The 112,378-nt window shown below is 66.6% G+C and carries 111 protein-coding genes, 1 tRNA gene, 1 other RNA gene, 1 pseudogene and 2 riboswitches (1 of these 116 cut by a window edge); of the genes and pseudogenes, 43 read left to right on the top strand and 71 right to left on the bottom strand.

The annotated features are described in order from the left end of the window. The 6 genes from LX81_RS01120 to glpD all read right to left on the bottom strand — a co-directional run. Positions 1–141 carry the 5' end (the start) of a RidA family protein gene (locus LX81_RS01120; RefSeq protein WP_211322689.1) on the bottom strand. 246 nt of this gene lie to the left of the window's left edge, so only the first 141 of its 387 coding nucleotides appear in the window; it begins with the start codon at positions 139–141; the stop codon falls past the left edge of the window. Positions 142–216: 75 nt separating this feature from the next. Next, positions 217–1,476 carry an ATP-dependent Clp protease ATP-binding subunit ClpX gene (clpX, locus tag LX81_RS01115; protein WP_111535435.1) on the bottom strand — a complete coding sequence of 420 codons (1,260 nt, stop codon included), beginning with the start codon at positions 1,474–1,476 and terminating at the stop codon, positions 217–219. Positions 1,477–1,623: 147 nt separating this feature from the next. Further along, the gene (locus LX81_RS01110; protein WP_111535434.1) at positions 1,624–2,247 is read right to left on the bottom strand and encodes an ATP-dependent Clp protease proteolytic subunit; all 624 of its coding nucleotides are present in this window, start codon (positions 2,245–2,247) and stop codon (positions 1,624–1,626) included. Between the two features lie 236 nt (positions 2,248–2,483). After that, a complete protein-coding gene (gene glpK / locus LX81_RS01105; protein WP_111535433.1) occupies positions 2,484–3,971 on the bottom strand; it encodes a glycerol kinase GlpK in 1,488 nt (495 codons plus the stop codon). A 90-nt stretch (positions 3,972–4,061) separates the two neighbouring features. After that, positions 4,062–4,559 carry a hypothetical protein gene (locus LX81_RS01100; protein WP_111535432.1) on the bottom strand — a complete coding sequence of 166 codons (498 nt, stop codon included), beginning with the start codon at positions 4,557–4,559 and terminating at the stop codon, positions 4,062–4,064. Further along, on the bottom strand, positions 4,556–6,181 hold the full coding sequence (gene glpD, locus LX81_RS01095) for a glycerol-3-phosphate dehydrogenase (protein WP_111535431.1): 1,626 nt from the start codon (positions 6,179–6,181) through the stop codon (positions 4,556–4,558). Before glpD ends, LX81_RS01100 begins: the two co-directional genes overlap by 4 nt. Positions 6,182–6,313: 132 nt before the next feature. On the opposite strand from glpD, the gene LX81_RS01090 reads away from it, so the two are divergent. After that, entirely contained in the window at positions 6,314–7,504 is a 1,191-nt protein-coding gene (locus LX81_RS01090) for an MFS transporter (protein WP_111535430.1), read from the top strand. A 74-nt stretch (positions 7,505–7,578) separates the two neighbouring features. Further along, positions 7,579–7,926 (top strand): hypothetical protein, encoded by a 348-nt coding sequence (locus LX81_RS01085; protein WP_111535429.1) that lies wholly within the window; start codon positions 7,579–7,581, stop codon positions 7,924–7,926. A gap of 30 nt (positions 7,927–7,956) precedes the next feature. Here the strand turns inward: LX81_RS01085 and LX81_RS01080 are convergent, their stop codons facing one another. The 3 genes from LX81_RS01080 to trmB all read right to left on the bottom strand — a co-directional run bounded on the left by LX81_RS01080 (position 7,957) and on the right by trmB (position 11,834). After that, a complete protein-coding gene (locus LX81_RS01080; RefSeq protein ID WP_111535428.1) occupies positions 7,957–9,399 on the bottom strand; it encodes an NAD(P)(+) transhydrogenase (Re/Si-specific) subunit beta in 1,443 nt (480 codons plus the stop codon). 13 nt (positions 9,400–9,412) lie between these two features. Next, entirely contained in the window at positions 9,413–10,984 is a 1,572-nt protein-coding gene (locus LX81_RS01075; RefSeq protein ID WP_111535427.1) for a Re/Si-specific NAD(P)(+) transhydrogenase subunit alpha, read from the bottom strand. Between the two features lie 148 nt (positions 10,985–11,132). Next, positions 11,133–11,834, bottom strand: coding sequence for a tRNA (guanine(46)-N(7))-methyltransferase TrmB (gene trmB, locus LX81_RS01070; RefSeq protein ID WP_111535426.1), 702 nt, complete (start codon positions 11,832–11,834; stop codon positions 11,133–11,135). A gap of 66 nt (positions 11,835–11,900) precedes the next feature. Between trmB and LX81_RS01065 the strand changes: the two genes are divergently transcribed. After that, entirely contained in the window at positions 11,901–12,458 is a 558-nt protein-coding gene (locus LX81_RS01065) for a peroxiredoxin (RefSeq protein ID WP_111535425.1), read from the top strand. Here LX81_RS01065 and queF read toward each other — a convergent pair. From queF to irrA, 9 genes are all read right to left on the bottom strand, one after another. Next, positions 12,455–12,919 (bottom strand): preQ(1) synthase, encoded by a 465-nt coding sequence (gene queF / locus LX81_RS01060; RefSeq protein WP_111535424.1) that lies wholly within the window; start codon positions 12,917–12,919, stop codon positions 12,455–12,457. The genes LX81_RS01065 and queF overlap by 4 nt on opposite strands. Then, complete coding sequence (gene metK, locus LX81_RS01055) at positions 12,920–14,101, bottom strand: methionine adenosyltransferase (RefSeq protein WP_111535423.1); 1,182 nt, start codon at positions 14,099–14,101, stop codon at positions 12,920–12,922. It abuts the gene before it with no gap. A 4-nt stretch (positions 14,102–14,105) separates the two neighbouring features. After that, positions 14,106–14,155, bottom strand: a riboswitch (SAM-SAH riboswitch). A 35-nt stretch (positions 14,156–14,190) separates the two neighbouring features. Then, positions 14,191–15,693 carry an apolipoprotein N-acyltransferase gene (gene lnt / locus LX81_RS01050; protein ID WP_111535422.1) on the bottom strand — a complete coding sequence of 501 codons (1,503 nt, stop codon included), beginning with the start codon at positions 15,691–15,693 and terminating at the stop codon, positions 14,191–14,193. After that, the gene (locus LX81_RS01045) at positions 15,686–16,546 is read right to left on the bottom strand and encodes a CBS domain-containing protein (protein WP_111535421.1); all 861 of its coding nucleotides are present in this window, start codon (positions 16,544–16,546) and stop codon (positions 15,686–15,688) included. Before LX81_RS01045 ends, lnt begins: the two co-directional genes overlap by 8 nt. 22 nt (positions 16,547–16,568) lie before the next feature. Continuing rightward, entirely contained in the window at positions 16,569–17,069 is a 501-nt protein-coding gene (ybeY, locus tag LX81_RS01040) for an rRNA maturation RNase YbeY (RefSeq protein WP_373280258.1), read from the bottom strand. A 21-nt stretch (positions 17,070–17,090) separates the two neighbouring features. Continuing rightward, positions 17,091–18,107 (bottom strand): PhoH family protein, encoded by a 1,017-nt coding sequence (locus LX81_RS01035; RefSeq protein ID WP_211322679.1) that lies wholly within the window; start codon positions 18,105–18,107, stop codon positions 17,091–17,093. Positions 18,108–18,189: 82 nt separating this feature from the next. Next, positions 18,190–19,518: a tRNA (N6-isopentenyl adenosine(37)-C2)-methylthiotransferase MiaB gene (gene miaB / locus LX81_RS01030; RefSeq protein ID WP_111535419.1), complete on the bottom strand. Its 1,329-nt coding sequence runs from the start codon at positions 19,516–19,518 to the stop codon at positions 18,190–18,192. 136 nt (positions 19,519–19,654) lie between these two features. Next, positions 19,655–20,323, bottom strand: a complete 669-nt coding sequence (locus LX81_RS22685; RefSeq protein ID WP_234822443.1) for a VPLPA-CTERM sorting domain-containing protein — start codon at positions 20,321–20,323, stop codon at positions 19,655–19,657. 241 nt (positions 20,324–20,564) lie between these two features. After that, positions 20,565–20,981 (bottom strand): iron response transcriptional regulator IrrA, encoded by a 417-nt coding sequence (gene irrA, locus LX81_RS01020; protein ID WP_111535640.1) that lies wholly within the window; start codon positions 20,979–20,981, stop codon positions 20,565–20,567. A 173-nt stretch (positions 20,982–21,154) separates the two neighbouring features. On the opposite strand from irrA, the gene fabA reads away from it, so the two are divergent. The 3 genes from fabA to LX81_RS01005 are packed head-to-tail and all read left to right on the top strand — an operon-like array spanning position 21,155 to position 23,704. Then, positions 21,155–21,664, top strand: coding sequence for a bifunctional 3-hydroxydecanoyl-ACP dehydratase/trans-2-decenoyl-ACP isomerase (gene fabA / locus LX81_RS01015; RefSeq protein ID WP_111535418.1), 510 nt, complete (start codon positions 21,155–21,157; stop codon positions 21,662–21,664). Between the two features lie 23 nt (positions 21,665–21,687). After that, positions 21,688–22,911, top strand: coding sequence for a beta-ketoacyl-ACP synthase I (gene fabB, locus LX81_RS01010; protein WP_111535417.1), 1,224 nt, complete (start codon positions 21,688–21,690; stop codon positions 22,909–22,911). A gap of 4 nt (positions 22,912–22,915) precedes the next feature. Next, positions 22,916–23,704 carry an enoyl-ACP reductase FabI gene (locus LX81_RS01005; protein WP_111535416.1) on the top strand — a complete coding sequence of 263 codons (789 nt, stop codon included), beginning with the start codon at positions 22,916–22,918 and terminating at the stop codon, positions 23,702–23,704. Between the two features lie 84 nt (positions 23,705–23,788). Here LX81_RS01005 and LX81_RS01000 read toward each other — a convergent pair whose 3' ends face one another. Next, positions 23,789–24,217, bottom strand: a complete 429-nt coding sequence (locus tag LX81_RS01000) for an FKBP-type peptidyl-prolyl cis-trans isomerase (protein ID WP_111535415.1) — start codon at positions 24,215–24,217, stop codon at positions 23,789–23,791. 223 nt (positions 24,218–24,440) lie between these two features. On the opposite strand from LX81_RS01000, the gene LX81_RS00995 reads away from it, so the two are divergent. The 6 genes from LX81_RS00995 to argE all read left to right on the top strand — a co-directional run bounded on the left by LX81_RS00995 (position 24,441) and on the right by argE (position 30,825). After that, positions 24,441–25,262 carry an alpha/beta fold hydrolase gene (locus LX81_RS00995; RefSeq protein ID WP_111535414.1) on the top strand — a complete coding sequence of 274 codons (822 nt, stop codon included), beginning with the start codon at positions 24,441–24,443 and terminating at the stop codon, positions 25,260–25,262. Continuing rightward, entirely contained in the window at positions 25,244–26,236 is a 993-nt protein-coding gene (locus LX81_RS00990; protein WP_234822442.1) for a threonine ammonia-lyase, read from the top strand. The genes LX81_RS00995 and LX81_RS00990 overlap by 19 nt, the downstream gene beginning before the upstream one ends. Before the next feature lie 9 nt (positions 26,237–26,245). After that, on the top strand, positions 26,246–27,064 hold the full coding sequence (pcaD, locus tag LX81_RS00985) for a 3-oxoadipate enol-lactonase (RefSeq protein WP_111535413.1): 819 nt from the start codon (positions 26,246–26,248) through the stop codon (positions 27,062–27,064). Between the two features lie 105 nt (positions 27,065–27,169). Then, a complete protein-coding gene (locus LX81_RS00980; RefSeq protein ID WP_111535412.1) occupies positions 27,170–28,378 on the top strand; it encodes a TCR/Tet family MFS transporter in 1,209 nt (402 codons plus the stop codon). A 102-nt stretch (positions 28,379–28,480) separates the two neighbouring features. Next, a complete protein-coding gene (locus tag LX81_RS00975) occupies positions 28,481–29,665 on the top strand; it encodes a M24 family metallopeptidase (protein ID WP_111535411.1) in 1,185 nt (394 codons plus the stop codon). Further along, a complete protein-coding gene (argE, locus tag LX81_RS00970; protein WP_234822441.1) occupies positions 29,662–30,825 on the top strand; it encodes an acetylornithine deacetylase in 1,164 nt (387 codons plus the stop codon). Before LX81_RS00975 ends, argE begins: the two co-directional genes overlap by 4 nt. Positions 30,826–30,871: 46 nt before the next feature. Here argE and LX81_RS00965 read toward each other — a convergent pair. Further along, positions 30,872–30,947, bottom strand: a tRNA-Ala gene (locus LX81_RS00965). A gap of 116 nt (positions 30,948–31,063) precedes the next feature. On the opposite strand from LX81_RS00965, the gene LX81_RS00960 reads away from it, so the two are divergent. Then, the gene (locus tag LX81_RS00960) at positions 31,064–32,335 is read left to right on the top strand and encodes a DUF2254 domain-containing protein (protein WP_111535409.1); all 1,272 of its coding nucleotides are present in this window, start codon (positions 31,064–31,066) and stop codon (positions 32,333–32,335) included. Positions 32,336–32,357: 22 nt separating this feature from the next. Here the strand turns inward: LX81_RS00960 and gcvP are convergent, their stop codons facing one another. Genes gcvP through gcvT form a run of 3 tightly spaced genes read right to left on the bottom strand, consistent with a single transcriptional unit; the run spans position 32,358 to position 36,747 of the window. Continuing rightward, complete coding sequence (gene gcvP, locus LX81_RS00955; protein WP_111535408.1) at positions 32,358–35,201, bottom strand: aminomethyl-transferring glycine dehydrogenase; 2,844 nt, start codon at positions 35,199–35,201, stop codon at positions 32,358–32,360. A 38-nt stretch (positions 35,202–35,239) separates the two neighbouring features. Then, complete coding sequence (gene gcvH, locus LX81_RS00950) at positions 35,240–35,605, bottom strand: glycine cleavage system protein GcvH (protein WP_111535407.1); 366 nt, start codon at positions 35,603–35,605, stop codon at positions 35,240–35,242. Between the two features lie 11 nt (positions 35,606–35,616). Beyond that, positions 35,617–36,747, bottom strand: coding sequence for a glycine cleavage system aminomethyltransferase GcvT (gene gcvT / locus LX81_RS00945; protein ID WP_211322678.1), 1,131 nt, complete (start codon positions 36,745–36,747; stop codon positions 35,617–35,619). A 114-nt stretch (positions 36,748–36,861) separates the two neighbouring features. Beyond that, a riboswitch (glycine riboswitch) is annotated at positions 36,862–36,953 on the bottom strand. A gap of 78 nt (positions 36,954–37,031) precedes the next feature. On the opposite strand from gcvT, the gene LX81_RS00940 reads away from it, so the two are divergent. Then, positions 37,032–37,649: a gamma-glutamylcyclotransferase family protein gene (locus LX81_RS00940; RefSeq protein ID WP_234822440.1), complete on the top strand. Its 618-nt coding sequence runs from the start codon at positions 37,032–37,034 to the stop codon at positions 37,647–37,649. Here LX81_RS00940 and gltX read toward each other — a convergent pair. Beyond that, positions 37,646–38,965, bottom strand: a complete 1,320-nt coding sequence (gene gltX / locus LX81_RS00935) for a glutamate--tRNA ligase (protein WP_111535405.1) — start codon at positions 38,963–38,965, stop codon at positions 37,646–37,648. The two genes, LX81_RS00940 and gltX, sit on opposite strands and share 4 nt — an antisense overlap. 134 nt (positions 38,966–39,099) lie before the next feature. On the opposite strand from gltX, the gene LX81_RS00930 reads away from it, so the two are divergent. Both LX81_RS00930 and LX81_RS00925 read left to right on the top strand, forming a co-directional pair. Beyond that, entirely contained in the window at positions 39,100–40,050 is a 951-nt protein-coding gene (locus LX81_RS00930) for a 1-phosphofructokinase family hexose kinase (protein WP_111535404.1), read from the top strand. Between the two features lie 5 nt (positions 40,051–40,055). Then, complete coding sequence (locus LX81_RS00925; protein ID WP_111535403.1) at positions 40,056–40,466, top strand: metallopeptidase family protein; 411 nt, start codon at positions 40,056–40,058, stop codon at positions 40,464–40,466. 106 nt (positions 40,467–40,572) lie between these two features. Here LX81_RS00925 and rpmG read toward each other — a convergent pair whose 3' ends face one another. From rpmG to xseA, 8 genes are all read right to left on the bottom strand, one after another. Next, positions 40,573–40,740, bottom strand: coding sequence for a 50S ribosomal protein L33 (gene rpmG / locus LX81_RS00920; protein WP_111535402.1), 168 nt, complete (start codon positions 40,738–40,740; stop codon positions 40,573–40,575). Between the two features lie 100 nt (positions 40,741–40,840). Next, positions 40,841–41,220, bottom strand: an RNA gene (gene rnpB, locus LX81_RS00915) — RNase P RNA component class A. A 12-nt stretch (positions 41,221–41,232) separates the two neighbouring features. Then, positions 41,233–41,871 (bottom strand): N-acetylmuramoyl-L-alanine amidase, encoded by a 639-nt coding sequence (locus LX81_RS00910; protein WP_272939463.1) that lies wholly within the window; start codon positions 41,869–41,871, stop codon positions 41,233–41,235. Between the two features lie 50 nt (positions 41,872–41,921). Next, positions 41,922–42,659 carry a hypothetical protein gene (locus LX81_RS00905; RefSeq protein WP_234822439.1) on the bottom strand — a complete coding sequence of 246 codons (738 nt, stop codon included), beginning with the start codon at positions 42,657–42,659 and terminating at the stop codon, positions 41,922–41,924. Positions 42,660–42,702: 43 nt separating this feature from the next. Further along, the gene (gene gatA / locus LX81_RS00900) at positions 42,703–44,193 is read right to left on the bottom strand and encodes an Asp-tRNA(Asn)/Glu-tRNA(Gln) amidotransferase subunit GatA (RefSeq protein WP_111535399.1); all 1,491 of its coding nucleotides are present in this window, start codon (positions 44,191–44,193) and stop codon (positions 42,703–42,705) included. Beyond that, positions 44,190–44,477 (bottom strand): Asp-tRNA(Asn)/Glu-tRNA(Gln) amidotransferase subunit GatC, encoded by a 288-nt coding sequence (gene gatC / locus LX81_RS00895; protein WP_111535398.1) that lies wholly within the window; start codon positions 44,475–44,477, stop codon positions 44,190–44,192. The genes gatA and gatC overlap by 4 nt, the downstream gene beginning before the upstream one ends. 31 nt (positions 44,478–44,508) lie before the next feature. Beyond that, on the bottom strand, positions 44,509–45,159 hold the full coding sequence (locus tag LX81_RS00890) for a ceramidase domain-containing protein (protein WP_111535397.1): 651 nt from the start codon (positions 45,157–45,159) through the stop codon (positions 44,509–44,511). A 45-nt stretch (positions 45,160–45,204) separates the two neighbouring features. Next, a complete protein-coding gene (xseA, locus tag LX81_RS00885) occupies positions 45,205–46,752 on the bottom strand; it encodes an exodeoxyribonuclease VII large subunit (RefSeq protein ID WP_111535396.1) in 1,548 nt (515 codons plus the stop codon). A gap of 104 nt (positions 46,753–46,856) precedes the next feature. On the opposite strand from xseA, the gene purD reads away from it, so the two are divergent. Continuing rightward, a complete protein-coding gene (gene purD, locus LX81_RS00880; protein WP_111535395.1) occupies positions 46,857–48,125 on the top strand; it encodes a phosphoribosylamine--glycine ligase in 1,269 nt (422 codons plus the stop codon). A gap of 24 nt (positions 48,126–48,149) precedes the next feature. Here purD and LX81_RS00875 read toward each other — a convergent pair whose 3' ends face one another. Next, entirely contained in the window at positions 48,150–48,473 is a 324-nt protein-coding gene (locus LX81_RS00875; protein ID WP_111535394.1) for a 2Fe-2S iron-sulfur cluster-binding protein, read from the bottom strand. A gap of 114 nt (positions 48,474–48,587) precedes the next feature. Between LX81_RS00875 and LX81_RS00870 the strand changes: the two genes are divergently transcribed. Further along, on the top strand, positions 48,588–48,965 hold the full coding sequence (locus LX81_RS00870; RefSeq protein WP_234822438.1) for an OB-fold nucleic acid binding domain-containing protein: 378 nt from the start codon (positions 48,588–48,590) through the stop codon (positions 48,963–48,965). A gap of 76 nt (positions 48,966–49,041) precedes the next feature. Here the strand turns inward: LX81_RS00870 and LX81_RS00865 are convergent, their stop codons facing one another. From LX81_RS00865 to LX81_RS00835, 7 genes are all read right to left on the bottom strand, one after another. Then, complete coding sequence (locus LX81_RS00865) at positions 49,042–50,478, bottom strand: DegQ family serine endoprotease (RefSeq protein ID WP_234822451.1); 1,437 nt, start codon at positions 50,476–50,478, stop codon at positions 49,042–49,044. 201 nt (positions 50,479–50,679) lie between these two features. After that, positions 50,680–50,877: a DUF2065 family protein gene (locus LX81_RS00860; RefSeq protein WP_111535392.1), complete on the bottom strand. Its 198-nt coding sequence runs from the start codon at positions 50,875–50,877 to the stop codon at positions 50,680–50,682. After that, on the bottom strand, positions 50,877–51,887 hold the full coding sequence (gene hflC / locus LX81_RS00855; protein WP_111535391.1) for a protease modulator HflC: 1,011 nt from the start codon (positions 51,885–51,887) through the stop codon (positions 50,877–50,879). The genes LX81_RS00860 and hflC overlap by 1 nt, the downstream gene beginning before the upstream one ends. After that, the gene (gene hflK / locus LX81_RS00850; protein WP_111535390.1) at positions 51,887–53,047 is read right to left on the bottom strand and encodes an FtsH protease activity modulator HflK; all 1,161 of its coding nucleotides are present in this window, start codon (positions 53,045–53,047) and stop codon (positions 51,887–51,889) included. Before hflK ends, hflC begins: the two co-directional genes overlap by 1 nt. Positions 53,048–53,129: 82 nt before the next feature. Beyond that, positions 53,130–54,584: an FAD-dependent oxidoreductase gene (locus tag LX81_RS00845; protein WP_111535389.1), complete on the bottom strand. Its 1,455-nt coding sequence runs from the start codon at positions 54,582–54,584 to the stop codon at positions 53,130–53,132. A 1-nt stretch (position 54,585) separates the two neighbouring features. After that, positions 54,586–55,374: a ribose-5-phosphate isomerase RpiA gene (gene rpiA, locus LX81_RS00840; RefSeq protein WP_111535388.1), complete on the bottom strand. Its 789-nt coding sequence runs from the start codon at positions 55,372–55,374 to the stop codon at positions 54,586–54,588. Positions 55,375–55,505: 131 nt separating this feature from the next. Continuing rightward, on the bottom strand, positions 55,506–56,153 hold the full coding sequence (locus LX81_RS00835) for a thiamine diphosphokinase (RefSeq protein ID WP_308418325.1): 648 nt from the start codon (positions 56,151–56,153) through the stop codon (positions 55,506–55,508). A gap of 151 nt (positions 56,154–56,304) precedes the next feature. On the opposite strand from LX81_RS00835, the gene LX81_RS00830 reads away from it, so the two are divergent. Continuing rightward, the gene (locus LX81_RS00830; protein WP_111535386.1) at positions 56,305–57,849 is read left to right on the top strand and encodes a hypothetical protein; all 1,545 of its coding nucleotides are present in this window, start codon (positions 56,305–56,307) and stop codon (positions 57,847–57,849) included. A 25-nt stretch (positions 57,850–57,874) separates the two neighbouring features. Here LX81_RS00830 and LX81_RS00825 read toward each other — a convergent pair whose 3' ends face one another. Together LX81_RS00825 and LX81_RS00820 are read right to left on the bottom strand one after the other, a co-directional pair. Next, entirely contained in the window at positions 57,875–58,111 is a 237-nt protein-coding gene (locus LX81_RS00825; protein WP_111535385.1) for a DUF2842 domain-containing protein, read from the bottom strand. 4 nt (positions 58,112–58,115) lie between these two features. Continuing rightward, positions 58,116–59,408 (bottom strand): adenylosuccinate synthase, encoded by a 1,293-nt coding sequence (locus tag LX81_RS00820; protein WP_111535384.1) that lies wholly within the window; start codon positions 59,406–59,408, stop codon positions 58,116–58,118. A gap of 144 nt (positions 59,409–59,552) precedes the next feature. Between LX81_RS00820 and secG the strand changes: the two genes are divergently transcribed. From secG to LX81_RS00805, 3 genes are all read left to right on the top strand, one after another. Continuing rightward, positions 59,553–59,921, top strand: a complete 369-nt coding sequence (gene secG, locus LX81_RS00815) for a preprotein translocase subunit SecG (protein ID WP_111535383.1) — start codon at positions 59,553–59,555, stop codon at positions 59,919–59,921. A 134-nt stretch (positions 59,922–60,055) separates the two neighbouring features. Then, positions 60,056–61,699 (top strand): CTP synthase, encoded by a 1,644-nt coding sequence (gene pyrG, locus LX81_RS00810; RefSeq protein ID WP_111535382.1) that lies wholly within the window; start codon positions 60,056–60,058, stop codon positions 61,697–61,699. A gap of 98 nt (positions 61,700–61,797) precedes the next feature. Then, positions 61,798–61,968, top strand: a complete 171-nt coding sequence (locus tag LX81_RS00805; RefSeq protein ID WP_111535637.1) for a CsbD family protein — start codon at positions 61,798–61,800, stop codon at positions 61,966–61,968. A gap of 92 nt (positions 61,969–62,060) precedes the next feature. Here the strand turns inward: LX81_RS00805 and LX81_RS00800 are convergent, their stop codons facing one another. Further along, positions 62,061–62,876, bottom strand: a complete 816-nt coding sequence (locus LX81_RS00800) for a MipA/OmpV family protein (RefSeq protein ID WP_234822437.1) — start codon at positions 62,874–62,876, stop codon at positions 62,061–62,063. A gap of 146 nt (positions 62,877–63,022) precedes the next feature. On the opposite strand from LX81_RS00800, the gene LX81_RS00795 reads away from it, so the two are divergent. Further along, a complete protein-coding gene (locus LX81_RS00795) occupies positions 63,023–63,469 on the top strand; it encodes a tellurite resistance TerB family protein (RefSeq protein WP_111535380.1) in 447 nt (148 codons plus the stop codon). Here the strand turns inward: LX81_RS00795 and LX81_RS00790 are convergent. From LX81_RS00790 to coxB, 11 genes and pseudogenes are all read right to left on the bottom strand, one after another. After that, positions 63,466–64,932 (bottom strand): FAD-binding oxidoreductase, encoded by a 1,467-nt coding sequence (locus tag LX81_RS00790; protein ID WP_111535379.1) that lies wholly within the window; start codon positions 64,930–64,932, stop codon positions 63,466–63,468. The genes LX81_RS00795 and LX81_RS00790 overlap by 4 nt on opposite strands. Further along, a complete protein-coding gene (locus LX81_RS00785; RefSeq protein WP_111535378.1) occupies positions 64,929–65,756 on the bottom strand; it encodes an MBL fold metallo-hydrolase in 828 nt (275 codons plus the stop codon). The genes LX81_RS00790 and LX81_RS00785 overlap by 4 nt, the downstream gene beginning before the upstream one ends. Positions 65,757–65,826: 70 nt before the next feature. Beyond that, on the bottom strand, positions 65,827–66,411 hold the full coding sequence (locus tag LX81_RS00780; protein WP_211322675.1) for a GNAT family N-acetyltransferase: 585 nt from the start codon (positions 66,409–66,411) through the stop codon (positions 65,827–65,829). Next, positions 66,411–67,673 carry a M16 family metallopeptidase gene (locus tag LX81_RS00775; protein WP_111535376.1) on the bottom strand — a complete coding sequence of 421 codons (1,263 nt, stop codon included), beginning with the start codon at positions 67,671–67,673 and terminating at the stop codon, positions 66,411–66,413. The genes LX81_RS00780 and LX81_RS00775 overlap by 1 nt, the downstream gene beginning before the upstream one ends. Next, complete coding sequence (gene thrC, locus LX81_RS00770; RefSeq protein ID WP_111535375.1) at positions 67,670–69,049, bottom strand: threonine synthase; 1,380 nt, start codon at positions 69,047–69,049, stop codon at positions 67,670–67,672. The genes LX81_RS00775 and thrC overlap by 4 nt, the downstream gene beginning before the upstream one ends. Next, positions 69,046–69,729: an SURF1 family protein gene (locus LX81_RS00765; RefSeq protein ID WP_111535374.1), complete on the bottom strand. Its 684-nt coding sequence runs from the start codon at positions 69,727–69,729 to the stop codon at positions 69,046–69,048. Before LX81_RS00765 ends, thrC begins: the two co-directional genes overlap by 4 nt. A gap of 80 nt (positions 69,730–69,809) precedes the next feature. Beyond that, positions 69,810–70,601: a cytochrome c oxidase subunit 3 gene (locus LX81_RS00760; protein WP_111535373.1), complete on the bottom strand. Its 792-nt coding sequence runs from the start codon at positions 70,599–70,601 to the stop codon at positions 69,810–69,812. 25 nt (positions 70,602–70,626) lie between these two features. Beyond that, a complete protein-coding gene (locus LX81_RS00755; RefSeq protein WP_111535372.1) occupies positions 70,627–71,187 on the bottom strand; it encodes a cytochrome c oxidase assembly protein in 561 nt (186 codons plus the stop codon). After that, the gene (locus tag LX81_RS00750) at positions 71,184–71,378 is read right to left on the bottom strand and encodes a cytochrome c oxidase system small membrane protein (RefSeq protein ID WP_111535371.1); all 195 of its coding nucleotides are present in this window, start codon (positions 71,376–71,378) and stop codon (positions 71,184–71,186) included. Before LX81_RS00750 ends, LX81_RS00755 begins: the two co-directional genes overlap by 4 nt. Then, positions 71,378–72,304 (bottom strand): heme o synthase, encoded by a 927-nt coding sequence (cyoE, locus tag LX81_RS00745; RefSeq protein ID WP_111535370.1) that lies wholly within the window; start codon positions 72,302–72,304, stop codon positions 71,378–71,380. Before cyoE ends, LX81_RS00750 begins: the two co-directional genes overlap by 1 nt. A 397-nt stretch (positions 72,305–72,701) precedes the next feature. Then, positions 72,702–73,559: pseudogene (gene coxB / locus LX81_RS00740) on the bottom strand (cytochrome c oxidase subunit II); the annotation flags it as partial. Between the two features lie 180 nt (positions 73,560–73,739). Between coxB and tldD the strand changes: the two are divergent. The 3 genes from tldD to topA all read left to right on the top strand — a co-directional run bounded on the left by tldD (position 73,740) and on the right by topA (position 79,276). Further along, positions 73,740–75,164, top strand: coding sequence for a metalloprotease TldD (gene tldD / locus LX81_RS00735; protein ID WP_111535368.1), 1,425 nt, complete (start codon positions 73,740–73,742; stop codon positions 75,162–75,164). Positions 75,165–75,280: 116 nt separating this feature from the next. Then, on the top strand, positions 75,281–76,438 hold the full coding sequence (gene dprA, locus LX81_RS00730; protein ID WP_373280255.1) for a DNA-processing protein DprA: 1,158 nt from the start codon (positions 75,281–75,283) through the stop codon (positions 76,436–76,438). Positions 76,439–76,528: 90 nt separating this feature from the next. Further along, positions 76,529–79,276 carry a type I DNA topoisomerase gene (gene topA / locus LX81_RS00725; protein ID WP_111535367.1) on the top strand — a complete coding sequence of 916 codons (2,748 nt, stop codon included), beginning with the start codon at positions 76,529–76,531 and terminating at the stop codon, positions 79,274–79,276. 46 nt (positions 79,277–79,322) lie between these two features. Here topA and LX81_RS00720 read toward each other — a convergent pair whose 3' ends face one another. Beyond that, entirely contained in the window at positions 79,323–80,183 is an 861-nt protein-coding gene (locus tag LX81_RS00720) for a sulfotransferase family protein (RefSeq protein ID WP_146259370.1), read from the bottom strand. Between the two features lie 214 nt (positions 80,184–80,397). On the opposite strand from LX81_RS00720, the gene LX81_RS00715 reads away from it, so the two are divergent. Both LX81_RS00715 and LX81_RS00710 read left to right on the top strand, forming a co-directional pair. Beyond that, entirely contained in the window at positions 80,398–81,096 is a 699-nt protein-coding gene (locus LX81_RS00715; protein WP_111535365.1) for a CoA transferase subunit A, read from the top strand. Then, positions 81,096–81,719, top strand: a complete 624-nt coding sequence (locus tag LX81_RS00710) for a 3-oxoacid CoA-transferase subunit B (RefSeq protein ID WP_111535364.1) — start codon at positions 81,096–81,098, stop codon at positions 81,717–81,719. Before LX81_RS00715 ends, LX81_RS00710 begins: the two co-directional genes overlap by 1 nt. Here LX81_RS00710 and LX81_RS00705 read toward each other — a convergent pair. Beyond that, positions 81,716–82,558 (bottom strand): lytic transglycosylase domain-containing protein, encoded by an 843-nt coding sequence (locus tag LX81_RS00705; protein WP_111535363.1) that lies wholly within the window; start codon positions 82,556–82,558, stop codon positions 81,716–81,718. The genes LX81_RS00710 and LX81_RS00705 overlap by 4 nt on opposite strands. 357 nt (positions 82,559–82,915) lie before the next feature. Here LX81_RS00705 and LX81_RS00700 point away from each other — a divergent pair, with 357 nt between their 5' ends. The 15 genes from LX81_RS00700 to folD all read left to right on the top strand — a co-directional run bounded on the left by LX81_RS00700 (position 82,916) and on the right by folD (position 98,955). Further along, the gene (locus LX81_RS00700; protein WP_111535635.1) at positions 82,916–83,143 is read left to right on the top strand and encodes a Flp family type IVb pilin; all 228 of its coding nucleotides are present in this window, start codon (positions 82,916–82,918) and stop codon (positions 83,141–83,143) included. Between the two features lie 138 nt (positions 83,144–83,281). Continuing rightward, positions 83,282–84,133 carry a Flp pilus assembly protein CpaB gene (cpaB, locus tag LX81_RS00695; protein WP_111535362.1) on the top strand — a complete coding sequence of 284 codons (852 nt, stop codon included), beginning with the start codon at positions 83,282–83,284 and terminating at the stop codon, positions 84,131–84,133. Between the two features lie 163 nt (positions 84,134–84,296). Continuing rightward, the gene (locus LX81_RS00690; RefSeq protein WP_111535361.1) at positions 84,297–85,700 is read left to right on the top strand and encodes a type II and III secretion system protein family protein; all 1,404 of its coding nucleotides are present in this window, start codon (positions 84,297–84,299) and stop codon (positions 85,698–85,700) included. Between the two features lie 5 nt (positions 85,701–85,705). Further along, the gene (locus LX81_RS00685) at positions 85,706–86,350 is read left to right on the top strand and encodes an OmpA family protein (RefSeq protein WP_373280254.1); all 645 of its coding nucleotides are present in this window, start codon (positions 85,706–85,708) and stop codon (positions 86,348–86,350) included. A gap of 185 nt (positions 86,351–86,535) precedes the next feature. Next, positions 86,536–87,792 (top strand): CpaE/TadZ family protein, encoded by a 1,257-nt coding sequence (locus LX81_RS00680; RefSeq protein ID WP_111535360.1) that lies wholly within the window; start codon positions 86,536–86,538, stop codon positions 87,790–87,792. Positions 87,793–87,805: 13 nt separating this feature from the next. Then, positions 87,806–89,263 (top strand): TadA family conjugal transfer-associated ATPase, encoded by a 1,458-nt coding sequence (locus tag LX81_RS00675; RefSeq protein ID WP_111535359.1) that lies wholly within the window; start codon positions 87,806–87,808, stop codon positions 89,261–89,263. Positions 89,264–89,269: 6 nt separating this feature from the next. Then, a complete protein-coding gene (locus LX81_RS00670; protein ID WP_111535358.1) occupies positions 89,270–90,238 on the top strand; it encodes a type II secretion system F family protein in 969 nt (322 codons plus the stop codon). A gap of 13 nt (positions 90,239–90,251) precedes the next feature. Next, positions 90,252–91,235, top strand: a complete 984-nt coding sequence (locus tag LX81_RS00665) for a type II secretion system F family protein (RefSeq protein ID WP_111535357.1) — start codon at positions 90,252–90,254, stop codon at positions 91,233–91,235. Positions 91,236–91,242: 7 nt separating this feature from the next. After that, positions 91,243–91,797 (top strand): tetratricopeptide repeat protein, encoded by a 555-nt coding sequence (locus LX81_RS00660; RefSeq protein ID WP_111535356.1) that lies wholly within the window; start codon positions 91,243–91,245, stop codon positions 91,795–91,797. A gap of 41 nt (positions 91,798–91,838) precedes the next feature. Beyond that, positions 91,839–92,693 (top strand): tetratricopeptide repeat protein, encoded by an 855-nt coding sequence (locus tag LX81_RS00655; RefSeq protein WP_111535355.1) that lies wholly within the window; start codon positions 91,839–91,841, stop codon positions 92,691–92,693. Between the two features lies 1 nt (position 92,694). Further along, positions 92,695–93,216, top strand: coding sequence for an A24 family peptidase (locus tag LX81_RS00650; protein WP_111535354.1), 522 nt, complete (start codon positions 92,695–92,697; stop codon positions 93,214–93,216). Positions 93,217–93,338: 122 nt separating this feature from the next. Then, positions 93,339–94,646 (top strand): DUF8689 domain-containing protein, encoded by a 1,308-nt coding sequence (locus LX81_RS00645; RefSeq protein ID WP_111535353.1) that lies wholly within the window; start codon positions 93,339–93,341, stop codon positions 94,644–94,646. Between the two features lie 57 nt (positions 94,647–94,703). Beyond that, positions 94,704–97,148 (top strand): ligase-associated DNA damage response DEXH box helicase, encoded by a 2,445-nt coding sequence (locus tag LX81_RS00640; protein WP_111535633.1) that lies wholly within the window; start codon positions 94,704–94,706, stop codon positions 97,146–97,148. Between the two features lie 54 nt (positions 97,149–97,202). Then, entirely contained in the window at positions 97,203–97,913 is a 711-nt protein-coding gene (gene pdeM / locus LX81_RS00635) for a ligase-associated DNA damage response endonuclease PdeM (protein WP_111535352.1), read from the top strand. 115 nt (positions 97,914–98,028) lie between these two features. Continuing rightward, positions 98,029–98,955: a bifunctional methylenetetrahydrofolate dehydrogenase/methenyltetrahydrofolate cyclohydrolase FolD gene (gene folD / locus LX81_RS00630; protein ID WP_234822435.1), complete on the top strand. Its 927-nt coding sequence runs from the start codon at positions 98,029–98,031 to the stop codon at positions 98,953–98,955. Positions 98,956–98,958: 3 nt separating this feature from the next. Here folD and LX81_RS00625 read toward each other — a convergent pair whose 3' ends face one another. The 15 genes from LX81_RS00625 to ruvC form a co-directional block, all read right to left on the bottom strand. Further along, a complete protein-coding gene (locus LX81_RS00625; protein WP_111535351.1) occupies positions 98,959–99,543 on the bottom strand; it encodes an MOSC domain-containing protein in 585 nt (194 codons plus the stop codon). Positions 99,544–99,671: 128 nt separating this feature from the next. Continuing rightward, positions 99,672–101,588 carry an ATP-dependent zinc metalloprotease FtsH gene (gene ftsH, locus LX81_RS00620; RefSeq protein ID WP_111535350.1) on the bottom strand — a complete coding sequence of 639 codons (1,917 nt, stop codon included), beginning with the start codon at positions 101,586–101,588 and terminating at the stop codon, positions 99,672–99,674. A 73-nt stretch (positions 101,589–101,661) separates the two neighbouring features. Further along, positions 101,662–102,927: a tRNA lysidine(34) synthetase TilS gene (tilS, locus tag LX81_RS00615; protein WP_111535349.1), complete on the bottom strand. Its 1,266-nt coding sequence runs from the start codon at positions 102,925–102,927 to the stop codon at positions 101,662–101,664. Beyond that, entirely contained in the window at positions 102,924–103,748 is an 825-nt protein-coding gene (gene ybgF / locus LX81_RS00610; protein WP_111535348.1) for a tol-pal system protein YbgF, read from the bottom strand. Before ybgF ends, tilS begins: the two co-directional genes overlap by 4 nt. A 4-nt stretch (positions 103,749–103,752) precedes the next feature. Then, positions 103,753–104,292, bottom strand: coding sequence for a peptidoglycan-associated lipoprotein Pal (pal, locus tag LX81_RS00605; RefSeq protein WP_111535347.1), 540 nt, complete (start codon positions 104,290–104,292; stop codon positions 103,753–103,755). Between the two features lie 88 nt (positions 104,293–104,380). After that, positions 104,381–105,706, bottom strand: a complete 1,326-nt coding sequence (gene tolB / locus LX81_RS00600; RefSeq protein WP_111535346.1) for a Tol-Pal system beta propeller repeat protein TolB — start codon at positions 105,704–105,706, stop codon at positions 104,381–104,383. A gap of 93 nt (positions 105,707–105,799) precedes the next feature. Beyond that, positions 105,800–106,933 (bottom strand): cell envelope integrity protein TolA, encoded by a 1,134-nt coding sequence (gene tolA / locus LX81_RS00595; protein ID WP_234822434.1) that lies wholly within the window; start codon positions 106,931–106,933, stop codon positions 105,800–105,802. Between the two features lie 51 nt (positions 106,934–106,984). Beyond that, positions 106,985–107,455, bottom strand: coding sequence for a protein TolR (gene tolR, locus LX81_RS00590; RefSeq protein ID WP_111535345.1), 471 nt, complete (start codon positions 107,453–107,455; stop codon positions 106,985–106,987). Between the two features lies 1 nt (position 107,456). Beyond that, positions 107,457–108,152, bottom strand: coding sequence for a protein TolQ (tolQ, locus tag LX81_RS00585; RefSeq protein WP_111535344.1), 696 nt, complete (start codon positions 108,150–108,152; stop codon positions 107,457–107,459). Between the two features lie 129 nt (positions 108,153–108,281). Beyond that, positions 108,282–108,701, bottom strand: coding sequence for a tol-pal system-associated acyl-CoA thioesterase (gene ybgC / locus LX81_RS00580; RefSeq protein ID WP_111535343.1), 420 nt, complete (start codon positions 108,699–108,701; stop codon positions 108,282–108,284). Then, a complete protein-coding gene (locus LX81_RS00575; RefSeq protein ID WP_111535342.1) occupies positions 108,698–109,333 on the bottom strand; it encodes a hypothetical protein in 636 nt (211 codons plus the stop codon). The genes ybgC and LX81_RS00575 overlap by 4 nt, the downstream gene beginning before the upstream one ends. A 45-nt stretch (positions 109,334–109,378) precedes the next feature. Continuing rightward, entirely contained in the window at positions 109,379–110,407 is a 1,029-nt protein-coding gene (gene ruvB, locus LX81_RS00570) for a Holliday junction branch migration DNA helicase RuvB (protein WP_111535341.1), read from the bottom strand. Continuing rightward, positions 110,404–111,000, bottom strand: coding sequence for a GIY-YIG nuclease family protein (locus LX81_RS00565; protein WP_111535340.1), 597 nt, complete (start codon positions 110,998–111,000; stop codon positions 110,404–110,406). Before LX81_RS00565 ends, ruvB begins: the two co-directional genes overlap by 4 nt. 4 nt (positions 111,001–111,004) lie before the next feature. Then, the gene (gene ruvA / locus LX81_RS00560; RefSeq protein WP_111535339.1) at positions 111,005–111,682 is read right to left on the bottom strand and encodes a Holliday junction branch migration protein RuvA; all 678 of its coding nucleotides are present in this window, start codon (positions 111,680–111,682) and stop codon (positions 111,005–111,007) included. Continuing rightward, positions 111,679–112,170: a crossover junction endodeoxyribonuclease RuvC gene (gene ruvC / locus LX81_RS00555; RefSeq protein ID WP_111535338.1), complete on the bottom strand. Its 492-nt coding sequence runs from the start codon at positions 112,168–112,170 to the stop codon at positions 111,679–111,681. The genes ruvA and ruvC overlap by 4 nt, the downstream gene beginning before the upstream one ends. Positions 112,171–112,378 lie beyond the last annotated feature (208 nt).

Raw genomic sequence — 112,378 nt, 5'->3', positions numbered from 1 at the left:
CGACACCACATCCTCCGGCATGAGCATGGTGTCGTAATCGTAGCCCGTCGTACCCGCGACGAAGACCCAGCCGTCGCAAATGACGGCACGCGAATACCCGATCCGCTCCTCGAACGGCGATCCGGTGGAGATCCGACGCAGGGTCACGCGCGAAAACGAAAACGCCCCGTCCGATGACCGGACGGGGCGTCAGAGAACAGGCAAAAGTACACCGCCTTAGCCTGCCGAGGCGGTTTCCTTCTTCGCATCCGCATGGATCATGAGCGGCGCGGCGTCGGAGTTCACGGCTTCCTCGTTCACGACCACTTCCTCCACACTGTCCTGTCCGGGCAGGTCGAACATCGTGTTGAGGAGGATATCCTCCATGATCGAGCGCAGGCCGCGCGCCCCGGTCTTCCGCTCGATCGCCCGCTTGGAGATCGCGGAAAGGGCATCCTCGGTAAAGGTGAGCCGCGTATCCTCGAGCTCGAAAAGACGCTGGTACTGCTTGACGAGCGCGTTCTTCGGCTTCGTCAGGATGGTGACCAATGCCTCCTCGTCGAGATCCTCGAGCGTCGCGATCACCGGCAGACGGCCGACGAATTCGGGGATCAGGCCGAACTTGAGCAGATCCTCCGGCTCGAGCTGGCCGAGCATCTCGCCGACGCCACGGCTCTCCGCGTCCTTTACATCCGCACCGAAGCCGATGGCGGAGCCCTTGCCGCGCTGGGAGATGATCTTCTCGAGCCCCGCGAAGGCGCCGCCGCAGATGAAGAGGATATTGGTCGTGTCCACCTGCAGGAATTCCTGCTGCGGATGCTTGCGACCGCCCTGCGGCGGCACACTCGCGACCGTGCCCTCCATGATCTTCAGAAGTGCCTGCTGAACGCCCTCGCCCGAGACGTCGCGGGTGATCGAGGGGTTATCGGATTTCCGCGTGATCTTGTCGACCTCGTCGATATAGACGATGCCGCGCTGCGCCCGCTCCACATTGTACTCGCTGGCCTGCAGGAGTTTCAGGATGATGTTCTCGACATCCTCGCCCACATAGCCCGCCTCCGTCAGAGTGGTGGCGTCGGCCATGGTGAACGGCACGTCGAGGATCCGCGCAAGTGTCTGCGCGAGCAGCGTCTTGCCGCAACCCGTGGGGCCGATCAGCAGGATGTTCGATTTCGCCAGTTCGATGTCGGACTTGCCGGCATGATTGAGCCGCTTGTAGTGGTTGTGCACCGCGACGGACAGCACGCGCTTGGCATGCATCTGCCCGATCACGTAATCGTCGAGAACCTCGCAGATCTCCTTGGGCGTCGGCACGCCATCGGAAGACTTGAGCCCAGCGCTCTTCGTCTCCTCGCGGATGATGTCCATGCAGAGTTCGACGCATTCGTCGCAGATGAACACCGTCGGGCCGGCGATGAGCTTGCGAACCTCATGCTGCGATTTTCCGCAGAAAGAGCAGTAGAGGGTGTTCTTGCTGTCGCTCGAATTGTTCGCCATCGCATTTTCCTCGTGGCCTTCGGCCGGTCTGCTGTGCTGCGCGGCCTGTAAAGCCGCGCCCTTGCCCGCCCCGCTCGATAAGCCTAGGACAGACGATTTTCCGCCGCAATCGCAAAAGCCCCGCAACTCCGGCGGGCCGGGTGCGGCCTATTCGGCGTCGGTCTTGCCGCGGTTCTCCACGATCTCGTCGATCAGGCCCCATTCCTTTGCGTCTTCCGGGGACATGAAGTTGTCACGCTCGAGTGCATCCTCCACCGTCTTGATCGGCTGGCCTGTGTGCTTGACGTAGATCTGGTTGAGGCGGTCCTTGAGCTTCTGCGTCTCCTGCGCATGGATCATGATGTCCGTCGCCTGACCCTGGTAGCCGCCAGAGGGCTGGTGGACCATGACGCGGCTGTTCGGGAGCGAGAAACGCATGCCCGGATGGCCGGCCGCGAGAAGAAGCGAACCCATCGACGCCGCCTGCCCCACGACGAGGGTGGAGACGGGTGGGCGGATGTACTGCATCGTGTCGTAGATCGACAACCCGGACGTCACCACGCCGCCGGGGCTGTTGATGTACATGCTGATCTCTTTCTTGGGGTTCTCCGCCTCAAGATGGAGGAGCTGCGCCACGATCAGCTGCGACATCCCGTCATGCACCGGCCCGGATAGAAAGACGATGCGCTCCTTCAGGAGGCGGGAGAAGATGTCATAGGCCCGTTCGCCCCGGGAGGTCTGCTCGACAACCATAGGGACCAGGTTCATGGAATGCTCAATGGGGTCGTGCATAAGGAACTGCCTCGATTTCTTGTGACGGAAATACCGCCGTAAACATTGACGAAGTCTTAGTCTCGCGTACCCGGAGCCGCAAGGGAGGCGGGTATCCGCCGAACTCCTCACTTGGGGTGAGGCCGCGGCATTTCAACGCGAAAGAGAGCGAACGAGGGACGGGACGGGTCGCCCCTCCGTCACGAAAGGTCCGGATTGGCTAGGATGTGCTTTCGCCTCGGACGACAATCTAGCAGTCAGACTGCCATCGTCGCGTTCACCGCGCGGCCCCATCGCTCGTATTTCTCCGCCCTCAGCGTATCGTCCATCGCCGGCTCGAAAGTCCGTTCGAGACGCCAGCTTTCAGCGAACCCCGCCTGGTCGGGATAGATCCCCGCCCTCATGCCGGCGAGCCAGGCTGCGCCCAAGGCCGTCGTCTCGCGCACTTCCGGGCGATCGACGGAGGCGCCGATAATGTCGGAGAGGAACTGCATCGCCCAGTCGGACGCGCTCATTCCGCCATCGACGCGCAGCGTCTGCGGCTCGCCAAGGTCGTTCCAGTCGGCCCCCATCGCCTCGAGAAGATCGCGCGTCTGGTAGCCGACGCTCTCGAGGGCCGCCTTGGCGAACTCTTCCGGGCCCGATCCACGGGTCAATCCATAGATCGCCCCCCGGCACTCCGCGTTCCAGTAGGGTGCGCCGAGACCGACGAAAGCGGGAACGAGGATCAGATCCTGCCCGTCATCGGCCCGCTCCGCCAGGCCTTGCGTCTCGGAGGCCGAGCGGATGATCTTGAGCCCGTCGCGCAGCCATTGCACAACGGCGCCCGCGATGAAGATCGACCCCTCGAGCGCATAGGTGGGCTTGCCGTCGAACTGGTAGGCCACGGTCGTCAGGAGACGGTTTTGCGACCGCACAGGCTCTGAACCCGTGTTGAGAAGCGCGAAGCAGCCTGTCCCATAGGTCGATTTCAGCATTCCCGGCTTGAAGCAGGCCTGGCCGATCGTCGCTGCCTGCTGGTCGCCCGCGACGCCGAGGATCGGGATCTCGTGGCCGAAGAGATCCTGACGCGTCACGCCGAACTCCGCGGCGCTGTCCTTCACCTCGGGTAGCATCTCCATCGGAATGTCGAGCATCTTGGCGATGGTCGTGGACCAGCCGCCCTTGAAGCTGTCGTAGAGCAGCGTGCGGCAGGCATTCGTCGCGTCGGTCACGTGGCTGCGCCCGCCCGTCATCCGCCAGATGAGGTAGGTGTCGACCGTTCCGAAGAGGAGCTCTCCCTTCCGCGCGCGTTCGCGCGATCCCTCGACATGGTCGAGGATCCATTTGAGCTTCGTGCCGGAGAAGTACGGATCGAGCAGCAAACCGGTCTTCTCGATCACCTGTTTCTCGTAGCCCGCCTCCTTCATCTCGGTGCAGATCTCGGATGTGCGCCGGTCCTGCCAGACGATGGCGTTGTGGATCGGACGGCCGGTTTCCTTCTCCCAGACGACGACGGTCTCGCGCTGGTTGGTGATGCCGATGCCCGCGATGTCGCGCTCCGGAACGCCGGCCTTCTCGATGGCCGACCGGCAGACGGCGGCGGTGGAGGACCAGAGATCGGAGGGATCGTGCTCCACCCAGCCGCTCGCGGGATAGTGCTGAGCGAACTCCTCCTGGGCGGTCGCGACGATCTTCATCTCGCTGTCGAAGAGTATGGCCCGGCTCGACGTGGTGCCCTGATCGATGGCCATGATATGCGTCATACTGTTCCTCCCGTCTGCCGCCCAGAACCTGACAAAGGCGCTCCCCGGTGGCAAGGCGCCGCGTGGAATATGGTCCCGATCCGCTCGCCGTCAGGACGCAAGCGTCGTGCAGGCGTTCTTCGCCTCCTCCTCGACCCGCCCCATCAGGACGCCCTCGATCACGGGAGAGGCCGCGTCGAAGGCCCAGCTCATCTCCCCCTCGGCCTCGCCGAGATCGACCGTCACCTCCTTGATCTCGCACGTGGAAAGTACCGCCTCGAGCGATGCAGAGATGTCGAAGGACAGATCACCCGACGTCCCCTCGCCCGCACCGCGACAGGTGAGCCGCCCCGAGACGTCGAAGCTCACGCCGTCGCCCCTGAGCCGCAGGTCGGAGCGCTCGATCTGCACCTCGCGCACCCGGTTCACGCCGAGCGAGATGCCGAGCACCTCGGTGCCAAGCGGTTCGCAAGGATTGAATTTGGCGATCCGCGCCTCGATCGCCGATTGCGCATCTCCGCCCGCCGGCGCGTCAGGGACCGTCCCGTCCTGCGCCACGGCCGCGAACGGGACGAGGGCGAGAACGAAACCGGCGGGCAGGTGCCTCATTCGGCGGCCTGCGCCAGGCCGCGCGTCTCGGCCATGAAGGCGTCGAGCGCGGCGATTTCTTCCTCGCTCATCCGCAAACCCAGCTTGGTGCGCCGCCAGACGACATCCTCCGCGGCCCGCGCGAATTCGTGCTCCATCTGCCAGCGGACCTCGCGCTCGGTGAGCGTCCCCCCGAAGGCCCGGCCCATGTCCTCCGCGCTCTTGGCATCGCCGCACACGGCCTTCGCTTCCGTTCCGTAGGCCCGCACGAGCCGGCGCGCCCAGTAGGGATCGAGGAACGGATAGGCCGCCTCGAGTTCCGTCACCAGGGCATCGACCCCATCGACAGGGAAGTCGCCCCCCGGCAATGCCACGCCCGCCGTCCAGTTCTCCGGCAGGTTCGAAAAGAAGGGCGCGAGTTTCGCCATTGCCTGCTCCGCGAGCTTTCGGTAGGTCGTGATCTTGCCGCCGAAGACGTTGAGGAGCGGCGGATCCATCCCCACGGGCCCGTCCGTCGCCGGCCCCGCATCGAGGCTCAACACGTAGTCGCGCGTGGCCGCGGTCGCCGATTTCGCCCCGTCGTCGTAGAGCGGGCGGACGCCGGAATAGGTCCAGACCACGTCGTCGCGCGTCACCGGGCGCTTGAAGTACTTCGACGCGAAGGCGCAGAGATAATCGGCCTCCTCGTCGGTACATTCCGCGCGTTGCGAGGGATCGTGGCCGTGATCCTTGTCGGTCGTCCCGATCAGCGTGAAGTCGGTCTCGTAGGGGATGGCGAAGACGATGCGCCCGTCCTCCCCCTGGAAGAAATAGCACTTGTCGTGGTCGTAGAGCCGCTTCGTCACGATATGGCTGCCGCGGACGAGCCGCACGCCCTCCGAGGAGTTCATCCGCACGGTGTTGCGAACCACGTCCTCGACCCAGGGACCGCCCGCATTGACGAGCACCTTCGCGTGCAAGACTTCCTGCGCGCCGCTCTCCGTATCCTCGACCGTGACGTCCCAGCGTCCCTCCGCACGCTCGGCGGAGACGACGCGGGTGCGGACCATCACCCGCGCCCCCCTCTGCTCCGCGTCGCGGGCGTTGAGCGCGACGAGGCGGGAATCCTCGACCCAGCAATCGGAATATTCGTAGGCCTTCTTGAAGCGGTCCGAAATCGGCTCCCCCTCGGGGCCCTTCGTCAGGTCGAGCGTTTTCGTGCCGGGGAGATATTTCCGTCCCCCAAGATTGTCGTACATGAAGAGCCCGAGCCGGATCAGCCAAGACGGCCGCCGCCCCTTCATCCAGGGCATCACGCGATTGAGGAGCTTCGAGGTCGGCGTCTCCCCCTCGAAGCGCATGTCGGGGCTGTAGGGCAGGACGAACCGCATCGGCCAGGAAATGTGCGGCATCGCTTCCAGGAGCGTCTCCCGTTCGACGAGGGCCTTCTTCACGAGCCCCACCTCGAAGAACTCCAGATACCTGAGGCCGCCATGGAAGAGCTTCGTCGACGCGCTTGATGTCGCGGAGGCGAGATCGCCCATTTCGGCCAGCGCCACGTTCAGGCCGCGCCCCTGCGCGTCCCGCGCGATGCCGGTCCCGTTGATGCCACCTCCGATCACGAAGATGTCGTATGTCCGCGTCTCGATTGCCGTCTCGTTCATGCCAGCCCCTCCGGGGTTACCCTGTTCGATCCATCCCATGATACATGAGGTCGCAGGGAAGTTTGAGGGGGTCCGGGCGCGGAACTTCGACGCGGGGCGGACATTGCGGTCCGGAACCCTCGGGAGATTCAGATGAGCCAGTCGTCGACGCGGCCCATGTCGGCGGCCTGGATGCCGTTTGCAGCATGTTGTTTCGCATTCTTCGTGGTGATGGCCGGTGCGACCGTCCCGACGCCCCTTTATCCGATCTACAGCGAAACCTATGGTTTTTCGCCGCTGACGATCACCGCGATCTTCTCGATCTACTCCGTGGGCGTCATCGGAACGCTCCTCGGTACCGGTCCCTGGTCGGATCAGATCGGACGCAAACCGATCCTGATCGGCGGGCTCGTGGCGGCCGCTCTCGGCTCGCTGGCCTTTCTCTTTGCGCAGGGATTGCCGCTCCTCCTGGTCGCCCGCTTCCTTCAGGGCGCCTCGGTCGGACTTTACACGGCCGCGGCTACTCTCGCCGTCTCGGAGGCAGCTCCGAACGGCCACGACCGGATCGGCGGGATCGGCGCGACAGCGGCCAATATGGGCGGACTCGGCATGGGTTCGATCCTCGGGGGGCTCATCCTCCATATCCTGCCCGATCCGCTGCGCAGCCCCTACCTCGTCCATCTCGCTCTCGTGGCGGCCGCGTGCGTTCTTCTCTACGCGATCCCTGAGCCCGGGGAGCGCAAGGCGGAGCCGAAGCTGCACGCGCAGGGCCTGTCGGTGCCGCCCGAGGTGCGCGCGATCTTCGTGCCCGCCGCCATCTCGGCCTTTTCGAGCTTCATGATCTGCGGCTTCATGGGCGCCATCACGCCTGCCTTCCTTGGAAAGGTACTGGGCTACGAGGGGTGGCACCTTCTGATCGGAACGATCGCGGGGCTCATCTTCCTCGCCTCGATCGGCGGTCAGATCGCGGAGGAGACGTTGCCCGAGGCGAAGGTCCTGCCCATCGGGATGGGGATCCTCACCATCGGCATCGTGGCCATCACGGTCGGGATCGCGGTGCAGTCCCTCGGCCTGTTCGTCGCCTCCATCGCTCTCACGGGAATCGGCCACGGCATCGCGTTCCGCGGCGGTCTTTCCGCCCTGTCCGAGCAGGCACCCGCGGAGGACAAGGCGGCGGTGACGGCCACCTATTTCACCGTGGCCTATGTCGCGATCTCGATCCCCGTCTTAGTCGTGGGCGCCTTGCAAGGTCCCTTGGGTCTGCCCATGACCGCGACGGGCTACGGGATCGTCTCCGCGATCCTCAGCGCCGTCTCCTTCGTGCTCATTCTTCGCCGGCAATAGGGCCGCGGGATCGGATTGGCCCCCGCTCTCGTGTCATGCTAGACGGACGGTGACCAAATCATCCGGAGAGAGAGATGACGAGAGCATTGCTGGCCGCCCTCATTCTCGCTGGCTGCTCGCCGGCCGTGACGGAGACGACCCGCTCCGGTTTGCCGGAAGGCTTCGTCGGCACGCCGCTCGAATGGGATCATGCGAGCGGTGCCGGCGGGTCCGTGATCCATTTCGCGGACGGAACCATGACCTACGATCTGCGCGGAGAGACGCGGACGGCACGGTGGTCCTACTCCGAGGACGGGATGTACTGCATGAATGCGGGTGAGCCCGACGCCGATTGCTTCACCCTGATCGCCGTGCCGGGGGGCTTTGCCTCCGACGACGGCATCTTCGAGTACCGCCCGTCCACGGACACCGCGATCTACTGATTGCGGGCCGTTGGCCGTCGAGCCGGACCGTCAGAGCTTCTGAAGAAGCGCGCTCACCGACTGCTTCGCATCGCCATAGAGCATCCGCGTGTTCTCCTTGAAGAACAGCGGGTTCTCGATGCCGGAATAGCCGGTCCCCTGCCCGCGCTTCGAAACGAAGACCTGCTTGGCTTCCCAGACATGCAGGACCGGCATCCCGGCGATGGGGGAGTTCGGATCGTCGTTGGCCGCCGGGTTCACGATGTCGTTCGACCCGATGACGATGACCACGTCCGTCGAGGGGAAATCCTCGTTGATCTCGTCCATTTCGAGAACGATGTCGTAGGGGACCTTGGCCTCCGCGAGGAGCACGTTCATGTGCCCCGGCAGTCGCCCGGCAACGGGATGGATGGCGAAACGCACGGTCTTGCCCTGGTCGCGCAGCTTTTTCGTAAGTTCGCTCACCGCCTGCTGCGCCTGCGCCACCGCCATGCCGTAACCGGGCACGATGATGACGCTGTCGGCCTCCTCGAGGGCGGAAGCGACGCCGTCGATCTGCACCTCGACCATCTCGCCTTCCATCTCCTGCTGCGGGCCGGACGTGCCGCCGAAGCCGCCGAGGATCACGGAGACGAACTTCCGGTTCATCGCCTTGCACATGATGTAGCTCAGGATCGCGCCCGACGAGCCCACGAGAGCGCCCGTCACGATCAGGAGGTCGTTCTGCAGCGTGAAGCCGATCGCTGCCGCAGCCCACCCCGAATACGAGTTCAGCATCGACACGACCACGGGCATGTCTGCGCCACCGATCCCCATGATGAGATGCCAGCCGATGAAGCCCGCGATGATCGCGACGAGCAGGATCGTCCAGATCCCCGCCCCGTTGAAGTAGAGAAGCCCGAGGATCAGGCAGAGTACCAGCGCGCCGAGGTTCAGCATGTGCCCCCCCGGCAGTTTCGCGGGCTTGCCGTCCACGCGGCCGGCGAGCTTGCCGAAGGCGATAACGGAGCCGGTGAAGGTCACCGCGCCGATGAAGATGCCGAGGAAGACCTCCACCTTCAGGATACCGACCTCGACCGCGTCCTTGGCCCAGAGGAGCTCCCCGAACCCGGTCAGGTCCGCCGCGTCGAGCGAGATGCCGCTATCGCGGAGTGCCATCACGTCCTGCAGCATGATCTCCGCGTTGAGCCCGATGAAGACGGCGGCGAGGCCCACGAAGGAATGGAGCGCCGCGACGAGCTGCGGCATCTCCGTCATCTGCACCTTTCCCGCGACGTACCAGCCCGCGAAGCCGCCGGCGGCAACGGCCACGACGATCAGGAAGAGGTTCTGCACGCCCGGGCCGAAGATGGTGGCCAGCACGGCGAGCGCCATCCCGACGATGCCGTACCAGATCGCGCGCTTGGCGCTTTCCTGACCCTTCAGGCCGCCAAGCGAGAGGATGAAGAGGATCGCGGCGATGATGTAGGCCGCGGATTGAAGTCCGATTGACATGGAACCGCCCCCTTCAGGATTTCTGGAACATCGAGAGCATCCGACGGGTCACGAGGAACCCGCCCACGATGTTGATCGATGCGATGAGGACGGAGACGAAACTCAGGAACACCACGATCCAGCTCGACGCCCCGATCTGCAGGAGCGCGCCCAGGATGATGATGCCCGAGATCGCGTTCGTCACGGCCATGAGCGGCGTGTGCAGCGAATGCGCCACGCCCCAGATCACCTGGAAGCCCACGAAGCACGCGAGCGCGAAGACGATGAAGTGACTCATGAAGCTCTCGGGCGCATAGGCCCCCACGAGGAGGAGGACCACCGCACCCGCGACGAGCACGCCCACCTGGAATTGCGTGTCCTTCTTGAAGGCCTCGACTTCCTGCGCGCGCTTTTCTTCGGGCGTGAGTTCCTTCTTCTTCTCGCGTTTCTGCGGGGCGGCCTGCGCCTTGGTCTTGGGCTTCGGCGGTGGCCAGGTCACCTCCTTGCCATGCGTGATCGTCGCCCCGCGGATCACGTCGTCCTCCATGTCGTGGACGATCTTGCCGTCCTTCTCTGGCGTGAGGTCGGCCATCATGTGGCGCACGTTCGTCGCGTAGAGCGTTGAGGCCTGCGTGGCCATGCGCGACGGGAAGTCGGTGTAGCCGATGATCGTCACGCCGTTATCGGTGACGAACTTCTCGTCCTTGCGCGTCATCTTGCAATTGCCGCCCCGCTCCGCGGCGAGATCGACGATGACGGAGCCGGGCTTCATGGCCTTGACCATCTCCTCGGTCCAGAGCTCCGGCGCCTCCTGGTTGGGGATCAGGGCGGTCGTGATGACGATGTCGACATCGGGCGCCTGCTCCTTGAAGAGGGCGAGCTGCTTTTCGCGGAACTCCGGGGAGGAAGGCTTGGCATAGCCGCCCTCGCCCGACCCGGCATCGCTGTCGTCGAAATCGAGGAACAGGAATTCCGCGCCCATCGACTCGATCTGCTCCGACGTCTCCGGCCGCACGTCGAAGGCGCGCACGATGGCACCCATGCTCGTCGCCGTGCCGATCGCGGCGAGACCCGCGACGCCCGCGCCCACGACGAGGATCTTTGCGGGCGGCACCTTGCCGGCCGCTGTGATCTGGCCCGTGAGGAAGCGGCCGAAATTGTTGGCGGCCTCCACCACGGCGCGGTAGCCCGCGATATTGGCCATCGACGACAGCGCGTCCATCTTTTGCGCGCGCGAGATGCGCGGCACCATGTCCATTGCGATGAGCGTTGCGCCCCGTTCCGCCGCGCGCTTCATCAGCGCCTCGTTCTCCGACGGGTAGAAGAACGAGATCAGCGTCTGCCCCTCGCGGAGCATATCCACTTCCGCCTCCGATGGCGGACGGACTTTGGCGATCACGTCGGCCGCCTCGAAGACGGCCTGTGCATTGTCGAGGACGTCTACCCCTGCGTCGCGGTAGGCCTCGTCCGTGAAATCGGCCTTGCCGCCCGCACCGGCCTCGATCACGCAGTCATGGCCGAGCTTCTGCAACTGCTCCGCGGAGGCGGGCGTCAGAGCGACCCGCGCCTCCCCCTCCGACGTCTCGCCGATCACTCCGAACTTCATTGCGGGTCCCCCTGTCGCTTGCGCCGTTCCGGCCATCGCTCCGCCAAAGTGCTACAAGGCGAAAGAATGTTTCGCAAGGCTGCCACCAAGTGACGCGATCGGTCCCCCTTCGGCTGCCGGCTCCGTCATCTCCCTGCGAGTCGCGGCGTCACGCCCGGCGGTGGAAGGTCAGGTAATGCGGCTTCCGGCCCTCCCGCAGCGCCTTCTGCTCGTAGCGCGTGGATAACCAGTCGTCCCACGGCGCGTGCAGATCGGCCTCGATGCGGTCGAACCCTTGCCGCGGCACCTCCTCGAGGGTCTGACGCACGTAATCCGGAATGTCCGTCGCCACGCGGAAGAGCCCGCCCGGCCGCATCACGCGTGCGAGCGGCGCCAGATGGTCCTCCGTTACGAAGCGGCGGCGATGATGCCGCGCCTTGGGCCAGGGATCGGGATAGAGCAGGAAGGCCCTCGCGATCGTTGCGCCGGGCAAGACGTCGAAGAGGTCGCGGACATCGCCTGGATGGACGCGCAGGTTCGTAGCGCCCGCCTCCCGGATCTTGCCCAGAAGCATCGCGACCCCGTTGATGTAGGGTTCCGCGCCGATGATCCCCACATCGGGGTTCGTCACGGCCTGGTGGACGAGATGCTCGCCCCCGCCGAAACCGATCTCGAGCCACACGTCCCGCTCCCCGAAGAGCGCGGCGGGGTCGATCGGCCGCCGCTCCGGGTTCGCCTCCCACTCGACCGGCCCGGGCGAGAGCGCGTCGAGATCCTGTGCGAGGTACCGCTCCTGACTGTCGCGCAGCGTATGGCCCTTGCGGCGGCCGTAGAAGTTGCGCCAGGGCGCCTGGGGGTGTTTCTTCTCCATGGGGCGGGCTTTAGGCAAAGGCCGGCGCCCCTGCAACGATCCCGAGAGCCATGAAGCGGAGACGATATGAACGAGGTCGACTGGACCACCCTGCCCGCGCCCGACGATGACGGCGCGGCGGATCACCTCGAGGGGCTGGCGCTCGCCGATCTGCCGCTGCCCTCGACGGACGGCGCCGATGTGCGGCTGGCCGTGGAGCCGGGCATCACGATCCTCTTCGCCTATCCGATGACGAGCCAGCCCGGCACCGACCTCCCCGAGGGCTGGGACGCGATCCCTGGCGCGCGCGGCTGCACGCCGCAGACCTGCGCCTATCGCGACCGAATGTCGGACCTGCAGGCAGCGGGCGCGGCGCGGGTTTATGGCCTCTCCACCCAATCAACGGCCTGGCAGCTCGAGGCGAAGGAGCGGCTGGGGCTGCCCTATCCACTCCTGTCGGACGCGCATCTCCACCTTGCGGAGGCGATGAGCCTGCCCGTGATGGAGGTGGCGGGAGAGACGCTTCTCCGGCGGCTGACGATGATCGTGGAGGACGGGATGATCCGCCGCGTCCACTACCCGGTCTTCCCGCCCGACGCCGATGCGGGCCGCGTCGTCGACTGGCTCCGCGCGCGGGAGGGCTAGCCGCGGCCGCGATAGGGCGGAACGCCCTGGTCGGGGATCCAGACCCCCTCCGGGGCGGCGCCGGTCTGCCAGAAGACGTCGATCGGAATGCCGCCGCGTGGATACCAGTAACCGCCGATCCGAAGCCAGCGGGGCGTCAGCAGATCGACGAGCCGCGACGCCACGGTAAGCGTGCAATCCTCGTGGAACGAGCCATGATTGCGAAAGCTCGTAAGGAAGAGTTTCAGTGACTTGGACTCCACGAGCCAGTCGCCGGGCACGTAGTCGATCACGAGATGCGCGAAATCGGGCTGACCCGTCATCGGGCAGAGGGAGGTGAATTCCGGCGCCGTGAAACGCACGACGTAGGCCTTCTCCCCGTGCGGCGCGGGCACCCGTTCCAGCACCGCCTCCTCCGGAGAGGCGGGCTGTCCCGTCGGGGTGCCGAGCTGCGTCAGGCCCCGCGTGTCGGTGCCCGCCACTCAGATCTCCGCGCGGATCGCGTCGGCGAGGTCCCTGCGTTCCCAGGAAAAGCCCCCGTCCTCGTCGGGCGCGCGACCGAAATGGCCGTAGGCGGCCGTTCGCTCGAAGATCGGGCGGTTGAGGCTCAGATGCTTGCGAATGCCAGTGGGGCTCAGATCCATGACCTTCGGAATGGCCGCCTCGATCTCGTGCTCCGGCACCTCTCCGGTATTGTAGGTGTCGACATAGATCGAAAGGGGCTTCGACACACCGATCGCGTAGGAAAGCTGGATGGAGCAGCGCTTGGCGATTCCGGCGGCCACGACGTTCTTGGCGAGGTAGCGCGCGGCATAGGCCGCCGAGCGGTCGACCTTCGTCGGGTCCTTGCCGGAGAACGCGCCGCCCCCATGCGGCGCGGCGCCGCCATAGGTGTCGACGATGATCTTGCGCCCCGTGAGCCCCGCATCCCCGTCAGGTCCGCCGATCACGAAGATGCCGGTGGGGTTCACCCACCATTCCGTCGCTTCCGTGATCCAGCCCTGCGGCAGGACCTCGCGGATATAGGGCTCGACGATGGCGCGGATGTCGTCGGAGGTCTGGTCCTCCCGCTCGTGCTGCGTGGACAGCACGATGGAGGTCACCTCCACGGGCTTGCCGTCCTCGTAACGCAGCGAGATCTGCGACTTGGCGTCGGGCCGGAGCGTCGGTTCCTCCCCGGACTTCCGCGCCTCGGCAAGGCGCTTCAGGATCGCGTGGGCGTAATGGATCGGCGCGGGCATCAGCTCCGGCGTGTCCTCGACCGCATAGCCGAACATGATCCCCTGATCGCCCGCGCCCTCGTCCTTGTCGGCGGAACCGTCGACGCCCTGCGCGATATGGGCCGATTGCGCGTGCAGAAGGTTCGTGATCTCGCAGGTGGCGTGATGGAATTTCTCCTGCTCGTAGCCGATGTCGCGGATGCAGTTGCGCGCGATCGCCTCGACCCGGCCGAGATACTCGTCGAGCTTGGCCTTGTCCGACAGGCCCACCTCGCCTCCGATCACCACGCGGTCGGTCGTGGCGAAGGTCTCGCAGGCGACGCGGGCTTCCGGCTCCTGCGCGAGGAACGCGTCGAGGATCGCATCGGAAATCCGGTCGCAGACCTTGTCCGGGTGGCCCTCGGAAACGGATTCCGAGGTGAAGATGTAGTTCTGCCGTGCCATGTATCGCTCCGATAACTTTTCGCCACGCACGCCAGGAAGCCGTTGTGCGTCGTTTATCCCATGCCCGATAGCGACCGGCCCGGGCACATTCAACTGCTTTCCCTGCGCCGCGCGAGGGCCGCGATGCCCAGGGTCGCAAGCAGGAGAAGAGCCAGGGGAAGATCGCCGGTCCGTGAATAGAGCGTCCGCTCCCGCGCGACCGGCAAACGGTGGTCGAGATAACCCGCCTCGCCCAGCGGAAACGCGGCCAGTACGCGGCCCGCGGCATCGATCACGGCGGAGATGCCGGTGTTGGCGACCCGGATCATCGGCAGCCCCTGCTCGATCGTCCGCATCCGCGCCTGCGCCAGGTGTTGCTGCGGCCCTGCGAAGGTTCCGAACCAGGCGTCGTTGGTGATCTGGAGGAGCCAATCGGGACGCGACGGGGCGGCGGCCACGTCCTGCGGAAAGATCGCCTCGTAGCAGATCAGAGGCAGCACCGGCCCACCCGCGCCGAGATCGAGAAGCCGCGGCCCCGGCCCGGCGGCATAGCCGAACCCGTCCCGGGCCGCGAAACTCCGCAGGCCCAGATGCCGCGTCAGGCTGCCCAGCGGGATGTACTCGCCGAACGGGACGAGATGGTACTTGTCGTAGATCGCGTCGATCCCGCCCCCGGCGCCGATCACGAAGAGCGAATTGAAGAGCCGCAGGCCATCGAGCCGCTGCGCGCCGAGCACGACAGGTACACCGTCCGCCGCGGCGGCAATCGCATCGAGCGCGGGATGGCCGGGCGCGACGAGATAGGGAACGGACGTCTCGGGCCAGACGATGAGGTCCGGTGCAGGCGTTGCGGCACTGTAGGCGAGTTGACGGTCGAAAAAGCCGAGCACCCGGTCCGGATCCCACTTCTCCCCCTGCGGTGCGTTGGGCTGCACGAGACGGATCACCGGGGCGTCGGCGGGCGCCTCCTCCTCCGGCGGCATCAACACGGAGCCCACGGCGAGCGGCAGCACCCAGGCTAGGGAAAGGCTCAAGGCGCCGCGAAGAGACGGGCCCGCGACGGCGATCCCGGCCGCGAGGAGGGTCGTGAGAAGTGTCAAGCCGAACGGCCCGGTCCAGGCGGCGATCTGCGCTGCGCCGCTTTCCGTCCAGACATAGCCGAGAAGCGCCCACGGAAAGCCGCTGAGGATATAGGACCGCAGCATTTCGACCCCGGCGAGACACGCCCCGAATGCCAGTACGAAGCGCCATCCGGTCCCGGCGATCCGTCGCGTCACGCCGAAGGCGAGCGCCCAGAAGAGCGCGAAACCGGTGGAGATGAAGACGAGCGCGAAGGGCGCCATCCAGCCATAGCGGTCGGGCTCGATCAGGAACGGCTCCACGATCCAGTGGAGCGTTACCGCGAAGTATCCCGTTCCTGCGGCGAAGCCCGTCCAGGCCGCGGTCCGGGCCCCCGGGCATCGAGCGACGAGCCAGGCGCAGAGCGCAAGACCGCCGAGCGCGACCGGTGTCAGCGAAAACGGAACCTGCCCCAATCCGGCGAGAATGCCGCCGAGGAGGGCGAGTGCGAGGCGGCGTTTCGGCGTCGAACCTGCCCTGAGCCCCTCAACCAACCGCCGTGTCCGGCAACCGAACGCGAAGCCGCTTCAGGCGCCTCGGATCGGCATCGACGATCTCGAATTCCGGGCCGGCGGGATGCGGGATCACCTCGCCACGCGTCGGAACGCGGCCGGTCAGGACGACGACGACGCCGCCAAGCGTATCAATCTCCTCCTCGTCGTCGGGATCGACGAGGCGCATGCCGATCTCCGCCTCGAACTCCTCGAGCGGCGCCTTGGCCTGCACGAGGTAGCAGCCCGGCTGCTCGAGCGTCCAGAGCTGGTCCTCGTCCGTATCGTGCTCGTCCTCGATCTGCCCGATCACCTGCTCGATCAGGTCCTCGATCGTGACGAGCCCGTCGACGCCGCCATATTCGTCGATCACCAGCGCCATGTGCATCCGGTCCGACTGCATCTTTTGCAGGAGCACGCCGATCGGCATAGAGGGCGGTGCGTAGATCAGCGGTCGCGTCATCTCCGCCATGTCGAAATCGGCGCTCGCTCCGAAACCGTGACGGAGCGCAAAATCCTTCAGGTGTATCATGCCCACGGGATTGTCGAGCGTGCCGTCATAGACCGGAAGTCGCGTGAGACCGCTTTCCTGGAAGATCGTGACCAGGTCGTCCATCTCGATATCGATGGGAACGGACGTGATCTCGACGTTCGGGATCGCCACGTCCTCGACGCGCATGCGGCTGAGATTGAGAAGCCCCGGAAGGGATTTGGCCGGCGGGGGCGGATCCTCGTCGGATTCCTCGCCTGCGCCGAATGCGTTGAAGAACCGTCCGAAGAAGCCGCGTTCGTGACTCTCGCCGCCTTCGGTGTCTTCCGGACCGGAGGTCTCCGGTCCGTCCTCTACGTGGCTCATCTCACCTTTCCATTGCAGGACATCATGCGTCGCTCGCGACGGTATATGGATCCGGATACCCCAGTTGCGCAAGTATCTCGACCTCGGTGCCTTCCATCAACTCCGCATCGCCCGGCCGCTCGTGGTCGTAGCCCAGGAGATGCAGCACGGCGTGGACCACGAGATGCGTGGCGTGCTGGGCGAGCGGCACGCCCGCCGCCACCGCCTCCCGAGCGCAGGTCTCGAACGCGATCGCGATGTCGCCGAGCTCGGGATCGGACCCGTCCGGTGCCGGCGGTCTGTCGCCATCGCGAGCGGCGGCGCGATCCTCCGACGGCCAGGAAAGCACGTTGGTCGGACGCGGCCTGGTGCGGAACTCTGCATTCAGCGCGGCGATACGCTCGTCGTCACAGCCGAGGAGCGCAATCTCGAACGGTCCGTCGAGCTTCAGGTAACCCAGAACGGCCAGTGCGGCTCGATCGGCGATCCCGGGCAGTCCGCATTCCGCCCAGCCCTTCGCCTCGATCATCGTCTCGACGCTCACGGAACTCATCGGGGTTGGGGATCAGCCATCCCGCTCGTAGGCCTCGATGATCCGGGCGACGAGCGGATGGCGGACGACGTCCGCGGCGGTGAAATAGTTGAACCCGATCCGGTCGATTCCCTTCAGCAAACGTTCGGCCTCCGACAGCCCGCTCACCTGACCCCGCGGCAGATCGACCTGCGTGCGGTCGCCCGTGATCACCATGCGCGAGCCCTCGCCCAGGCGGGTGAGGAACATCTTCATCTGCATGCCGGTCGCGTTCTGCGCCTCGTCGAGGACCACGAAGGCGTTCGAGAGCGTACGTCCGCGCATGAAGGCGAGCGGCGCGATCTCGATCCGCTTCTCCTCCATGAGCTTCGCGGCCATCTTGCCCGGCAGGAAATCGTTCAGCGCGTCGTAGAGCGGCTGCATGTAGGGGTCGACCTTGTCCTTCATGTCACCCGGAAGGAAGCCTAGGCGTTCGCCCGCTTCCACCGCCGGACGGCTTAGGACAATGCGGTCGACATGGCCCTGGATGAACATGTTCACGCCGACGGCCACGGCGAGATAGGTCTTGCCGGTGCCCGCGGGCCCGATGCCGAAGGCGAGCTCCTTGGCGAAGAGGGACCGGACATAGGCCTTCTGCGCCTCCGTCCGGGGCTCGACCAGCTTCTTGCGGGTCTTGATCTCGACCGCGCCACTCTGGAAGAGTTCCATCTGGTCGAGAGCGTCCGGCGTCTCCTCGTCGGACACGCCGCCCATCCGGATTTCGCCGTCGATATCGCCCGTCTCGATGCTCTTGCCCGCCTCGAGTCGCTGGTAGAGCGATTGCAGCACTTCGGCCGCCCGCGCGACGGACGCGGCCTCGCCCATCACGGAAAGCAGGTTGCCGCGCCGCACGATCTGCACGTCGAGCTGCTGCTCGACACGGGCGAGGTTGGCATCATACTGACCGCAAAGGTCGATGAGGAGACGGTTGTCGGGAAATTCCAGCTGCGTTTCGGTCGGACCGGTGCCATTCGGGTCGAGGGTGGCGCCATAGCCGGGGAGTTGGGCCAATCACTGCTCCGTCGCGTCAAAGGGTTTCGCCGCTATCGTGGCCCGACCTCCCGTCGGACGCAAGAGTACGGTAGCCGCGATGCTAACGCACCGCGTGCATCGGTTCCAGAAGTTCGCCCCGCAATGAATTCGTTGCGCTCTCCGCGATGCGAACGCGGCGCAACTCGCCGCGCGCAATTCCGGGCCCCGTCACGAAGACCGAGTGCAAGTGCTCGGACTTGCCCACCATCTGTCCTGGTGTCCGGCCCGGCTTCTCGAAGAGGACATCCGTCTCCCGTCCGACCATCCGGTCCTGCACCGCGCGCTGCTGCGTCCGAAGGAGAGTCTGGAGGCGTTGCAGGCGCTCATCCTTCTCCGCCTCCGGGACCTGCGGGCGCTCCGCGGCGGGCGTTCCGGGGCGCGGGGAGTACTTGAAGCTATAGCATTGCCCGTATTCGACGGCATCGACGAGCGCCAGCGTGGCCTCGAAATCCTCTGCGCTCTCGCCCGGAAAGCCCACGATGAAGTCGCCGGAGAGCAGGATGTCGGGCCGCGCCGCGCGGATACGCTCGACGAGGCGCAGATAGGCCTCCGCGTTGTGCTTACGGTTCATCGCCTTCAGGACCCGGTCACTGCCCGATTGCACCGGTAAGTGGAGATAGGGCATGAGCTCGGGCACCTCGCCATGCGCGGCGATGAGCGCGTCGTCCATATCGTTCGGATGGCTCGTCGTGTAGCGGATGCGCGCGAGACCGTCGATTGCAGAGAGCGCACGGACAAGGCCAGCGAGACCGCCCGGATGGCCGTGATAGGCGTTCACGTTCTGCCCCAGGAGCGTGATCTCGCGCACGCCCCGCTCCACGAGGTCTCGCGTCTCGGCAATGACGCGCTCCGCGGGACGGCTGACTTCCGCGCCGCGGGTATAGGGCACGACGCAGAAGGCGCAGAACTTGTCGCACCCTTCCTGCACGGTCAGGAAGGCGGACGGGCCACGCCGGGCCTTCGGACGCGCGGAGAGATGGTCGAACTTGTCCTGCTCGGGGAAGTCGGTGTCGAGCGCACGCGCGCCGTTCCGGGCCTTCTCCGCGAGTTCGGGCAGACGGTGATAGCTCTGCGGACCGACGACGAGATCGACGAGCGGCTGGCGACGCAGGATTTCCTCACCTTCCGCCTGCGCGACGCAGCCCGCGACGCCGATCTTGAGATCGGGCCGTTCGGCCTTCAAACTCCGGAACCGTCCGAGTTCGGAATAGACCTTCTCGGCGGCCTTCTCGCGGATATGGCAGGTGTTCAGCAGGATCATGTCGGCATCGTCGGGCGTCGTCGTCTCGACATAGCCCTGCCCGCCGAGCGCTTCGGCCATTCGCTCGCTGTCGTAGACGTTCATCTGACAGCCATAGGTCTTGATGTAGAGCTTGCGCGCGATCGTCATGACGGACACTCCCGACGCTGCGGTGATACCGCGGCCGTCTAGACGACACGCGCCTGCTTCGCAACATCCGCCCGACAGGACCGGGGGGCCCCGGCCCCAGGGGAAACGCCCGCCCCGTCGGGGGCGGGCATTGCATTCAGGCCTTGCGACGACCGCGGCGCATCGCCGCGAAAGCGCCGAGACCGGTCACGAGAAGCAGGCCCCCGGCCGGCAGCGGGACCGGCGCGACATCGACGATCTCGTCGATCTCGCCGACGGTGCCGACGTCCTTGGTGCTTCCGTCGGTTCCGTTCGTGTTCTGGGTCCGGATGCCGATCGTGTCGAACATCGCCTGAGCGAGCGTGGCGCCAGTGGTGATGCCGAACGAAAGCTCAGTGACGTTTCCGCCGGCCGCTCCGGCCTTGCCGAAGCCGAACAGATAGTCGAACGTCGACCCCGATCCGGCGAAGTTGCAGCCGCCCGATTGCTTGCCCTCGCACTTGTCCTTGCGGACGGTGTCGGTGCTGGCGGTGAAGTTCGTGATCGACGTGCCGATGATGTCGTCCGACGTGAGACCGGTCAGCGCGGAATTGAAGGCGAAGCCCGCGAGATCGGCGGTCGGCCCGTTCGTGGTGTCGATCGTGATGTCGAACGTGATCTGGCCCGCGACCTTCTCGTCGCTGATGACGACGGAATAGAGGGGCTGAAAGCTCGCATCGTTGTTATTGTAGGCGAAATCGGACGACGTGAGCGTCGTCGTCGCGGCGCCGGCGGCGCCGACGGTGGCGGTGGCGGCCAACAGGCCGGCGATAATAGTACGATACATGGTTTTCCCCAGAAGAAGTAATGGCGAGCCCATATCACGGCGCCGCTGGCAATCAATATTTTCTTAAAGTTCTGCGCGAATTCGCGCCGTACGCGGGACAGTGCGGGGCTGCGAGGCGGACAGTGCCGGATACGTATCCTTTACCATGTCGCGCGCGGCGCTCGATCGGACACGATTCGAGAATGCATCGAGATCGACCGGACGGGATAACAAGGGAGTCAGCCATTCGGCCGACGCTCAGTCACTTCCGTCGCAAGCGCAAAACGACGTCGACAGAAGCGATCTCGGCGCCCGGCGGGGCCGACGGCAGCCGGGAGATCTCGAGTTCCTCCTTCGGCGCGTCGACCAGCCTTCCGGTATCTTCCCAATAGAAGTGGGGATGGTCGTCCATCCGCGTATCGAAATAGGTCTTGGACCCCTCGACCGTTACCTCCTGCATGAGGCCAGCCTCGCAGAAGGCCCGCAGCGTGTTGTAGACGGTGGCGAGCGACACGGAATGGCCTGCCGCGCAACTGGAGGCATGGAGGCTTTCCGCCGTGACGTGGCGGTGCTCGCCATCGCCGACGAGAAGAGCGGCGAGCGCCAGACGCTGCCGCGTCGGGCGCAAGTTCGCGCCCGTCAGCCACGCGGTGCACCGCGCCAGATCGTCTTGCGACATTGTCGGATCAACCCCGGTCATGGGAAAGCTATATCGGGTTTCGGCCCTGAATTTCAATCGGGATTCCCCAATGAGGCGGAGCGTCAGCCCCGGCCTTGCGCCCGCGCGGACGGCGATGATACACCCCCCCGATAAAGCCGACGTGAGGAAACGACGGCCGGGGGGCCGGGACATTGAGCACTTATCCCAAGCAATTCGACCGCGAAGATCTTCTGCGCTGTGCGCGTGGTGAGCTCTTCGGGCATGGAAATGCGCAGCTTCCGTTGCCGCCGATGCTGATGATGGACAGGATCACCGACATCTCTTCGGACGGTGGCGCGAACGGCAAGGGCCATGTCGTGGCGGAGTTCGACATCCGGCCCGATCTGTGGTTCTTCGACTGCCACTTCCCGGGCAACCCGATCATGCCGGGGTGCCTCGGCCTCGACGGACTGTGGCAGCTTACCGGCTTCAATCTGGGCTGGCGGGGCTGGACGGGGCGCGGCTACGCCCTGGGCGTGGGCGAGGTTAAGCTTACCGGCATGGTCCGTCCCGACCGCGAGCGCCTCGTCTACAACGTCGACTTCACCAAGGCGGTGCAGTCGCGCCGGTTGACGATGGGCGTCGCGGACGGAACCGTCCACGCCGACGGCGAGCTGATCTATCAGGTCAAGGACATGAAGGTCGCTCTCTCGGAGAGCTGACCGGCCAATCGAGGGGGAGCGCGATGCGCCGCGTCGTCATCACCGGGCTGGGTATCGTCTCGCCCATCGGAAATTCCGCAGCCGAGGTCACGGCGGCCCTGAAGGCGGGCAAATCGGGTATCGAGGCCTCCGAAGAGATGGCCGAACACGGATTCCGCAGCCGTGTCGCGGGGACACTCAAGATCGACGTCTCCGACCATGTCGACAAGCGCACGCTTCGCTTCATGGGGCCGGGCGCCGCCTATGCCCATATCGCGATGAGCCAGGCCATCGCCGATGCCGGCCTGCCGGAGGCGGTGGTCTCCAATCCCGCGACGGGCCTCATCGCGGGCTCGGGCGGACCGTCGACCTCGGCGATGCTCGCCGCCCACCAGACCGTGCTCGAGAAGGGCAGCCCGAAGCGGATCGGCCCCTTCGCGGTGCCGAAATGCATGTCCTCGACGGTCAGCGCGAACCTTTCGACCGCGTTCAAGATCAAGGGGATGAACTTCTCGATCACCTCTGCCTGCTCGACCTCGCTCCACTGCATCGGCATGGCCGCGCAGCAGGTAGCGCTCGGGCAGCAGGACGTGATGTTCGCGGGCGGCGGTGAGGAGCTCGACTGGACGCTGTCGTGCCTCTTCGACGCGATGGGCGCGATGAGTTCCCGCTACAACGACACGCCGGAACGGGCGAGCCGCGCCTTCGACGCCGATCGCGACGGGTTCGTGATCGCGGGCGGCGGCGGCATGGTCGTGCTCGAGGATCTCGACCACGCCCGGGCGAGGGGCGCACGCATCTACGCCGAGGTCACGGGCTTCGGCGCGACGTCGGACGGGCACGACATGGTCGCCCCTTCGGGCGAAGGCGGGGAGCGGGCCATGCGGCAGGCGCTCAAGGATTTCGATCCCGCGCGCATCGGCTACATCAACGCGCACGGCACCTCCACGCCCGTGGGCGACGTGGGTGAGGTACAGGCCGTCCGTCGCGTCTTCGGCGACACCGCGCCGCCGATCAGTTCCACGAAGTCGATGACCGGCCATTCCCAGGGTGCCGCCGGCGCGCAGGAGGCGATCTATTGCCTCCTGATGCTGGAACACGATTTCATAGCCCCCTCGATCAACGTCGAGACGCTCGACCCGGAGATCCGGGAGGGCGAGATCGCCACGTCGCTCGTCGAGACGGCGGGACTCGATACCGTCATGACGAACTCGTTCGGGTTCGGCGGCACCAATGGCTCGATGCTCATGAGCAAATTCAGGGAGTGACGGCATGGCCGATCTTTTGACGGGCAAGCGCGGTCTCATCATGGGCGTGGCCAACGATCACTCGATCGCCTGGGGCATCGCCAAGGCCATGGCCGCCGAAGGGGCGGAACTCGCCTTCTCCTACCAGGGCGAGCATTTCGGCAAGCGCGTCGAGCCGCTCGCGACCTCGCTCGGCAGCGATCTCCTGCTCGATGTCGACGTGACCGACGACGCCTCGATGGACGCGGCCTTCGCGACGCTGAAGGATCGCTGGGGCAGCCTCGACTTCATCGTACACGCGATCGCCTATTCCTCGAAGGAGGAGTTGAAGGGACGGTTCATCAACACGACGCGGGAGAACTTCCGACATTCGCTGTCTATCTCGTGCTATTCGCTCATCGACGTGGCACGCCGCGCGTCGGACCTGATGCCCGAGGGCGGGACCATCCTCACCATGACCTACCAGGGGTCGAACCGGGTCACCCCCTTCTACAACGTGATGGGCGTGGCGAAGGCGGCCCTCGAATCGGCGGTGCGCTATCTCGCGAACGACCTCGGTCCCGACGGGATAAGGGTCAACGCGATCTCGCCCGGCCCCATGAAGACGCTGGCGGGCGCGGCCATCGGCGGTGCGCGGAAGACCTTCAAACATACCGATCAGAACGCCCCGATGCGCAAGAATGCCACGCTTGCGGCGATCGGCGGCACGGCGGTCTACCTCGCCTCGGAGGCCGGCGCCTGCACGACCGGAGAGATCATCCGAGTTGATGGCGGCTACCACGTCCTCGGCATGCCGCAATCGGAGAACCTCTGAGCGCGACCGATACACTCGCCGGAACGAAAAAGAGCCGCCGGATGCGCACCAGCGGCTCTTTCGTCTCGGGACAGGCGAAACGCCTTACTTGATCTCAACGAGCTCGACATCGAAGGTCAGTTCCTGACCGGCGAGCGGGTGGTTCGCGTCGAGCGTCACCTCGGTGTCGTTGGACGCGGCGACCATCACCGGCATCGTCTGCCCATCGGGGGTCTGCATCTGCAGTTGCGTGCCCGGATCGACAGGAATGTCGGCGGGGATCTGCTCCCGCGGGACGGCCTGAACCCGACCGGGGTCACGCGCGCCATACGCTTCCTCAGGGGAGACCTTGACGGTCTTCTCGTCGCCCACGGACATGCCGGTCACGGCGCTGTCGAGGCCGGGAATGATCTGGCCTGAGCCCACGGTGAATTCCAGCGGATCGCGGCCCTGGCTCGAATCGAAGGTCGTGCCGTCGGAGAGGCTGCCCGAGTAGTGCATACGGATGGTGTCGCCTGGTTTCACCTGGCTCATGCTGTGTCCTTTCGTAGGGAAAACTTGGTTTGAAAGGCCGCCAATCTCGGCGGGTGCTTCCGTGCTCGCCTCACCACGTGGGGTCGATCACGACGATGTAAACCCGGATACCCAGATTCCTTCATCGACAAGCCGGTCGGACAAGAAATCCTCCGGCTTTCTCGCGCTTGTCTCCGTCCGTCGCCTCGTGCCACTCTGCATATTCCGAATGACGAGGGCATCGATGGCAGATTTCACGACCTCCGACGGGCTCCGCCTGCATTACCGCGACGAGGGGACGGGCACGCCGATCCTCTGCCTGTCGGGTCTGACGCGCAACAGCACGGATTTCGACTATCTCTGGCCGCATCTGGCGGATGCGCGCAAGATCGCGCTCGATTACCGCGGACGCGGCAAGTCGGACTGGGGCGCTCCCGAAAGCTACACGATCCCGGTTGAAAGCCGCGACGTCGTGGAACTTCTCGATCATCTCGGTCTCGACCGCGCAGCCGTCATCGGAACGTCCCGCGGCGGGCTCATCGCGCTCCTGATGGCCGCGATGGCGAAGGACCGGCTGGCGGGCATCTGCCTCGTCGATATCGGTCCGGAGATCGCGCCCGAAGGAATGGCCGCGATCCGGTCCTACGTGGGGCGCAATCCGGGCCATGCGAACCGGAAGGAAGCCGTAGCGGCCCGTGCCGGCCTGATGGCCGGGTTCGAAGGCGTACCGGAAAGCCGCTGGGTCGAGGAAGTCGAGAAGCACTACGTGGAGGCCCCGGAGGGCCTCGCGATCAACTACGACCCCGCTCTCGCGCAAACCGTCGTAGAGCCCGATCCGGACACGGCCCCGCTCGACCTCTGGCCGTGGTTCGATGCGGCTTCCGAATTGCCGCTTGCCGTCATCCGGGGCTCGAACTCGGACCTCCTGAGCTCCGAAACGCTTGCCAAGATGTGCGAGCGGCGTCCGGACATGATCGTGGCGGAGGTGCCGGGCCGCGGGCATGTCCCGTTCCTCGACGAGCCGGAAGCGCTCGACGTGATCGCGAAATGGCGGGCGATGCTGTGAATATCGACGCGATCCGCGCCGCCGCGCGACGGCTGGACGGCCAGACCCGCCGTACGCCCCTTCTCTCCTCTCCACGCCTCGACGAGATCGCGGGGCGGCGGATCCTCGTGAAGCCCGAATGCCTGCAGGTCACGGGGAGCTTCAAGTTCCGCGGCGCCCTGTCGGCCCTGACCGCCCTGCCCGAGGATGTCCGCGAGCGCGGCGTGCTGGCCTATTCCTCCGGCAATCACGCGCAAGGCGTGGCGGAAGCCGCGAGGCGCCTCGGCGTGCCGGCCGTGATCGTCATGCCGGCCGACGCGCCCGCGCTGAAGCTCGCCAACACCCGTGCGATGGGGGCCGAGGTCGTGCTTTACGACCGGGAGACCGAAAGCCGGGAGGAGATCGGCGCCGATCTCGCCGAACGGCGGGGGTTCGTCCTCGTGCGCCCCTACGACGAGCCCGAGGTGATCGCCGGCCAGGGTACGATCGGGCTGGAGATCGCGGCCGATCTGCCCGAGGGCGTCGAGGCCGACGTTCTGACCTGTTGCGGCGGCGGCGGGCTTACGAGCGGGATCGCGCTGGCCCTCGAGGCGGATGCGTCGTCGCTTCGGGCCAGGCCCGTGGAGCCGGAGGGATTCGACGACGTCACCCGGTCGCTCGCCGCGGGCCGGATCGAGCGCAACGCGCGCGCCGCGGGAAGCATCTGCGACGCCATCGTCACGCCCGCTCCGGGAGATCTGACCTTCCCGATCATGCAGCGGCTCTGCGGGCCCGGCCTCGTCGTTTCCGACGCGGAGGCGCTGCGCGCGATGGCCCTGGCCTTCCTGCATCTCAAGATCGTGGTGGAGCCCGGAGGTGCCGTCGCCCTCGCCGCGGCCCTGCGCGGCAGAACGGAAGGCGCGGGCGAAACGGTCGTGGTGATCGCCTCCGGCGGAAATGTCGATCCCGAGACCTTCAGCACGGCACTGGCCGGGTTCCACGCAGACAGACCCTGAGGAGCCGCCGTGCCGATCGCAGATCTGGGTGGGCTGCACGTCCATTACCGCGACGAAGGAGACCCCGACGGGCCGGCCATCGTGCTGTCCCATGCGCTCGGCACCGATCTGCGCGTCTGGGACGCGGTGGTGCCGCTCCTGCCCGTGGGGCTCCGGTGTCTCCGCTACGATCTGCGCGGCCACGGGCTCAGCGATTGTCCGCCCGCCCCCTATGCGATGGGCGCGCTCGTCACCGACGCTGAACGGCTCCTCGACCGGCTGGAGGTGCGCGAGTGCGTCTTCGTCGGCCTTTCCATCGGGGGCATGATCGCGCAGGCCCTCGCGGTAAAGCGGCTCGACCTCGTTCGCGCCCTCGTCCTGTCGAACACCGCGGCAAAGATCGGAACCACGGAAAGCTGGCAGGACCGGATCGACCTCGCACGCGCCGAGGGTCTCGCGGCGCTCTCCGGCACGATGATGGAGCGGTGGTTCTCCGCGTCGTTCCGCGCGACGCCCGATCTTGCCCAGTGGGCGAACCTTTTCGAGCGGACACCGCTCGAGGGCTATGCCGGGTGCGCGGCCGCGATCTCGGGAACCGACCTGATGGCGGCGACGGCGCGGCTCACCTTGCCGACGCTCGTTCTCGCGGGCAGCGCGGACGGCTCGACGCCGCCCGATCTCGTGCGGGAGACGGCCGCCCTCATCGCCGGGTCGGACTTCCACCTCATCCGCGGCGCGGGACATCTGCCCTGCGTCGAGGCGCCGCAGGACGTCGCGGACGTGATCGGCGATTTCGTCCGGCGTATCGGCCATTCCACGACAGCCGGAGATGGGCGCGGCGCGCCCTGAAAGACCCAATCGGCAAAGGATCGCCGCGCGAAGTGTTGACTTCGCCCCCCCTGGCCCTCCATGCCCACACGACCCCATTCCTGCATCTGCCGCCCCGGAGGCCCGATGTCCCAGCGCCTGCCGCTGATCTTCATCCTGATGACGCTGGTCATCGACGCCATGGGGATCGGCCTCGTCATCCCCGTGATGCCCGACCTGATCCAGGAGGTCGATGGCGGCACGCTGGCACATGCCGCGATCTGGGGCGGGATCCTCTCGACCTCCTTCGCCTTCATGCAATTCCTCTGCGGGCCGCTCCTCGGATCGCTGAGCGACCGGTTCGGCCGCAGGCCGGTCCTGCTCGTCTCTCTCGGGGTGATGAGCCTCGATTACCTCGTGATCGCGATGGCGGGATCGGTCTGGGTGCTTCTCGCCGGACGGATCGTGGGCGGGATCGCGGCGTCCACGCAATCGACGGCCACCGCCTTCATCGCCGACATTTCCTCGCCCGAGGAGAAGGCGGCACGGTTCGGCCTCGTCGGAGCCTCCTTCGGCCTCGGCTTCGTGCTCGGCCCGATCCTCGGCGGTATCCTCGCGGAATGGGGGACGCGGGCGCCCTTCTACGCCGCCGCGGCCCTCGCCGCGCTCAATCTCTGTTTCGGATACTTCATCCTGCCGGAGACCGTCACCGACCGGATCAGGCGCCCCTTCGCCTGGCGGCGGGCCAATCCGCTCGGCGCATTGCTCGATATCGGCCGCATGCCGGGTGTGACCCGGCTCGTCGCGATGTTCTTCCTCTATCAGGTGGCCTTCTTCGTCTATCCCGCGATCTGGGCCTATTTTGCCAAGGCGCGCTTCGGCTGGGACCCGCGGATGATCGGGCTGTCGCTCGCGGCCTTCGGCATCGCGCTCGCGATCGTCCAGGCGGGACTCATCCGTCTGATCCTGCGCTATCTCGGCGACAGGGGTACCGTGATCTACGGGCTTGTCTTCAACGCCTTCGCATTCGTGGTCCTGGCCTTCGTCGCCGACGGCACGATCGCGCTCATCCTCACCCCGCTCGCGGCGCTGGGCGCGGTGGTGACCCCCGCGCTGCAGGGGCTCATGTCCCGGGCGATCCCCGACAATGCGCAAGGCGGCCTGCAGGGGCTCCTGACGAGCGCCGGGGCGCTCGCGATGATCGTCTCCCCGCTCATCATGACGCAGGTCTTCTGGCTCTTCACCGGCAAGGGCGCCCCCGTCTATCTGCCAGGGGCACCGTTCCTGCTGTCGATGGCGCTGATGGGGGTCTGCGCGGTGGTCTTCATGGGCCGGCGCAGTGCGGTGACACCGTAGCCCGCCCTCTGATGCGACCGGGTCCGGCGCACCGCGCTTCGGCTTGACCCCGCCTTGCGATTGGCCCTTCATCACCGCCGAAATGACCGCGGGGAGCGATGGATGACCGAGAAACGATTGCCCTTTTCGCGCGCGGAATTCGACCGGCGGCTTGGCCTCGTTCGCTCCGCCATGGCGAATGAAGGGCTCGATGCGCTCTTCGTGACGAACCCGTCCAACATGGCGTGGCTCACGGGCTACGACGGCTGGTCCTTCTACGTCCACCAGGGCGTGCTTCTCGGCCACGAGGGCGATCCCGTCTGGTGGGGGCGGCGGATGGACGGGTTCGGCGCGAAGCGGACCGTCTGGATGGACGACGACCACGTGTCCGACTACTCCGACGATTACATTCAGTCCGACGAGCGACACCCGATGCAGACGCTTGCAACCCTGATGGCCGAGCGCGGCTTCGAGGCGGGCCGGATCGGGGTGGAAATGGAGAACTACTATTTCACCGCCCGCGCGATGGAGGTCCTCCGCACGGAGATGCCTAAGGCCGCGTTCCACGACGCGACCAACCTCTGCAACTGGCAGCGAACCGTGAAATCGACCGACGAACTCGATTTCATGCGCAAGGCCGGCGCGATCAGTACGAAGATGATCGAGGGGATCATGGAACGGGTGGAGCCGGGCCTGCCGAAGAACGACCTCGTGGCCGAGATCTACCGCGATGCGCTCAGAGGCGTCGACGATGCCTGGGGCGATTACCCGGCGATCGTGCCGCTCCTGCCCTCGGGGCCCGACGCGGCGGCGGCGCACCTGACGTGGGACGGGCGGCCGTTCGCAGCGGGGGAGGCCACGTTTTTCGAGATCTCCGGCTGCCATCGCCGTTACCACGCGCCGCTCTGCCGGACGGTGTTCCTCGGCACTCCGCCACAGGACATGCTCAACGCCGAGGCCGCGCTCGTCGAGGGGATCGAGGCAGGCCTCGATGCCGCGCGGGCGGGCAATCGCGCCTGCGACATCGCCAATGCCATGATGGCGGTCCTGCGGAAGGCCGGGATCGAGCGGTCGGGCCGGATGGGCTATGCCGTGGGCCTCTCCTACCCCCCCGATTGGGGCGAGCACACGGTCTCGATCCGCGAAAGCGACCGGACGGAACTGAAGCCCGGGATGACGTTCCACTTCATGCCTGCGCTCTGGATGGAGGATTGGGGGCTCGAGATCACGGAGACGATCCTCATCCGCGAGGGCGGGCACGCGGAATGTCTCTGCAACTATCCGCGCAAGCTCGTCGTGAAGCCGTGACCGAAGCGCTCGACCGCACGATTGCGCATCTGGACGAATTGATCGCGCAGCCGACGATCTCCTCCGCGTCGAACCGGGCCACGATCGACACGATGGCCGACCGGCTCGACGCGCTCGGGGCGCGATGCCGGATCCTCGAGGATCCGACCGGAGAGAAGGCGAACCTCTTCGCCACCTTCGGGCCGGAGACGGACGGCGGTATCGTCCTCTCGGGTCATGCCGACGTCGTCCCCGCGGAGGAGCCGGGCTGGAGCTCCGACCCCTTCGTCATGCGCGACGACGGCGAGAGGCTGTATGGGCGCGGCACATGCGACATGAAGGGGTTTCTCGCCGCGATCCTCGCCACCGCGCCGCTCTATGCCAGGGGGACCCTCCGCCGGCCGTTGCATGTCTGCGTGACCTACGACGAGGAGGTCGGCTGCCTCGGCGCGCGGCAACTCACCGCCGCAATGACGGACTGGCCGTTCCGGCCCGCCTTCGCGCTCATCGGGGAGCCCACCTCCATGCGTGTGGTCGAGGGGCATAAGGGGTGCTGCGAGTACACAACGCGCTTCCGCGGACTCGAGGGGCATGGCAGCCAGCCCGACAAGGGCGTCTCCGCGATCGAATTCGCGACGATGTTCGTCACCCGCCTCCTGTCGCTCCGCGGCGAGCTTGCGCTCCGCGCGCCGGACGGGTCGCGCTTCGATCCGCCGGGAACGACTCTGCAGGTCGGCCGGATCGCGGGGGGCGTCGCGCATAACGTGATCGCGGGCGACGCGCAGGTCGACTGGGAACTCCGCCCCGTGGCGCGGGCCGATTTCGACCACGTGATCCGAACGATGCGCGATTACTGCAACGACGTGCTCCTGCCCGCCATGCGCGCGGTCCATCCCGGTTCGACCATCGCGACGGAGGTGATCGGCGAAGTCGCCGGCCTCGCCCCCGTCACGGAGAACGAGGCGCGCGACGTCGCGTGCGCGCTCACCGGCGCGAACGGGGCGGAGGTCGTGGCCTTCGGAACGGAGGCGGGCCTTTTTCAGCAGATCGGCATGGCAGCCGCGATCTGCGGGCCCGGCGACATTGCGCAAGCGCACAAGGCCGACGAGTTCGTGTCGAAGGCGCAGCTCTCAAGCTGTCTTAACCTACTCGAAGGACTCGACGTCTATCTGAGGGCCTAGGCAGAACCGTGAAGGTCTGCAGGACACGGCGCATGATGCGGAAAACTGGTGGAGCCGAGGGGGATCGAACCCCTGACCTCGTCATTGCGAACGACGCGCTCTCCCAACTGAGCTACGGCCCCACTGGCGCGGTGGGTGAACGAATCCACGAAGCTTGTCAAGATCGTGAAGGCGTGGTCTTTCGCCATCGTCGCGTGGCCCATGGAGACCGTCGTCGGCTTTTGGGGAAAGGTGCGAAATGAAGTTGAACGAGGCAGGCCTGTCGAAGACCTTCTTCCGGATACGGCGGCTGTCCCGAAAACTCTGGATTCGCGCCGCCCTGATCGCGATGCTCGCCGTGGTCGCGGCGCTGCTGGCGCGCCCTCTGTCGCGATACGTTCCCGATGCCATCGCCAACAATCTGAGCGAAGGGTCTGTGTCGGAGATCGTCAAGATCATCGCGTCGAGCATGCTGGCCGTGACGATCTTCTCGCTGTCGATCATGGTGGCGGCGCGACAAACCGCGTCCAGTCAAGTCACACCCCGCTCCCACCAGGTCCTGATCGAAGATTCGACAACCCAAAGCGTTCTCGCCAGCTTCCTCGGCGCCTTCATCTTCTCGCTGGTCAGCCTGATCGTCATCGACACCGGGTACTATACGGGCCGCTCCTCCGCGGTAATCCTGTTCTTTACCCTGGTCGTGGTCGCCCTCGTGGTCGCCGCGATCCTGCGCTGGATCGATCAGTTGAGTGATCTCGGCAGTGTGTTGGAGACCACCCGTCGGATCGAGGACGCCGCCCTTGCGGCCGTTCGCGAGCGGGTGGACTGGCCCTGCCTCGGCGCGCGGCCGCTCACCGAGGGCCAACTCGAGATCCCGGCACGGGCCCTCACCATCCCGGCCTGGACGACCGGTTACGTTCAACACGTTGATCTTGCGGCCCTGGTCGAGGGGGCGGCCGACAGCTCGGGGCAGGTGTTCCTGATGGCTGCACCGGGCATGTTCGTCACCGAGGGCGATCCGCTGATCCTGCATACCGGCGACCTCAAGGATGCCACGGCGCGCAAAGCCTTCACGATCGGCGGTCACCGCGTGTTCGACCAGGATCCCCGGTTCGGCGTGATCGTGCTGACCGAGATCGCCCAGCGCGCCCTGTCGCCCGGTATCAATGATCCAGGCACCGCCATCGACGTCATCAGCCGCCTCGTCCGCGTCCTGCGCGAGTTCCGCGACGAGCGGGCCCCGAACGAACGGGAGGGCCCGCACTTCCCGAGCATCTGGATCCCGCCCGTGACATCGGAAGACCTCGTAAGGGACGCATTCGATTCGATCGCGCGGGACGGCGCCTCGACGATCGAGGTCCAGGTACGGCTGCAGAAGGCGCTGGCCACCCTCGCGGCCGGCGAGGATCGAGCCATGCGCGAGGCCGCGCTGGCGGCCTCGGACCGGGCGCTTCGGATCACGCTGCCCGAGCAGATCATCGAAGAGCATCGCGACTGGCTACGCCGGGTGGCGGTGGCCAAGAGCGACTGACACCGCCCAAGGCAGGGCAAGCTTACTCGGCGGCCTCCTGGTAGCTCTCGAGCGGCGGACAGGTGCAGACGAGGTTGCGGTCGCCATAGGCGTTGTCCACCCGGTTGACCGGCGGCCAGTACTTATCGACGTGGAACGATCCGGCGGGGTAGCAACCCGTCTCGCGGCTGTAGGGGCGATCCCATTCGCCCACGAGGTCCGCGACCGTGTGCGGCGCGTTCTTCAGCGGGTTGTTCTCCCGGTCGCCGCCGTCCTCGATCGCCTTGATCTCCGCACGGATCGCGAGCATCGCGTCGCAGAAGCGATCGAGTTCGGCCATCGTCTCGCTCTCGGTGGGCTCCACCATCAGCGTGCCCGCGACGGGCCAGCTCATCGTAGGCGCATGGAAGCCGTTGTCCGTCAGACGCTTCGCGATGTCGTCCACGGTCACGCCCGCGGACTTGTCGAAGGGCCGGGTGTCGATGATGCATTCATGCGCGACCCGTCCGCCCCGCCCGCGGTAGAGCACGTCGTAGGCCCCGTCGAGACGCGCGGCGATGTAGTTCGCGCTCAGGATCGCGACCTTCGTGGCCTGCGTGAGCCCCTCGCCCCCCATCATCAGGCAATAGGCCCAGCTGATCGGCAGGATCGACGCGGAGCCGAACGGCGCGCCACTCACGGCGCCCTCGCCGTTCGACGCCCCGTGGCCCGGCAGGTGCGGGGCGAGATGCGCGCGCACCCCGATCGGCCCCATGCCCGGGCCGCCGCCGCCATGCGGGATGCAGAAGGTCTTGTGGAGGTTCAGGTGGCTGACATCGGCCCCGATCTCGCCGGGCTTCGCGAGCCCCACCATCGCGTTGAGGTTGGCCCCGTCGAGATAGACCTGCCCGCCGTGGGTATGCGTGATCTCGCAGATCTCGCGCACGTTCTCCTCGAAGACGCCGTGGGTCGAGGGATAGGTGATCATGCAGGCCGCGAGGTCACCACCCGCGGCCTCGGCCTTGGCGCGAAAATCCTCGACGTCGATATCGCCTCGCGCGGTGCATTTCACCACGACGACCTTCATCCCGCACATCTGCGCGGAGGCGGGGTTCGTGCCGTGCGCGTTGACCGGGATGAGGCAGATCTTGCGATGCCCTTCCCCGTTGGCCTCGTGGAAGCGCCGGATGGTCAGGAGCCCCGCATACTCGCCCTGCGCGCCGGAATTGGGCTGCATCGACATCGCGTCGTAGCCGGTGATGACGCAGAGCTTCGCCGACAGATCGGCCAGCATCTCCGCATAGCCCTCCGCCTGGTCGGCAGGCGCGAAGGGATGGATGCCGGAGAATTCCGGCCAGGAGATCGGCATCATCTCCGCGGCGGCGTTGAGCTTCATCGTGCAGGAACCGAGCGGGATCATCGCCCGGTCGAGCGCAAGGTCGCGGTCGGACAGACGCCGCATGTAGCGCATCATCTCCGTCTCCGCCCGGTTCATGTGGAAGACCGGGTGAGTCAGGTACGCGCTCTGGCGCAGGAGCGTTTCGGGGAGGCGGTAGCGAGCCTCATCCGCAGGAACGGCATCGTGCAGGCCGAACGCCGCGAGAAGCCGGTCGATCGTTTCGCCCCGCGTCGTCTCGTCGAGCGTGATGCCGAGCTTCGTCTTCCCGACCTTTCGCAGGTTGATCCGCGATGCGGCCGCCGAGTCGAAGATCGCGCCGCGCAAGGGGCCGCATTCGACCGTGAGCGTATCGAAGAAACTCTCCGGCCCGGTCTCGAACCCCGCCGCGCGCAGGGCATCGGACACCCGCACCGCCTTGAGGTGAATGCGCTGCGCGATCGCCTTCAGACCCTCCGGCCCGTGGAACACCGCGTAGAAGGACGCCATGACGGCGAGGAGCGCCTGCGCCGTACAGACGTTCGAGGTGGCCTTCTCCCGGCGGATATGCTGCTCCCGCGTCTGCAGGCTCAGCCGGTATGCCGGGTTGCCCCGCGCATCGACGGAGACGCCGACGATCCGGCCGGGCATCGACCGCTTGAGCCCGTCGCGGCAGGCCATGTAGGCCGCATGGGGGCCGCCATAGCCCATCGGCACGCCGAAGCGCTGGGTCGATCCGACGGCGATGTCGGCGCCCATCGCGGCGGGCTCCTTCAGGAGCGTCAGCGCCATCGGATCGGCGATGACGATGCCCAGACCCTGCGCCTCGTGCAGCGCCGCGATCTGATCGCTGAAATCCGAAAGGCCGCCATGCGTGCCGGGATACTGGAAGATGCCCGCGAAGACCGAGCCCGCGTCCATCTCCGCCGGATCGCCCACGATCACCTCGATCCCGAGCGGCTCGCAGCGGGTGCGGATCACGTCGATGTTCTGGGGATGGCATTCGCGGTCCACGAAGACCGCGCGCGCCTTCGACTTCGATCCGCGTTCGGCCATCGTGACCGCCTCCGCCGCCGCCGTCGCCTCGTCGAGCAGCGAGGCGTTGGCCACGTCGAGCCCGGTAAGGTCGCAGATCATCGTCTGGTAGTTCAGTAGCGCCTCCAGCCGGCCCTGGCTGATCTCCGGCTGGTAGGGCGTGTAGGCCGTGTACCAGGCCGGATTCTCGAGGATGTTGCGCTGGATCGCGGGCGGCGTGACCGTCCCGTGATAGCCCTGCCCGATCATCGAGGAGAAGACCTTGTTCTTCCGTGCCACCTGCTTGAGCTGCCAGAGAAGCTCGCGCTCCGACAGGGCTGGACCGAAATCGAGCGGCGCATCTTGTCGGATCGCGCCCGGCACCGTCTCGTCGATCAGCGCGTCGAGGCTCTCGACCCCCACGGCGCGCAGCATTGCTGCCATCTCGTCGGGCGAGGGTCCGATATGGCGGCGATTGGCGAAGTCGTAGGGGTCGTATTCGGTCGGCTCGAAGGGCATTGGGTCTCCGTTCCGGGTCGGCCCGTGGGCCGGACCCTTCAGATGAACTTCTTGTAGGCGGCCTCGTCCATCATCGCGTCCAGGTCGGACATGTCCTCGACCCGCATCTTGAAGAACCAGCCGGCGCCCAGCGGGTCCTCGTTGACAAGGGCGGGATTCTCGACGAGCGCGCTGTTGACCTCGATGATCTCGCCATCGACCGGCGCCATGATGTCGGAGGCGGCCTTGACGCTCTCGATCACCACGACCTCGTCCTCCTTGGCGACCGTCAGTCCCTCCTCGGGCAGCTCGACGAAGACGAGATCGCCCAGTTGCTCGGCGGCGTGCTCGGTGATGCCCACGGTGACGACGTTTTCCTCGTCATCCTCGGGGCGCAGCCATTCGTGTTCCTCGGTGAATTTCATCAGCTCAAGCCTCAGCGTTTGTAGGTGGCAGGACGGAAGGGCATGGCGGTCACGGTGACGGGAACGCGTCTGCCCCGGAGTTCCGCCCACACTTTGGTCCCTACCGCGGAATCGTCAATGCCGACATAGCCCATGGCCATCGGCCGCTCGATCGAAGGCCCGAACGCGCCGGAGGTCACCGTGCCCGTGGGCGCATCCGCATTCTCCCGCGCGAATAGCTCCACGCCTGCCCGGATCGGTGCCCGGCCTTCGGGCAGGAGGCCGACGCGGAGCCGTAGGGGCCCGGTCTCGAGCTCGCGGGCGATGCGCTCGGCGCCTGGATAGCCGCCCGCGCGCCCGCCATCCGGGCGGCGGACCTTCTGCATCGCCCAGACGAGATTCGCCTCCACCGGGTTCGTCGTCTCGTCGATATCGGTGCCGTGGAGGCAGAGCCCCGCCTCGAGCCGCAGCGAATCGCGCGCCCCGAGCCCGATCGGCGCGACGACGGGATGGTCGAGGAGCGCGCGCGCGAAATCTTCGGCCCGGTCCGCCCCGACCGAGATCTCGTAGCCGTCCTCGCCTGTATAGCCCGACCGGGAGACCCAGATCTCCCCGAACTCGGTCGCGAAACTATCGACGTCCATGAACCGCATTCCCGCGGCACCGGTCGCGATCTGCTCGAGCACGTCCTCCGCCCGCGGGCCTTGCAGCGCGAGGAGCGCGCGGTCGGGCAGCGGGGTGACCTCGCAGCTCTCCGACAGATGCGTCGCGAGATGCGAAAGATCGTCGTCCTTCCGCGCCGCGTTCACCACCAGGAACAGGTGATCGTCGCGCCGCGCCACCATAAGATCGTCGAGGATGCCTCCCTCCGCATTCGTCAGAAGGGCGTAGCGCTGCCGACCAGGCTTCAGGCCGAGGACGTCGACGGGCACAAGCGCCTCGAGCGCGCGCGCCGCCTCCTCCACATCGCCCGAGCGGTGACGCAGGACGATCTGTCCCATGTGGCTCACGTCGAAAAGTCCGGCCGCGCTGCGGCAATGGACATGCTCCTTCATCACGCCCATCGGATATTGCACCGGCATCTCGTAGCCCGCGAAGGGCACGAGCTTTGCACCGAGCTCCCGGTGGAGCGCATTGAGCGGGGTGGTCTTCAGATCTGTCACGGGCCCTCCGAGCATAAGCGGCGGGCATCCGCCCGTCCAAATGCCCCCTCTGTCCCTTGCGCCTGAGATCGTTATCCCGTCGGCGGGCGCGTCCGCGCCACTCTCCAGAGTCTGTCCCGAGCGACGGTCCGGTTGCCTGAGAGTTTACCGGGGCGGATGCTCCTTCGGCACCGGGCACGAGGCCCGGATTCTCCCGTCGCTCCCCCTCTCTTGGCACGAAGGACGCGGCACGGCAAGCGCCCCACCCCTTGCCAATCCGGTTCCGAAGGGCCAGATCGGCGCGCATGTCCGACCCGTACTTCTTCGGCTACGGCAGCCTCGTCAATCGCCGCACCCACGCCTATGCCCCCGCGCATCCCGCCACGCTGCCCGGCTGGCGGCGCGAATGGCGGGCGACGACCCTGCGCCCGGCCGCGTTTCTGACCGCGCATCCCGACCCGGAGGTGGAGATCGACGGGCTCATCGCGCCCGTGCCGAACCACGACTGGGCCGCGCTCGATCTTCGGGAGGCGGCCTATGAGAGGGTACCAGCACCCGGCACCCGCCATCCGCTCGATCCCGAAATCGACATCGCCGTCTATGCCGTCGCGGTAGATACGGCGACGGATGTCGAGAGCCGGCCGATCCTTTTGAGCTATCTCGACGTCGTGGTGCAGGGCTTCCTCGACGAATTCGGGGAGGACGGCGTGGAGCGGTTCTTCCGCACGACCGGAAACTGGCACCTGCCCGTGGCCGACGACCGCAGCGCGGCACTCTATCCCCGCGCGCAAACGCTTTCGGCGGCGGAGATCGCATTGGTAGACCGCTGGCTCGACACGCTGGAGGTGCGCCGCGTGGCCCCCGCCGACACCGATCTCGGACGCGATGCCCGCCCGCGGAGCCCGGCGATTCCGGCCCCCTAGAGGGGCTTCTGCATCAAGGGCAGGACCTGCGCCATTTCCGGGCCGCGCGCCTGTCCGGTCACGGCGAGACGAAGCGGCATGAAGAGCGACTTGCCCTTCCGCCCGGTCTTCTCCTTCACCGCTTCCGTCCAGACCGACCACGCCTCGGGCCCGTATGGATGCGGCGGCAGGAGCGCCCAGGCTGTCTCCACAAAATCCGCATCCTCGGGAGAGACCTCCTTCATCGCGGGCCCGTCGCGAAACAGCATCCACCAGGCGGCGAGATCGGCGCGGGTGCCCACGTTCTCACGCACCACGGACCAGAAATCGTGCGCGATGGCGTCGGGGACGCCCAGCGCCGCGATCTCGTCCGACACCGCCTCATAGGGTCGCGCGGCGAGCACGCGGGCGGTCATCGGCTTCAGATCCTCCGAGTCGAATTTCGTCGGAGCCGCGCCGAACCGCGCGATGTCGAACCCCTCCACCAGTTCGTCGAGACCCCCGCGAAGCTCGACGGGGTCGGACGAGCCGAGCCGAGCCATCAGGCTCAGGATCGCCATCGGTTCGATCCCGCCGGCGCGGAAATCGCGCAGCGAAAGCGCCCCCAGACGCTTCGAGAGCGCCTCGCCCTGCGGCCCGGTCAGCAGCGAATGATGCGCGAATTGCGGGACAGTCCCGCCGAGCGCCTCGATGATCTGGATCTGGGTCGCCGTGTTCGTCACGTGGTCGGAGCCGCGCACGACATGCGTTACCCCCATCTCGGTGTCGTCGACGACGGACGCGAGCGTGTAGAGCACCTGCCCGTCGCCGCGGATGAGCACCGGATCGCTGACGCTCGCCGCGTCGATGGAGATGTCGCCGAGGATGCCGTCCGCCCATTCGATCCGCGCATGGTCGAGCTTGAAGCGCCAGACGCCGTCACCCCGTTCCGCACGAAGCCGCGCCTTCTCCTCGTCGGAAAGCGAGAGGGCCGCGCGATCGTAGACCGGGGGCCGCCCCATGTTGAGCTGTTTCTTGCGCTTCAGGTCGAGTTCCGTCGGCGTCTCGAACGCCTCGTAGAAGCGGCCAGCCTCGCGCAGGCGCTGGGCGGCATCGGCGTAGCGGTCGAGGCGCTGCGACTGCCGCTCGACCCGGTCCCAGGTGAGGCCCAGCCATTCGAGATCCTCCATGATCGCGTCCGAATATTCCTGCTTCGAGCGGACGGGATCGGTATCGTCGAGGCGCAGGATGAACGTCCCCCCCGCCTGCCGCGCGATAAGCCAGTTGAAGAGCGCGGCGCGGAGGTTGCCGATATGGAGGTAGCCCGTGGGCGACGGGGCGAAGCGGGTGGTGGTCATGGCGTCTCTCCTGTCGCGCGACCCTTTCCACAGGCGACGGCCCATGTCCAGAAAGCGCCGCGCCGCCCTTTCCCGGTTGCATAGGCGGCGGGCATTCCCGATGACTCCTCCGACCCGAGCGACGGAGACGGACCATGCGCGCACCAATGCTGACGATCACGCTCAATCCGACGGTCGATTTCTCGACTTCGACCGCTTCCATCGCGCCGGAGCTGAAGCTGCGCTGCGCGGAGCCGCAGATCGATCCGGGCGGCGGCGGCATCAACGTGGCCCGCGCGATCAGGCAGCTTGGCGGCCAGGCGGTCGCGCTCATCGCCATCGGCGGGTCGACCGGTGCCCAGCTTCTTCAAAGGCTCGCTCACGAAGGCGTGGCGACGGTCGCGTTCCAGGGGCCGGGCGAGACGCGGCAATCGGTCTCCGTCATCGACGAGGGCAACGGCTCGCAGTTCCGCTTCGTCATGCCGGGGCCGTCGTGGCAATCGGGCGACGTGGACCGCGCGCTCGATTCGATCGATCAGGCCACCGGCGATGGCACGCTCGTGGTCCTGTCCGGCTCCCAGCCTCCGGGCGTGGCCAAGGATTTCCCGTCGATCCTCGCCGATCACGTTGCGGGACGCCGGGCGCGGCTCATCGTCGATACGTCGGGCCCCGCGCTCCATCACCTCGTCGAGAAGCCACACGAATCACTGCATCTCCTTCGGATGGACGACGCGGAGGCGGAGGAGATCGCCGGCCGGCTCCTCCCCACGAAGGAAGACACGGCCAGCTTTGCGGAGGATCTCGTCGCGCGCGGTGTCGCGAAGATGGTGATCGTCGCGCGGGGTGCGGACGGCTCGGTCCTCTCCACCGAGGAAGGGAGCTGGCACGCGGTGGGCGCGCCCGTGGAGGTGCGCTCCAAGGTCGGCGCGGGTGACAGCTTCGTCGGTGCCTTTACCCTTGCCCTGGCGGAGGACCGTCCGGCGTCCGACTGCCTGCGCTTCGGCGTCGCGGCGGCGTCGAACGCGGTGATGACCGACGCCACGCGCCTCTGCGACCGTGAGACGACGGACGGGCTCTACGAGACCTGCACGCTCAAGCGGCTCTGACGGCGATGACGGGGCCCTTCGACGAGCTTACCGCGCCCGATGCGGGGGAAATCGCGGATCTGGCGCGCGCGGCGATCGACGCGCTGCCGCCCGATTTCGCCCGGGCCGCGCGCGAGGTCGCACTCCGCGTGGAGGATTTCGCGGAGGATGCGCTGCTCGAGGAACTGGAGATCGAGGATGCGTTCGGTCTGACCGGGCTCTACGACGGCATTCCGCTCACGCAGAAATCGGTCTCGGACCAGCCGCACGGGCCGGACACGATCCATCTCTACCGCCGCCCGATCCTCGACGAATGGGCCGCACGCGGCGACATCGCGCTCGGCGATCTCGTGGCCCACATCCTCGTCCACGAACTCGCCCACCATTTCGGCTGGAGCGACGCGGACATCGCGCGGATCGACCGCTGGTGGGAGTGAACGGCGAGATGCCTCAACGAAAACGACCCCGTTCGCGCCGCGGTGGCGAAGAACGGGGCCGGATCGTCAGTCGATCGAGGCGCGACCGGCCCTCAGGCCGGCCAGATCACTTGATCTTGCCTTCGCGGTAATCGACGTGCTTGCGCGCGACGGGATCGTACTTCTTGACGACCATCTTCTCCGTCATCGTGCGGGCGTTCTTCTTCGTCACGTAGAAATGCCCGGTATCGGCCGTCGAATTCAGCCGGATCTTGATGGTGGTTGGTTTCGCCATGATGCTCTCCTCGTCGGGCGGGGCCGGTGCGACCCGGAACCCGTGGAATAGTCGGAAACCGCCTTTTACGCCTCCGGGTCGACCTGTCAACCTGGAAGGGGCGCGCGGATGGCCTGTAAGCCGGGTTCTGTCCCCACCTTGCGGCGGGTGATGACCATTCATCTGGGCGCATCGTCGCCGATGCGCTCGTGCTGCCTACCCGGACCCTTGGGCGAAAGCGGCCCTGGGCCTTGCGGCCCGCAGGATCCCTATTCGGCATTGCTCCCGGTGGGGCTTGCCATGCGGGCGCCGTTGCCGGCCCCCCGGTGGGCTCTTACCCCACCGTTTCACCCTGGCCCCGGACACGTCCGGGGTGGTCTGTTTTCTGTGGCGCTTTCCGTCGGGTTGCCCCGCCCGGGCGTTACCCGGCACCGTTGCTTTCCGGAGCCCGGACTTTCCTCGACAGCCCCGAAAGGGCGCCGCGGTCATCCGGCCATCCGCGCGGCCCTTCGCTTACGGGCCGGGCCGGGTCCGGTCAACGGGAAAGCGCCGCGCGAGATCGCGGGCGAGCGCCATGTCGGTCCCGTCCCTCGGCCCCCCGGCCCAGGGCCGATGGCGCAGGCGCAGGGCGGCAAGGAGAAGCGCAGGGTCGTCCGATCCGGTATAGCCCGCCACCCGCATCGCCGCGACGAACGCCGCGCAGTCCCCTGCATCCCCACCACCCCGAAGAGGAACGGAAATCGCCCGTCCGCCGAAGGCGAGGCGCGCCCAGTCGAATTTCGGTCCCGGATCGATCTTGCGCCCCGGCGCGCAATCGGAATGCCCGATCACCCGTTCGGGCGGCACATCCCAGCGGGCCATGATCCCGTCGAGGAGCTGCTCGAGCGAGGCCATCTGCGGGGCCGGAAAGGGCGTGCCGGCCCGGTTGGCAAGTTCGATCCCGATCGATCGCGAATTGACGTCCGTCACTCCGCCCCAGGCGCCCGCGCCCGCATGCCAGGCCCGATCCGGCTCCGCGACCAGCCGAACGAGCACGCCCCGTTCGTCGATCAGCCAATGGGCCGAAACCTCGGCGCAGGGATCGCACAGCCGGGCAAGCGCCGCCTCCGCGGTCTCCATCGCGGTATAGTGGATGACAACGAGATCGGGCACCGCGTCGTCCCGACGCGGCCCGCAATTGGGCGAGGGTCGATCGGTATGGATCAGCGGCGCGCCGCGCGGAACGGCGCCGGATCCCAGGCGCAGGCAAAACCGTCGCCGTCTGGATCGAGCCCGAGGCGGTCCCGCTGCGGCCCGCCCTGCTCGAGGAACGCCTCCTGGGCGAGGTCGGGCGACGGGTAGCGCGCGCAGGCGCGCTGGCCGCGCCCGCCGCCGATCCCGCCCCTGCGGTAGAGCGGCTCGCCGACCCGGTTGGAGGTCGACAGGGCGAAGGAGACGATGTTCGGCCCCTCCGCGCCGGAGCGGCGCGGCACGGCGGTCGGACGGATCACGGTATAGGCCGCCGCCTGACGCGCCAGGCGTTGCGCGTCCGATTCGATCGTCTCGCGCGCGCTGACGGCTTCGAAGCTCTGCTCGTCGGAGATCCCCACGTTCCGGCTGCTCGCCGCGTTCACGCCGCCCGCCGAGGCCGGTACGGACACGGGCGCCCGGGCGTCGAGAGGCGCGGAAGTGACGGGATCGGTCGCGGGCAGCCCCGCCGATGCACCGCCCGCAGGCAATCCGGCCGCGCGGAGCTCGTCGGCGGAAATGACCGCACCCGAGGAGGACGCCCCGTCGAAGCTGCCGTCATAGGTCGGCTCGCCATAGCCCATACCGTAATCCGCACCGAGGCCGACCCCTTGCCCAATCCGGGCGGCGCCGGGATCGCCGTAGCCGCGCTCCGCCACGGGAGGCGCGCAGGCGGCGAGGGCCAGGACGGCAAGACAGGCGAGACGTTTCATGGACAGCATCCTCTCGGCCCTCCGGACGGGGCTGACCGCGAGCCTACCACCACCGCGCGGGTTTTTCCACAAAGCCCGCCGACCGCTCGAGGACGCCTGCGACGTTGAGAAGGTCGCCCTCCTCGAAGGGCCGCCCGATGAGCTGCAGCCCGAGCGGCAGCCCTTGCTTGTCGCGGCCCGCGGGCACACTGATCCCCGGCAGACCGGCGAGGTTCACCGTGACCGTGAAGACGTCGTTGAGATACATCGCGACTGGGTCGGCCTTCGCCATCTCGCCGAGCCCGAAGGCCGCGGACGGCGTCGCGGGGGTCAGGATCGCATCGACGCCGGCGGCGAAGGCGTCGTCGAAATCGCGCTTGATGAGGGTCCGGACCTTGCGCGCACGATTGTAGTAGGCGTCGTAGAACCCGGCAGAGAGGACGTACGTGCCGACCATGATGCGGCGGCGGACCTCGGGGCCGAACCCTTCGGCGCGGGTCTTCTCGTACATCTCCGTCACGCCGTCGCCCTGGTCGAGCCGCGCGCGGTGGCCGAACCGCACGCCGTCGTAGCGCGCGAGGTTGGACGAGGCCTCGGCGGGCGCGATGACGTAGTAGGTGGGCAGCGCGTAGCTTGTATGCGGCAGCGAGACGTCGACGATCTTCGCCCCCGCTTCCTCGAGCATCCGGCGCCCGTCAGACCAGAGCGCGTCGATCTCGTCGGGCATCCCCTCCATGCGGTACTCGCGCGGGATGCCGATCGTCTTGCCGCGGATGTCGCCGGTCAGCGCGGCCTCGAAATCCGGTACGGGCAGATCGACCGAGGTGCTGTCCATCGGATCGTGCCCGGCCATCGCCCCGAGCAGGATTGCCGCATCGCGCACGTCGCGCGTCATCGGTCCCGCCTGGTCGAGCGAGGAGGCGAAGGCAATGATCCCCCAGCGCGAGCAGCGCCCGTAGGTGGGCTTGAGGCCGGTGATCCCGGTGAAGGCCGCGGGCTGGCGGATCGAGCCGCCCGTATCGGTGCCCGTCGCCGCAAGGCAGAGATCGGCGGCCACCGCGGCGGCCGAGCCGCCCGAGGAGCCGCCAGGGGTCAGCGCGGTCTCGTCATCCGCACGCCGCCACGGATTGACCGCGCCGCCATAGGTCGAGGTCTCGTTCGACGAGCCCATGGCGAACTCGTCCATGTTGAGCTTGCCGAGCATGACCGCGCCCTGCTCCCAAAGCTGGCGCGTCACCGTGGATTCATATTCGGGCTGGAAACCCTCGAGGATACGGCTCGCCGCCTGGCTCGCCACGCCCTTCGTGCAGAAGAGATCCTTGATGCCCAGCGGGATGCCGCAGAGGTCGGGCGCGTCGCCGGACTTGAGCCGCGCATCCGCCGCCTCCGCCTGCGCGCGGGCAAGATCGGGGGTGTGGTGGACGAAGGCGTTGAGCGCCGACGCGCCCTCGATCGCGCCGAGGCAAGCCTCGGTCAGCTCCGTCGCGGCGAGTTCGCCTTTGCGCAGCGCATCGCGCGCGGCGGCGATGGTCAGGGTGTTGGGCGCGCCGCTCATTCGACCACCTTCGGCACGGCGAAGAAGCCCTCGCGTGCGTCGGGCGCGTTCGCGAGAACCGCCTTCTGCTGCCCGCCATCCGTGACAACGTCTTCGCGCCGCTTCAACCGCTGCGGGGTGACGCTCACCATCGGCTCGATGCCCTCCACATCGACCTCGCCCAATTGCTCGACGAAGCCCAGGATGGTGTTGAATTCTTCGGCGAGGCCGGGCAGGTCGCGCTCCTCCACGCGGATGCGCGCGAGCCGCGCGATGCGCGCGGCGGTGTTCGTGTCGATCGACATGGTGCCTTCCCTCGCTGCGTCCGGAAGCGCTTTATCGCTCCGGCAGGGCCGGTTCAAGCCGGTGGCGTTTCAGGAACGCGATCATGAAGCCCAGCATTGCCGCGTTCAGGAGATGCCAGGCGAAATGCGTCCCCATCGGAATCGTCGTGCAAAGCGCCTCGTCGAGGGACCGCAGGGTGATCGAAAGCGCGAGCATCCCCGCCCCGAACGCGAGATCGCGACCGAGCGCGGCGTTCCGCGATCCGAGAAATCCCACATAGGCGAGGATCAGGACCGGGATCGGCCAGTAGGAAGCGGAGATCGCGAAGCCGGGCACGCGCCCGAAGACTGCCCCGCCGAGGATCAGCAGCAAGAACCCCGCCGCCGTCGCGACGATGGCCCACGGTAGGGCGAGGCGCGCGAGATGCCGGTTCGCCGCGTAAATATAGATCACGACGAAGAGCGCGATCGGCACGACGTCGAGGAGGGCGGCCCATCCCGTTGCGAACGTGTGGAAAAGCCCCGAGCCGATGCCGATGACGCCAAGCACGAGGCAGAGCACGCGCTCGATCCCCCGGCTCGCGGGCCAGAGCCAGATCGCGACGACGAGGAAAGCGAGGTTGGTTACCGCGTTCACCGGCTCCGCCCAGAGGCCCGGCCCCATCCGTTCGCAATACCCGTCGATCTGTGCGGTCCAGTCCATCGCCCTATCCCGCGGACAAAGACGGGTCCGGACCCCGCCCTACGGTCAGAGGAGCGTTCCCTGTTCGGGCGGCGTGTCCTTCGGCTTCGGGTGCGCGGCCTTCGCCCGACGCTCCACCGCGAGCCGTCCGTCCTGGAATTCTATTTCGAGCGCGCCTGCCCGCGCGGCCGCCTTCCGGGTGGTGACGGGCCCTGCTTCGCTCCGGACGACCGCGTAGCCGCGCGCGAGCGTCGCCTCGTAGCCGAGCGTCCGGTGCAACCCCTCGAGCGTCTCGAGCCGCGCGCGGAGCCGGTCGCGCCGGAGCGCCCAGGCGCGATCGAGCCCGGCGGCAAGGCCCGCAAGCCGCTCGCCCTCCGACCGCAACGACCGGCGGATGGGTTGTGGCGCCACCCTGTCGGCGAGCCGTACCAGAGCGCGGCCGCGATCGCGCACCAGGCGGCCGAGCGCGGGGCCGAGACGTGCGGAGAGACCGTCGGCGGCGGCGCGACCGGCTTCGATCCGCCGCAGGAGAGCGATGGGGCGGACCTGCGCCGCAACCCGGTCGAGCCGCGCCCGGCGCAGCTCGACGGTCGCGCCGAGTGCCGCGGGAAGCCGGAGGCTCGCATAATCGAGCCGTTGGCGCGCCTGCGCGGTCAATGTCTCCGGCCGGGGCAGCGCGCGGGACAGATCGCCCAGGCGCTGGCGTCGGCCCGTCACCGCCTGTCCAAGCGCGCGCGAAAGATGCGCCCCCTGCCCGTCGAGCCAGGCGGCAAGCTCCAGTCGCACGGGCACGGCAAGCTCCGCCGCGGCGGTGGGTGTGGGCGCGCGCCTGTCGGAGACGTAATCAATGAGCGTCGTGTCTGTCTCGTGTCCCACGGCCGAGATCAACGGGATGGCGGAGGCCGCGGCCGCCCGGGCCACCACCTCCTCGTTGAACCCCCAGAGATCCTCGATCGAGCCGCCGCCGCGCGCCACGATCAGGAGGTCGGGCCGCGGGACCGGACCGCCGGGGACGAGCGCGTTGAACCCCTCGATGGCGCGGGCGACCTGCGGTGCGCAATCGCGTCCCTGCACCGCCACGGGCCAGACGATCACTTGCCGCGGGAAGCGCTCGCGCAAGCGATGGAGGATGTCGCGGATGACGGCGCCGGAGGGCGAGGTTACGACCCCGATCACCTCCGGCAGGTACGGAAGCGGGCGCTTGCGTTCCGCCGCGAAGAGGCCCTCCGCCTCCAGCGCCTTCTTGCGCTTCTCCAGCATCGCCATGAGCGCGCCGACGCCGGCGGGCCGGAGGTCGTCCACGGTGAGCTGGTATTTCGACTGGCTGCCGAAGGTGGTGAGCTTTCCGGTGGCAACGACCTCCATCCCCTCCTCGGGGCGCGCGGTGAGACCCGGCACCTGACCCTTCCAGGTGACGGAGGCCAGGACGTTCCGGTCGTCCTTGATGTCGAAATAGAGATGGCCCGAGCGTGCCGCGAAGACGCGGCCCACCTCGCCCCGGACGCGGACGCGGCCGAACTCGCCCTCGATCACCCGTTTCACCGCCCCCGAGATCTCGGTCACGGTGTATTCATGCGCATTGCCGCCCGGAGCGGGATCGTCGATCAGGTCCATGGCGCAAGCCTATCCCGCTCCGTCGCCGGACGAAAGCGTCCCCGGCGGCTTGGAATCGGGCGACGTGCTGGCTATCAGCCGAGGAGCGAAGCGAAAGAGGCCCCATGAACATCCTCATTCTCGGCGGTGGCGGGCGTGAACATGCGCTGGCCTGGGCCGTCTTGCAGAACCCCAAATGCGACCGCCTGATCGTCGCCCCCGGCAATGTCGGGATCGCCGGGATCGCCGAGACCGCGCGCCTCGATATCTGCGACGGGGCCGCGGTGGCGGCCTTCTCCGAGGACAACGCGATCGACTTCGTGATCATCGGGCCGGAGGCGCCGCTCGACGCGGGCGTGGCCGACGTGCTGCGCGCCGCGGGGATCCTCGTCCTCGGCCCGGATCGCGCGGCTGCGATGATCGAGACGTCGAAGACCTTCACCAAGGAGCTTTGCACGGCCACGGGCGCTCCCACCGCCGCCTGGGCGCGGTTCGACGATCTCGAGGCGGCGCTCGACCATCTCGCGGGCTGTGCCCTGCCCGTCGTCGTAAAGGCGGATGGCCTCGCGGCCGGCAAGGGGGTCGTCGTCGCCGAAAGTTTCGAGGCGGCCGAAGGGGCGCTCCGCGACATGCTCGACGGGCATTACGGCGCGGCCGGCGCCTCCGTCGTCATCGAGGAATTCATGACCGGCGAGGAAGCGTCGTTCTTCGTCCTCGTCGACGGGGAAGATGTGCTTCCCATCGGCACGGCGCAGGACCACAAGCGCCTCGGCGAAGGGGATACGGGCCCGAACACGGGCGGGATGGGCGCCTATTCGCCCGCGCCGATCATGGACGCGGCGGTGACGGCGCGCGCGCTCGACGAGATCGTGCGGCCCTGCATGGCGGAGATGGTCCGCCGCGGCACACCCTATCGCGGGGTGCTCTATGCGGGCCTGATGATCGAGGACGGCGCGCCGCGGCTTGTGGAGTTCAACGCCCGATTCGGCGATCCGGAATGCCAGGTCCTGATGATGCGGCTCGGCGCTCAGGCGCTCGATCTCATGGAGGCCTGCGCCGAAGGCCGGCTTGGCGATGTCCGCGCGCAATGGGCCGACGATCACGCGCTGACGGTCGTAATGGCCGCCCGAGGCTATCCGGGGCTCTACGACAAGGGGACGGAGATCCGCGGGCTCGATGCGTTCGAGGCGAGTTCGTCGCAGATGGTGTTCCATGCCGGGACCGCGCTCGCAGACGGCAAGCTGATCGCGTCGGGCGGACGGGTCCTCACCGTGACGGCACGCGGCCCCGATCTGCGCGAGGCGCAGGCGCGCGCCTACGCGATCTGTGCGGCGATCGACTGGCCCGACGGCATCTACCGACGCGATATCGGCTGGCGGGCGCTTGCCGGCTAGACCGTCGAGCCCTCCACGGCAGTATCAGATCTGTTTTTCAGGCATCTGCACGACGAGTCCATCGAGCGCGTCGCTGACCTTGAGCTGACAGGTCAGGCGGGACCGTGTCGGATTGGGCTCGTAGGCGAAGTCGAGCATGTCCTCTTCCATCTCCTCCTTTGCCGGCAGGCGGTCGACCCAGTCCTCGGCCACGTAGACATGGCAGGTCGAACAGGCGCAGGCGCCGCCGCAATCGGCTTCGATCCCGGGTATGCCGTTGTCGCGTGCCCCTTCCATGACGGTCATGCCGTTCGCAACGTCGACGACGTGTTCCGTCCCACCGTGCTCGATATAGGTGATCTTGGCCATGCGCGGCTCCTTCGTGATTTCGGGCCCATAGCTAATTCGGGGCCTTCCGAGATACCAGCCTCATCGCCCCTCGTGCCGCTTGGCCGCACGCGGCCGATGTTCTACATTGGTTCCATGTCCAGCCCCCCTCGTCCGAGCACATGGCCACGCCCTCCCGCCTGCCTTCCCGCGGGGGATCTCGACCGCCCGCCGAACAACGCGCGGGTGGCCGTGGCCGGTCTCGTCCTCATCCGGCAGCGACCCGGAACGGCGAAGGGGGCGATCTTTCTCACGCTCGAGGACGAGACGGGCATCTGCAACGTCATCGTCTGGAAGACGGTCTACGAGCGGTTTCGCCGGGCGGTGATCGCCGGGCGCTGCCTGCGCGTCACGGGCCGCATGCAACGCGGTGGCGGCGTCACGCATCTTATCGCGGAGGAGATCGAGGATATCGGCTGGATGCTCGACGATCTTCTCCGGATCGAGGAGACACCCGCGGAACCGGGCCCGTAGAATAGGGAAAGCCGCCGCAGGGGGCTGCGACGGCTTCCTTGCGAGGGGCGGGGAAAGACGCCCCCCGGCGTCGGGATCAGCCGATCCCGAGTGCCACGAACCTGGGCTCGCCGTCGCGGCGGACAAGCAGCAGGAGCGATTTCCGTCCCGCCTCCTTTGCCGCCTCGATCCGGTCGGTGAGATCGGCGGCCGAACCGATCTTGTCCTGTCCGGCCTCCGTGATCACGTCGCCCGCACGAATGCCCTTGTCGAACGCTTCGCTGCCTTCGTCGACGGCGGTGACGGCAACCCCGTCGGTCCCGCCCGAAAGCCCGAGCTGCTCGCGCATCTCGTCGTTGAGCGGCGTGACGGTGATTCCGAGAAGCTCTTCCTCCTGCACCGCATCGGGGGCGGAGCGATTGGCGGATGCGGGAACGGCCTCGGCCTCTTCGCGCCGACCGAGCGTGATCTCGAGCTCTTCGGTCGAACCGTCGCGATAGACCGTCACCGGGACCGTCGTGCCGACCTGGGTATCGCCGACGCGGCGAACGAGTTCCCGCGTGTCGCCCACATCCTGACCGTTGAAAGAGACGATGACGTCGCCCGATTCCATTCCGGCCTCCTGCGCGGGGCCCTCCGGAACGTCTGTCACGAGCGCACCCGACGCATCCGCAAGTCCGATGCTTTCGGCGATGTCATCCGTCACGTCCTGGATGCGGACGCCGAGCCAGCCGCGGCGCGTTTCGCCGAATTCGCGGAGCTGGTCCACGACCTTCGCCACCACGTTCGACGACATCGCAAAGCCGATGCCGATAGAGCCGCCGTTGGGCGAGAGGATCGCGGTGTTCACGCCCACGACCTCGCCGTCCATGTTGAAAAGCGGACCGCCGGAATTGCCGCGATTGATGGCGGCGTCGGTCTGGATGTAATCGTCGTAGGTGCCCGAAAGCGCCCGGTTGCGCGCGGAGACGATGCCCGCAGAGACCGAGAAGCCCTGACCGAGCGGGTTGCCCATGGCCATCACCCAATCGCCGACCTGCGCTGCATCGCTGTCGCCGAACGGCACCGGCTTCAAGGGGGCCTTGCTCGTCACCTTGAGAAGCGCGATATCGGTCTTCGGATCTGTGCCGATTACCTCGGCGGGAAGTTCGTCGCCGTTGAAGAACTCGATGCTGATCTCGTCGGCCCCGTCGATGACGTGGTTGTTCGTCACGATGTAGCCGTCTTCGGAGATCACAAAGCCGGAGCCCAGGGCCTGGCTCTGGCGAGGCGTGCGCGGAGCGGGGCCTTCGCCCTCGGGATCCATGAAATCGCGGAAGAAGTCCTCGAATGGGCTGCCTTCGGGTACAACGGGCGCGGGCCCGGAGCGCGCGGCTACGGTGGTCGAGGTGGTGATGTTGACGACCGAGTCGCTGATCTTCTCGGCCAAGGGGGCGAAGGTTTCGGGCGTGGCGCGCGCCGTGACCGTCTGCGCCAGAACCAGCGCCGCCCCGAGGACCAGCACCGTGACCCAGTGGTGCAGGCTCGACCGCACCCGTCGGATAGGAAGGGCTTGAGATGTCACGCTGTTCTCCTTGAAGGTTCTAAGCGGTGTGATTTTCTCCCGTGCGGTCGACCGGCCGGAGATAAGTCAAGTCCGGATGCCGCACGCGATGCGAACTTGGTGCCATCGCAGCCAATTGGCAACAGATGGAGCGTTTCATTGCGTCAATTGCCCGTGAAAACCATGCAACGATTACAAGGTGCCCAACGCCCGCGCGCCTGCGACGAGCGCTGCACCCACCGCCACCGCGGTCAGCCCCAGAAGACGACGGGTCTCGGGCGGCAGACGCGTCAGGAATGACAGCAGGTCCTCGATACGCGAAGGGGCCAGTGCAAGCACCAGCCCCTCGACGCAGAAAACCAAACCCAATGCGAGAACGACGACGGACATCAATTCGTCGGGGACGCGGCGGCCTCCGTCTGGTCCGGTTCCTGGCTTGCCGCAGTCTGCGCGGACCCGTCCGACGCCCGTGCCTGTTCGTCGTTCGACAGCCGGGCTGCTTCATTGTCCTCCGACGCCGTGACGGATCGCGACTGATCCGATTTCAGGTAGTCGAAGAACTCGCTGTCTGGCGACAGGACCAGCATCGAATTGTTCCCCTGCAGCGAGCGCTCGTACGCGGTGAGGGACCGGTAGAACTGGAAGAACTCCTGATCGGCACCGAAGGCGTTAGCGAAGATGTTGTTACGCTCCGCATCCGCCTCACCGCGGGCGATCTCCGCCTCCCGCTCCGCTTCGGAGACAAGCTCGACCCGGGTCCGGTCGGCCTGCGCGCGGACGCGCTGCGCCGCTTCCTCGCCCCGTGCCCGCTCGTCCGTCGCCTCCCGCTCACGCTCGGCCCGCATCCGGTCGAATGTCGCGGCGAGGTTCTGGTCGGGCAACGCCGTCTGCTTCAGACGGACGTCGATGATCTCCACGCCGAGCGCGTTCGCCCTGAGCCGCGCCTGATCGCGGATCCGCGTCATCAGGTTCGCACGATCTTCCGACAGGATCGTGTTCGAGGTCACCCCGTCGGAACCCAGAACGGCCCGGGTCTGCGCGATGAGGATGGCCGCCAGACGGCTCTCCGCGGAGCGGATGCCGCCCACGCCCACGGCACGGCGGAACTGCTCCACGTCCATGATCCGGTAGCGCGCGAAGGCATCGACGATAAGACGGCGATCGTCCGACGGCGTCACCTCGATCGGATCGGTGTCGAGCGACAGGATCCGGTCGTCGTAGCGCGCCACGTCCTGGATGAACGGAACCTTGAAGGCGAGGCCCGGCGTCTCCTTGACCCGCTTGATCTGCCCGAACTGGAGGACGAGCGCCTTTTCCCGTTCGTCCACGATGAAGATTGAGCTCATGAGACCGATGATGGCAACGGCCGCGATACCGATGGCGATGTAGGATTTGCGCATCAATTGCCTCCCTGGGCCGTCGTCTGCCCGCCGTCACCGCGGCGGTTCAATTCGGTGAGCGGGAGATACGGCACAACGCCCTGTCCGCCGCCCGCTCCGCCGGTCTCGTCGAGGATCACCTTGTCCACGCGTCCGAGCACCTCTTCCATCGTCTCAAGGTAGAGACGCTTGCGCGTGACTTCGGGGGCCTTCTGGTATTCGCCCAAGACCGCGCTGAACCGGCTCGCCTCACCGCGGGCCTCGTTCACCACCTGCGCCCGGTAGGCTTCCGCCTCTTCCAGGATTTGCGCGGACGCACCGCGCGCGTCGGCGAGGACCTGGTTGGAATAGGCGTCCGCCTGACGTTGCAGCCGATCCCGCTCCTGCTCCGCCGCCTGGACGTCGCGGAACGCGTCGATCACCTCGGCCGGCGGATCGGCCTTGTCGAGGTTGAGGCGGACGATGTTCACGCCGGAATCGTAGCTGTCGAGCGTATCCTGGATCAGTTGCTGCGCGTCGTTGGCGATCAGGTCGCGATCGCGGTTCAGGATCGGCGCAAGCTCGGACCGGGCGACGACCTCGCGCATGGCGGATTCGCTCACCGCACGGATCGTGTCCGCGGGCTCCGCGAGGTTGAAAAGGTACTGCGCGGGGTCGCGAATGTTCCAGACGACCTCGAACTCGATATCGACGATGTTCGCGTCAGTCGTCAGCATCAGGCCGTTATCCGCGGCATTGCCGCGACCGATGCCAAGCTCTTCCGTCTGCTCTCGGGTCACGGGAATGACTTCCGCAGTGACGAGCGGCCACGGCGCGAAGTTGAGGCCCGGCTCGCCGATGGAGCTGAACTCACCGAGAAACAGCTCGACCGACTGCTCTTCCGGCCGCACGGTGTAGAAGCTCGCGAAAGCCCAGAGCCCGACGACGACGAGCGCGCCGAGCACGAACGTGCCGCGCGAGAAATGGGGACCGCCACCGCCGCCCGAACCGTTCGGACGGTTGCCGTCGCCGCGCCCGCCCATCAGGACACGCAGTTGCTCCTGGCCCTTCCGCACGATCCGGTCGAATTCGGGGACCTGTGGCCCTTCGCCCGGACGTCTTCCGCCGGGACGGCGATCACCGCCGTCGTTTCCGCCACCACGGGGGCCGCTCCCCCAGGGTCCGCCATTATTGCCCGCCATGCGTGGGGAGCTCCTCTCTCTAGTAGGTCGTCGTCTGAAATTGTCGATATACTCTAGCACATCGTGGAGTGGATGTCCGAGTTCAACCCTTGCGGACGGGTGAAGACATCGTGACCAGTTCCTCCGCCGAGGTCGGATGAACGGCACAGGTCGCGTCGAACTGCTCCTTCGTAAGGCCTGCCTTCACCGCGATCCCGGCAAGCTGGATCATTTCGCCGGCATCCTCTGCGACGATGTGACAGCCGAGAACGACACGTGTCTCGCTGTCCACGACGAGCTTCATCATGGTCTTGCCGGACCCTCCCGCGAAACTCTTCTTCATCGGCGTGAAGGACGTGCGGTAGATCTCGACACCGCCTCTCTCGAAGCCCTCCTGCTCGGTCAGCCCGATGGTCCCGAACTCCGGCTGGGTAAAGATCGCGGACGGCACAAGCTCATGATCGACCGGGGATTTCTCGCCCCTGAACACGGTCTTTACGAACGCCATCGCCTCGCGGATCGCAACCGGGGTCAGGGCAAGGCGATCGGTGACGTCGCCAATGGCATAGATCGAGGGGACGCTGCTCTGCGAATAGGCGTCCACCACGATTTCGCCCTTCTTCCCGAGCGAAACGCCTGCGTCCTCAAGGCCCATATCCGCCGTGGACGGTGCGCGCCCCGTCGCGAAGAGAACGTGGTCGAAGCGGTGCTCCCGGCCTTCGGTGTCCTTCACCCAGAGCGGTTTTGCCGCATCCGCGACCGTCGAACTCATTGGATTGTCATCGAGCGTGACCGCCCTGCCATCGTGCCCGTGCGACGATCCGTCCGACATCCCGCGTTTCTCCGCCAGATCCATCTCGGAAATGTTCATGTTGGTTTGTAGATCGATGCCACGCTCGCGCATCCTGTCGGCAATCATGTCCCGGGCCTCGTCGTCGAAGCCGCGCAGGATCTGCTCGCCACGGTAATATTGCGTGACGTCCACGCCGAGCCCGTTGAGTATGCAGGCGAATTCACAGGCGATGTAGCCACCGCCGATGATCAGGATATTCGACGGCAGATCCTCCAGCAGGAAGAGGTCGTTGCTCACGAGACCAAACTCGGCATTCTCGAGCCCCGGACGGACGGGATGGCCACCGGTCGCGACGAGGATATGGGCGGCGCTCTTCACCTCTCCGGTCGCGAGCGCGACATGGTGCGCGTCCTGCAGCCGCGCCCGGGTCTCGTAGATCGCCACACCCGACGTATTGAGCAGGTTACGGTAGACCCCCTCGAGCCGGTCGAGTTCCGCATGCAACTTGGCCCGAAAGCGTTTCCAGTCGAAATCGCCGATCTGCGCATCCCATCCATAGGCGTCCGCCTCCGCGACGAGATCCGGATAGCCGCTGGCGAACACCATGATCTTCTTCGGCACGCAGCCGCGGATCACGCAGGTTCCGCCCAGGCGGTAATCCTCGGCGAGGGCAACCCGCGCACCGGTCGCGGCGGCGGTCCGCGCGGCCCGTACACCGCCCGAGCCGCCGCCGATCACAAAGAGATCGTAGTCGAATTCGGCCATCTCAATCCCCCAGATCGGCGAACAGGTTGTCGGGTTCCGGAAAGTCGGCGTCGCCCGGCGGCGCGATGCCGTTGGCGCTTCCGATGATCTCGGTTCTTCCGTCGCCGTGGCCGATCACGACCGTATCGCAGAGGCCGATGAAAAGGCCACTCTCCACCACCCCGGGGATCAGGTTCAGATCCCGCGCGAGCCGGCGCGGATCGCCGATCCGCTTCAGGTGGAGGTCGAGGATCAGGTTTCCGCCGTCGGTCACGAAGGGCGCCTCGCCATCGAGCCGCAACGTGATCTGATCCCCGAGGAGATCGTGACCAGGGAGGAGATCCTCGATGGCCGCCTTCGTGCTCTGCCAGCCGAAGGACGTGACCTCGACGGGAAGCGGGAACGCCCCGAGCGTCTCCACGTGCTTGGACTTGTCGGCGATGACGATCATCCGGTCGCTGGCCGCCGCCACGATCTTCTCACGCAGAAGCGCGCCGCCACCGCCCTTGACGAGGTTCAACGCGGAATCGAACTCGTCCGCTCCGTCGATCGTCAGGTCGAGACGACCCGCGGCTTCCAGATCGACGAGTGCGATCCCGGCCTTCGACGCGAGTTCGGCGGTCTGACTGGAGGTCGGCACGCCGGTGATCCGCAACCCCTCGGACGCGATACGCTCGCCCAGATGGCGAATGAGCCAGTACGCCGTGGATCCGGTCCCGATCCCGAGGGCCATGTCCGGCTCGACCAGGTCGGCGGCGCGGCGGGCGGCGGCGCGTTTCGCGGTTTCGACGGGCGACAATCGCTCGGGCATCCTTCACTCCTTCCCTGGGCGTGCCGCCTTATAAGGAGCATCCGGCGAAGCCGCCACGCCAAAACCCCGGCTGCGTCGCTTCGCATCGGGCCGGGCGCGGCATTTACGGCGCGGATGTCCGTAACCCGGCCTCAAGATTGTCCCGGCTCGTCGGATCGCGCCATGAGCCCCGCCAGCGCCGCATCGATCTCGGACCGGGGCAGGAGAACGAGGAGCCCCGCGCCATCGGGCTCGATCCGGACCGGGCCGTTGGCCATGTTGGAGGTCCCGATCCGTTCCCCGGGCGAAAACTCGATTCCGTCCAGCGGCCATTCGAGACCTCGCGAACGTGCGGTCACGGGCCGCATCGGGAAGACGGAGACCCGCGTGCCGCGCGCGAGATCAAGAGAGAGGGCACCGGCTGCATGGAAGACGACATCGTCGCTTCCGAGAAGGAGGCAGGGTCGGTCGTGCATCGCGATGGCGTGACACGCGGCGAGGCTGTGATCGAACCGCGCGCCAAGAAACCCGATCCCGATGACGAACGGCGCGTCGATGCGCGCGAGACACTTTTGCAGATCGGTGCTGTCTTGCTCCGGGACATGGTGGATCCGCCCGGCGGGTATACGCGCCGCGACGTCGCGCGGAAGCGAATCCAGATCGCCGATCACTGCCTTGGGGATCACGCCATGCTCGAGAAGCGCCATAGCGCCGCCATCCGCGGCGGCCGCGGTCGGACCGAGGGCAAGCGCGAGGTCGAGATCGCCCGGAGCGATCGCCCCCCCACCGACGAGGACCACCCCTTGCCTCGATCGTAGAACTATGGCGCTCATGGCGTTATTAACGGTTCATTACACGATTTGGCGCAGGTTGACATTACCGGCGCTCCGGATCCAGCCGGGATGGATCACGAGGGCCAAATCGCGGCACAGGGGCACAGGCGGAAAACGGATGGGCGATACGCGCAAGTCATTGACCGTCACGTACGGGGCCTTCTCCTGTACGCTCGAGGGATTCGACGACCCGTTCGAGACGATGTGCGCGATCGCGGCCTATTTTCGTGATCTATCCGAAGAGGCCCCGAATTTCGGGTCAGAGCCGCTCCCGCCGCATCAGGAGTCACTCTCGGCGATCGCCGAAACGGCGTCCGGCGCGCCCGTCGTGACACGGACGGAGGACGCCGTTCTGGTCTTCGAACGACTCGGCGGCGGTGCGGAAGGTCCCACGTCCCGCGATGACGCCGACGAAGTCGAACCGATCACCGGCGATGACGAAGATGCGGCTTTCGAGGCGGCCGAGGTGTCATTCGATCGGTCCCTGGACGACGCGGCCACTGCGGATGATGGTGCTCACTTAGATGACGAGATCGCCCTGCCGGAAGAAACTTCTCCGCCCACTTCCGTGGCGCTCCCCGACGATGCGTCGGACGAAACTGAACGTCATCTGTCGGACGAGCCGGCGGGTATCGAGGATACGGACGAGGTGGATACGGGGCCATCCGCCGTGTCGAACGCCGGACAGGACGACTCGGATGAATCGGACGACGAGGTGTCGGAGGATGCCCGCGCCGATGGCGACGACGAACTCGCGGCGGGGATCCGCTCCATCCTCGAACTCGGCACGCCCGAAGAGGAGGATCGCGACGCCGCCCTCGCCGAGATCGAACGTGCCGCACGACAGGCCGACGAGGAGAACGCGCAGGCTCGGCGACGGGCGCGGACCCTCGACGAACTGATCGCCGAAGGGGAGGAGGACGCGGATACGGCCGAGCCGGTTCCCCCCTCCCCCGAGGAAAGCCGCGATCCGCTGGAGGTCGAGAGCGACGCAGCCTTCGACCGCCTGATGGTAGAAACAGATGCGCAGATGGGTGACGCGGCGGGCCATCGCCGCCGCTCCGCCATTGCGCACCTGAAGGCGGCGGTCGCCGCGACGAAGGCGGACGGTCTTCTCGGCGGCAAGCGCGGTCGCAGTGATGCGGAGACGGCCGGGCAGTTCCGCTCCGAGCTCGATCGCGCGGTCCGGCCAAAGCGACCGACGCTCCTGTCGGACCAGAGCACGCGACCGCGGCCGACTGACCCGACGGAGGAAAGCGCATCGCCCCTCGTCCTGGTATCCTCGCTCAGGGTCGGGACGGACGGCGCGGCCGAGAACGTCGGATCGGTTCAGCCGCGACGCGTCCCACGCGACACGGCCCAACCACATGACGCGGGCGCGTTCGCCGCCTTCGCCGAGCGGATCGGGGCCACGGAGCTCACCGATATCATCGAAGCCGCGGCCGCCTATGGCGTGATCGTCGAGGGCCGCGACGCGCTCTCGCGTCCGCATCTTCTGCGCCAGGCGGCGAGCCGGTCGCGCTCCGGGGCCAGCCGGGAGGATGGCTTGCGCAGTTTCGAACGGCTGGTCGAGGCCGGGCATCTGCGCGACCTCGGCCGGGGGCGGTTCGGCATCACCGGAGCGACGCGCTACGTGGACGAGGCGCAGGCCCTCGTTAACTGATGTCCCGCGATTTCGCCGCACCGGATCAGCGCGGTTGATCGTCCACATCCCGCTCCGGATCAGCTTGCCCGACACCACGGAAGACGGTCCGGAAGGGCAGCGCCCAAATCACGCCGAGCCCCATGTAGATCAGGAGCTCGACGACAATCCCCGGCCGTCCGAGCCACGTCATGATGGTGCTCGCTAGAACGATGTAGACGGGCAGCCCGAGGAGCAGGATGACGAGCGACCAGCGCCGCTTGGCCTTGTGGGAAAGCGCCACGCGGTCAGTCCGCGAAGGGATCGGTGACGAGGATCGTGTCTTCCCGTTTCGGCGAAGTCGACAGAAGCGCCACGGGGCAGCCGATCAGTTCTTCCACCCGGCGGACGTACTTGATCGCTCCGGCCGGCAGGTCGGCCCAGCTCCTCGCGCCCTCGGTCGAGTCCGACCAGCCCGGCAGCGTCTCGTAGACGGGACGGCACCGCGCCTGCCGGTCGGCCGCAGTGGGCAGGTGGTCGAGCCGCTCTCCGTCGAGTTCGTAGCCCGTGCAGATTCGCAGCTCGTCGAACCCGTCGAGCACATCGAGCTTCGTGAGCGCGATGCCACGCACCCCCGAGGTCGCACAGGTCTGCCGGACGAGCACCGCGTCGAACCAGCCGCAACGACGCTTGCGCCCGGTCACGGTGCCGAATTCCCGGCCGCGTTCCCCCAACCGCTGCCCGTCTTCGTCATCGAGTTCGGTCGGGAAAGGCCCCTCGCCCACCCGCGTCGTGTAGGCCTTGACGATACCCAGGACGAAATCGATGGCGCCCGGCCCGAGCCCCGTGCCCGTGGCCGCCTGCCCGGCGATGACGTTCGACGACGTGACGAAGGGATAGGTGCCGAAATCGATGTCAAGGAGCGCACCCTGCGCCCCTTCGAAGAGGATGCGCTTTCCCGCGCGCCGCTTTTCGTCGAGGATCTTCCAGACCGGCGCCGCATATTCGAGGATCCTAGGCGCGACCTCTCGCAGACTGTCTAGAAGCGCGCCGCGGTCGATCGGCTCGAGGCCAAGCCCCGCGCGCAACGCGTCATGATGGATCATCGCCCGGTCGATGCGCAGCTCCAGCGTCGCGGCGTCGGCGAGATCGGCCACCCGGATCGCCCGGCGCCCGACCTTGTCCTCGTAGGCCGGGCCGATACCCCGCCCCGTCGTGCCGATTTTCGCGACCGAGTTCTGGCCTTCCCGCGCGCGGTCGAGTTCGCCGTGGAACGGCAGGATCAGCGGCGTGTTCTCCGCGATCATCAGCGTCTCGGGCGTGATCTCGACGCCCTCGGCGCGGATCGTCTCGATCTCCTTAAGGAGATGCCAAGGATCAAGCACGACGCCGTTGCCGATCACGCTGAGTTTCCCGGACCGCACGACGCCCGAGGGCAACGCGTTGAGCTTGAAGACCGTCCCGTCGATCACCAGCGTATGGCCGGCATTGTGCCCGCCCTGGAACCGCGCGATCACGTCCGCGCGCTCGCTCAGCCAGTCGACGATCTTGCCCTTGCCTTCGTCGCCCCATTGGGCGCCTACGACCACCACGTTCGCCATGCGTCGAACCCCCTCGTTCCGAACCCTGCCCGTCTTATCGGCGCCGGCGCGGCGGCGAAACCGCAAATCACCGGAGCCGCCGGGGGTTGCGGCATATCCGGCAGCCCTCTAGATAGCGCGGGTCCGCCAGCGAGAGCCGCCCGTATGGAAAACATCGTCCTCATCGTCCACCTGATCCTCGCGCTGTGCCTGATCGGGGTGGTGCTTCTGCAGCGCTCCGAAGGGGGCGGGCTCGGCATGGGCGGGGGCGGAGGCGCGATGTCCTCGCGCGGCGCGGCCACGGCGCTGGGGAAGATGACCTGGGCGCTCGCGGTGGCCTTCATCGTCACGTCGATCACGCTGACGATCTTCGCCGCGCAGAACGCATCGGGGAATTCGGTCATCGACCAGATCGGGTTCGAGACGCCGTCCGCGCCCGAGGGGGAAACCGAAGGGTCCTCCCTGCCCTCCGGAAACGACCTCCTGCCGCCGTCTTCGGGGAATGCGCCCGCGACACCGCCCCGGGCCGACTGATCACCCATCCGCCTTCGGTTGCGCGCCGGGGGCGATCCTTGTAAGCCTCAAATCCCGTGGCGGGGCGCGTCGGACGCCCCCTGCAAGTGGATTTTGCCGCGCGCGCGGCGCCTCGCACGGGAGACCATTCTCATATGGCGCGCTATGTCTTCATCACCGGCGGCGTCGTGAGCTCGCTCGGCAAGGGCCTCGCCTCGGCCGCACTCGGAGCTCTTCTCCAGGCCCGCGGTTTCAGCGTAAGGCTCCGGAAACTCGACCCTTACCTGAACGTCGATCCCGGCACGATGAGCCCGTTCGAGCATGGCGAGGTCTTCGTCACCGATGACGGGGCCGAGACCGATCTCGACCTCGGTCATTACGAGCGGTTCACGGGCGTCGCGGCCCGTTCGACGGATTCGGTAAGCTCGGGGCGGATCTATTCGTCGGTGCTCGAGAAGGAGCGGCGTGGCGATTATCTCGGCAAGACGATCCAGGTGATTCCCCACGTTACGAACGAGATCAAGGATTTCCTGCGCGTCGGCGCCGACGAGGTCGATTTCATGCTCTGCGAGATCGGCGGCACGGTGGGCGATATCGAAGGGCTTCCGTTCTTCGAGGCGATCCGCCAGTTCGGCCAGGAGCATCCGCGGGGACAATGCATCTTCATGCACCTGACCCTGCTGCCCTGGATCGCCGCGTCCGGAGAGCTCAAGACCAAGCCCACGCAGCATTCCGTCAAGGAACTGCGCTCCATCGGTATCGCGCCCGACGTGCTCGTCTGCCGGTCGGAGCGCACGATTCCCGAGAAGGAACGGGAAAAGCTCGCGCTCTTTTGCAACGTGCGACCCGACAGCGTCATCGCCGCCTACGATCTCAAGTCGATCTACGAGGCACCGCTTGCCTATCATCGCGAGGGGCTCGACCAGGCCGTGCTCGACGCATTCGGCATCTCTCCCGCACCACGCCCCAACCTTCGACGCTGGGAGGACGTGGCGGACCGAATCTTCAATCCCGAAGGCGAAGTCCGCGTGGCGATCGTGGGCAAGTACACGCAGCTTGAGGATGCCTACAAATCGATCGCCGAGGCGCTGACGCATGGCGGAATGGCGAACCGGGTCCGGGTGAGGATCGACTGGGTCGACGCGGAAGTCTTTGAGCGAGAGGATCCCGCCCCCCTTCTCGAACCCTATCACGCCATCCTCGTTCCCGGCGGCTTCGGCGAACGCGGAACGGAAGGGAAGATCAAGGCGGTGGAATTCGCCCGCACGAGGGAGATCCCCTATCTCGGTATCTGCCTCGGCATGCAGATGGCCGTGATCGAGACCGCCCGCAACCTCGCTGGCCTAAAGACGGCCGGAAGCCAGGAGTTCGACCATGAGGCCGGAGAAGCCCGCTACGAGCCGGTGATCTTCCACCTCAGCGAATGGATCAAGGACAACGAGAAGATCGCGCGGGACGTTCTCGACAACAAGGGCGGGACGATGCGCCTGGGAACCTACACCGCGACGCTCGCCGAAGGATCGAAAGCTGCGGAAGTCTATGGCGGCCAGTCGATCGAGGAGCGCCATCGCCACCGCTATGAGGTCGACATCAAGTATCGCGAGATGCTGGAGACGCACGGATTGAAAATTTCCGGTATCTCGCCGGACGGACGGCTGCCCGAGATCGTCGAGGTGGAGGGCCATCCCTGGTTCATCGGCGTGCAATTCCATCCCGAACTGAAATCGAAACCGTTCGCGCCGCACCCCCTCTTCGCAAGTTTCATTCGGGCCGCACGAGACGTGAGCCGCCTCGTCTGAGCTGACGGTCGCCAATCACGATAACGCGCGAAGCGGTCTCGATAGGAACCGGGATCGCGTTTGGCCGTTCTGGTCTCATCGCTATGGAGGTAATGGTGATGAACAAGGACAAAGCAGAAGGCGCCGCCAAAGAAGTTGGTGGCAAGGTCAAAGAAGCTGCAGGCAAGGCGACGAACAACGAACGTCTGAAGCACGAAGGCCAAGGCGATCAGGTCGAGGGCAAGGCCCAGAAGGGCGTTGGCAAGGCCAAAGACGCGATCAAGCATTAAATACGGAAAAGGAGCGCGGAAACGCGCTCCTTTTCGATCAGTACTCCGCGTCTCGACCTCAAGTCGTTCCGCAGGAGACCCTGTAATAGGTATCAGAAGTCGAGAGTGATGAGGCGCGTGACGCCGACCCTAAGCCCGTATTGGTCGCGATCGCCATTCTCCACGATCGGGCTGTTCTCCGCATCACCGGTGAACCGATCCCAAGTCACCGCGCCCTCGATCCCCCAGTTCTGGTTGATCTCGTAGCGCGCACCGATCTCCATACCCGCGCTCAGCAGACCGCCATTCGCATCATAGGCATCGAACTGGCTGGCCACGGCTTCATCGTCGGAAACGCCGAAATACGTTGACGCGTAATCGTCTGAACCGAGGAAAAGACGCGGGCCCACCGCAAGGGTCAGATTCTCGGTCGGATGCACCTTCAGATCCGCCCCGACTTCTCCGACGAATGCATCGTGTCCGATGACTCCATACCGCAAGTCAGCGAAGGCATCGAAGATGTACGAACTGTACCCGATGCCGAGACCGAGCTCCACCGACGTGTCGACATCGTCGAGGCCGGACAACTCGGAATTGTCGTCGGAACTGCGCTCGCTGATGTAGCGGAACGATCCTCTGAGGCCGACGCCGTAGGTCGGCTCGGCAAGATTGGGCGTACCGAAATCGCGCCCGCCGGGAAGACGCAGATAGTTCAGACGGAACGCGAAATCCGGACCGACGGTGTATTCGTCGGAGCCGAAATAGTCCGGGGTGGACGCGATGCCGCCGCGCAGGGTGAAGATCAGGTCGGGCGACGGAGCGGCCTGCGCCATCATCACGGGCGCAGCCTCCGTAGGTGGCACGTCGAGATTGCCGGCCCATGCGGTGACGGGGGTGATCGCGAGAATCACGACGGGAAGTATGCGCATTTTCATGTCTGGACCGGCAGCTGAACTTTCAAACTACCTAGGCGATCACGAAGATATTCAACAGGACTAATCACGTTTGCCCACTACATGTCGTATCGTTGCGGTGGATCTTTGCAAGGCGGCAACACAAGGCTATATCGCAGCGAATGATCAGCGACATTCTCAACCGCCTCTCGGGGCATGACGCCAATCCCGACCCGCTAGACGCGGACGATGCACGGCGGGCCCTGGCGGCTCTTCTCGTCCGGATCGCGCGGGCCGACGGAACCTATGCCTCCGACGAGATGACGCGAATCGACCGCGTCCTGGGCAGCCGCTACGATCTTGCGCCGTTCGAGGCCGCCGCGCTGCGTGCCGAAGCGGAGACGATCGAGGCGGAGGCGCCCGACACGGTCCGGTTCACCCGGGCGATCAAGGATCATGTTGCCTACGAGGACCGGATCGGGGTGATCGAGGCCTTGTGGGATGTCGTCCTGGCCGACGGCAAACGGGACGAGGAGGAGGATTCACTCCTCCGGATGATTGCCCCGATGCTCGGCGTGACCGATCGCGACAGCAACCTCGCTCGGCGCAGGGTCGAGAGCCGCAGCTAGTCCGCGTCTGCGGTCAGGGACGCGCCCGTCTCGAAGTTGGGCGAATTCCGGCGCACCTCGGGTCCGAGAACGGCGCCGGGGTTCATGATCCCGACCGGGTCGAGCGCTTTCTTGATCGCCCGCATCGCCGCAAGCTTCGCCGGATCGCCGTAGCGCTGGAGCTGGGTTACCTTCAGGCGGCCGATCCCGTGCTCCGCCGAGAAGGAACCATCATAGGCCGCCACCTCTTCGTCGATGATATGGCGCAATGCCGCTCTTTGCCCTGCAAACTCCTCTCGGCTGCGCCCCGGCGGAGGGAAGAGGTTGTAGTGCAGATTGCCGTCGCCAAGATGTCCGAATGCGTTGATCCGGAGATCGGCAGTGGCGAGCTTCGCATCGCAGCTTTCCAGGAAATCGGGAATTGCCGAAAGCGGTAGGGAGATGTCGCTCGAGACGATCGCGCCGACGCGCCTGTTCGCTTCGGGGATAGTTTCCCGGATCGACCAGAGTTCGGCGCGCTGCGCCGCGTTCTGCGCCACGACCCCGTCCGTAACGAGCCCGGCCTCGTACCCTTCGGTGAAGAGCGTCTCGAGCCGCTCTCCGACCATGCCGCCCGCCTCGGCGCCGATTTCGACGAGGACACACCATTCGGGGATTTCGTCGAACGGGAGACGCGACAGAAGGCCGGTCTCGGTCAGAAAACGTAGACCCTGGCCCGAGATCAGTTCGAAGGCCGAAACGCCGCCGCGGCGTTCGGCCATCTCGAGCAAATCCAGCGCTGCCGAAGGCCCCGCGACGGTGAGAATCGCGGTTCCGGTTTCAACCGGTTGCGGAAAAAGACGCAGCGCCGCGGCGGTGATGACGCCGAGCGTCCCCTCCGCCCCGATGAGCAGGTTGCGGAGGTCATAACCGGTGTTGTCCTTCCGTAGCCGTTTTAGGCCCCGCATGATCGACCCGTCCGGCAGAACCGCCTCGATTCCGAAGCACAAATCCCGCGCGTTGCCGTAGCGAAGAACGTTGACCCCGCCTGCATTCGTCGCGAGGAGACCACCGATCCGGGCCGAGCCTTCGGAGGCGAGCGAAAGGGGGAAAAGCCGGTCGGATTCGGCCGCCGCCGTGTGGACGTCGGCAAGGATCGCGCCCGCCTCGGCTACGAGAACGTTCTCCCGCGGATAGACGGCAGGGACCTTGCTCATTCGCTCGAGGCTCAGGACGATCGGCGCCGGACCTTCCGTCAGCGTCTGCCCCCCGACGAGACCGGTCCCGCCGCTCCACGGAACGATGCCCACCCGTTCCCGCGCGGCGAACCGGACGATCCGGGCGACCTCCTCCACGTCCCGAGGAGCGAGAATCGCGCCCGCTACCCCGCGCCAGAGGTCGCGCGGTTCGGAGAGGTAGGCATCCGAGATGTCGCGCTCGCATCCCTCCGAAAGTTCGGGGCGCAGCGCCGCGAGCAAGGCGGGCGTAAGGGGGGCGAGCGTCATTCCGATGCAAGGAAGGCTGGCTGCAGGACGATCACCGTCGGCCGGTCCGGCAGGTCGCGTAGGCTGACTTCCAGTTCGCTGTCCTGGCGCAGATCGATCTCGAAACTCTCGGAGATTCCTTGCAGGAACCGCTCGAGCGTTGCTGCGCCGAACCAGTGCATCGGGATGACAATCGAGCTTTCGAGCCGTTCGAGCACGTCGATCATCGTCTCGACATCGACGGTCATGCTGCCGTCGACCGCCGCCATCACGACATCTAGGCGCCCGAGGGCTGCATATTGCGCCGCATCCGGTTCGTGGTGGAGATGCCCCAGATGACCGATGCAAAGGCCCGCGACCTCGAAGACGAAGATCGAATTGCCGTACCGCTCGGCCCCGTCGCCGTAATAGGACCTGATGTCCGTCGGCACGTTGCGTACCAGCATCTCGTCCAAGTCGAGCATGTGCAGATTGGGTTCGATCCCGTCACCCCAGCCTTCGAGGATGTGGGGAATGCTCTCGTCGGGACGGGCCGTCCAATGCGTCGAATGGGCGTGGTTCATTGTCACTACATCCGGGACGAGGTCGGCCGGACCGAGATATCCGTTGTAATCGGTGACGGCGGAAAGACCGCCCGCCGTCTGGATCAGGAACATCGAGTGATCGATATAGCTGATCCGTACGCTGTAAGGGTCATCGATCGGCTCGCGCCAGGCCGCCTTGTGGAGATAGGTGATCCCCGGATCCGCCTCAGCGATCGCGATGCAGTGGCTGGCCGAGCGACCCTGCGACAGGGCGGGCCCTGCGCTCAGGAAACCCGCAAGAAGATAGATCAGGTATCGCATGTCGCCGCTCCGGGAGTGGTTCTGCGTGATCGACACTAACCCCGACATTCGTTCCTCGCCAGTCGGCGCGTCATCCCGTCTCCGTGCGTCCGCGGCGATCGGACCTCAGGATCGAGTAGAGGACGTGGTTTCGCCATCGCCCGGCGATCTGGAGATAGCTTTGGGCCACTCCTTCGTACTTGAAGCCCGAGCGTTCCAGAACGGCGCGCGAGGCGCGATTCTCCGCGAGGCATGCGGCCTCGACCCGGCTCAGTTCCATGCGCGTAAAGGCATGATGGACGATGCCGGCAATCGCTTCGGCCATGTAGCCCTGTCGTGCGAAGGTCGCGCCGATCCAGTATCCAAGCGTACCCGATTGTGCCGGCCCGCGCCGGACGTTGTCGAGCGTGATCGCGCCGAGGAGTTCGTCGTCCTCCCGGCGGATCAGAAAAAGGGGAAGCGCGGTGTCGTTGGCCAGCGACCGCTGTGCCCAGTAGACGCGGTTGGTGAAACTCTTCCGGGCCAGATGATCGTCGGCCCAGAGCGGCTCCCAAGGCTGCAGAAAGGCCGCACTGTCACGGCGTAGGCTCGTCCAGGCGCGAAAATCGCCATGCTGCGGCGGACGCAGTGTCAAACGGTCCGTCTCGACACGGACCCCCCGCCGCATGAACCGCATCAGGCGGCGAGCCTGCGTGTCAGGTCGTCGAGATGCGGGGCCCGATCGACCGGCCCGTAGAGCGCCATCGCCGCCGGACTTTGCGACAGCATGCGCGTCGCGAAGTCGCGCACGTCACCCGTCGTCACCGCGTCGATCTGCGCGACCGTTTCGTCGAGATCGGGAATCCTTCCCCAGATCGACAGGAGGCGGGCCAGCCGTTCCGCGCGTGACGAAGCGCTTTCGAGCCCCATGAGAAGGCCCGCCTTCATCTGCGCCCGCGCCCGCGCGACCTCGGCGGGAGTCATCGTCTCCGCACTGCGCTTGATCTCGTCGATCGTAAGCCCCGCGAGTTCGTCGATCTGGTCCCCGGACGTACCGGCATAGATTGTAAGCATGCCGCTGTCGTCGTAGGCCCCGGCCTGGGCGAAGATGGAGTAACACAGGCCGCGCTTTTCCCGCACTTCCTGGAAGAGGCGTGACGACATCCCGCCGCCGAGCGCCGAGGCATGGATTTGCGCGGCATAAAATTCCGGATCGCGGTAGCTCGGCGCCTCGAAGCCCAGCGTGAAATGAACTTGTTCGAGAGTCCTGCTCTCGCGCCGCTCGCCGCCAGCGAACCGCGCCGGTTCCGCGGTCCGGATGGGCTGCGCCGGACGATCGCCGAAGAGGGCCTCTGCCTGCCGGACGATCGCCTCGTGATCGACGGCACCCGCCGCGGCCACGATCATGTCGCCCGGCCCGTAGCATTCGCCTACGAAACCCGAGAGATCGTCGCGTCCGAAGCGGCTTACCCGCTCGCTCGGCCCGAGGATCGAGCGTCCGAGCGGTTGTTCGGGATAGGCGGCCTCCTGCAACCAGTCGAAGACGATGTCGTCGGGCGTGTCGAAGACCTGACCGATCTCCTGAAGGATCACGCCTCGCTCGATCTCGATCTCGCGCGCGTCGAAGATCGGATTAAGGACGATGTCGGCCACCACGTCGAAGGCAAGCGGTACGTCGGCCTCAAGCACGCGCGCATAGTAGGCCGTCATCTCCCGGCTGGTATAGGCGTTGATGTAGCCACCCACGTCCTCGATCGCCTCCGCGATTTGCAGCGCGTTTCTGCGCGCGGTACCCTTGAACGCCATGTGCTCGAGGAAATGGGCAATGCCGTTCTGCTCGGCCCGCTCGTGGCGTCCGCCGGCGGTGACCCAGATACCGATGCTCGCCGATTTCAGGTCCGGCATCCGCTCCGTCACGATCCGGAGGCCATTCGGAAGGGTATGGAGTTCGACGCTCAAAACAGGGTTTCCTCGATCAGGGTTTTCAGCGCGTCGAGCGCGTTCGGCACGGTTGTGATCCGCTCGGGTCTTTCGAAGAGATCGGCCATCCGGGGCGGCAGGGCGGGTCGGGATCCGGTTGCGGCCTCGACCGCGTCGGGGAATTTCGCGGGATGGGCCGTCGCGAGCGTGACCATGGGCGTCTCGCCCCGATGCTCCGTCGCGACCTTCACGCCCACCGCCGTATGGGGGCAAAGCACTTCACCCGTCCGCGCGTAGATGGAGCGGATCGTCGCAGCCGTCTCCTCCTCCGAAGCGCAACCGGAACGATAGACCTCCCTCAGGGCCCCCATCGCGCCCTGGCTAATGGAGAATCCGCCCTCGCTCGAGAGTTCTTCCATCAATTGCGCCACGGCATTTCCGTCTTCGTCGTAGGCCCGAAAGAGCGCGCGCTCGAAGTTGGAGCTGACTTGGATATCCATGGAAGGCGAGATCGTGGGCGCGACACCTTCCTTCCGGTGCTCGCCCGTCTCCATCGTGCGGTGGAGGATATCGTTGCGGTTCGTCGCGATGACGAGCCGATCGATCGGCACTCCCATGCGCCGAGCGAGGTCGCCGGCGAAGATGTCACCGAAATTCCCCGTGGGCACGGTATAGGAAACGGATCGCTCCGGCGCGCCGAGCGCGACGGCGGAACTGACGTAATAGACGCTCTGCGCAAGCACCCTCGCCCAGTTGATCGAGTTCACCGCCGTCAGGTTCACCCGGTCACGGAAGGCGTGGTCGTTGAACATCGCCTTCACCAGTGCCTGGCAATCGTCGAAATCCCCGTCGACCGCAATCGCGTGGACATTCGGCTCCGTGGGCGTCGTCATCTGACGACGCTGCACTTCGCTCACGCGGCCCTCAGGCAGCAGGATGAAGCATTCGACATTGTCGAGACCCCGGAACGCCTCGATCGCAGCCGACCCGGTATCACCGGACGTCGCGCCGACGATGGTGAGCCGATCGCCCCGCCGCTTCATAGCGTCCTGGAAGACCTGCCCGATGAACTGCATCGCGAAGTCCTTGAACGCCAGCGTCGGCCCGTGGAAGAGTTCCAGAAGCCACTGGTCGGCGTCGATCTGCACCAGGGGCGCACGGGCCGCGTGTCCGAATCCCGCATAGGCCGCTTCGATCATGTCGCCGAGCCGCGTCTCGTCCAGATCGGTAAAGGGCAGCATGACGCGCAGCGCCACATCCTCGTAGGAACGCCCCCGCAGGTCCGCGAGCGTCCCGGCATCGAGATGCGGGAGTTCCGTCGGGACATAGAGGCCCCCGTCGCGTGCAAGTCCGGCGAGAACCGTCTCCTCGAAACCGAGGATCGGGGCCCGTCCCCGCGTCGATTGGTATTTCATCCGTCGGTCTCCTCCTTGCCCCGTGCCATACGCAAAGCCAGCAGGAGTGTCATCCCCGCGCAAATCGCGGCGAGGGAAAACCAGGTGATCGCGTAGTTCAGGTGATCGTTCGGAATACCCTCGGTCGTGATCGGCAAGGCCAGGACGTCGGGAACAGGCGGCTCCGTCCGCCGCGCAACCACCAGCACGGGTTCCGTGCCCAGGGTTTCCGCCATGATCGGCACGTCGCGCGCGAACCAGATATTGCGCCCACGTTCAGGGTCAGGTGTGAAACGATCCGTTTCCTGGGGCCAGTGGAGGTTGCCCAAGACGTCCATATGCTGACCGGCCCTCGGGGGGGCCTTTTCCTCGGTCGGAATGACACCGAGATCGACCATGATCCGACGACCCTCGTCGGTTTCGAACGGGACGATGACCCTGTAACCCGCGCCGGTCGCGGCCGTGGAGACGAGGACGTGAAGTTCCTCTCCCGTGCTGCGCCCGGAGATTTCTACGGGGCGGTAGCGATCCGCCGCCTCGTCGAACGTCGCGGGCAAGGGAGAGGGATCGGCGCTGATTCTGGTTTCAATCCGCGTGAGGATCTCCTGCTTCCAATGAAGTCTCTGAACCTGCCACAAACCGAGCGAAACAAGGACGGCCACGGCAAGGACGCCGGAAACCACCAGAAGTACAAGTCGCATCCACGCCTCACGGGAAAGGGCGCCGATGGCGCCCTGTACGCGTTCGTTGCTGGGCTATCCGAGCCCGCGTCGGTCTCCGCTCACGATCCCCAGATGTAGATCGCCGCGAAGAGGAACAGCCAGACGACATCAACGAAATGCCAGTACCAGGCGGCCGCCTCGAAACCGACATGCTTCTCGGGAGAGAAGTGCCCCGCGCGCAGACGCATGTAGCACACGAAGAGGAAGATCGTCCCGATGACCACATGCGCGCCGTGGAAGCCCGTCGCCATGAAGAAGTTCGCACCATAGATGTTGCCGCCGAACCCGAAGGCCGCGTGGCTGTATTCGTAGATCTGGAACACGGTGAAGAGGATGCCCAGACCGACCGCGAGGATCAGTCCCCATGCCATGTCCTTGCGGTTGTTCTCGTGGACAAGCGCGTGGTGCGCCCATGTCGCGGCCGCGCCGGAGCAGAGCAGGATCAGTGTATTGATGAGCGGCAGGTGCCACGGATCGAAGGTCTCGATCGAAGGGGGCGGCCACTGCCCCTCGGAGAAGGTCTCCATCGGATACATGGCGTGCTTGAAGAACGACCAGAACCAGGCCGCGAAGAACATCACCTCCGACATGATGAACATGATGAAGCCGTAGCGCAGGCCGATGCGGACGACGGGCGTGTGATCGCCCTCGTTCGATTCCGCGATCACGTCGGACCACCATGCGAACATCACGTAGAGCACCAGGGCCAGCCCGATGAAGAACATGAAGGGCGTGATCGAATGCATCCACAGCACGGCCCCGAAGAGCATGATAAACCCCCCGACCGCGGCGAGGAAGGGATGCATGCTCGGCGGGAGGATATGGTAATCGTGGTTCTTTTCGTGCGCCATGCTCACTGGATCCCTGATGCGGCTCTTAGTTCAGATCGAGACTTGCCTGCGTTTCCTCCGGCAGGTCGATCTGGTAGAACGTGTATGATAGTGTGATGTGGTTGACAAACTTCGCGTCGCGATCCTCGACGATGGCCGGGTCGACATAGAAGCTGACCGGCATCTCGACGCGCTCGCCGGGCTGCAGGACCTGCTCGGTGAAGCAGAAACACTCGATCTTGCTGAAAAAACTTCCGGCACCGAAGGGCGCGACGTTGTAGGCAGCCTGTCCCGCGACCGGACGGTCAGTGGGGTTGTACGCCTCGTAGAAGGCAAGACCCGTCTCGCCGATCCGCAATTCTATCTCGCGCTCCACGGGTTTGAATTCCCACGGCATGCCGCTCGCCACGGTCGCGTCGAAGCGGACCTTGATCGTGCGGTCGAGAACTGTGTCCGATCCCGTCTCAGCGATGCTCGTCTCACCTCCATAGCCGGTCACGGCGCAGAACCAGTTGTAGAGCGGAACGGACGCCCACGCCATCGACCCCATGAAGACGACGACGCCGAGCGTCTGGAACAGCGTCCGGGTTTTCGGGTCCATCGTCATTGCGAGATACTCTCCCCTGGCAACAGTTCCGGCCGCACCACGTGATCGAACCCCTGTACGGCGCCCAGCTGACGCACCTTCACGACGGTGAGCCCGAAGACGATCGCGATGAAGACGACGAGCACGAGCCCGACACCGATATTGCGCGACCGGCGGCGGCGGTGGAGTTCGTGGAGAGCCTGGATCGCCATCAGAACAGCCCCACGCCGCGCAGGATCGCGTCGACGAGGAGCGCGCCGAAATGGAGGAAGAGGTACAGCAGCGAGAACTTAAAGAACGCTTTCTCGACGGCGTAGCTGTCTTGCTCCGCCATCGCCTCATCGCGCCGCGCGATCTCCCACGCCCCTTTCAGCAGCCAGATGTTCAATCCCGCCGCCGCCACGATATAGACGGGCCCGCCCGCCGCGGTGGCGCCCAGTGCGACGGCGAAGATGGCGAGGATCACGCTGTAGACGAGAATGTGTCGACGTGTCGAACGCCGGCCATGCGTCACCGTCAGCATCGGCACGCCCGCATCGTCGTAATCCGAGCGCATGAAGAGCGCGAGCGCCCAGAAATGCGGCGGCGTCCATAGGAAGATCAGGGCGAACATGAGGAGCGGTTCGAGCGCGACGCTGCCCGTCGCGGCCATCCAGCCGATGACCGGAGGGAAGGCGCCCGCTGCGCCGCCGATCACGATGTTCTGCGGCGTCGATCGCTTGAGCCACATGGAATAGATCACGACGTAGAAGAAGATGGTGAAGGCGAGGAGCGCCGCGGCCGCCCAATTTGTGGCGAGCCCCAGCATGACCACGGAGAAACCCGACAGCGCGAGGCCGATCGACAGCGCTTCGTTCCCGGTCACGCGGCCCGAGGGAACCGGGCGACGCGCGGTCCGCCGCATGACCGCATCGATGTCGGCGTCCCACCACATGTTGAGCGCACCCGATGCGCCGCCGCCCACCGCGATGAAAAGGATCGCGCAGAAGCCGACGAACGGATGCAGTTGGACCGGAGCCAGAAGCAGTCCGACGAAAGCCGTGAACACCACGAGGGTCATGACCCGCGGCTTCAGCAGCGCGAAGTAGTCGCCGAACTCGGCGTCGTATTCGTTGTCGGTCACGCTCGCGTCAGTCATCGTTCCTCCGATTCACGTCTCGCCGCCAGCCGGCCCGGCAGAAAGTCGCTCTGCCGGTCCTCTATTGCTGCGCCGCGTCCTCCGCGCCCTCGTCGACCAGAACGGCCGCCGGCGCGCGCTCGGAGGCGTCGCTTTCACCCTGCGCCCCGGCGCTGTCCTCCGACGCATCGTCCTGCATCGCGGCATCGCCGTCGCCCTCACTTTCGGGGGCAGGAGCGTTCTCATCGCCGGTCAGATACTCTTCCTGCGCGGAGTTCTCGGGGCCCTCGTTGGTCGAGGCGGCCTCGGATTCCATCTCGATCGGCGTATCCTCGGTCTCGACCGCGGTCTCCTCGGTGCTTGCGGCGACCGCGCCCTCGGAACCATCGGCCTGCTGAGCCATGCTGGCGTCGCGCGGCGTTCCGCCATATTCCTCGATCGCCCCGTCGAGCCATGCCTCGTAGGCGTCCTGGCTCACGACCTTGACCGTGATCGGCATGAAGGCATGGGCGATCCCGCAAAGCTCGGAGCACTGGCCGAAATAGACCCCCTCCTCGTCCGCCTCGAACCAGAGTTCGGCCAGGCGTCCGGGAACCGCGTCCTGCTTCACGCCGAATGCGGGGATCGTCCAGGAATGGATCACGTCGGCGCCGGTCACCTGCAGAACGACCACCGTGTCGACCGGCACGACCATGGCGGTGTCGGTGGCGAGCTTGAACTCGTCCTCCGTGTAGCCCGCCTCCTGCAGCTGCATCCGAACTTCGTCGTTCAGGCGGTTGTCGCCGCCCGTCGCCGGAGAGCCGATCATGTAGCTGTCGAAGGCGAAATCGTGGTCGACGTATTCGTAGCCCCAGTACCACTGGTAGCCGGTCGCCTTGATCGTCACCTCGCCTTCGGGAATTTCCTGCTGATTGAAGAGAATGGGGAGCGAGAAGGCACCGATGAAGACCAGAATCACGATCGGGATAAGTGTCCAGGCGATCTCCACCGGCGTGTTGTGGGTGAAGCTCTTCGGCTCATGGCCCCGCTTCGAGTTGAAGCGCACCGCGACGTAGGCCAGGAGCGCAACGACGAAGAGCGTGATGACGGTGATGATGACGAGCACCATCCCGTCGAGCCAGTGAACATCGTCCGCGATGCCCGTGACGGCGGGTTGAAACCCGATTCCGCCGTGTTCCGGCTTGCCGATGATCGGCAATCCGTCCAGCGCGTCCTGGGCCTGCACGGCACCGGCGGAGAGGATTGCTGCGGCGGTCAAGAGGAAGGGATGGCGCATCTCGCTGTCCTGTCTGGGTTGCGTTGGGCAGGGCTCCTCCCCGCGCGGGGCGGTCCGCCCGGAACAGCCCGTTGAGATCTGGGCGCTTCAAACCATATTGAACCCCGTTAAACAAGTCACGGCATTGCGGCAATCGGCCACCCGAGCCCGTGCATCCCATCTCGAACAACAGGATCGTCCATGACCGATGCGCCATTCCGCCCCCTTGGAGAGTCGATCGACGAAGGGGTCGCCCTCGCGCTGTTGCGGCAGGCGACCGACGGCGCCGATGACGGTGAGCTCTTCCTCGAGCGCCGGCGCTCGGAGATGCTGCTGTTCGACGACGGGCGCGTGAAGACCGCGAGCTACGACGCCTCGGAGGGATTCGGGCTCCGCGCGGTTCGCGGAGAGACGGCCGGGTATGCCCATTCGACGGAGATGAGCGAGCAGGCGCTGCGCCGCGCGGTGGAGACCGCCAGGCTCGCCGTGGGCGATGGCGGCGGGACGATGGCACCGCCGCCCGGTGGGACGAATCGGCGACTCTATACCGATGCCGATCCGATCGCGGCCGCGCCGTTCGCCATGAAGCTCGACACTCTGCGCGAGATCGATGCCTTCGCCCGCGGGCTCGATCCGCGCGTGGTACAGGTCTCCGCTTCGATCGCGGCCTCGCTCCAGGAGGTCGAAATCCTGCGTCCCGACGGGCAGAGCGTCCGCGACGTCCGACCGATGACGCGGCTCCATGTCAGCGTCATCGTCGAGGAGAACGGGCGTCGGGAGCAAGGCGGCATGGGCGGCGGCGGCCGCAGCGGGCTCGAGGCGCTGATGACGCGCGACCATTGGGAGGGCGTCACGCGCGAGGCGTTGCGGATCGCGCTCGTCAACCTCGTCGCGGAACCTGCGCCCGCGGGCGTGATGGACGTGGTGCTCGGCCCTGGCTGGCCCGGCATCCTGCTGCACGAGGCGATCGGACATGGGCTCGAGGGCGATTTCAACAGAAAGAAAAGCTCCGCATTCGCGGGCCTGATGGGACAGCGGATCGCCGCACCGGGCGTCACCGTGCTCGACGACGGCACCCTGCCCGACCGCCGCGGCTCGCTCACCGTGGACGACGAGGGCACGCCCTCGGCCCGAAACGTACTGATCGAGGACGGCGTCCTTGTGGGGTACATGCAGGACCGGCAGAATGCCCGCCTGATGGGCGTGGCCCCCACCGGCAACGGACGGCGGCAAAGCTATGCGCATCCGCCGATGCCGCGGATGACGAACACCTACATGCTCGGGGGAAATACCGATCCGCAGGATATCGTCGCCGATCTCTCCGACGGGATCTACGCCGTGGGATTCGGCGGCGGGCAGGTCGACATCACGAACGGAAAGTTCGTCTTTTCCTGCACCGAGGCCTACCGCGTGAAGAACGGCAGGGTCGGTGCGCCCGTGAAAGGCGCGACGCTCATCGGAGATGGTGCGACGGCTTTGAGCAAGATTCGCGCGATCGGCGACGACATGGCACTCGACCCGGGAATCGGCAATTGCGGGAAGGCGGGTCAGTGGGTTCCGGTGGGCGTCGGGCAGCCGACCCTGCTGATCGGGGGCCTCACGGTGGGTGGATCGGCCAAGGGATGAAACGTTTCTGTCGAATTCGATGCTAATTTTCCGGATTCGCGATCAACCGAAGGTTTTGTTCATCACCTGTTAAGATTCGCCTGCACAACTAGGAGGTGCAAGAGGACGGAGACAGGTTGGCCTTGGAGTTATCCCCTTCCCTCACCCCCCTCACCCCCCCTCACTCTGAGGAAGAGTGGCTGGTCTGGCTCCGTCTCTTGCGCTCCCGCCGCGTCGGCATCTCCACATTCTACCGCCTCCTGAACGAGTTCGGCTCCGCTCCGGCGGCGCTCGAGGCGCTTCCCGACATCGCGCGTTCCGCGGGTGCAGTCGCCTATTCCCCCTGCCCGGCCCCGATCGCCGAAAACGAAATCCGGCGCGGTCGCCTCGCGGGAGCCCGGCTCGTGGCGATCGGCGCACCGGACTATCCCCCTCTCCTCGCCGCGATCCCCGATCCGCCGCCGCTTCTTTGGGTCAGGGGCGATGCCGACCTTCTCGCACATCCCCCGGTGGCACTTGTCGGTGCGCGGAACGCTTCCTCGCTCGGTCTGCGCATGGCCCGGACGCTCGCGTCCGGACTGGGCGAAGCAGGCGCGATGACGGTTTCGGGGCTCGCCCGCGGCATCGACGCCGCCGTCCATACCGCGAGCCTCGCGACCGGGACCATTGCCGTCATGGCGGGAGGGATCGACGTCGTCTACCCCGCCGAGAATGCGGTCCTCGCGCAGGAGATCGGCGAGCGCGGTCTCCTCGTCTCCGAGCAGCCCGTCGGCATGCAGCCGCAAGCCCGACATTTCCCGCGGCGCAACCGGATCGTCTCCGGCCTCGCGCGGGCGGTCGTGGTGATCGAAGCCGCGGCGAAGTCGGGCAGCCTCATCACCGCGCGCATGGCGCTCGAACAGGGGCGCGAGGTGCTCGCCGTGCCGGGCCATCCCTTCGACGCGCGCGCAGCCGGCAACAACAGCCTGATCCGCGACGGCGCGGTTCTGATCCGCGGCGTGCGCGATGTTCTCGAGGTCGTCGATCTGCAACCCGCACCGAAGCCCGCCGATCGCACGCCGGAGCCCGGGGCGGAGAAGAAGGCGCGACCGACGCGCGACCTGCGCGGGACGGCCGATCTGCATGCCTTGATCCTAGAGCGGCTTGGCCCCTCGCCGACCGCGGAGGACGAGCTGATCCGGGACCTCGGCGGACCGGCCGCACGTGTCGCGGCCGAGATCGTCACCCTCGAGCTCGACGGAAAGCTGACCCGTCAACCTGGCGGCTTCCTCTGCCGGCCCCCGAGCGAACGCTGAGTACCGCCGATCCGTCATCGGATTGACAAGGCAGGGGCAGACCCCACATCTAGCGCCGCGCGCCCACCCCAGTCAGCCGAAGGGATGCACATGCCGGTCGTCGTCGTCGAATCGCCTGCCAAGGCGAAGACAATCAACAAGTATCTCGGCCCGGGTTATACCGTCCTTGCATCCTACGGCCATGTCCGCGACCTCCCTCCGAAGGACGGCTCCGTCGATCCGGAGAACGGTTTCGACATGAAATGGGAGATCGCCACCGATTCCCGGAAGCACGTGAAGGCGATCGCCGACGCGCTCGCGTCCGACAACGCCCTCATCCTCGCCACCGACCCCGATCGCGAGGGCGAGGCGATCTCCTGGCATCTCGAGGAGGCCTTGAGGAAGCGGAAGGCGATCAAGAAGGACACTGCCGTCAGCCGCGTGGTCTTCAACGCGATCACCAAGTCCGCGGTCACGGAAGCAATGAAATCGCCCCGTCAGGTCGATGCGCCGCTCGTCGAGGCCTACCTCGCGCGTCGCGCGCTCGACTATCTCGTGGGCTTCAACCTCTCGCCCGTGCTCTGGCGCAAGCTGCCCGGTGCGAAATCCGCGGGCCGGGTGCAGTCCGTCTGCCTGCGCCTCATCGTCGAGCGGGAAATGGAGATCGAGGCGTTCCGGCCGCGCGAATACTGGTCGGTCAAGGCGCGGCTCGCGACGCCGCGCGGACAGGAATACGAGGCGCGTCTCACGACCCTCTCGGGCAAGAAGCTCGACCGGTTCTCCTTCGAGAACGAGACGCAGGCGGAAATGGCCGTGCAGGCCGTGGCCTCCCGTGCGCTCAGCGTTCTTTCCGTCGAGGCGAAACCCGGCACCCGCAATCCCTCCCCGCCCTTCATGACCTCGACCCTCCAGCAGGAGGCGAGCCGCAAGTTCGGCATGGGCGCGCGCGCCACTATGGGCACCGCGCAGCGGCTCTACGAGGCGGGCTATATCACCTACATGCGGACCGACGGAATCGACATGGCGCCCGAGGCCGTGACGGGTGCGCGGGACGCGATCAAGGACCGTTTCGGCGGCGAGTACGTGCCCTCCGAGCCGCGCATTTACAAGAACAAGGCCAAGAACGCGCAGGAAGCCCACGAATGCGTGCGGCCCACGGACATGACCAAGGATGCCGATGCGCTCGGGATCCGCGACGGCGACCAGCGCAAGCTCTACGATCTGATCTGGAAACGCACGCTCGCGAGCCAGATGGAGGCCGCGCGGCTCGAACGCACCACGGTCGAGATCGGCGATGCCGACGGTGAGGTCGTGCTGCGCGCCACGGGACAGGTCGTGCTTTTCGACGGCTTCCTGAAAGTCTACGAGGAAGGACGCGACGAACCTGCGGAGGATGACGACAAGCGCCTGCCGCAAATCGCAAAAGGCGACGCCGCTCCCTTCGCGAAAACGCCGATGGTCGAGGAATTCGCGAAAGCCGGGAAATCCGACGACGTCGTGGACGACGCCCCTTCGGCGGGGATGCGGAAGAACGGCGCGGCGATCCTCGCGAAGAACGGCGCGGTCCTGGGCCTGCAGCACCACACGCAGCCGCCGCCCCGCTATACCGAGGCCACGCTCGTCAAGCGGATGGAGGAGCTCGGCATCGGACGGCCTTCCACCTACGCCTCCATCGTCACGACGATCCAGGACCGGGAATACGTCCGCAAGGATGCGAACCGCCTAATTCCGGAGGACAAGGGACGGCTCGTGACCGCGTTCCTCGCCAATTACTTCCGCCGCTACGTCGAATACGACTTCACCGCCGATCTGGAGGACCAGCTCGACCACGTGAGTGCGGGTGATCGGGAATGGAAGGACGTGCTCGACCGCTTCTGGCGCGACTTCTCCGCTGCCATCGCGGAGACCTCCGAGTTGCGGATCACGGAAGTGCTCGAGAAGATCAACGAGGTGCTCGAGCCGCATCTCTTCCCGCCGAAGGAGGACGGGTCCGACCCGCGGCTCTGCCCCAATTGCGGCGAGGGCCGGCTTTCGATGCGGACCGCGCGGTCGGGCGGCGCCTTCATCGGGTGCTCGAACTACCCCGAATGCCGCTTCACCCGCCCCTTCGGTCCGCCGGTCGAGGGCGAGGCCGCGCCGGCCATTCCGCCCGAGGGCAAGCTTCTCGGCGAAGATCAGGGAGACCCCATCTGGCTCCACGACGGGCGCTTCGGCCCCTATGTCCAGCGGGGCGAGGTGACCGAGGAGGTGAAGAAGCCGCCGCGGCAATCCCTGCCGCGCGATTGGCCGCCCGAGGACGTCGACCTGCAGAAGGCGCTGATGCTCCTGAACCTGCCGCGCGAGGTCGGGACGCATCCCGAGGACGGGGTGAAGGTCTGGGCGACGATCGGGCGCTATGGCCCCTATCTCAAGCACAACGATGATCCGGCCGCGCGCGGAGGCAAGACCGCGCCCCTGCCCGAGCTTGCGGACGTGTTCGAGATCGGCATGAACCGCGCGGTGGAGCTTCTGGCGCAGAAGGCCGCCTCCCGCGGCGGTCGCGGCCAGGCGGCGAAACCGCTGCGCGAGCTCGGGGAGCACCCCGAGAGCGGCGGCCCGGTGAACGTGATGGAGGGCCGCTACGGGCCTTACGTCAAATGGGACAAGATCAACGCGACGATCCCGAAAGGGACGGAGCCGGAGGCCGTGACGATGGCGATGGCCGTGGAACTGATCGCCGAGCGCGCCGCGAAATCGGGTAAGAAGACGAAGAAGGCGGCACCGAAAAAGGACGCCGCCCCGAAGAAGAAAGCCGCGCCGAAGAAGGCTGCATCCGCGAAGAAGGCGAAACCGAAGACCGTGAAGGGCGAGAGCGGCTGATCCGCACCCGGTCGGGTGCTGAGGGCACGGCCCCGGAGCGGGAGGATCAGACGGTCGGCGCGAAGTCCGGACGGAGGGAGAGTGCGGCTTCCCTTAGCTCTTCGACATTCGAGACCAGCGGCTTGCCACCCGAAACACGCTTGCGCTGCGCCGAGACGGGAGAGCTCGAGATACCGATATAGTCGCAGACCCGGTCGATCGTCGCCTGGTGGTCGTCCGATCGCTTCAATCCCGTCTCGTACTCGATCGTCAGATGCGGGAAGTGCGACATCAGCCTGTCCTCGAAATCGAGGGTGGCCGCGTTCCACCGCAGCATGTGGAGGAACGCATCGCGATCCAGCGGAAAGCTCGGGACGGGCTTGCGTTCCGGTTTGGGCCGGGCCTGGAAATCCCGCGTCTCGAAGCTCGTGGCGAGCGACAGCGTCTGGTCGAACGTATCCCGCCGCAGGTGGATCAGGCTGAAACCGCAGCTCACGAATCGCTGGAAGAGCCGAAGCGGATCGCGCACCCGCTGGATTTCCAGCATCTGATAGGTGAGGAGCTTGGCGCCGAAGGCCGATCCCGGCAGGGTGCGCGCGCACCGATCCAGATAAGCAACGGGCGCCACCACCGCATAATGCAGCATCTCGCCCGCGCAAAGGACACCCTCGACCTGATTGAGAAGGTCGTTCAGGAGCGAGGATCCCGAGCGTGGCCGACAGAAGATGAGGAATTTCCTGGGATCGTTCCGCGGCCGGACGGCTAGTTTGGCGACCGACTTGGCCTCGCGGTAGATGCCCTTCGTGGTCAGCCGGTCATGGTGGAAGAGGCCGAACCGGTAGGGTCCGCCGGGAGGCGTGATCGCATGGAGGGGATGGCCTGCCAGTGCGTCCCGGTCCGTCTGCGTGATCATGATGCCGTTTCTCATCCTGCGCTCCTCGAAGCCCTGTCCCCGGTCGTCGTCCTCCTCCCGAGCGCGGCGATCTGCCTTCGCTTCGCAAAACGGACGCGACATTCCGGCTACAAGGTCGATAGGATATTTCTTCACATCTATTCAACGACGCATGTCCGGCCTCCGTTTGACTTTGCCGCCATCGTGATCCAAGAAAACGCGTCAATCACGTTGGGGAGCGGGCGGCGTCATGAAGAAGGTCTATCCGGATGCACGGGCTGCGCTGGACGGTGTATTGTTCGACGGCATGTTCATCGCGGCAGGCGGGTTCGGGCTCTGCGGTATCCCGGAGCTCCTGATCCAGGCGATCAAGGATGCCGGGACGCAGGATCTGACATTCGCGTCCAATAATGCGGGCGTCGACGATTTCGGGATCGGGATCCTGCTGCAGACGCGGCAGGTCAAGAAGATGATCTCGTCGTACGTGGGTGAGAACAAGGAATTCATGCATCAGTATCTCGGCGGTGAGCTGGAACTCGAGTTCAATCCGCAAGGCACGCTCGCCGAGCGCATGCGTGCAGGCGGCAGCGGCATTCCGGGCTTCTATACCAAGACGGGCGTCGGCACGAAGATCGCGGAGGGCAAGGAACACAAGGAGTTCGACGGGGAGACCTATATCCTCGAGCGCGGACTGGTGGCCGACCTCGCGATCGTCAAGGCGTGGAAGGCCGACGACACCGGGAACCTCGTCTTCCGCAAGACCGCGCGCAACTTCAATCCGCCCGCCGCCATGTGCGGCAAGATCTGCGTGGCCGAGGTGGAGGAGATCGTTCCGCGCGGCTCGCTCGACCCGGACCATATCCACCTGCCCGGCATCTACGTGCATCGCCTGATTCAAGGCGAGCACGAGAAACGGATCGAACAACGCACGCTGAGGGAGGCGAGCTGATGCCCTGGGACCGCAATCAGATGGCCGCGCGTGCGGCCGAGGAGCTCGAGGACGGGTGGTACGTCAATCTGGGCATCGGGATTCCCACGCTCGTCGCGAATTACGTGGGCGATAAGGACATCACGCTGCAATCGGAAAACGGCATGCTTGGCATGGGACCGTTTCCGACTGAGGAGACGGTCGATCCCGACCTCATCAATGCCGGCAAGCAGACGATCACGGAACTGCCCCGCACCTCCTATTTCGACAGCGCCACCAGCTTCGGCATGATCCGCGGTGGCAAGATCGCAGCCGCGATTCTCGGCGCGATGGAGGTGGCGGAGAACGGTGATCTCGCGAACTGGATGATCCCCGGCAAGCTCGTCAAGGGCATGGGCGGCGCCATGGACCTCGTCGCGGGCGTCGGCAAGGTGGTTGTCGTCATGGATCACCAGGACAAGTCCGGCGGATCGAAGCTTCTGAAGGAATGCACGCTGCCCCTGACCGGGACGGGCGTCGTCGATCGCATCATCACCAATCTCGGCGTGCTCGATGTCGTGGAAGGTGGTCTGAAGATCGTGGAATGCGCCGACGGCGTGACGGAGGAGGATATCCGTGCCGCGACCGAGGCCACGATCGTCTAACCGGCATTGCTGCCCGTGGAGGCGATCCGTTCGCCCACGAAGACACAGCCGTCGCTGATGAGGAGCGGCGGCGTCCGGCACAGGCCGCGCGCGATCTGGAAGGCCTGGAGCACTTTCGGCACGTAATCGCGGGTTTCCGCATAGGGCGGAACGCCGCCATGCCGATCGACCGCACCTTCGCCCGCATTGTATCCCGCGAGCACGAGAATCGGGTCCTGGCCGAACCGACCCATCAACCAGTCTAGATAGCGCACGCCGCCACGGATGTTGTCCGACGCCATGCGGCTATCCGATACGCCGAAGCGGCTGGCCGTCGCCGGCATGAGTTGCATCAGACCGACCGCCCCCGCATGGCTCACCGCCTGCGCCCGCCCGCCCGATTCGACGGCGATAACCGCCAGAGCGAGGGCCGGCGACACGCGTGTGCCAACGGTCGCCGCGAGGATGTCGTCGCCGTGCCGATCCGCGATCCTGCGCAGCGCGTCGAGCCGGAACCCCGCACCCTGCCCGGTCGAGGCGTTCAGCGCGGCCATCGCGAGGTCCAGTCCCCCCGACCCGAATCCCGAGGCCGGAACGTCATCCCAGAAGCCTCCGGAGGGCACATCAGGCGTTGCATCCACCGTCGAGGCGGGCGTGCCGGGATCGAGCGTCACTGCCGGTTTGGAACCAGGGAGGACCTCTGCGGGATCGATCTGCACAAGTATGCGCTTCACCGCACCGGCGGCAGGGGGTTTTACCCGCTTGAAGGTGAAGTCGCGAAAGGGAGGCGGACCTTCGGCTCGTGCCGACGAGCCGGGAAGTGCGAGCGCCAGAACGGCTGCGATAAGGATGGTCCGCATGTCGAAAGTCGCCTTTCCCGCTCGTGGCCGCGATCACCGTGGAAGGACAAAGGCTCACACGCCAAGTGATTGGCGGTAGAGCACCGAACAATCGCTGGGGTCTGTCGCCAATTTGCCGCGACGCGGCCCTTCTTTCGCCCTGCGCATCTCGTGGTTTGGGCCCGAGGCGTGATCGCGACACGGGCCCGGCCCGACGTAGTCGCCTTGCGCTTTATGGCGCCGTCAAAGCGCCGAAGAATGCCACGTTTCTCGCCTTATTCTGGCCAGATTGCCCCGACATAACGGCCCCATGCCGAACGAAGCCGGTGTTTCGGGTCGGTGGGGCAACGAACGCCGCTTCAAAAAAGGATGATGAACATGAAATTCTTCAAGCTTGCCAGGAATTTTCGCCGTGACGAAGACGGCGCCGTTACCGTCGACTGGGTCGTGCTGACCGCCGCCATCGTCGGCCTCGGGATCGCCGTTCTTGCCAGCGTCCGCACTGGCGTGACGAACCTCGGAACGGACATCGGGGCGAGCCTTACCGATGCTAGCGTTGCGCCGATCGGAACGCTCGGCACCTCCGGGACCACCACGACTCCGTGAAGATATCGGAGCCATCATGCATGATCGCTGGAATCCGGCCGCTCAGGACGCGGCCGGATTTACCGTTTCTGCATGGTTGATCGCTAACGGATACAGGAACGGCTTCGGTCGATTCCAGAAAGTGGTGAGGTTGCAAGAATGCGGCTTGTCTTCATGGTCGTTCTGCTCGCGGGTCTCGGCCTCGCCGGTTTCGCGGCCTATACGGCGAAGGAATACATCGACGCGAACAAGTCGGCCCTCGCCGCCGAACGTGCGAGAAATGCGCCGCAGGTCGCGCTGCAACCCGCCTTTGTCGTCAATCGCGCCGTTGCCTATGGCGAGCGCCTCTCCGCAAACGACGTCCGGCTCGTAGCCTTCCCCGTCGAAGCCACGCCGGAGGGCGTCTTCCGCAGCGAGGAAGAGTTGTTCCCGAACGGGACGGGAGTCGAGCGCTCCGTCCTGCGCGCCATGGAACCCAACGAGGCGGTTCTCGCATCGAAGGTGACGAAACCCGGCGAGGATGCCGGCGTCTCCGCCCGCCTGGCCGAGGGCATGCGTGCCTTCGCGATCCGTGTGGATGTCGCCACGGGCGTTTCGGGATTCCTGCGTCCGGGCGATCGGGTCGACGTGTACTGGAGCGGCACCCTGCCCGCTTCCAGCGGGGAACGCGAAAACGTGACGAAGCTCATCGACACGAACGTCCGGCTCGTGGCGATCGACCAATCGGCCGAGGAGGATCGTTCCGGCGCCACCGTCGCACGGACCGTCACCGTGGAGGCCAGCCCGCGTCAAGTCGCGGCCCTCGCCCAGGCGCAGGCCACCGGCTCGCTCTTCCTGAGCCTCGTGGGTGCCGAGGACATCAGCGTCGCGGAAGCCGTGGAGATCGATCAGCGCGAACTGCTCGGCCTGAAGCGCGAGAGCCGGGTAGAGGTTCAGCGCCAGGAGGTCTGCACGGTGCGGACACGTCGCGGCTCGGAAGTGGTCGAAATTCCGGTCACCTGCCGGAACTGAGGTACCCGCCTCGAAGGAATAGCTCCACCAGAGGTGTTGCGCTAACCATACAAATAATCCCTCCGCTGATCGACCTGTCGTTGCATTGAATCGCATCACACCGCAGGATACGCGAAAGCGGGCCTGAGATCCGCCGTGACAACGAGCGAAGAGGCGGGTTGGTATGGGCGTAGAGGCGATGGTGAGGGGGGTGCTGCTCGGCCTTGCGATGGCCGGCGGTGTCGTGGCGCCGCCCGCATCCGCACAGGGGCTGCGCATCATGCCCGGCGCGACCTCCGGCGATCTCAGCGTTCCGATGAACCGCGCCGTGGTCGTTGAGGCCGACGCCCCCTTCGCGGAACTCAGCATCGCCAACCCCGCCATCGCCGACATTTCCACCCTGTCGGACCGGACGATCTACGTTCTCGGCAAGACGCCGGGTCGAACGACGCTCACGTTGCTCGACGCCGAAGGGCGGCTCATCACGAATGTCGATGTCCACGTCATTCCGGATATCGCCGAATTCAAGGAACGGCTGCAGCAGATCCTGCCCAATGAACGGATCGAGGTCCGCACCGCCAATGACGGAATCGTCCTCTCGGGGATCGTGTCGAGCATCACCGCGCTCGACCGCGCCCTCGATCTTGCGAGCCGCTACGCGCCGGAACGGGTCTCCAACCTGATGAGCGTGGGCGGCACGCAGCAGGTTATGCTGAAGGTGCGCTTCGCGGAGATGTCGCGGTCGGCGAGCAAGGCGCTCAACTCCTCCGTCGCGCTCGGTGGCGTCGACGGGAACTATGCCGCGACGGCGGCGACCGGGACCTATGGCGAAGGCGACAATCTCGGACGCTTCCTCGATGGCCAGGGGCCGGTCACCGCCACGCCGCAGGAAGGCCGCTTCGGAATCAGCTTCGGCACCGGAAGCCTGCGTCTCGCGGTCCTGCTCGAGGCACTCGAATCGAAAGGCGTCGTCCGGACACTCGCGGAGCCGAACCTCACCGCTCTGTCGGGACAGGAGGCCTCCTTCCTCGCGGGCGGCGAATACCCGATCCCGGTGCGCGGCGAGGAGGATTCGATCGCGATCGAGTACAAGCCCTTCGGCGTGGAGCTCGATTTCCTGCCGCGCGTCGTGGACACCGATACGATCAACATCGAGCTCACGGCCGCCGTCTCCGGCATCGACCCGACCGTTGCGGTCACCGCCGGAGGTTTCGCGGTCAACGGTTTCTCCCGGCGGGAATCGCAAACGACGATCGAGCTTCGGGACGGCGAGAGCTTCGCCATCGCGGGCCTTCTGCAGGACGATTTCCGCGACCTCTCCGGTCAGGTGCCCTGGCTGGGCGACCTCCCCGTCCTCGGCGCACTTTTCCGCAGCGCGGAATACGAGCGAAACCAGAGCGAGCTCGTCATCATCATAACCGCCCACCTCGTGAGCCCCGTCAGGGGCGAGGCGCTCGCGGTGCCGTCCGACCGCATCACCATTCCGACCGAGCGCGAGCTGTTCCTGCAGGGGCGGGTCGTCGGCGGTCCGGCGGGCGAGGTCGCACGGCAGGATTTCTCGGGCTCCTACGGCTACGTGATGGAGTGAGCATCGTGCGGATCGTCCTCTCGGCTTTCGCCGCGACCATGCTTCTCGTCTCCTGCGCGGCGTCGCCGAGCTGGAACCGTCCTGCCGGATCGATGCTCGACGAGGGGCGGTTCGGAGAGCCGACGCGGAACAACCTGCTCGTCCAGACAGGCCAGATCAGCCAGATCGAGGGGCTGAACAACCGGTTCTCCACCGAGATCGATTCGGTCGTGACCTTCGCATTTAACAGCGCCGTGCTCGATGCCGCGGCACGCGCGACGATCGCCCGACAGGCCGCATGGATCCGTCAATTCCCCGAAGTGGCGTTCCGCGTCTATGGCCATACCGACCTCGTCGGCAGTGATGCGTATAACTACGCGCTGGGCCTGCGCCGCGCCGAGGCGGTGGTCGCCGCGCTGGTCTCGCACGGCGTGAACCCCGCGCGCCTCGCGGCGCTCGTCTCCTTCGGCGAAACGCAGCCGTTGATCGTGACACAGGGGCGTGAACGGGCAAACCGGAGGACGGTGATCGAGGTTTCGGGGTTTGCGGGCGGGTCGGATCGTCTGATGAACGGCAAGTATGCGGCGGTGATCTTCCGTGAATACGTCCGCAGCGCGGAGCCCTTCGTGACGCTTGGCGATGTCGGAACCACCGACATCGATACACCCTAGGCCCGCATATCCAACTATCCCCATCCCGGCACAAATAACGCGGGCATCACGGGCGGTGATCTCAGATCGGGGCGGCCTAAACGCTCTCGTAACCCTCATGTCATAGATACGATCCGGGACCGACCGACCGTCGTTCGACATCGTCGACGACACCCGGCCCGCGTTGACGAGGGGATCCGTAGGTCATGACGAGTACAACCGCCCTGGCAATCGAACAGGACCTCGTCCGTGCCTGCACGATCTGCCGCGATGTCGAGAAGTTCGATCTCCTCATCGAGGATATGGAGGCGGAACTCGGCGCGGCCTGGGGGGATCTGTCCTTCTCCGATGCCGCCTCGTTTCTCCGGCAACCCGAGGCGGACGCCCTCGAATTCGTGGCGATCGCCATGGACGAGGCCGACGAAGGCAACACCGCGCTCATCTCTGAACTGATTCGGACGGCATGCAGTCGCGGAATCGGTGTCGTGGTCATCGCGGAGGAAGTGAGCCCTATGGTGCTACACCAGCTTCTGAAGCTCGGTGCGCGCGAATTCGTCCCCTACCCGCTTCCCGACGGCGCGCTGCGCGAGGCGGTCGAGCGGATGCGCAAGCCCGAGGCTCCGCCTGCGGCCCCGGCACCGCCGCAAGGTCGCGGAACCGTCTCGGCGCTCAAGTCCGCGGGCGACCGGAATGCGGTGATCCTGCCGGTCCACGCCCTGGCCGGCGGCGCCGGGGCCAGCACCTTCGCGGTCAATCTCGCCTGGGAACTTGCCCTTTCGGAAAAGACCGACCCGCCGCGCGTCTGCCTACTCGATCTCGATCTGCAGATGGGCGCGGTTGCCACGTATCTCGACCTTGCCCAGCGCGACGCGGTGATGGAGCTGCTCACCAATACCGATGCGGTCGACAGCGACAGTTTCCTCCAGGCCCTGGTGCCCTTCCGCGATCGGCTCCACGTCCTGACATCTCCGGCGGAAATGCTGCCGCTCGATCTCATAGGGCCCGACGAGGTCTCCCGCCTTCTCGACATGGCCGCGTGCAACTTCGATTACGTCGTGATCGACATGCCTTCCACGATCGTTCAGTGGACCGAAACGGTTCTCAACCGCGCGCATGTGTACTTCACGCTGCTCGAGCTCGACATGCGCTCGGCGCAGAACACGCTTAAGATGATACGGGCGCTCAAATCCGAGAATCTGCCCATCGAGAAGCTGCGCTTCATGCTGAACCGTGCCCCGGGCTTCACCGACCTTGCGGGCAAGAGCCGGCTGAAACGTCTGGCCGAAAGCCTCGACATCGGGATCGAGGTCCGGCTTCCCGACGGGGGCAAGCCCGTCACGGAGGCGAACGATCAAGGATTGCCGCTCGCCGAAGGCGCGCGGAAGAACCCGCTCCGTCGCGAAATCCAGAAGATCGCCGCCTCGATCCACGAGCTGAACCGCGCCGCGTCGACCGCGTCCTAGAAGGGGCCAGACCATGTTCTCACGCTACAAGAAGCCCGCTGCGCCCGAGACCCCGGCCGCCCCGACCGCGACGCCTGCTCCGACGCAATCCGTTCCGGTCCAGCCCGCGATCCCGGAACCAGCCCCGATCGCCACACCCCCCCGCCCGACCCGCTCCGCGGCGCCCGCTCGTCCGGCCCCGCAGGATCGCGAGCGCAAGCGCAAGGAGCGTCTCAGCGACATCAAGGTCCAGCTGCACAAGGAACTCCTCGACAACTTGAACCTCGCCGCGCTCGACCAGGCAAGCGAGGAGGACCTGAAGGAAGAGATCACCGCGATCGTGGGTGAGGCGCTGACCGAGATGGGGGTCGTGCTCAATCGCGAGGAACGCCAGCACCTCAACCAGGATCTCTACGACGAGGTGAAGGGGCTCGGGCCTCTCGAAACGCTTCTGAAGGACGACACGGTCAACGACATCCTCGTGAACGGGCCGCAGCAGATCTTCGTGGAACGGGACGGCAAGCTCACCCTCTCGGACGTAACGTTCAAGGACGAGCGCCACCTGCTCCGGATCATCGACAAGATCGTCTCCGCCGTGGGACGCCGCGTCGACGAATCGAACCCCTATGTCGATGCCCGGCTGGCCGACGGCTCCCGGTTCAACGCGATGGTGCCCCCGATCGCCGTCGACGGATCCCTGGTCTCGATCCGCAAGTTCAAGAAGGAAAAGCTCGGGATCGACGATCTCGTGCGCTTCGGCGCGTTCAGCGAGGCGATGGCCCTCTATCTCGAGGCGGCCGTCTCCACCCGGCTCAACATCATCGTCTCGGGCGGAACCGGCTCGGGCAAGACCACGACGCTCAACGCGCTGTCGTCCTTCATCGACAATTCCGAGCGGATCCTCACGATCGAGGATACCGCGGAACTGCAGCTTCAGCAGACCCATGTCGGACGGATGGAAAGCCGGCCCGCCAACGTGGAGGGTCGCGGCGCGGTCACACAACGCGACTGCCTGAAGAACGCGCTTCGGATGCGGCCCGACCGCATCATCGTGGGCGAGACCCGCGGCGAGGAAGTGATCGACATGCTCCAGGCGATGAACACGGGCCATGACGGGTCGATGACGACGATCCACGCGAACTCCGCCCGCGACGGGATCAGCCGGCTCGAGAACATGGTCGCGATGGCCGGGATCGAAATGCCGCTGAAGGCCGTGCGAAGCCAGATCGCATCGGCCGTCAATCTCATCGTCCAGGCGAGCCGCCTGCAGGACGGATCGCGCCGGATGACGTCGATCACCGAGGTGACTGGCATGGAGGGCGACGTGATCTCGATGCAGGAGATCTTCCGCTTCCAGCGCACCGGCCTCACGCCCGACAACAAGATCATCGGGCATTTCACCGCGACCGGCATGCGGTCGCATTTCGCGGAAAGGTTCCGCATGTGGGGTTTCGAGCTGCCGCGCGAGCTTTTCGATCCGGTGGGCGGATAGGCGGGCATGACACTCAACGTGGAATTCGTGATCTACGGCGCGATCTTCGTCGCCGTCCTGCTACTCGTCGAGGGGCTCTACCTGACGATCTTCGGTCGCGCGATCGCCCGCGACAACCGGGTGAGCCGCCGCATCGACATGCTGCGGAAGGGCAAGGCGCGCGAACAGGTGCTCGAACAGCTTCGCAAGGAGATGGGCCAGCACATGCGGGTTCAGGGAATCCCGCTCTATTCCCTGCTCGCCGCCAAGGCGCAGAAGGCCAACATCGCGTTCACCCCGGTGCAGCTCATCATGGTGATGGCGGCACTGGCCGCCGCCGCGTATGTCGCGCTGACCGTCGCGACCTCAACTGCGCTTGCGGTCCGGGCGAGCGTCTCGGTCATGATGGGCGTCGGCGCCGTCTTCGTTTGGGTCAATGGACGGGCGAAGAAGCGCATGTCGCTGATCGAGGAACAGCTCCCCGACGCGGTGGAGCTCATGGTCCGCTCGCTGCGGGTCGGCCATCCTTTCTCGGCGGCTCTCAGCGCCGTGTCGCGCGAGATTCCCGACCCGCTCGGCACGGAGATCGGCATCATCGCCGACGAGAGCTCCTACGGACGCGACGTGGGCGAAGCCCTCGCGGCGATGGCCGAACGTCTCGACATGCAGGATCTGCGCTTCCTCGCGGTGGCGGTGACGATCCAGAGCCAATCTGGCGGCAACCTCGCCGAGGTCCTGGCCGGGCTCGCGAAGGTGATTCGGGCACGGTTCCGCCTCTTTCGCCGGGTGAAGGCGATCACGGCGGAGGCCAAGTGGTCGGGCATGTTCCTGTCGGTCTTCCCGTTCGGCGCGCTGGTCATGATCAACGTCATCCAGCCCGACTATTACGACGAGGTAATGGAGACCGCCTATTTCATCCCGGGCTGCCTCGTCGTCGCGGGTTTTCTCGTGGTCAACGTGTTCGTCATGAAGCGGCTCGTGAACATCAAGGTCTGAGGGAAAATCCATCATGACGCCGATCCTGGACATGCTGACCGCACTTTTCGGCCCGCTCGGACCACTCCTCGCGGTGGGGATGGCGGGTCTTCTCATGATCGCCGTCTCGCTCTCGGTGCTTCTGAAACGCCGACCCGATCCGATGGACAAGTTCCACGCCACGGTGAAGGCGAAAAGCACGCGAACGGAGGGCGGTCCGGGTCTCCGGGTGGCCGGCAGCGGCGCAAGGCAGGAGACGCTGCAGAAGTATTCGAGCTTTCTCGTTCCGCAGGACGAGGCGGAATATTCCGCGGCGCGGCTGAAGATGATCCAGGCGGGCTATCGCGGCAAGAACGCCGTGATGATGTTCCACTTCTTCCAGTTCTCGCTGGGGATCGGTCTTTTGATTGCGGGGCTCGTCTTCGCCCTTCTCGATTCCGCGAACGGTTCGATGACGACGCAATCGATGATCCTGTGGGTACTCGTCCCGGGCGGCATCGGCTACATGGCGCCCCGCTACTGGGTGACGAAGCGCATCCAGCAGCGCCGTGAGGAAATCGCCAACGGCTTTCCCGACAGCCTCGACATGATGCTCGTCTGTGTCGAGGCCGGGCAATCCATGGACCATTCGATCGCCCGCGTCGCCAAGGAGATCCGCGCGGGCTACCCGGCGCTCGCGGAGGAGTTCGAGATCGTGTCCAACGAGATCAGGGCGGGCAAGGACCGCACGGCGGTCCTTCGCGACATGGCCGAGCGGGCGGGCGTCACGGACATCTCGAACTTCGTCACGGTCCTGATCCAGTCCGCGACCTTCGGCACCTCGATCGCCGAGGCGCTCAGGGTCTATGCCGCCGAGATGCGCGACAAGCGCGTCATGCGCGCCGAGGAGAAGGCCAACACCTTGCCCACGAAGATGACGCTCGCCACTATGATGCTGACCGTACCGCCGCTCCTGATCATCCTGCTCGGTCCGTCGGTCTACGGCGTCGTGGTAACCCTGGGAGAATTGTCCCAGTAGGAGGGACATGCAGCCCATAGCGATCGCGGCACTTCTCCTGCTGACTGGCTGCGCCGCGCTGGGCAGCCGGCCGGACCCCGCCTCCCCCTTCGCGCCCAGAGGGATCGATCGGCGCGCGGAAACCGTCGATCAGCTCGAGGTCGGCCACCGTCTTATGGCGGCGCGGGAATACGAGCTGGCACTGCAGTCCTTCTATCTCAGCGCGGCGGAACGCGGACTCGACGTCGACGTCCTCACCGCGCTCGGCTCCGCCAACCTGCGCTTGGGTCGGCTCGGTCAGGCAGAAGCGCTGCTGCGCCGTGCCGTGGCGCAGGATGAGGGTTTCGCCCCGGCCTGGAACAATCTCGGCGTCGTCCTGATGGAACGGGGCGAGGTCGCGGAGGCGAGCCGGGTCTTCCGCCGGGCCGTCGCCGCCGATGACGGAGTGAGCGAGACGCTTCGTGCGAACCTCGCCTTGGCACTCGCCAAGATGGAAGTTTCCTCCTATCCTCTCCCTGATAAGGAGAGCTTCGCATTGGTGCGGCGGGGACGGGGCGATTACCTCGTTCAACGGACGGACTGACAAGCGGGGCCCGATCGCGGAGCAGGAACGAGGAACCGGCCATGCGCCATCCCATCATCATGTCGGCCTGTCTCGGCCTGGCCCTGGCAGGCTGTGCCGAACGCTCGGAGCGGGCAGAGGTCGAACGCGCCTTGCAGAGCATCGACGCCATAGACAGCGCCAATCTTGCGGAAATCATGCTCGACGCGGGCGACCCGGACGAAGCGGTCGCGTATTTCCAGACAGCGAGCGCCGAAAATCCCGATCGCGTGGATCTGCGCCGGGGGCTGGCCACCGCCCTCGTCCGCGCGAAGCAGCCCGCGCGCGCCACATCCGTCTGGCGACAGGTCGTTGCCTCGCCGGGCGCGACCTCGGCCGACCGGGTGGAATACGCCGATGCCCTCATCCGCAGCGGCGACTGGAGCGCGGCCAAGACACAACTCGACAGCATTCCGCCCACCTTCGAGAGCTATGAGCGCTACCGGCTCGAGGCGATGGTGGCGGACGGTAATCAGCAATGGGACAAGGCCGACAGCTTCTACCAGACGGCCGCGGGCCTCACCACGACGCCGGCGAGCGTCTTGAACAACTGGGGCTATTCGAAACTCAGTCGCGGCGATTATCCCGGCGCCGAACGCCTCTTCGCCGAGGCCCTGAGCCATGACGAGGGGCTCTTCACGGCCAAGAACAACCTCGTTCTCGCGCGTGGCGCGCAGCGGAACTACACTCTCCCCGTGGTACGGACCACGCAGACGGAACGCGCGCAACTCCTGCATACGATGGCGCTCGCCGCGATAAAGCAGGGCGACGTCGCGACCGGCCAGTCGCTTCTGCGCGAGGCGGTCGAGACCCATCCGCAACATTTCGAAGCGGCCGCCCGGGCCCTCGACGCGCTCGACGCGAACGTCGCCAACTGAGATGCTGGGACCCGCCGCTGCCCTCGCGGCCGGTCTCGACCTGTCCGACGGCGCGGCACGGATATTGCTGCTGCCGGTCGTGCCGATCTGTCTCTGGGTCGCCTGGAGCGACATGGCGCGGATGAAGATCCCGAATGCCGCGGTGCTCGCCCTCGTCGCAATCTTCGTTCTCCTCGGGCCCATCGCGTTGCCGTTGCCGGATTGGGGCTGGCGATGGGCGAGCCTCGCCATCGTCCTGTCCATCGGCTTCGTGCTGAACGTCATCGGCGCGCTCGGCGCGGGCGATGCGAAGTTCATGGCCGCCGCCGCGCTTTTCGTCGCGCCGGGCGATGCGGGGACGGTCGCGATGCTGCTTGCGACGATGCTGCTCGCCGCCTTCGCGACACACCGCCTCGCCCGCGCGATCCCCTATGTCCGCAATCGTACGGCGGGATGGGTGAGCTGGCGCTCCGCGAAATTCCCCATGGGACTGGCGCTCGGCCCCACGCTCGTCCTCTATCTCGCGCTGGCGGCCCTGTCCTGACGAGGTTCGACCTCGTCATCTTCACGATTTGGCCACCCGGATGGGTCATGCTGCGATCGGCAGAGCCCCGGTTCCCGACGACGCGTCGGAAACGCCGTCAGATCACGTGAAGGCCCGAAAAGATGAACATGGAAGCAAGCACCGTCCTTGCCCCGCCCGTCCCCCGAACGCTCGCGGAGACGCGGCTGCTACCGGTCATGGTGCGCGATATCCTTCTCAAGACCATGTTCCGCAGCAACGCCGCCGTCATCTCGGAACTCGGCCCCCGGCTCTGCCTGCCGCCCGCACTCACGCAGGAAATCATCGACGCTGCCCGGCGCGAAAAGCTCGTGGAGGCGATGGGGACGCTTCATGCGGGCTCCGGCGCCGAAGCGAGCTACCAGCTCACCGAAGCCGGCAAGGCGCGCGCCCTCGATGCACTCTCGCAATCCGAATATTACGGCGCCCTGCCGATCCCGCTCGATGTCTACCGCGAGCAGGTGGCGCGGCAATCCATCCGCAACGCGGCGATCACGCGACAGCAGCTTCTCTCGGCGATGGGTCACCTGATCCTGCCCGACAAGCTCATCGACAATCTCGGTCCCGCGGTCGGATCGGGCCGTTCGATCCTCATGTACGGCCCGCCGGGCAACGGTAAATCGTCCATCTCGAACGGGATTCGCGATGCGCTCGGAGACCAGATCTACGTGCCCCGCGCGATCGAGTATGCGGGACAGGTCATCACCGTCTACGATCCCGTCGTCCACAGCGCCGTGGAGATACGGCCGGACGATCCCGCCGCGCTGCGCCGGACGGCAAGGTTCGACGCGCGCTACATCCTGTGCCAGCGGCCCGCGGTCATTACCGGGGGCGAGCTTTCGCTTCCGATGCTTGATCTGACCTACAACGCGAATGCACGCACCTACCAGGCGCCGCTGCAGCTCAAGTCCACGGGCGGGATCTTCATCGTCGACGACCTCGGACGGCAGGAGGATCACCCCCAGTCGATCATCAACCGCTGGATCGTGCCGCTCGAGGAATCGAAGGATATCCTGGCGCTGCAATCGGGCGAGAAGTTCGAGGTGCCCTTCGACACGCTCGTGATCTTTTCTACCAACTTCCATCCCAACAAGATCTTCGACCGCGCCGCACTGCGCCGGATTTTCTATAAGATCCGCATCGACGGGCCCAGCCAGCAGGATTTCCTGAAGATCTTCGCCCTCGTTGCGAAGAAGAAGAAGATACCGCTCGACGAGGCGACGCTGATGCATCTTCTGAAGAACAAGTATCCCACGATCGACAACGTCTATGCCAATTACCAGCCGGTCTTCCTGATCGACCAGATGATCTCGATCTGCGACTTCGAAGGTATTCCCTATCAGATGACGCCCGAGCTCGCGGACCGGGCCTGGAGCAACATGTTCGTGGAAGAGTCGGAGGTCACGCACTGACCCCTTAGCAGCGCGAAAGGCTTGGCAAGGCGCCCGCTCCGGGCCAATGTCGCGCGCATGACGGCCCTTCCTCCGCGCTTCAGAGACTGGTTCGCCACCCGCGGCTGGACGGTCCATCCCCATCAGGTGGATATGCTGGAGCGCGCGGACGATCCCGCGCTCCTCCTCATCGCGCCCACGGGTGGTGGCAAGACGCTCGCGGGCTTCCTTCCCACCCTCGTGGAGCTTGCCGAGGGCGGGCATGAGGGCCTCCACACCCTCTACGTCTCGCCGCTGAAGGCGCTCGCCGCCGACATCAAGCGCAACCTCCTCGCACCGGTGGCGGAGATGGGCCTGCCGATCAGGATCGAGGACCGCACCGGCGACACGACGCCCACGCAGCGCAGGCGCCAGCGGGCCGATCCACCGCATATCCTCCTCACAACGCCCGAGAGTCTCGCCCTTCTTTTAAGTTACGAGGATGCGCCGCGGATCTTCGCGGGCCTCTCTCGCGTGGTGGTCGACGAGATCCATGCGCTCGCGGAGAACAAACGCGGCGACCAACTCATGCTGGCACTGAGCCGCCTGCAGGCCCTGCGCCCCGGCCTGCGTCGCGTAGGCCTCTCCGCGACCGTCGACGACCCCCCGGCCATCGCGGCCTATCTCGCGCGCCATCCCGATCCCTGCCCGATCCTGTACGCCGATCCCGGCCCCCCGCCCGACATCGCGATGATCGAGACAGACGCGGCCCCGCCCTGGTCGGGCGGCGGCGGGAAATACGCGATCCCCGCCGTGCTCGACCTCGTGCGCCGCCACAAGACGACACTCATCTTCCATAACACCCGCGCGCAGGCAGAGATCTTCTTCCACGAATTGTGGCTGCAGAACGAGGAGGGGTTGCCCATCGGCATCCACCACGGCTCGCTCGCGCGGGAGCAGCGCCAGCGGGTCGAGGCCGCGATGATTGCAGGCGAATTGCGCGCCATCGTTTGCACCGGCACGCTCGATCTCGGCATCGACTGGGGCGATGTCGACCTGATCGTCCAGATCGGCGCGCCGAAACACGTCAAGCGCCTCGTCCAGCGGATCGGGCGGGCGAATCACCGCTACAACGCGCCCTCGAAGGCGATCGTCGTGCCCGCCAACAGGTTCGAGGTCGTCGAATGCGTGGCCGCCCTCGCCGCCGTCAGGGAAGGCGATCTCGACGGCACGCCGCGCGGGCCGGGTCCACGCGACGTCCTTTGCCAGCACATCGCGATCTGCGTCGCCTCCGGCCCTTTCACCGCCGATGCGCTCTATGACGAGGTCACGACAACCGGGGCCTATGCCGACCTGACGAGGGGATCGTTCGATGCCTGTCTCGATTTCGTGGCGACGGGCGGCTACGCGCTCCGCGCCTACGACCAGTGGCAGCGTCTGGTGGAGCGGGACGGGCTCTGGCAGCTCCGCGACCCGCGTGGGGCCCTCCGCATCCGCCAGAACATCGGCACGATCATGGATACCGACCTCCTCAAGGTCCGGCTGCGCCACAATCGCGGTGGTGCACCCCTGGGCGAGGTGGAGGAGGGGTTCGCAGCGACCCTAACGCCCGGGGAGACGTTCCTGATGGGTGGCCAGGTCGTGCGCTACGAGAGCTTGCGGGAGATGGTGGTCGAGGTCACCCGCCGCGCCGACCGCGAGCCCAGGATCGCGACCTATATCGGCATGAAGTTCGGCACCTCGATCCAGCTGTCGGAGCGGATCCTGCGCATGTTCGGGCAGGAGGACTGGCCAGAACTGCCGCAGGCGACCCGCGAATGGCTGCATCTGCAGCGCGCGCGCTCGAAGCTGCCAGAGCCCGACCGCCTGCTGATCGAGAGCTTTCCGCACGAGGGGCGTGAGCATACCTGCATCTACGGTTTCGCGGGCCGCAACGCGATGCAGACGATCGGCCTTCTGCTGACCGCACGGATGGAGGAGGCGGGGCTGCATCCGATGGGCTTCGTCGCGACCGATTACGCGACGCTCATCTGGGGGCTCGACCCCATCACCGATCCCGCCCCGCTTCTTGACGGGGAGAACCTGCGCGACGCGTTCGAGACATGGCTCGCGGGCAATGCGGTGATGAAGCGGACGTTCAAGCAGTCCGCGGTCATCTCCGGCCTCATCGACCGGCAGACGCGCGGCGCACGCAAGACCGGCAAGCAGGCCACCTTCTCCGCCGACATCCTCTACGACACGCTGCGGAAATACGATCCCGGCCACTTGCTCCTCGACATAACGAAGGAGGAGGCGTTGAAGGGCCTCGTCGATTTCGGGCGGATCGAGGACATGCTCGCACGCACGCGGGGCCGCATCGACCACCTTCGCCTCAAGCGCATCACGCCGCTCTCCGCGCCGCTTTTCCTCGAGGCGGGGCGCGTACCGGTGGACGGGGCCGCGACCGAACGCCTGCTCGCGGAAGAGGCGGAGCGGCTGATGGGGGCGGCAGGGCTCTCGATCGACACGGCGGCGGAGCCACGGCGCTGGCGCGTCCCGACCTGATCGGAGCGGCGCGGCATCTTGCGTCCCGGCCCGTGCTTTGGCATGGAACATCCCATGAACTCCTGCGACATCACGCTGGCCGGCCAATCGCTCCGCGCGCTCGGATCGGGCGCGCTCCACTGGCCGGAAAAAGCCCTGCTCGTCGTCTCCGACCTGCATCTCGGGAAAGCGGAACGGCTGGCGCGACGCGGCGGCGCGATCCTGCCTCCCTACGAGACGCGCGACACGCTCCTGCGGCTCGAGGCCGATATCCGAGCGACCGATCCGGCCCGCATCATCTGCCTGGGCGATTCGCTCGACGACGACGCCGCCCGCGCCGGGATCGGGCCGGCGGAGATCGAGACGATCGACGCGATGCAATGCGGACGGGACTGGATCTGGATCACCGGCAACCACGATCCCGCCCCGCGTGACCTCGGCGGGAGGGTGGCAGAAGAGGCGGTGCTCGGCCCGCTCGGGTTCCGCCACATCGCAGGCGACCGGGTGCCGGAGATTTCGGGCCATTACCATCCGAAGGCGCGGCTCGCACTTGGCGGCCGTGTCGTGTCGCGGCGCTGTTTTCTCCATGATGCAAACCGGATTATCATGCCCGCTTACGGTACCTATACGGGCGGGCTCGACTGGACCGCCTCGCCCCTCGCGGATCTGATGCACCTTGGGGCCTGCGCGGTGCTGACGGGTCAGAGACCGTGCAAGGTACCGGTGCCGCGACCTGCCCCGCCATCCACGACGGCGCGGCGTGCGACCCGGCGGCACGCCGTCTGAATTGGGTCCCGGCTCGGCCGGTTCCGCGCACCGATCCGTCGCAAAATCCCCGATGCGTCCGGACGCACCTTGGTATAGGCCGCGCATGACGGGCATTGGCACGGAGAGTTCCGCCATGGAGAGCGCACGCATGACGCAATCGGAAGCGGCCGGAGAGGCCATCCTTCTCGACGGAAAGGCTTTCGCCGCCACGATCCGGACCCGTGTGGCCGACCACGTCTCCCGCCTCGCGGCGGATCACGGCATTGTCCCGGGCCTTGCCGTCGTTCTCGTGGGCGAGGATCCGGCGAGCCAGGTCTATGTCCGGATGAAGGGCAAGCAGACCCGGGAGGCCGGCATGGCGTCCTTCGAACACCGGCTGGACGCGACGGTTTCCCAGGCCGACCTCCTCGACCTCGTGCGACAGCTCAATGTCGATCCGGCCGTCCACGGGATCCTCGTGCAACTCCCCCTGCCCGAGCAGGTCGACACCGGCGCCGTACTGGACGCGATCGACCCCGCCAAGGACGTGGACGGATTCCATGTCAGCAATGTCGGACGCCTCGGCGCCGGACAGAAGGCGATGGTCCCCTGCACGCCCCTGGGCTGCCTGATGCTCCTGCGCGATCACCTCGGATCGCTCTCCGGCCTCGACGCGGTCGTGCTTGGTCGCTCGAACATCGTCGGCAAGCCCATGGCACAGCTTCTCCTGCGCGAGAGTTGCACGGTGACGATCGCTCATTCCCGCACGCGCGACCTCGCGGAGGTGACGCGCCGCGCCGACATCCTCGTCGCCGCCGTCGGTCGTCCCGGAATGGTCACGGGCGACATGCTGAAGCCCGGCGCGACGGTGATCGACGTCGGCATCAATCGCATCACGGAGGGCGATGCGACCCGCCTCGTCGGGGATTGCGACTTCGCAAGCTGCCGGGAGGTGGCGGGCGCGATCACGCCGGTGCCGGGTGGCGTCGGTCCCATGACCATCGCGTGCCTGCTGGCCAACACGATCACCGCCTGCTGCCGTGCGAACGGCCTGGCCGAGCCCGAGGGGCTGACGCTCTGACCGTCAGCCGCCCTGCCAGCCACGCTGTCCGGGAACGTGCAGGCGCAGCGTCTCGCCCGCGCGGATCGTTCCGGGACGCTCCACCCACGCCGTAACGCCACGGCGGCCCTCGGCGGCCGCCTTGAACCGTTTGCCGCGTTCCCCCACCGCCTCGGCGATCTTCATCGCCGGATACTGGCAGGGTAGGTTCTGCATGTCGATGACGAGCGTGACGCCATCGGGCCCCTGCAGGCGCGCGGAGGGCGGGACGTGACTGAAATCGGCGATCCCCTCGACAACGATCGAAGCGCCGAGCCAGGCAGGATCGACCCGTTCGATCTCCATGTCCTGTGCGATCGCGGCGAGTTCCTCGGCCGAGAGGATCGTCAACTGGCGAACATTGGCGATCTCGGTATCGCGCGGATGCTGCTGGGCCACGCGGGAACAGGCGGGCCGCGTGACGCCGGCGTGAAACTCGCCCTCCATGCCGCCGAACGCGAGGGGCATGGCGGCCACGCCCTCCCCGTCGACAGGCTTGCGATCGCGGTGCGGAACCCGGCCGAGCCACGTCACGCGGGCGGTATGGTCCGTCGGAACGAGAGCCTGCATCACCAATCCTCGTGTCGTTTCGACCGCATGATGGCGCAAAGCGCCGGGACATGCATCCCCAGGCATCGGTCCAAACGAAAACGCCCCGCCGATGAGGGCGGGGCGTCGGTATCGTCGTAGCTTGCCGATCAGGTGCTCGGCTCTGGCTCCAGACCGCTATCGGCCTTCGGCTTCGGCTTCGTTTTCGGGATCGATGCGACGGAGGGTGCGTTGCCCTGATCCGGCCGGTCATCGTCGTCGCTCCGGTCGAGCGGCTCTCCGTTGATGACCCGCATGATCTCCGGTCCGGTCAGCGTCTCGTACTCCAGAAGACCGCGCGCGAGGCGTTCCAAATCGTCTCGTTTCTCGGTCAGGATCCGCTTCGCGGTTTCGTAGCCCTCGTCGATGATTGCCTTCACCTTGTCGTCGATCACCTTCTGCGTATCCGCGGAGTGGTTGGTCCCACCACCGTAAGCGCCGAGATAACTCTGCTGCTCATTCGCGTAGTCGACGTAACCGAGCTCTTCGGCGAAACCGAACTGCGTGACCATGGCCCGCGCGATCTTAGACACCTGCTGGATGTCGGACGCCGCGCCGGAGGTGACGTTCTCCTTGCCGAAGATCAGCTCTTCGGCCACGCGGCCTCCCATCGCCATCGCGATCTTCGACGTGTACTTCGTCAGGCTGACGGAAAGCTGATCGCGCTCGGGCAAAGACAGGACGAGGCCGAGGGCGCGGCCGCGCGGAATGATCGTCGCCTTGTGGATCGGGTCGTGCTGCGGAACGTTTAGGCCGACGACGGCATGGCCCGCCTCGTGATAGGCTGTCAGCTTCTTCTCGTCCTCGGTCATGACCATCGAGCGCCGCTCGGAGCCCATCATGACCTTGTCCTTGGCGTTCTCGAAATCGTCCATCGTCACGAAACGACGACCGACCCGCGCGGCCATCAGCGCCGCCTCGTTCACCAGATTGGCGAGATCCGCACCGGAGAAGCCGGGCGTACCGCGGGCGATGATCCGCAGGTCCACGTTCGGGCCGAGCGGAACCTTGCGGGCATGGACGCCCAGGATCTTCTCGCGGCCCTTGATGTCGGGGTTCGGCACCTGGACCTGCCGGTCGAACCGGCCCGGCCGCAGAAGCGCAGGGTCGAGAACGTCGGGGCGGTTCGTCGCGGCGACGATGATGATCCCCTCGTTGGCCTCGAACCCATCCATCTCGACGAGAAGCTGGTTCAGCGTCTGCTCACGCTCGTCGTTTCCGCCGCCATAGCCTACGCCGCGCGACCGGCCCACGGCATCAATCTCGTCGATGAAGACGATGCACGGCGCGTTCTTCTTGGCCTGCTCGAACATGTCACGCACGCGGGAGGCACCGACACCCACGAACATCTCCACGAAGTCGGAGCCGGAGATGGTGAAGAACGGCACGCCCGCCTCGCCCGCGATGGCCCGCGCCAGCAGCGTCTTACCGGTGCCCGGAGGTCCGACGAGCAGTGCGCCCTTCGGGATCTTGCCGCCCAGCCGCGAGAATTTCTGCGGATTGCGCAGGAACTCGACGATCTCCTCGAGCTCGTCCTTGGCCTCGTCGATGCCGGCCACGTCGTCGAAGGTCACGCGCCCGTGCTTTTCGGTCAGGAGCTTTGCCCGCGATTTACCGAAGCCCATCGCACCGCCTTTGCCGCCGCCCTGCATCCGGTTCATGAAATAGATCCAGACGCCGATGAGGAGGAGGAAGGGCAGGAAGGTCATGAGGACCGTAGTGAAGCCGGATTGTTCCTGCGGCTCCGCGTTCACGGCAACGTCACGCTCGATCAGGCGCTCGGTAAGCTGATCGCCCTGATCGGGCCGGATCGTCGTGAATTCCTGACCATCGGTTCCCCGGAAGAGGACGCGCTCGCCGTCGAGCGTAACGGAGGAGACATCGCCGCTGTTCACACGCTCGATGAAGTCGGAATAGCTGATCGACCGGGACGACATCCCGGATTGGCCGCCGGAGAAAAGGTTGAAGAGCGCCAGCACCAAAAGGAACAGGACCACCCAAAATGCGATGTTGCGCGCGTTGCCCAATGACTCACTCCCAGTTCACGGCTGCGGACGGCCCGATAGGACCAAGTCAGAGATAAGTATCAGGCCGCGCGCTTCAATGCGAGGCCAAGGTAGAGAGAAACCGTGCACGATCTCCTACCAGCCGCGCTTCGAATCCGGTCCCGTAGCCTGCGAGCGGTGCCGCGATGAGCTGGTCGTCACGCCAGAGGCCGGGATCGGCGAGAAGCGCTTGGCGAGGCCGCAAGTTTGTAGCTTCATCAGGCAGTTGCCGGACCCCCTCCTCGCCGAGCGGCCTGATCGTCGTGCCGGGCACCGGCGGTCCGTCGATATTCCATCGCCCGTCCCACAGGCTTCCCGCGCTGACAACCATGTGGCGAACCGCGTCGAATTCGCGCATTACACGCGCGAAATTTCCCGGGCCGGACCGAACGAGGCATCCGGCGAGGGAAATCGACCCTCCGGAACCAAGCACGCGAATCACTTCGGAGAGGGGTCGGAAGCGGGGCGGGTAGCTTGCACCACCGACCCACCGCAAGGCCGCCTGGCACAGGCGCCGGGCGATTTCCGGCGGGATTTCCCTGAACCGATCGCGGCGGATCAGGAGATCGCCATGTTCCTGCACCACGATTTCGTGCGCCGCGTCGCAGGTCACCTGCTCGAGGGCATCGCGGGCGGTCGCCATATGGGCGGCGACGGCCGTGAGCGCCGCCGCGTCGAGACCGAGATCGGCTAGTGCCGCCAGCGCGCGGCGCGCGCGCACCCGATCGAAGCGCGGATCCTCGTTGCTGGGGTCGTCGCACCACTCGACGCCTCGCTCTTGGAGGAACCGGCGCAGATCGGCCCGTGTCGCATCGAGTAGCGGTCTGAGGAACACGGCGCCCCCATGCGCAAACCTCCCGGACATGCGAGCGAGACCGTCCACACCCGCCCGTCGGCCCAGCCGCATGAGAAAGGTTTCCGCCTGGTCGTCGGCGGTATGACCGAGAAGGACATGCGTGACGCCCCGCTCGACGGCCCAGCCGGAGATAAGATCGTAGCGGGCGATCCGCGCCTGTGCCTGAAGGTTGCCGGGCCCCTCGGGTCGCGACCAGCGACGGATCGCATGCGGTACGGCGAGTTCTAAACAGAGCCGGGCGACGCGTTCAGCCTCCTGCGCGGCCCCCGCTCGGAGCCCGTGATCGACGGTGATCGCTTCGACATGCAGCCCCGCCGCGCGTCCATGCCGGGCCGCGAGGAGAAGAAGCGCCAGGGAATCCCCGCCGCCCGAAACGGCGACACCGATCTTGCCGGCGTCGTCCGGGATCTCACTGGCGAGGGTGGAAAGAAGCTGCGCCTCTCCGATCGGCGCGGCTTTCGTCATCCGCAGGCGAGATCGGCCCGCGCGGATTGCGCCTCGTCCGCAGCCGGGCTTTCCGGGAAACGTCCTGTCACCTCGTAGAGCGTGGCGCAGGCATCCTCCCTCTGTCCCAGGGCGTCGAGCTCGAGACCGAGCTGCAGGAGCGCATCGGGGGCACGGGTCCCGTCGGGCGAGCCGGAGAAGGATTCGAGATAGGCCCGGGCAGCGGCGGCGGTCTCCCCGAGCTCTGAGAGCGCGGTTCCGCGCAGGTAATGCGCCTCGCCCGTCAGAGGACCCCCGGTATAGGTCTCGGCGAAGGCCGCGAAGAGGTCCGAGGCGCTGCGATACTCACCGGAATCGAGCGCCGCCTTCGCCCGGTCGAAATCCTGCTGCTCGCCGATGGCGAGTTCTGCCGCGCCGTTCGATTGCGGGGCGGGCGCGGACGCCGCGGGCGGGGGCGTGCCGGTATCGCCGCCGAGGGTCGGCGTATCGCCCAGCGTGGAGATGTCGCAATCGGGCTCGAGTTCGCAGAGGCGGAACTCGAGATCGCCGACCCGGTTCGTTCCGTCCCGCACCACGCGGTCGATGCGGAACTGCATCTCCTCCGTATCGGCGGTCAGGCGCTGCAGTTCCGCCTCCATCGCGTCCACCCGCTCGAGCACCGACGTGCCCGAGAGGTTCAAGCCCATGTTGCCGGTGGTCGAAAGCTCCCGATTGAGCTTCTGAATCTCGACATAGAGGATCGAGAGTTCCTGACGGATGTCGGCCAGCGTCTCAGCGTCCTGCGCCCGGGCAAGGCCCGGCAGGAGGAGAAGCGCGCAGAGAAGCGGACGGATCACGGTCATCGTCTCAACTGATGCCCTGCCCGGCCGCGATCACCGTCACGGCGCGGCGGTTCTTCGTATAGCATTCTTCGGTTGAGCAGATCTCGATCGGCCGTTCCTTGCCATAGGTCACGGTCTCGAGCCGGCTAGACGCGACGCCCTGGCTCACGAGGAAGTCGCGGGCCGATGCCGCGCGACGGGCGCCGAGGGCGAGGTTGTATTCCCGCGTCCCCTGCTCGTCAGCGTGGCCTTCGATGATGGCCGTGTATTCGGGGTTGGTGTTGAGCCAGTTGGCCTGACCCTGCAGGGTCGAGCGGGCCGCGTCCGACAACGTGGATTCGTCTACGGCGAAAAGCACGCGATCGCCGATCGTCTGCGAGAAGTATGTGGGCGAAGACGGATCGAGCGGTCCCGTCCCGATCCCGTTCGCCCCCGCGAGCCCTCCGGCGCCCGTGCCGTAGCCCCCGCCGAAGCCGGGGCCTCCATCGCCGAACCGGTCGGGATTGGAACAAGCGGCCAGCGCCAGCATCCCGAATATCAGCGCCGTCTTGCCAATCGCCCTCATCGTCTCGGTCCTCGTCTGATGGCCTCTCGGGCCTGTCTGTCCCTCGCCCCCTTAGCATCGGGTCCGGCACATGGAAACACGCCGCACGTTACGGCAAGAGCGGCGACCACGCGGGATCGGACGCCGCCTCCGGCGTCGGCACCTGCCTCAGATTGCGGCCCGACACGTCCACGGAATAGAGGGCCGGCTGCCCGTCCGCGCCGGCACTCTCGCGGGTGAACATGATGACCCGGCCGTTCGGCGCCCAACTCGGCCCCTCATCGAGGAAAGAGGCGGTCAAAAGCCGCTCTTCGCTGCCGTCGGTCCGCATCACGCCGATATGGAAGCGCCCCGCATTCTGCTTGGTGAAGGCGATGAGGTCGCCCCGCGGGCTCCAGACCGGCGTGCCGTATCGCCCCTGCCCGTAGCTGATCCGCCGCGGCTCGCCGCCGCTCGCTGGCATCACGTAGAGTTGCGGGGTGCCGGAGCGGTCGCTCTCGAACACGATCTCGCTGCCGTCGGGGGAGTAGGACGGCGCCGTCTCGATCGAGGGGGCGTTCGTCAACTGCTCCGGCGCGCCGCCCGGGCTCAGGCTGTAGATGTCGGTATTGCCGTTGATCGAGGCGGAGAAGACCACCGTCTCCCCGTCGGGCGCATAGCGCGGTGCGAAAGTCATCGATTCCGCCGGGACGGAGAGTTTCTGCCGGCTCACCGGGCCGACATCGAGCTGGTAGATCTCCGGGAATCCGGTCTCGTAGCTCGTGAAGAGCACCCGCTCGCCGTCGGGCGAGAACCGCGGCGCGAGGACGAGCGCGGTACTGTCGGTCAGGTACTGAACGTTCGCGCCGTCGTAATCCATGATCGCGAGACGCTTCTGCCGGGCGTTCTTGGGGCCGGCCTCGTTGACGAAGACGACGCGGCTGTCGAAATAGCCCCCCTCCCCGGTGATCCGCGAATAGACCGCATCGGAGACCTTGTGGGCAAGCCTGCGCCAGGCATCCTGGCTCCCGGAGAATTGCAGTCCCTCCCCGAGCGGCGCCTCGGAGAAGACGTCGAAGAGCCGGAACTTGACGGTGAGGTTGCCGCCGCCATCCACGGCCACCGCGCCCGTGACGAGCGCCTGGGCGTTGATCGCTTTCCAGTTCGCGTAGTCGATATCGGGCGTGAACGTCGAGACCTGGGTGATGAACGCGTCCGACGGGATCCGACGGAAAAGACCTGTCCCCGTGAGGTCGTCGGCGACCACCTGGGTGATCTGCGCCGCCCAGTCCTCCGCGCCCGGCGTCTCCGCCACGAAGTCCGGAAGCGCCAGCGGCAAGGGCTCGATCACGCCCTCGGTGATCTCGATCCGGAGCGGACCGTCCTGCGCCGCGACACCGAGCGGGGTGGCGAGAAGCGCGCAGAGGGCCAGGAAGGGGATACGCAGAAGGCTCATGTCAGGTCCACTCTCGCAATCGGTCGTCTCGGATCAAGGGGGCCGGTCGATCTCTCCACGCCCCGGCAGGCGGTCGCCAATCGGCCCTAGCTCTCATCGCATCCTCATTCCAGTAGGATTGAAGGTCAGTTCAACCTCCCGCCACTGGTCGTATTTCTCCACGGGCAGATCGAAGCCGCCATCCTGGTTCTGGCAGCGCAGGATCGCCCGGCGCGCCCGCTCGTAGGCCGAACGGATCGCCGCGTCCGAACCGCCATCGGCGGCCGCCTGCCGCAGCGAGCCGTCGACGACCCGCGCCTCCGGCGTCAGTTCGAAGGCCACTGTCACGGTCACGCCCGACGCCTCCGATCCCGGATCGACCGACCAGCACCGGCGCACCGAGACGCTGAACGCCTCGCGCTCGGACCCGGTCATGGGCGGGCCCGGCGTCGCGGCGGGCGCTTCCGAGCCGAGATCGAGACCGGCCAGCGCATCCTCGACCGCATCCTGGACATTGTCGGACGAGGCCGCGCTGCTCGATCCGGCGGTCTGCGGGGCCGTGGGCGCCGGTGTCGGGTCGTCCTGCGGCTCAACCTCGGCCTGCTCGACCGGCGGCGGCGGGCGGCGCGGAGGGCGGCGCGTCTCGGTGGGGGCCGCGGCCTGCAGGCGCGCGCCGGGATCCTCGGCCTCCGTCACGATCTCCGTCGCCGCCTCCTCGGGCGCGGTCGGAACGACGTCCTCGGTCGGCAGAGCCTCTGGCGAGGGCTCGGGCGCAGGCGCGGCGATCGTCTCGGGCGCGGTCTCCGCTTCCAGGGGCGGCGGCGGTGCGGCCTCGCTCGCCACACGTGGCGACGGACGGGAGACGTCGCGAGGCGCGGGCGGCGTCACGTCGGCGGCGGGCGGAGCGGTGGTCTCCGGGGCAAGGTCCGAGACTTCCGCCTCCGGCACGGCCTGCGCGGGCGTCTCGGGCGTCGGCTCCGGTGCCGCGGGCGGAACGGGTGTCGTCGGGGGCGCCGCCGCTTCCGGCGCGCTTTCCTCGGTCGGCCGATCCGGCGCGGTTTCGGGCGAAGCGGGCGCACTCGCGGCGGGGCTCTCCGTCGCGATATCCGGGGCGGTCGCCGGGGGTGTCAGCGCCGCGAATTCCTGCTCGCTCAGGACGGTCACGTCGGCCACCTGGGATGCGGGCAGCGGCGCATGAGAGAAGATACCGCCCAGAAGCACCCAGGCGATGAGGGCCAGATGGGCCACGCCCGATATGATCGTTCCCGGGTTCACCGCCGCCACATGCCGGCATCGACCCTATCCATCGGACCCGTCGAGCCGCGGCCCGCCGGTATCGGTGACGAGGCCGAGATCGTTGAACCCGGCGGCGTTGAGCGCGCCCATGACGGCGACGACCCGCGCATAGGGGATGGAGCCGTCCGCGCGGACATAGACGCGGCGGCTCTCGCGCTCGGCCGCGATGGCACGGAGCTGCCCGATCAGGTCTTCGCTCTCGGTCTCGTTCGACATCAGGAGCACGCGCCCATCGGCGGCGAGCGTCACGGTAAGCGGCTCCTCCCGCTCCGTGGGCAGCGCCTCGGCCGCGGTCTCGGGCAGCTGCACCGGCACGCCCACGGTCAGCAGCGGGGCGGAGACCATGAACACGATCAGCAGGACCAGCATGACGTCGACGAAGGGCGTGACGTTGATCTCCGACATCGGACGCGAGCGCCGCCGCCGCCGCCGGCGCGATCCTCCGGCCTCCTTCGCGATGACGCCCGCGGCCATCTCAGGCGTCCAGCTGGCGCGACAGGATCGTGGAGAATTCGTCGGCGAAACTCTCGTAGCCGCCGACGATCCGGCCCGCATCGGCCGTGAGCTTGTTGTAGAAGATCACCGCCGGGATCGCCGCGAGTAGCCCGAGCCCGGTGGCGAGCAACGCCTCCGCGATGCCGGGCGCGACCACGGCGAGGTTGGTGTTCTGCTCCTGCGCGATGGCGATGAAGGCGTTCATGATCCCCCAGACCGTCCCGAAAAGCCCGATGAAGGGCGCGGTCGAGCCCACGGTCGCGAGCCAAGGAAGGCCGCGTTCGAGATCCTCCGCCTCCTTGGCGATCGCCACGTCCATCGACCGGTCGATCCGCGATTGCGCGCCGGGGATGAGCGCCCCGTCGGACCGATGCGAGCGTTGCCATTCGGTCATTCCCGCGGCGAAGACCGATTCCGCCCGTCCGTCGGGCTCCGGTCCGAGCTTGCGATAGAGATCGTCGAGCGGATCGCCGGACCAGAACGCGGCGTCGAACGCCGCCGCCTCGGATCGTGCACGTCGAAAGGCGATCAACTTCTGGATGATGATCGCCCAGGCCCAGAACGAGGCCAGGACCAGGATCAGCATGACGAGCTTCACGGTCAGCGTCGCACGCGCGAAAAGCGACAGGATGGAAAAATCCATCTCCGACGCCAGCGTCAGGGTTTCGGTCTCCATAAGCCTGCTCTTTCCTCGGACCGGGCCGCTTTGCGCCGCCTCGTTGTGGTTCCTATTACAATATCACCCGCGCGAAAGCCATTCAAACCGCACATTCGCGCGAGCCCGTCCACGCCATCGCTCCCCTCGCTAGGCCGCGGGTGGAAGGTCCCGCTCCACGGCCTCCCGCAGGGTCAGGGGAAGCCTGCGGGGTGTTCCGTTCGCCATGTCGATGAGCACGAGCTCTACCTCCGCGCGAAAGATGGTGCGCTCGCCCCGCGTGATCTTCTGAGCAAGGGTCATTCGCGCGCCCGACGTCCTGCTCGGCACCGTCTCCACCACCAGCCGGTCGTCGAGCCGCGCGGTCCCGAGGAAATCCGACACGATGCGCCTTACCGCGAAAGCCTGTCCGGTTTCCCGCATTCCGACCTGATCGATCCCGATCCGCCGCACCCAATCCGATCGCGCCCGCTCCACGTAGCGCAGGTAATTGGCGTGATAGACGATCCCGCCCATATCCGTGTCCTCGTAATAGACGGTCACGGGAAAGCGGTGCGGCCTGTCGCTCATTGCAGACCCCGCCCCGGCCCGACCCGCGCGGCGAGCCGCAGCGCATGGCTGGGATCGCTTGCCGCCGCGGGCATGACCGGATCGTAGGCGGCCCGGATCAAGGCCCCGATCTCGGGCCGAAGCACGGTCGCGCCTGCGGGCGTGAGGGCAAGCGGCGACCGGTCGGTGAAGGCCAGATCCGACCAGAGCAGGATCGTCTGCGCGACTTGGGTGAGGGCAAGCGTCTCCGCCGGCAGGGCGGAGAGCGCCGCATCCATGCGCAGGAACACGAACGCCGCCCGGATCGCCCCGGCCTCGTCGAACCGAAAGATGCGGTACTGGTTCGCCTCCGCCGCCTCGAGCCGGTCGAGCAGCGGACCGAGATCGGGGATCAGGCGGTCGAGGTCCGGCACGGCGCGGAGTTCGTCCCACCCGCGCAGGAAGAACATCATGAGATTGATGCCCAGTTCCGGGTCGGTCTCCACCATTCCGTTCCCGGCAAGCTGCGTCATCGCCTCGATCGCGCCCTTCACCACACCGAGCGTCTCGTCCTCCACCCCGAAGACGACGGGCGCGACGGGACGGCCCCAGCGCGCGAAGGCGTAGCTTCCGTCCGAGCGGGTGAAATGGGCGGTGATCTCCTCGGGCGTCATGCGGCCTTGGCTAGTCACTGGCCGGGCCGGAGGCAAGGGCACCTCTCATTCGTCGAAGAGCCCCGCCTGCCCGCCCGTCTGCGGCGGTGCCATCCCAAGATGGCTCCAGGCGCGCGGCGCCAGCATCCGGCCCCGCGGCGTCCGCTGGATGAGACCCTGCTGCAGCAGATAGGGCTCGATCACTTCCTCGAGCGCGTCGCGGCTCTCCGAAAGCGCGGCCGACAGCGTCTCGATCCCCACGGGACCGCCTTGATAGTGCCGCGCGATGAGATTGAGATACCGCCGGTCCGCCCCGTCGAGGCCGAGCGCGTCGACCCCGAGCCGGGTGAGCGCCGCGTCGGCAAGCCCGCGCGTCAGCCGACCGTCTCCTTCCACCAGCGCGAAATCAACCACCCGGCGCAGAAGGCGTCCGGCGATCCGCGGCGTGCCCCGCGCCCGCGTCGCGATCTCCCGCACCCCGTCGGCCTCCGCCGGGATGCCGAGGAGCCGCGCACCGCGGGCGACGATCTCCGTCAGCTCGTCCACGTTGTAGAAATCGAGCCGCACGGGAATGCCGAAGCGGTCCCTGAGCGGCGTGGTCAGGAGCCCCAGCCGGGTCGTCGCACCGACGAGCGTGAAGGGCTGCAACTCGATGCGGACCGTCCGCGCGGCCGGCCCCTCGCCGATCACGAGGTCGAGCTCGAAATCCTCGAGCGCGGGATAGAGGATTTCCTCCACGACCGGGTTGAGCCGGTGGATCTCGTCGATGAAGAGGACGTCGCGCGCCTCGAGGTTCGTAAGGATCGCGGCGAGGTCCCCCGCGCGCGCCAGTACGGGCCCGGATGTCATGCGGAAGTTCACGCCGAGCTCTCGCGCGACGATCTGAGCCAGCGTCGTCTTGCCAAGGCCGGGTGGCCCGTGGAACAGCGCGTGGTCCATGGCCTTTCCGCGCATCCGCGCGCTTTCGATGAAAACCTTCAGGTTCGCCCGTGCCTCCGCCTGCCCGGTGAACGCGTCGAGGGTCTGCGGGCGCAGCGCCGGCCCGTCATCCTCGGGCAGCCTCTCGGGCCGGAGCGTCTCGTCGGGACGGGTCATGCGTTCAGTCCCGCCTCGATCGTGTCGAGCCGCTCCATCCTGTGACGTTCCCGGGCCACGACCTCCTCCCTCGCGGCGGTCGGCGCTATCACATCAAGGCCAGAGAAGCGGAAATCATCCGTTCGGCGCCGGCTCAATTCGGCCGTGATCCCGATCTCGCCCGCGACATGGGCGCGCCGTCTTCCAGCCATCTTCTCTTCTCCGTAAGCGGCGCCGACGTATCGTGCCGCGTCGGAGCGATCGACGATCAGATAGATGCCGCGCCATCCCGAAAGACGCGTCATGGCGACGAAGTCCGCATCCCTAGCAAAAGATCTGGCAGAGGTCTCCTCCCAGCCGACGACCTCGTAGAGCCGGACGCAGACGAAGTCGCCCGGATCGCGCATCACGAAGGACGCGGCCTGCGGTCGTCTCTTGACGGTCGCCTCCTCGATCCGCGGATGCGTGCTCTGATATGCCTCGAAGCGGGCGGGCCATTCTTCGACCATCGCCGCGATCGAGTGGTGCTCGATGCGGTCGGACGGCTTGTGGAGCAGCAGCGACACATCGCGTGGATCGATCGCGGCCCCGGCGAGGAGGGTATCGAAATCCACTCCCCTATCCCGCCGGTGCGAGACGGCGAAGGGCGGCGCGGATGAGGCCACCGGTATCGAGCCCCGCCTCGGTTCCCGCGGCCTCGGCCACGGCCTGCATCGCCTCCGAGGGGCCGTAGCCGAGGTTGGTCAGCGCCGAGAGCGCCTCCGCCTGGGCCGCCGCGCCGCCTTCCGGGCGGGGGGCTGCGGGTGGCGGGGCGGTCGCGCCGGTCGCGCTCGGCGCGGCCTCGATCACGGGCGCGTCGGGCTCCGCATGGACCGCGCCGCCCATGGCCATCACCGCCGGGGCCTTGTCGCGCAGCTCGTTGACCACGCGGCTCGCGATCTTCGGCCCGACACCGGGCGCCGCGCGGATCGCCGTAGCGTCGCCGAGCGCTATCGCCCTGCCCACGCCCTCCGGCCCGAGCGCGCCCAGGATCGCGAGCGAGGCCTTCGCCCCGATCCCCTGCACGCTCGTGAGGAGGCGGTGCCATTCCTTCTCCACCGGCGTCGCGAACCCGTAGAGCTGTAGCAGATCCTCGCGCACGAGAAGGTCTGTCCAGAGCGCCGCGGCCTCGCCCACGCGTGGCAGCGCCGCCATCGTCCGGTCGGAGACATGGACGACGTAGCCTACTCCGCCCACGTCGATCATCACGTGGTCGAGCCCGCGATGGACGAGGCGGCCGGCGAGACGCCCGATCATGCCCGGGCCCGGGCTCGAAGGCCCTGCAGGTGGAAGGCGTGGCACATGGCGATGGCGAGCGCGTCGGCCGCATCGGGCCCCGCGGGCTCCGCCCCCGGCAATTGCATGCGCACCATGTGATCGACCTGCCGCTTGTCGGCGTGGCCGACGCCGACCACGCATTTCTTGACCGAGTTCGGGGAATATTCCCCCACCTCGATCCCCGCCTGCGCCGGGACGAGGATCGCCACGCCGCGCGCCTGACCGAGTTTAAGCGTCCCCGCCCCGTCGCGGTTGACGAATGTCTTCTCGATCGCCGCTTCGTCCGGTCGAAACTCCGCGAAGATGGCGGTCAGTTGCATGTGCAAGGACGAGAGCCGCGCGGCGAGCGTGCCGACGCCCGAAAGGATCTGCCCGTTCGCCACGTGCCGCAGACGCGATCCTTCCTGCTCGATCACGCCCCAGCCGAGGCAGCGCAGTCCGGGATCGATCCCGAGTACCCTCGTCATGCCCGTCCCGCCCCTGCCATGCGACCTACGATCGAGCGGCTAGCACGAAACGCGAACATCTCCAAGTCCCCGCCCCGGCAGAACTTTTCGAATGCGGCGATCAAAGCCTTGCACCCATGTCAAGACGGCTATGCAGAACCGGAGCTATCTTTCGAAAATCGAACAATATACGCGCGCCGTATCCCCGGGTTCGCCCACAAGTTAGACG

The sequence above is a fragment of the Palleronia aestuarii genome (genome assembly GCF_003253995.1).
In the GTDB taxonomy this organism is placed as follows: domain Bacteria; phylum Pseudomonadota; class Alphaproteobacteria; order Rhodobacterales; family Rhodobacteraceae; genus Palleronia; species Palleronia aestuarii.
Note: the sequence above shows the minus strand (reverse complement) of the source record. Positions and strands in the feature narration are given on the sequence as shown.

Excerpts from the sequence above, each read along its gene's own strand:
- metK (WP_111535423.1), bottom strand. The coding sequence starts at position 14,101 with ATGGCACGGCAGAACTACATCTTCACCTCGGAATCCGTTTCCGAGGGC.
- LX81_RS00700 (WP_111535635.1), top strand. The coding sequence starts at position 82,916 with ATGAAATTCTTCAAGCTTGCCAGGAATTTTCGCCGTGACGAAGACGGC.
- LX81_RS00655 (WP_111535355.1), top strand. The coding sequence starts at position 91,839 with ATGCGCCATCCCATCATCATGTCGGCCTGTCTCGGCCTGGCCCTGGCA.
- ruvB (WP_111535341.1), bottom strand. The coding sequence starts at position 110,407 with ATGACCCGTCCCGACGAGACGCTCCGGCCCGAGAGGCTGCCCGAGGAT.
- LX81_RS00905 (WP_234822439.1), bottom strand. The coding sequence starts at position 42,659 with ATGAAACGTCTCGCCTGTCTTGCCGTCCTGGCCCTCGCCGCCTGCGCG.
- LX81_RS00785 (WP_111535378.1), bottom strand. The coding sequence starts at position 65,756 with ATGCGATACCTGATCTATCTTCTTGCGGGTTTCCTGAGCGCAGGGCCC.
- LX81_RS00790 (WP_111535379.1), bottom strand. The coding sequence starts at position 64,932 with ATGACGCTCGCCCCCCTTACGCCCGCCTTGCTCGCGGCGCTGCGCCCC.
- LX81_RS00670 (WP_111535358.1), top strand. The coding sequence starts at position 89,270 with ATGACACTCAACGTGGAATTCGTGATCTACGGCGCGATCTTCGTCGCC.
- tolR (WP_111535345.1), bottom strand. The coding sequence starts at position 107,455 with ATGGCCGCGGGCGTCATCGCGAAGGAGGCCGGAGGATCGCGCCGGCGG.
- LX81_RS00845 (WP_111535389.1), bottom strand. The coding sequence starts at position 54,584 with ATGGCCGAATTCGACTACGATCTCTTTGTGATCGGCGGCGGCTCGGGC.
- LX81_RS00860 (WP_111535392.1), bottom strand. The coding sequence starts at position 50,877 with ATGTCCGTCGTCGTTCTCGCATTGGGTTTGGTTTTCTGCGTCGAGGGG.
- LX81_RS00870 (WP_234822438.1), top strand. The coding sequence starts at position 48,588 with ATGTCCAGCCCCCCTCGTCCGAGCACATGGCCACGCCCTCCCGCCTGC.
- ybgC (WP_111535343.1), bottom strand. The coding sequence starts at position 108,701 with ATGAGCGACAGGCCGCACCGCTTTCCCGTGACCGTCTATTACGAGGAC.
- gltX (WP_111535405.1), bottom strand. The coding sequence starts at position 38,965 with ATGACCACCACCCGCTTCGCCCCGTCGCCCACGGGCTACCTCCATATC.
- LX81_RS01100 (WP_111535432.1), bottom strand. The coding sequence starts at position 4,559 with ATGAGGCACCTGCCCGCCGGTTTCGTTCTCGCCCTCGTCCCGTTCGCG.
- LX81_RS22685 (WP_234822443.1), bottom strand. The coding sequence starts at position 20,323 with ATGTATCGTACTATTATCGCCGGCCTGTTGGCCGCCACCGCCACCGTC.
- folD (WP_234822435.1), top strand. The coding sequence starts at position 98,029 with ATGGAGAGCGCACGCATGACGCAATCGGAAGCGGCCGGAGAGGCCATC.
- LX81_RS00760 (WP_111535373.1), bottom strand. The coding sequence starts at position 70,601 with ATGGCGCACGAAAAGAACCACGATTACCATATCCTCCCGCCGAGCATG.
- LX81_RS00930 (WP_111535404.1), top strand. The coding sequence starts at position 39,100 with ATGCGCGCACCAATGCTGACGATCACGCTCAATCCGACGGTCGATTTC.
- LX81_RS00925 (WP_111535403.1), top strand. The coding sequence starts at position 40,056 with ATGACGGGGCCCTTCGACGAGCTTACCGCGCCCGATGCGGGGGAAATC.
- glpD (WP_111535431.1), bottom strand. The coding sequence starts at position 6,181 with ATGAACGAGACGGCAATCGAGACGCGGACATACGACATCTTCGTGATC.
- rpiA (WP_111535388.1), bottom strand. The coding sequence starts at position 55,374 with ATGCCCGAGCGATTGTCGCCCGTCGAAACCGCGAAACGCGCCGCCGCC.
- LX81_RS00710 (WP_111535364.1), top strand. The coding sequence starts at position 81,096 with ATGCCCTGGGACCGCAATCAGATGGCCGCGCGTGCGGCCGAGGAGCTC.
- cpaB (WP_111535362.1), top strand. The coding sequence starts at position 83,282 with ATGCGGCTTGTCTTCATGGTCGTTCTGCTCGCGGGTCTCGGCCTCGCC.
- LX81_RS01075 (WP_111535427.1), bottom strand. The coding sequence starts at position 10,984 with ATGAAGTTCGGAGTGATCGGCGAGACGTCGGAGGGGGAGGCGCGGGTC.
- tolB (WP_111535346.1), bottom strand. The coding sequence starts at position 105,706 with ATGAGCCTTCTGCGTATCCCCTTCCTGGCCCTCTGCGCGCTTCTCGCC.
- LX81_RS00750 (WP_111535371.1), bottom strand. The coding sequence starts at position 71,378 with ATGGCGATCCAGGCTCTCCACGAACTCCACCGCCGCCGCCGGTCGCGC.
- LX81_RS00650 (WP_111535354.1), top strand. The coding sequence starts at position 92,695 with ATGCTGGGACCCGCCGCTGCCCTCGCGGCCGGTCTCGACCTGTCCGAC.
- pyrG (WP_111535382.1), top strand. The coding sequence starts at position 60,056 with ATGGCGCGCTATGTCTTCATCACCGGCGGCGTCGTGAGCTCGCTCGGC.
- LX81_RS00575 (WP_111535342.1), bottom strand. The coding sequence starts at position 109,333 with ATGACGCCCGAGGAGATCACCGCCCATTTCACCCGCTCGGACGGAAGC.
- LX81_RS00720 (WP_146259370.1), bottom strand. The coding sequence starts at position 80,183 with ATGAGAAACGGCATCATGATCACGCAGACGGACCGGGACGCACTGGCA.
- hflK (WP_111535390.1), bottom strand. The coding sequence starts at position 53,047 with ATGGCGGGCAATAATGGCGGACCCTGGGGGAGCGGCCCCCGTGGTGGC.
- secG (WP_111535383.1), top strand. The coding sequence starts at position 59,553 with ATGGAAAACATCGTCCTCATCGTCCACCTGATCCTCGCGCTGTGCCTG.
- LX81_RS00780 (WP_211322675.1), bottom strand. The coding sequence starts at position 66,411 with ATGCGGTTCATGCGGCGGGGGGTCCGTGTCGAGACGGACCGTTTGACA.
- purD (WP_111535395.1), top strand. The coding sequence starts at position 46,857 with ATGAACATCCTCATTCTCGGCGGTGGCGGGCGTGAACATGCGCTGGCC.
- LX81_RS01080 (WP_111535428.1), bottom strand. The coding sequence starts at position 9,399 with ATGTCAATCGGACTTCAATCCGCGGCCTACATCATCGCCGCGATCCTC.
- LX81_RS00830 (WP_111535386.1), top strand. The coding sequence starts at position 56,305 with ATGGGCGATACGCGCAAGTCATTGACCGTCACGTACGGGGCCTTCTCC.
- LX81_RS01090 (WP_111535430.1), top strand. The coding sequence starts at position 6,314 with ATGAGCCAGTCGTCGACGCGGCCCATGTCGGCGGCCTGGATGCCGTTT.
- LX81_RS00705 (WP_111535363.1), bottom strand. The coding sequence starts at position 82,558 with ATGCGGACCATCCTTATCGCAGCCGTTCTGGCGCTCGCACTTCCCGGC.
- irrA (WP_111535640.1), bottom strand. The coding sequence starts at position 20,981 with ATGTCGCAAGACGATCTGGCGCGGTGCACCGCGTGGCTGACGGGCGCG.
- LX81_RS00645 (WP_111535353.1), top strand. The coding sequence starts at position 93,339 with ATGAACATGGAAGCAAGCACCGTCCTTGCCCCGCCCGTCCCCCGAACG.
- LX81_RS01005 (WP_111535416.1), top strand. The coding sequence starts at position 22,916 with ATGGCCGATCTTTTGACGGGCAAGCGCGGTCTCATCATGGGCGTGGCC.
- LX81_RS00680 (WP_111535360.1), top strand. The coding sequence starts at position 86,536 with ATGACGAGTACAACCGCCCTGGCAATCGAACAGGACCTCGTCCGTGCC.
- LX81_RS00755 (WP_111535372.1), bottom strand. The coding sequence starts at position 71,187 with ATGACGATGGACCCGAAAACCCGGACGCTGTTCCAGACGCTCGGCGTC.
- LX81_RS00800 (WP_234822437.1), bottom strand. The coding sequence starts at position 62,876 with ATGCGCATACTTCCCGTCGTGATTCTCGCGATCACCCCCGTCACCGCA.
- LX81_RS00875 (WP_111535394.1), bottom strand. The coding sequence starts at position 48,473 with ATGGCCAAGATCACCTATATCGAGCACGGTGGGACGGAACACGTCGTC.
- LX81_RS00665 (WP_111535357.1), top strand. The coding sequence starts at position 90,252 with ATGACGCCGATCCTGGACATGCTGACCGCACTTTTCGGCCCGCTCGGA.
- LX81_RS00690 (WP_111535361.1), top strand. The coding sequence starts at position 84,297 with ATGGGCGTAGAGGCGATGGTGAGGGGGGTGCTGCTCGGCCTTGCGATG.
- gatA (WP_111535399.1), bottom strand. The coding sequence starts at position 44,193 with ATGAGCGGCGCGCCCAACACCCTGACCATCGCCGCCGCGCGCGATGCG.
- ruvC (WP_111535338.1), bottom strand. The coding sequence starts at position 112,170 with ATGACGAGGGTACTCGGGATCGATCCCGGACTGCGCTGCCTCGGCTGG.
- trmB (WP_111535426.1), bottom strand. The coding sequence starts at position 11,834 with ATGGAGAAGAAACACCCCCAGGCGCCCTGGCGCAACTTCTACGGCCGC.
- hflC (WP_111535391.1), bottom strand. The coding sequence starts at position 51,887 with ATGCGCAAATCCTACATCGCCATCGGTATCGCGGCCGTTGCCATCATC.
- tilS (WP_111535349.1), bottom strand. The coding sequence starts at position 102,927 with ATGACGAAAGCCGCGCCGATCGGAGAGGCGCAGCTTCTTTCCACCCTC.
- LX81_RS01045 (WP_111535421.1), bottom strand. The coding sequence starts at position 16,546 with ATGAGCCACGTAGAGGACGGACCGGAGACCTCCGGTCCGGAAGACACC.
- LX81_RS00765 (WP_111535374.1), bottom strand. The coding sequence starts at position 69,729 with ATGCGACTTGTACTTCTGGTGGTTTCCGGCGTCCTTGCCGTGGCCGTC.
- xseA (WP_111535396.1), bottom strand. The coding sequence starts at position 46,752 with ATGGACCTGATCGACGATCCCGCTCCGGGCGGCAATGCGCATGAATAC.
- LX81_RS00675 (WP_111535359.1), top strand. The coding sequence starts at position 87,806 with ATGTTCTCACGCTACAAGAAGCCCGCTGCGCCCGAGACCCCGGCCGCC.
- thrC (WP_111535375.1), bottom strand. The coding sequence starts at position 69,049 with ATGAAATACCAATCGACGCGGGGACGGGCCCCGATCCTCGGTTTCGAG.
- topA (WP_111535367.1), top strand. The coding sequence starts at position 76,529 with ATGCCGGTCGTCGTCGTCGAATCGCCTGCCAAGGCGAAGACAATCAAC.
- LX81_RS00625 (WP_111535351.1), bottom strand. The coding sequence starts at position 99,543 with ATGCAGGCTCTCGTTCCGACGGACCATACCGCCCGCGTGACGTGGCTC.
- LX81_RS01110 (WP_111535434.1), bottom strand. The coding sequence starts at position 2,247 with ATGCACGACCCCATTGAGCATTCCATGAACCTGGTCCCTATGGTTGTC.
- LX81_RS00795 (WP_111535380.1), top strand. The coding sequence starts at position 63,023 with ATGATCAGCGACATTCTCAACCGCCTCTCGGGGCATGACGCCAATCCC.
- gcvP (WP_111535408.1), bottom strand. The coding sequence starts at position 35,201 with ATGCCCTTCGAGCCGACCGAATACGACCCCTACGACTTCGCCAATCGC.
- LX81_RS00820 (WP_111535384.1), bottom strand. The coding sequence starts at position 59,408 with ATGGCGAACGTGGTGGTCGTAGGCGCCCAATGGGGCGACGAAGGCAAG.
- LX81_RS01000 (WP_111535415.1), bottom strand. The coding sequence starts at position 24,217 with ATGAGCCAGGTGAAACCAGGCGACACCATCCGTATGCACTACTCGGGC.
- cyoE (WP_111535370.1), bottom strand. The coding sequence starts at position 72,304 with ATGACTGACGCGAGCGTGACCGACAACGAATACGACGCCGAGTTCGGC.
- tldD (WP_111535368.1), top strand. The coding sequence starts at position 73,740 with ATGACCGATGCGCCATTCCGCCCCCTTGGAGAGTCGATCGACGAAGGG.
- LX81_RS00715 (WP_111535365.1), top strand. The coding sequence starts at position 80,398 with ATGAAGAAGGTCTATCCGGATGCACGGGCTGCGCTGGACGGTGTATTG.
- gatC (WP_111535398.1), bottom strand. The coding sequence starts at position 44,477 with ATGTCGATCGACACGAACACCGCCGCGCGCATCGCGCGGCTCGCGCGC.
- ybgF (WP_111535348.1), bottom strand. The coding sequence starts at position 103,748 with ATGACCGTGATCCGTCCGCTTCTCTGCGCGCTTCTCCTCCTGCCGGGC.
- gcvH (WP_111535407.1), bottom strand. The coding sequence starts at position 35,605 with ATGAAATTCACCGAGGAACACGAATGGCTGCGCCCCGAGGATGACGAG.
- miaB (WP_111535419.1), bottom strand. The coding sequence starts at position 19,518 with ATGACGATCGCGCGCAAGCTCTACATCAAGACCTATGGCTGTCAGATG.
- LX81_RS00660 (WP_111535356.1), top strand. The coding sequence starts at position 91,243 with ATGCAGCCCATAGCGATCGCGGCACTTCTCCTGCTGACTGGCTGCGCC.
- ruvA (WP_111535339.1), bottom strand. The coding sequence starts at position 111,682 with ATGATCGGGCGTCTCGCCGGCCGCCTCGTCCATCGCGGGCTCGACCAC.
- rpmG (WP_111535402.1), bottom strand. The coding sequence starts at position 40,740 with ATGGCGAAACCAACCACCATCAAGATCCGGCTGAATTCGACGGCCGAT.
- LX81_RS00640 (WP_111535633.1), top strand. The coding sequence starts at position 94,704 with ATGACGGCCCTTCCTCCGCGCTTCAGAGACTGGTTCGCCACCCGCGGC.
- glpK (WP_111535433.1), bottom strand. The coding sequence starts at position 3,971 with ATGACGCATATCATGGCCATCGATCAGGGCACCACGTCGAGCCGGGCC.
- LX81_RS00890 (WP_111535397.1), bottom strand. The coding sequence starts at position 45,159 with ATGGACTGGACCGCACAGATCGACGGGTATTGCGAACGGATGGGGCCG.
- LX81_RS00990 (WP_234822442.1), top strand. The coding sequence starts at position 25,244 with ATGGCGGGCGATGCTGTGAATATCGACGCGATCCGCGCCGCCGCGCGA.
- LX81_RS01085 (WP_111535429.1), top strand. The coding sequence starts at position 7,579 with ATGACGAGAGCATTGCTGGCCGCCCTCATTCTCGCTGGCTGCTCGCCG.
- fabB (WP_111535417.1), top strand. The coding sequence starts at position 21,688 with ATGCGCCGCGTCGTCATCACCGGGCTGGGTATCGTCTCGCCCATCGGA.
- pal (WP_111535347.1), bottom strand. The coding sequence starts at position 104,292 with ATGAGGGCGATTGGCAAGACGGCGCTGATATTCGGGATGCTGGCGCTG.
- LX81_RS00805 (WP_111535637.1), top strand. The coding sequence starts at position 61,798 with ATGAACAAGGACAAAGCAGAAGGCGCCGCCAAAGAAGTTGGTGGCAAG.
- LX81_RS01065 (WP_111535425.1), top strand. The coding sequence starts at position 11,901 with ATGAACGAGGTCGACTGGACCACCCTGCCCGCGCCCGACGATGACGGC.
- pdeM (WP_111535352.1), top strand. The coding sequence starts at position 97,203 with ATGAACTCCTGCGACATCACGCTGGCCGGCCAATCGCTCCGCGCGCTC.
- LX81_RS00980 (WP_111535412.1), top strand. The coding sequence starts at position 27,170 with ATGTCCCAGCGCCTGCCGCTGATCTTCATCCTGATGACGCTGGTCATC.
- LX81_RS00995 (WP_111535414.1), top strand. The coding sequence starts at position 24,441 with ATGGCAGATTTCACGACCTCCGACGGGCTCCGCCTGCATTACCGCGAC.
- clpX (WP_111535435.1), bottom strand. The coding sequence starts at position 1,476 with ATGGCGAACAATTCGAGCGACAGCAAGAACACCCTCTACTGCTCTTTC.
- LX81_RS00940 (WP_234822440.1), top strand. The coding sequence starts at position 37,032 with ATGTCCGACCCGTACTTCTTCGGCTACGGCAGCCTCGTCAATCGCCGC.
- LX81_RS00960 (WP_111535409.1), top strand. The coding sequence starts at position 31,064 with ATGAAGTTGAACGAGGCAGGCCTGTCGAAGACCTTCTTCCGGATACGG.
- tolQ (WP_111535344.1), bottom strand. The coding sequence starts at position 108,152 with ATGGAGACCGAAACCCTGACGCTGGCGTCGGAGATGGATTTTTCCATC.
- LX81_RS00975 (WP_111535411.1), top strand. The coding sequence starts at position 28,481 with ATGACCGAGAAACGATTGCCCTTTTCGCGCGCGGAATTCGACCGGCGG.